This window comes from Bacillus sp. SIMBA_026, from assembly GCF_046535335.1.
GTDB lineage: Bacteria > Bacillota > Bacilli > Bacillales > Bacillaceae > Bacillus > Bacillus velezensis.
The window spans coordinates 400,646-515,988 of record NZ_JAWRWX010000002.1 but is presented as its reverse complement, the minus strand read 5'-3'; the positions used below and the strand labels follow the sequence as shown (position 1 = coordinate 515,988).

The 115,343-nt window shown below is 47.1% G+C and carries 114 protein-coding genes, 1 tRNA gene and 2 pseudogenes (2 of these 117 running past the window's edge); 89 read left to right on the top strand and 28 right to left on the bottom strand.

The window, feature by feature from the left end; translation table 11 throughout:
* From SB847_RS13360 to ftsX, 12 genes are all read left to right on the top strand, one after another.
* A protein-coding gene (locus SB847_RS13360; RefSeq protein ID WP_007407474.1) for a flagellin N-terminal helical domain-containing protein crosses the window boundary here: on the top strand, positions 1-903 show its 3' portion. The gene continues 84 nt to the left of window position 1, outside the view; the window shows 903 of its 987 coding nt (coding positions 85-987); the start codon falls outside the window, past its left edge; it ends in the stop codon at positions 901-903.
* Positions 904-1,155: 252 nt separating this feature from the next.
* Complete coding sequence (locus SB847_RS13355; RefSeq protein WP_224181205.1) at positions 1,156-2,676, top strand: flagellar hook-associated protein 2; 1,521 nt, start codon at positions 1,156-1,158, stop codon at positions 2,674-2,676.
* A gap of 19 nt (positions 2,677-2,695) precedes the next feature.
* Entirely contained in the window at positions 2,696-3,097 is a 402-nt protein-coding gene (gene fliS, locus SB847_RS13350; RefSeq protein ID WP_410563767.1) for a flagellar export chaperone FliS, read from the top strand.
* Positions 3,097-3,441 (top strand): flagella biosynthesis regulatory protein FliT, encoded by a 345-nt coding sequence (gene fliT, locus SB847_RS13345; RefSeq protein ID WP_007407472.1) that lies wholly within the window; start codon positions 3,097-3,099, stop codon positions 3,439-3,441. The genes fliS and fliT overlap by 1 nt, the downstream gene beginning before the upstream one ends.
* Positions 3,442-3,450: 9 nt before the next feature.
* On the top strand, positions 3,451-3,828 hold the full coding sequence (locus tag SB847_RS13340) for a DUF8042 domain-containing protein (RefSeq protein ID WP_013353772.1): 378 nt from the start codon (positions 3,451-3,453) through the stop codon (positions 3,826-3,828).
* Between the two features lie 194 nt (positions 3,829-4,022).
* Entirely contained in the window at positions 4,023-4,589 is a 567-nt protein-coding gene (hpf, locus tag SB847_RS13335; RefSeq protein WP_007407470.1) for a ribosome hibernation-promoting factor, HPF/YfiA family, read from the top strand.
* A 166-nt stretch (positions 4,590-4,755) separates the two neighbouring features.
* Positions 4,756-7,281: a preprotein translocase subunit SecA gene (gene secA / locus SB847_RS13330; RefSeq protein WP_032876181.1), complete on the top strand. Its 2,526-nt coding sequence runs from the start codon at positions 4,756-4,758 to the stop codon at positions 7,279-7,281.
* Between the two features lie 74 nt (positions 7,282-7,355).
* Positions 7,356-8,457, top strand: a protein-coding gene (prfB, locus tag SB847_RS13325; protein WP_096034905.1) for a peptide chain release factor 2 whose coding sequence is annotated in 2 segments (ribosomal slippage) — positions 7,356-7,427 and positions 7,429-8,457 — 1,101 coding nt in all. Because the reading frame shifts where the segments join, the coding sequence is not laid out codon by codon here.
* A gap of 169 nt (positions 8,458-8,626) precedes the next feature.
* Complete coding sequence (locus SB847_RS13320; RefSeq protein WP_007614078.1) at positions 8,627-9,475, top strand: YitT family protein; 849 nt, start codon at positions 8,627-8,629, stop codon at positions 9,473-9,475.
* Positions 9,476-9,510: 35 nt separating this feature from the next.
* Positions 9,511-9,852 carry a cytochrome c551 gene (gene cccB / locus SB847_RS13315; RefSeq protein WP_007614074.1) on the top strand — a complete coding sequence of 114 codons (342 nt, stop codon included), beginning with the start codon at positions 9,511-9,513 and terminating at the stop codon, positions 9,850-9,852.
* A gap of 218 nt (positions 9,853-10,070) precedes the next feature.
* A complete protein-coding gene (ftsE, locus tag SB847_RS13310; RefSeq protein WP_007407465.1) occupies positions 10,071-10,757 on the top strand; it encodes a cell division ATP-binding protein FtsE in 687 nt (228 codons plus the stop codon).
* Positions 10,750-11,640, top strand: coding sequence for a permease-like cell division protein FtsX (gene ftsX, locus SB847_RS13305; protein ID WP_007407464.1), 891 nt, complete (start codon positions 10,750-10,752; stop codon positions 11,638-11,640). The genes ftsE and ftsX overlap by 8 nt, the downstream gene beginning before the upstream one ends.
* Before the next feature lie 46 nt (positions 11,641-11,686).
* On the opposite strand, the gene SB847_RS13300 is transcribed toward ftsX, so the two are convergent.
* The gene (locus tag SB847_RS13300; protein ID WP_285979950.1) at positions 11,687-13,093 is read right to left on the bottom strand and encodes a right-handed parallel beta-helix repeat-containing protein; all 1,407 of its coding nucleotides are present in this window, start codon (positions 13,091-13,093) and stop codon (positions 11,687-11,689) included.
* A gap of 209 nt (positions 13,094-13,302) precedes the next feature.
* Here SB847_RS13300 and ctpB point away from each other — a divergent pair, with 209 nt between their 5' ends.
* The 5 genes from ctpB (at position 13,303) to SB847_RS13275 (ending at position 18,697) form a co-directional block, all read left to right on the top strand.
* Positions 13,303-14,661 (top strand): carboxy-terminal processing protease CtpB, encoded by a 1,359-nt coding sequence (ctpB, locus tag SB847_RS13295; RefSeq protein WP_410578028.1) that lies wholly within the window; start codon positions 13,303-13,305, stop codon positions 14,659-14,661.
* Positions 14,662-15,033: 372 nt separating this feature from the next.
* A complete protein-coding gene (gene swrA / locus SB847_RS13290; protein WP_014305920.1) occupies positions 15,034-15,387 on the top strand; it encodes a swarming motility protein SwrAA in 354 nt (117 codons plus the stop codon).
* 74 nt (positions 15,388-15,461) lie between these two features.
* Positions 15,462-16,652 carry a cell division topological determinant MinJ gene (gene minJ / locus SB847_RS13285; protein WP_265972831.1) on the top strand — a complete coding sequence of 397 codons (1,191 nt, stop codon included), beginning with the start codon at positions 15,462-15,464 and terminating at the stop codon, positions 16,650-16,652.
* Positions 16,653-16,943: 291 nt separating this feature from the next.
* On the top strand, positions 16,944-18,011 hold the full coding sequence (locus SB847_RS13280) for a DUF3810 domain-containing protein (protein WP_032876952.1): 1,068 nt from the start codon (positions 16,944-16,946) through the stop codon (positions 18,009-18,011).
* Between the two features lie 50 nt (positions 18,012-18,061).
* The gene (locus SB847_RS13275) at positions 18,062-18,697 is read left to right on the top strand and encodes a thioesterase II family protein (RefSeq protein WP_410577939.1); all 636 of its coding nucleotides are present in this window, start codon (positions 18,062-18,064) and stop codon (positions 18,695-18,697) included.
* 583 nt (positions 18,698-19,280) lie between these two features.
* On the opposite strand, the gene SB847_RS13270 is transcribed toward SB847_RS13275, so the two are convergent.
* From SB847_RS13270 to SB847_RS13260, 3 genes are all read right to left on the bottom strand, one after another.
* Entirely contained in the window at positions 19,281-20,618 is a 1,338-nt protein-coding gene (locus tag SB847_RS13270) for an MFS transporter (protein ID WP_022553858.1), read from the bottom strand.
* Entirely contained in the window at positions 20,591-21,214 is a 624-nt protein-coding gene (locus tag SB847_RS13265; protein ID WP_015240677.1) for a TetR/AcrR family transcriptional regulator, read from the bottom strand. The genes SB847_RS13270 and SB847_RS13265 overlap by 28 nt, the downstream gene beginning before the upstream one ends.
* A gap of 71 nt (positions 21,215-21,285) precedes the next feature.
* Positions 21,286-23,787: a PEP/pyruvate-binding domain-containing protein gene (locus SB847_RS13260; RefSeq protein WP_410577937.1), complete on the bottom strand. Its 2,502-nt coding sequence runs from the start codon at positions 23,785-23,787 to the stop codon at positions 21,286-21,288.
* 300 nt (positions 23,788-24,087) lie between these two features.
* On the opposite strand from SB847_RS13260, the gene SB847_RS13255 reads away from it, so the two are divergent.
* The 3 genes from SB847_RS13255 to uvrA all read left to right on the top strand — a co-directional run bounded on the left by SB847_RS13255 (position 24,088) and on the right by uvrA (position 29,366).
* A complete protein-coding gene (locus tag SB847_RS13255) occupies positions 24,088-24,324 on the top strand; it encodes a CsbA family protein (RefSeq protein ID WP_003151438.1) in 237 nt (78 codons plus the stop codon).
* A gap of 175 nt (positions 24,325-24,499) precedes the next feature.
* On the top strand, positions 24,500-26,485 hold the full coding sequence (gene uvrB / locus SB847_RS13250) for an excinuclease ABC subunit UvrB (protein WP_003151439.1): 1,986 nt from the start codon (positions 24,500-24,502) through the stop codon (positions 26,483-26,485).
* A gap of 7 nt (positions 26,486-26,492) precedes the next feature.
* Entirely contained in the window at positions 26,493-29,366 is a 2,874-nt protein-coding gene (gene uvrA, locus SB847_RS13245) for an excinuclease ABC subunit UvrA (protein ID WP_038460011.1), read from the top strand.
* A 48-nt stretch (positions 29,367-29,414) separates the two neighbouring features.
* Here uvrA and SB847_RS13240 read toward each other — a convergent pair whose 3' ends face one another.
* Positions 29,415-29,654, bottom strand: a complete 240-nt coding sequence (locus tag SB847_RS13240) for a hypothetical protein (RefSeq protein WP_038460009.1) — start codon at positions 29,652-29,654, stop codon at positions 29,415-29,417.
* Positions 29,655-29,851: 197 nt separating this feature from the next.
* Here SB847_RS13240 and SB847_RS13235 point away from each other — a divergent pair, with 197 nt between their 5' ends.
* From SB847_RS13235 to SB847_RS13210, 6 genes are all read left to right on the top strand, one after another.
* A complete protein-coding gene (locus SB847_RS13235; RefSeq protein WP_410563740.1) occupies positions 29,852-30,178 on the top strand; it encodes a hypothetical protein in 327 nt (108 codons plus the stop codon).
* A gap of 24 nt (positions 30,179-30,202) precedes the next feature.
* Positions 30,203-31,300, top strand: a complete 1,098-nt coding sequence (locus SB847_RS13230) for a DUF4097 family beta strand repeat-containing protein (protein ID WP_007614045.1) — start codon at positions 30,203-30,205, stop codon at positions 31,298-31,300.
* Between the two features lie 4 nt (positions 31,301-31,304).
* Positions 31,305-31,499 carry a PspC domain-containing protein gene (locus tag SB847_RS13225; protein WP_007407447.1) on the top strand — a complete coding sequence of 65 codons (195 nt, stop codon included), beginning with the start codon at positions 31,305-31,307 and terminating at the stop codon, positions 31,497-31,499.
* Positions 31,500-31,859, top strand: coding sequence for a phage holin family protein (locus SB847_RS13220; RefSeq protein WP_014418984.1), 360 nt, complete (start codon positions 31,500-31,502; stop codon positions 31,857-31,859).
* 92 nt (positions 31,860-31,951) lie between these two features.
* Positions 31,952-35,821 carry a metallophosphoesterase gene (locus SB847_RS13215; RefSeq protein WP_410577935.1) on the top strand — a complete coding sequence of 1,290 codons (3,870 nt, stop codon included), beginning with the start codon at positions 31,952-31,954 and terminating at the stop codon, positions 35,819-35,821.
* A 167-nt stretch (positions 35,822-35,988) separates the two neighbouring features.
* A complete protein-coding gene (locus SB847_RS13210; RefSeq protein ID WP_015418312.1) occupies positions 35,989-36,564 on the top strand; it encodes a TetR/AcrR family transcriptional regulator in 576 nt (191 codons plus the stop codon).
* Between the two features lie 143 nt (positions 36,565-36,707).
* Here SB847_RS13210 and SB847_RS13205 read toward each other — a convergent pair whose 3' ends face one another.
* Genes SB847_RS13205 through nagA form a run of 3 tightly spaced genes read right to left on the bottom strand, consistent with a single transcriptional unit; the run spans position 36,708 to position 39,365 of the window.
* Positions 36,708-37,439 (bottom strand): GntR family transcriptional regulator, encoded by a 732-nt coding sequence (locus tag SB847_RS13205; protein ID WP_101669674.1) that lies wholly within the window; start codon positions 37,437-37,439, stop codon positions 36,708-36,710.
* A 13-nt stretch (positions 37,440-37,452) separates the two neighbouring features.
* Positions 37,453-38,178 (bottom strand): glucosamine-6-phosphate deaminase, encoded by a 726-nt coding sequence (gene nagB / locus SB847_RS13200; protein WP_410563731.1) that lies wholly within the window; start codon positions 38,176-38,178, stop codon positions 37,453-37,455.
* Entirely contained in the window at positions 38,175-39,365 is a 1,191-nt protein-coding gene (gene nagA, locus SB847_RS13195; protein ID WP_410563728.1) for an N-acetylglucosamine-6-phosphate deacetylase, read from the bottom strand. The genes nagB and nagA overlap by 4 nt, the downstream gene beginning before the upstream one ends.
* Positions 39,366-39,534: 169 nt before the next feature.
* Here nagA and hprK point away from each other — a divergent pair, with 169 nt between their 5' ends.
* From hprK to SB847_RS13175, 4 genes are read left to right on the top strand one after another with little or no spacing between them, the layout of a single operon-like run.
* Entirely contained in the window at positions 39,535-40,467 is a 933-nt protein-coding gene (hprK, locus tag SB847_RS13190) for an HPr(Ser) kinase/phosphatase (RefSeq protein ID WP_003151456.1), read from the top strand.
* Positions 40,468-40,481: 14 nt separating this feature from the next.
* Positions 40,482-41,297: a prolipoprotein diacylglyceryl transferase gene (gene lgt, locus SB847_RS13185; protein ID WP_007614032.1), complete on the top strand. Its 816-nt coding sequence runs from the start codon at positions 40,482-40,484 to the stop codon at positions 41,295-41,297.
* Between the two features lie 25 nt (positions 41,298-41,322).
* Positions 41,323-41,973, top strand: a complete 651-nt coding sequence (gene ppaX, locus SB847_RS13180) for a pyrophosphatase PpaX (RefSeq protein WP_410563723.1) — start codon at positions 41,323-41,325, stop codon at positions 41,971-41,973.
* Positions 41,974-41,976: 3 nt separating this feature from the next.
* Positions 41,977-42,495: an acyltransferase gene (locus SB847_RS13175; RefSeq protein ID WP_007407438.1), complete on the top strand. Its 519-nt coding sequence runs from the start codon at positions 41,977-41,979 to the stop codon at positions 42,493-42,495.
* 16 nt (positions 42,496-42,511) lie between these two features.
* On the opposite strand, the gene SB847_RS13170 is transcribed toward SB847_RS13175, so the two are convergent.
* Positions 42,512-43,237, bottom strand: coding sequence for a C39 family peptidase (locus SB847_RS13170; RefSeq protein ID WP_007614029.1), 726 nt, complete (start codon positions 43,235-43,237; stop codon positions 42,512-42,514).
* 236 nt (positions 43,238-43,473) lie between these two features.
* On the opposite strand from SB847_RS13170, the gene SB847_RS13165 reads away from it, so the two are divergent.
* The 20 genes from SB847_RS13165 (at position 43,474) to SB847_RS13070 (ending at position 62,968) form a co-directional block, all read left to right on the top strand.
* Positions 43,474-44,646, top strand: coding sequence for an ATP phosphoribosyltransferase regulatory subunit (locus SB847_RS13165; RefSeq protein WP_410563720.1), 1,173 nt, complete (start codon positions 43,474-43,476; stop codon positions 44,644-44,646).
* Positions 44,639-45,280 carry an ATP phosphoribosyltransferase gene (gene hisG, locus SB847_RS13160; protein ID WP_015387648.1) on the top strand — a complete coding sequence of 214 codons (642 nt, stop codon included), beginning with the start codon at positions 44,639-44,641 and terminating at the stop codon, positions 45,278-45,280. Before SB847_RS13165 ends, hisG begins: the two co-directional genes overlap by 8 nt.
* Positions 45,277-46,590: a histidinol dehydrogenase gene (gene hisD / locus SB847_RS13155; RefSeq protein ID WP_410563717.1), complete on the top strand. Its 1,314-nt coding sequence runs from the start codon at positions 45,277-45,279 to the stop codon at positions 46,588-46,590. The genes hisG and hisD overlap by 4 nt, the downstream gene beginning before the upstream one ends.
* Positions 46,556-47,140 carry an imidazoleglycerol-phosphate dehydratase HisB gene (gene hisB / locus SB847_RS13150; protein WP_410563715.1) on the top strand — a complete coding sequence of 195 codons (585 nt, stop codon included), beginning with the start codon at positions 46,556-46,558 and terminating at the stop codon, positions 47,138-47,140. The genes hisD and hisB overlap by 35 nt, the downstream gene beginning before the upstream one ends.
* Positions 47,141-47,779 carry an imidazole glycerol phosphate synthase subunit HisH gene (gene hisH, locus SB847_RS13145; protein ID WP_029973526.1) on the top strand — a complete coding sequence of 213 codons (639 nt, stop codon included), beginning with the start codon at positions 47,141-47,143 and terminating at the stop codon, positions 47,777-47,779.
* The gene (gene hisA / locus SB847_RS13140) at positions 47,776-48,513 is read left to right on the top strand and encodes a 1-(5-phosphoribosyl)-5-[(5-phosphoribosylamino)methylideneamino]imidazole-4-carboxamide isomerase (protein ID WP_410563712.1); all 738 of its coding nucleotides are present in this window, start codon (positions 47,776-47,778) and stop codon (positions 48,511-48,513) included. Before hisH ends, hisA begins: the two co-directional genes overlap by 4 nt.
* Positions 48,510-49,268, top strand: a complete 759-nt coding sequence (gene hisF, locus SB847_RS13135; RefSeq protein ID WP_039253705.1) for an imidazole glycerol phosphate synthase subunit HisF — start codon at positions 48,510-48,512, stop codon at positions 49,266-49,268. Before hisA ends, hisF begins: the two co-directional genes overlap by 4 nt.
* Positions 49,265-49,885 carry a bifunctional phosphoribosyl-AMP cyclohydrolase/phosphoribosyl-ATP diphosphatase HisIE gene (gene hisIE / locus SB847_RS13130; protein ID WP_032876234.1) on the top strand — a complete coding sequence of 207 codons (621 nt, stop codon included), beginning with the start codon at positions 49,265-49,267 and terminating at the stop codon, positions 49,883-49,885. Before hisF ends, hisIE begins: the two co-directional genes overlap by 4 nt.
* A 211-nt stretch (positions 49,886-50,096) precedes the next feature.
* A complete protein-coding gene (locus tag SB847_RS13125; protein ID WP_410563707.1) occupies positions 50,097-51,866 on the top strand; it encodes an ABC transporter ATP-binding protein in 1,770 nt (589 codons plus the stop codon).
* 204 nt (positions 51,867-52,070) lie between these two features.
* Positions 52,071-52,748: a response regulator transcription factor gene (locus SB847_RS13120; RefSeq protein ID WP_017418843.1), complete on the top strand. Its 678-nt coding sequence runs from the start codon at positions 52,071-52,073 to the stop codon at positions 52,746-52,748.
* Entirely contained in the window at positions 52,745-53,806 is a 1,062-nt protein-coding gene (locus tag SB847_RS13115) for a sensor histidine kinase (RefSeq protein WP_326150697.1), read from the top strand. Before SB847_RS13120 ends, SB847_RS13115 begins: the two co-directional genes overlap by 4 nt.
* Positions 53,807-53,921: 115 nt before the next feature.
* Positions 53,922-55,376, top strand: coding sequence for a tetratricopeptide repeat protein (locus SB847_RS13110; protein WP_032876240.1), 1,455 nt, complete (start codon positions 53,922-53,924; stop codon positions 55,374-55,376).
* Between the two features lie 397 nt (positions 55,377-55,773).
* A complete protein-coding gene (gene cwlO / locus SB847_RS13105; RefSeq protein ID WP_044801893.1) occupies positions 55,774-57,180 on the top strand; it encodes a peptidoglycan DL-endopeptidase CwlO in 1,407 nt (468 codons plus the stop codon).
* Positions 57,181-57,384: 204 nt separating this feature from the next.
* Positions 57,385-58,335 (top strand): thioredoxin-disulfide reductase, encoded by a 951-nt coding sequence (gene trxB, locus SB847_RS13100; protein ID WP_007407423.1) that lies wholly within the window; start codon positions 57,385-57,387, stop codon positions 58,333-58,335.
* A gap of 273 nt (positions 58,336-58,608) precedes the next feature.
* Positions 58,609-59,076 (top strand): 8-oxo-dGTP diphosphatase, encoded by a 468-nt coding sequence (locus SB847_RS13095; RefSeq protein WP_029325815.1) that lies wholly within the window; start codon positions 58,609-58,611, stop codon positions 59,074-59,076.
* 25 nt (positions 59,077-59,101) lie between these two features.
* Entirely contained in the window at positions 59,102-59,989 is an 888-nt protein-coding gene (gene rapZ / locus SB847_RS13090; RefSeq protein WP_410563702.1) for an RNase adapter RapZ, read from the top strand.
* Positions 59,986-60,939, top strand: a complete 954-nt coding sequence (locus tag SB847_RS13085; protein WP_007407422.1) for a gluconeogenesis factor YvcK family protein — start codon at positions 59,986-59,988, stop codon at positions 60,937-60,939. The genes rapZ and SB847_RS13085 overlap by 4 nt, the downstream gene beginning before the upstream one ends.
* A gap of 26 nt (positions 60,940-60,965) precedes the next feature.
* Entirely contained in the window at positions 60,966-61,916 is a 951-nt protein-coding gene (whiA, locus tag SB847_RS13080; RefSeq protein ID WP_007407421.1) for a DNA-binding protein WhiA, read from the top strand.
* Between the two features lie 23 nt (positions 61,917-61,939).
* Positions 61,940-62,197, top strand: coding sequence for an HPr family phosphocarrier protein (locus tag SB847_RS13075; RefSeq protein ID WP_003151495.1), 258 nt, complete (start codon positions 61,940-61,942; stop codon positions 62,195-62,197).
* A gap of 24 nt (positions 62,198-62,221) precedes the next feature.
* Entirely contained in the window at positions 62,222-62,968 is a 747-nt protein-coding gene (locus SB847_RS13070; protein WP_410563698.1) for an arylamine N-acetyltransferase family protein, read from the top strand.
* Positions 62,969-63,030: 62 nt separating this feature from the next.
* Here the strand turns inward: SB847_RS13070 and SB847_RS13065 are convergent, their stop codons facing one another.
* Positions 63,031-63,420, bottom strand: coding sequence for a ribonuclease (locus SB847_RS13065; protein ID WP_410564420.1), 390 nt, complete (start codon positions 63,418-63,420; stop codon positions 63,031-63,033).
* A 203-nt stretch (positions 63,421-63,623) separates the two neighbouring features.
* Positions 63,624-64,589: a 2-hydroxyacid dehydrogenase gene (locus tag SB847_RS13060; protein WP_206583695.1), complete on the bottom strand. Its 966-nt coding sequence runs from the start codon at positions 64,587-64,589 to the stop codon at positions 63,624-63,626.
* A 400-nt stretch (positions 64,590-64,989) separates the two neighbouring features.
* Between SB847_RS13060 and SB847_RS13055 the strand changes: the two genes are divergently transcribed.
* Both SB847_RS13055 and SB847_RS13050 read left to right on the top strand, forming a co-directional pair.
* A complete protein-coding gene (locus SB847_RS13055) occupies positions 64,990-65,571 on the top strand; it encodes a beta-class carbonic anhydrase (protein ID WP_003151503.1) in 582 nt (193 codons plus the stop codon).
* Positions 65,572-65,573: 2 nt separating this feature from the next.
* On the top strand, positions 65,574-67,163 hold the full coding sequence (locus SB847_RS13050) for a SulP family inorganic anion transporter (RefSeq protein ID WP_025853522.1): 1,590 nt from the start codon (positions 65,574-65,576) through the stop codon (positions 67,161-67,163).
* Between the two features lie 44 nt (positions 67,164-67,207).
* Here SB847_RS13050 and SB847_RS13045 read toward each other — a convergent pair whose 3' ends face one another.
* The gene (locus SB847_RS13045; RefSeq protein WP_130571439.1) at positions 67,208-67,528 is read right to left on the bottom strand and encodes a MazG nucleotide pyrophosphohydrolase domain-containing protein; all 321 of its coding nucleotides are present in this window, start codon (positions 67,526-67,528) and stop codon (positions 67,208-67,210) included.
* A 115-nt stretch (positions 67,529-67,643) separates the two neighbouring features.
* On the opposite strand from SB847_RS13045, the gene SB847_RS13040 reads away from it, so the two are divergent.
* Positions 67,644-68,219, top strand: coding sequence for an LOG family protein (locus SB847_RS13040; protein ID WP_015240657.1), 576 nt, complete (start codon positions 67,644-67,646; stop codon positions 68,217-68,219).
* 195 nt (positions 68,220-68,414) lie between these two features.
* On the opposite strand, the gene SB847_RS13035 is transcribed toward SB847_RS13040, so the two are convergent.
* Both SB847_RS13035 and SB847_RS13030 read right to left on the bottom strand, forming a co-directional pair.
* Positions 68,415-69,791, bottom strand: a complete 1,377-nt coding sequence (locus SB847_RS13035) for an MFS transporter (protein WP_410563693.1) — start codon at positions 69,789-69,791, stop codon at positions 68,415-68,417.
* Positions 69,792-69,834: 43 nt separating this feature from the next.
* Positions 69,835-70,965: a 2-methylaconitate cis-trans isomerase PrpF family protein gene (locus SB847_RS13030; protein WP_038459974.1), complete on the bottom strand. Its 1,131-nt coding sequence runs from the start codon at positions 70,963-70,965 to the stop codon at positions 69,835-69,837.
* 173 nt (positions 70,966-71,138) lie between these two features.
* Between SB847_RS13030 and SB847_RS13025 the strand changes: the two genes are divergently transcribed.
* On the top strand, positions 71,139-71,999 hold the full coding sequence (locus tag SB847_RS13025) for a LysR family transcriptional regulator (RefSeq protein WP_003151510.1): 861 nt from the start codon (positions 71,139-71,141) through the stop codon (positions 71,997-71,999).
* Positions 72,000-72,042: 43 nt separating this feature from the next.
* Here SB847_RS13025 and clpP read toward each other — a convergent pair whose 3' ends face one another.
* On the bottom strand, positions 72,043-72,639 hold the full coding sequence (clpP, locus tag SB847_RS13020; protein ID WP_003151513.1) for an ATP-dependent Clp endopeptidase proteolytic subunit ClpP: 597 nt from the start codon (positions 72,637-72,639) through the stop codon (positions 72,043-72,045).
* A gap of 243 nt (positions 72,640-72,882) precedes the next feature.
* Positions 72,883-73,857, bottom strand: a complete 975-nt coding sequence (locus tag SB847_RS13015) for a LacI family DNA-binding transcriptional regulator (RefSeq protein ID WP_410577933.1) — start codon at positions 73,855-73,857, stop codon at positions 72,883-72,885.
* 390 nt (positions 73,858-74,247) lie between these two features.
* On the opposite strand from SB847_RS13015, the gene SB847_RS13010 reads away from it, so the two are divergent.
* From SB847_RS13010 to SB847_RS13000, 3 genes are all read left to right on the top strand, one after another.
* Positions 74,248-75,480 carry an MFS transporter gene (locus tag SB847_RS13010; RefSeq protein ID WP_007613980.1) on the top strand — a complete coding sequence of 411 codons (1,233 nt, stop codon included), beginning with the start codon at positions 74,248-74,250 and terminating at the stop codon, positions 75,478-75,480.
* Between the two features lie 14 nt (positions 75,481-75,494).
* Positions 75,495-76,964: a glycoside hydrolase family 32 protein gene (locus SB847_RS13005; RefSeq protein ID WP_410563685.1), complete on the top strand. Its 1,470-nt coding sequence runs from the start codon at positions 75,495-75,497 to the stop codon at positions 76,962-76,964.
* A gap of 215 nt (positions 76,965-77,179) precedes the next feature.
* Positions 77,180-77,255, top strand: a tRNA-Arg gene (locus SB847_RS13000).
* A gap of 59 nt (positions 77,256-77,314) precedes the next feature.
* Here the strand turns inward: SB847_RS13000 and SB847_RS12995 are convergent.
* Both SB847_RS12995 and SB847_RS12990 read right to left on the bottom strand, forming a co-directional pair.
* Positions 77,315-77,626: a hypothetical protein gene (locus SB847_RS12995; protein WP_007613966.1), complete on the bottom strand. Its 312-nt coding sequence runs from the start codon at positions 77,624-77,626 to the stop codon at positions 77,315-77,317.
* Between the two features lie 16 nt (positions 77,627-77,642).
* A complete protein-coding gene (locus tag SB847_RS12990; protein WP_410563648.1) occupies positions 77,643-79,070 on the bottom strand; it encodes a lipase in 1,428 nt (475 codons plus the stop codon).
* Positions 79,071-79,121: 51 nt separating this feature from the next.
* Here SB847_RS12990 and SB847_RS12985 point away from each other — a divergent pair, with 51 nt between their 5' ends.
* Positions 79,122-79,436 carry a DUF1433 domain-containing protein gene (locus SB847_RS12985; RefSeq protein WP_012118522.1) on the top strand — a complete coding sequence of 105 codons (315 nt, stop codon included), beginning with the start codon at positions 79,122-79,124 and terminating at the stop codon, positions 79,434-79,436.
* A gap of 200 nt (positions 79,437-79,636) precedes the next feature.
* Here SB847_RS12985 and SB847_RS12980 read toward each other — a convergent pair.
* A pseudogene (locus SB847_RS12980) lies at positions 79,637-79,732 on the bottom strand (hypothetical protein); the annotation flags it as partial.
* An 82-nt stretch (positions 79,733-79,814) separates the two neighbouring features.
* Between SB847_RS12980 and SB847_RS12975 the strand changes: the two are divergent.
* Positions 79,815-80,159: a DUF1433 domain-containing protein gene (locus SB847_RS12975; protein WP_410563646.1), complete on the top strand. Its 345-nt coding sequence runs from the start codon at positions 79,815-79,817 to the stop codon at positions 80,157-80,159.
* A 24-nt stretch (positions 80,160-80,183) separates the two neighbouring features.
* Here the strand turns inward: SB847_RS12975 and SB847_RS12970 are convergent, their stop codons facing one another.
* Positions 80,184-80,384: a helix-turn-helix transcriptional regulator gene (locus SB847_RS12970; RefSeq protein WP_007613961.1), complete on the bottom strand. Its 201-nt coding sequence runs from the start codon at positions 80,382-80,384 to the stop codon at positions 80,184-80,186.
* A 237-nt stretch (positions 80,385-80,621) separates the two neighbouring features.
* Between SB847_RS12970 and SB847_RS12965 the strand changes: the two genes are divergently transcribed.
* From SB847_RS12965 to SB847_RS12950, 4 genes are all read left to right on the top strand, one after another.
* Complete coding sequence (locus SB847_RS12965; RefSeq protein WP_029973541.1) at positions 80,622-80,909, top strand: DUF1433 domain-containing protein; 288 nt, start codon at positions 80,622-80,624, stop codon at positions 80,907-80,909.
* A gap of 235 nt (positions 80,910-81,144) precedes the next feature.
* Positions 81,145-81,429, top strand: a complete 285-nt coding sequence (locus SB847_RS12960; RefSeq protein ID WP_050585489.1) for a DUF1433 domain-containing protein — start codon at positions 81,145-81,147, stop codon at positions 81,427-81,429.
* A gap of 243 nt (positions 81,430-81,672) precedes the next feature.
* The gene (locus SB847_RS12955) at positions 81,673-81,831 is read left to right on the top strand and encodes a DUF3237 family protein (protein WP_007407401.1); all 159 of its coding nucleotides are present in this window, start codon (positions 81,673-81,675) and stop codon (positions 81,829-81,831) included.
* 21 nt (positions 81,832-81,852) lie between these two features.
* Positions 81,853-82,341: a phenolic acid decarboxylase gene (locus SB847_RS12950; RefSeq protein WP_014305882.1), complete on the top strand. Its 489-nt coding sequence runs from the start codon at positions 81,853-81,855 to the stop codon at positions 82,339-82,341.
* Positions 82,342-82,383: 42 nt separating this feature from the next.
* Here SB847_RS12950 and paiA read toward each other — a convergent pair whose 3' ends face one another.
* Complete coding sequence (paiA, locus tag SB847_RS12945; RefSeq protein ID WP_410577931.1) at positions 82,384-82,902, bottom strand: spermidine/spermine N(1)-acetyltransferase; 519 nt, start codon at positions 82,900-82,902, stop codon at positions 82,384-82,386.
* A gap of 132 nt (positions 82,903-83,034) precedes the next feature.
* Between paiA and SB847_RS12940 the strand changes: the two genes are divergently transcribed.
* Positions 83,035-83,664, top strand: coding sequence for a YczE/YyaS/YitT family protein (locus tag SB847_RS12940; RefSeq protein WP_025853513.1), 630 nt, complete (start codon positions 83,035-83,037; stop codon positions 83,662-83,664).
* Between the two features lie 79 nt (positions 83,665-83,743).
* Entirely contained in the window at positions 83,744-84,274 is a 531-nt protein-coding gene (locus tag SB847_RS12935; protein WP_410577928.1) for a dihydrofolate reductase family protein, read from the top strand.
* 38 nt (positions 84,275-84,312) lie between these two features.
* On the opposite strand, the gene SB847_RS12930 is transcribed toward SB847_RS12935, so the two are convergent.
* Both SB847_RS12930 and slrR read right to left on the bottom strand, forming a co-directional pair.
* On the bottom strand, positions 84,313-85,761 hold the full coding sequence (locus tag SB847_RS12930; RefSeq protein WP_410577926.1) for a carboxylesterase/lipase family protein: 1,449 nt from the start codon (positions 85,759-85,761) through the stop codon (positions 84,313-84,315).
* Between the two features lie 79 nt (positions 85,762-85,840).
* Positions 85,841-86,296, bottom strand: a complete 456-nt coding sequence (gene slrR / locus SB847_RS12925; RefSeq protein WP_003151541.1) for an HTH-type transcriptional regulator SlrR — start codon at positions 86,294-86,296, stop codon at positions 85,841-85,843.
* 243 nt (positions 86,297-86,539) lie between these two features.
* On the opposite strand from slrR, the gene SB847_RS12920 reads away from it, so the two are divergent.
* From SB847_RS12920 to SB847_RS12850, 15 genes are all read left to right on the top strand, one after another.
* Complete coding sequence (locus SB847_RS12920; RefSeq protein ID WP_031378299.1) at positions 86,540-87,247, top strand: YveK family protein; 708 nt, start codon at positions 86,540-86,542, stop codon at positions 87,245-87,247.
* A 5-nt stretch (positions 87,248-87,252) separates the two neighbouring features.
* On the top strand, positions 87,253-87,933 hold the full coding sequence (gene epsB / locus SB847_RS12915; RefSeq protein ID WP_007407393.1) for a protein tyrosine kinase EpsB: 681 nt from the start codon (positions 87,253-87,255) through the stop codon (positions 87,931-87,933).
* A 220-nt stretch (positions 87,934-88,153) separates the two neighbouring features.
* Positions 88,154-89,971 (top strand): polysaccharide biosynthesis protein, encoded by a 1,818-nt coding sequence (locus SB847_RS12910; protein WP_172645820.1) that lies wholly within the window; start codon positions 88,154-88,156, stop codon positions 89,969-89,971.
* A 15-nt stretch (positions 89,972-89,986) separates the two neighbouring features.
* Complete coding sequence (locus SB847_RS12905; RefSeq protein ID WP_130571443.1) at positions 89,987-91,126, top strand: glycosyltransferase family 4 protein; 1,140 nt, start codon at positions 89,987-89,989, stop codon at positions 91,124-91,126.
* Positions 91,123-91,965, top strand: a complete 843-nt coding sequence (epsE, locus tag SB847_RS12900) for a glycosyltransferase EpsE (RefSeq protein ID WP_012118512.1) — start codon at positions 91,123-91,125, stop codon at positions 91,963-91,965. Before SB847_RS12905 ends, epsE begins: the two co-directional genes overlap by 4 nt.
* Complete coding sequence (locus tag SB847_RS12895; RefSeq protein ID WP_410563635.1) at positions 91,958-93,094, top strand: glycosyltransferase family 1 protein; 1,137 nt, start codon at positions 91,958-91,960, stop codon at positions 93,092-93,094. The genes epsE and SB847_RS12895 overlap by 8 nt, the downstream gene beginning before the upstream one ends.
* A 3-nt stretch (positions 93,095-93,097) precedes the next feature.
* On the top strand, positions 93,098-94,201 hold the full coding sequence (gene epsG / locus SB847_RS12890; protein ID WP_410563632.1) for a biofilm exopolysaccharide biosynthesis protein EpsG: 1,104 nt from the start codon (positions 93,098-93,100) through the stop codon (positions 94,199-94,201).
* Positions 94,202-94,219: 18 nt separating this feature from the next.
* Positions 94,220-95,257, top strand: a complete 1,038-nt coding sequence (locus SB847_RS12885) for a glycosyltransferase family 2 protein (RefSeq protein WP_410577924.1) — start codon at positions 94,220-94,222, stop codon at positions 95,255-95,257.
* 4 nt (positions 95,258-95,261) lie between these two features.
* Positions 95,262-96,338 carry a polysaccharide pyruvyl transferase family protein gene (locus SB847_RS12880; RefSeq protein WP_410577922.1) on the top strand — a complete coding sequence of 359 codons (1,077 nt, stop codon included), beginning with the start codon at positions 95,262-95,264 and terminating at the stop codon, positions 96,336-96,338.
* Complete coding sequence (locus SB847_RS12875; protein WP_410577920.1) at positions 96,335-97,369, top strand: glycosyltransferase; 1,035 nt, start codon at positions 96,335-96,337, stop codon at positions 97,367-97,369. The genes SB847_RS12880 and SB847_RS12875 overlap by 4 nt, the downstream gene beginning before the upstream one ends.
* Positions 97,366-98,883, top strand: a complete 1,518-nt coding sequence (locus SB847_RS12870) for an MATE family efflux transporter (RefSeq protein WP_410577918.1) — start codon at positions 97,366-97,368, stop codon at positions 98,881-98,883. Before SB847_RS12875 ends, SB847_RS12870 begins: the two co-directional genes overlap by 4 nt.
* Positions 98,880-99,488, top strand: coding sequence for a sugar transferase (locus SB847_RS12865; protein WP_410563622.1), 609 nt, complete (start codon positions 98,880-98,882; stop codon positions 99,486-99,488). The genes SB847_RS12870 and SB847_RS12865 overlap by 4 nt, the downstream gene beginning before the upstream one ends.
* A complete protein-coding gene (locus SB847_RS12860; RefSeq protein ID WP_088461702.1) occupies positions 99,485-100,132 on the top strand; it encodes an acetyltransferase in 648 nt (215 codons plus the stop codon). The genes SB847_RS12865 and SB847_RS12860 overlap by 4 nt, the downstream gene beginning before the upstream one ends.
* Before the next feature lie 4 nt (positions 100,133-100,136).
* Entirely contained in the window at positions 100,137-101,309 is a 1,173-nt protein-coding gene (locus tag SB847_RS12855; RefSeq protein WP_410577916.1) for an aminotransferase class I/II-fold pyridoxal phosphate-dependent enzyme, read from the top strand.
* On the top strand, positions 101,288-102,253 hold the full coding sequence (locus SB847_RS12850) for a polysaccharide pyruvyl transferase family protein (protein WP_410577915.1): 966 nt from the start codon (positions 101,288-101,290) through the stop codon (positions 102,251-102,253). Before SB847_RS12855 ends, SB847_RS12850 begins: the two co-directional genes overlap by 22 nt.
* 13 nt (positions 102,254-102,266) lie before the next feature.
* Here SB847_RS12850 and yvfG read toward each other — a convergent pair whose 3' ends face one another.
* Positions 102,267-102,485: a protein YvfG gene (gene yvfG / locus SB847_RS12845; RefSeq protein ID WP_003151570.1), complete on the bottom strand. Its 219-nt coding sequence runs from the start codon at positions 102,483-102,485 to the stop codon at positions 102,267-102,269.
* Between the two features lie 77 nt (positions 102,486-102,562).
* Here yvfG and rpoN point away from each other — a divergent pair, with 77 nt between their 5' ends.
* Positions 102,563-103,873 (top strand): RNA polymerase factor sigma-54, encoded by a 1,311-nt coding sequence (rpoN, locus tag SB847_RS12840; protein WP_038460896.1) that lies wholly within the window; start codon positions 102,563-102,565, stop codon positions 103,871-103,873.
* Between the two features lie 37 nt (positions 103,874-103,910).
* Here the strand turns inward: rpoN and lutP are convergent, their stop codons facing one another.
* Complete coding sequence (lutP, locus tag SB847_RS12835; RefSeq protein WP_044801865.1) at positions 103,911-105,587, bottom strand: L-lactate permease LutP; 1,677 nt, start codon at positions 105,585-105,587, stop codon at positions 103,911-103,913.
* 205 nt (positions 105,588-105,792) lie between these two features.
* Between lutP and lutR the strand changes: the two genes are divergently transcribed.
* From lutR to SB847_RS12810, 5 genes are all read left to right on the top strand, one after another.
* A complete protein-coding gene (gene lutR / locus SB847_RS12830) occupies positions 105,793-106,512 on the top strand; it encodes an L-lactate utilization/bacilysin biosynthesis transcriptional regulator LutR (RefSeq protein ID WP_024085825.1) in 720 nt (239 codons plus the stop codon).
* Between the two features lie 30 nt (positions 106,513-106,542).
* Positions 106,543-107,733 carry an aminotransferase-like domain-containing protein gene (locus tag SB847_RS12825; protein WP_410577912.1) on the top strand — a complete coding sequence of 397 codons (1,191 nt, stop codon included), beginning with the start codon at positions 106,543-106,545 and terminating at the stop codon, positions 107,731-107,733.
* A 181-nt stretch (positions 107,734-107,914) separates the two neighbouring features.
* Positions 107,915-108,631, top strand: a complete 717-nt coding sequence (locus SB847_RS12820; protein WP_014418920.1) for a (Fe-S)-binding protein — start codon at positions 107,915-107,917, stop codon at positions 108,629-108,631.
* A gap of 27 nt (positions 108,632-108,658) precedes the next feature.
* Positions 108,659-110,089, top strand: coding sequence for a LutB/LldF family L-lactate oxidation iron-sulfur protein (locus tag SB847_RS12815; protein WP_007407375.1), 1,431 nt, complete (start codon positions 108,659-108,661; stop codon positions 110,087-110,089).
* Positions 110,089-110,811: a LutC/YkgG family protein gene (locus SB847_RS12810; RefSeq protein WP_025649302.1), complete on the top strand. Its 723-nt coding sequence runs from the start codon at positions 110,089-110,091 to the stop codon at positions 110,809-110,811. The genes SB847_RS12815 and SB847_RS12810 overlap by 1 nt, the downstream gene beginning before the upstream one ends.
* A 201-nt stretch (positions 110,812-111,012) precedes the next feature.
* On the opposite strand, the pseudogene SB847_RS12805 reads toward SB847_RS12810, so the two are convergent.
* Positions 111,013-111,498: pseudogene (locus tag SB847_RS12805) on the bottom strand (T7SS effector LXG polymorphic toxin); the annotation flags it as partial.
* A 411-nt stretch (positions 111,499-111,909) separates the two neighbouring features.
* Here SB847_RS12805 and SB847_RS12800 point away from each other — a divergent pair.
* From SB847_RS12800 to SB847_RS12790, 3 genes are all read left to right on the top strand, one after another.
* Positions 111,910-112,680 carry a putative immunity/bacteriocin fusion bifunctional protein gene (locus SB847_RS12800; protein ID WP_045208954.1) on the top strand — a complete coding sequence of 257 codons (771 nt, stop codon included), beginning with the start codon at positions 111,910-111,912 and terminating at the stop codon, positions 112,678-112,680.
* Between the two features lie 118 nt (positions 112,681-112,798).
* Positions 112,799-113,083, top strand: coding sequence for a hypothetical protein (locus SB847_RS12795; protein WP_045208953.1), 285 nt, complete (start codon positions 112,799-112,801; stop codon positions 113,081-113,083).
* A 94-nt stretch (positions 113,084-113,177) separates the two neighbouring features.
* On the top strand, positions 113,178-113,390 hold the full coding sequence (locus tag SB847_RS12790) for a hypothetical protein (protein WP_060562545.1): 213 nt from the start codon (positions 113,178-113,180) through the stop codon (positions 113,388-113,390).
* A gap of 45 nt (positions 113,391-113,435) precedes the next feature.
* On the opposite strand, the gene SB847_RS12785 is transcribed toward SB847_RS12790, so the two are convergent.
* Both SB847_RS12785 and gntK read right to left on the bottom strand, forming a co-directional pair.
* Positions 113,436-114,764 (bottom strand): GntP family permease, encoded by a 1,329-nt coding sequence (locus SB847_RS12785; RefSeq protein ID WP_007407373.1) that lies wholly within the window; start codon positions 114,762-114,764, stop codon positions 113,436-113,438.
* Positions 114,765-114,790: 26 nt separating this feature from the next.
* Positions 114,791-115,343, bottom strand: partial view of a gluconokinase gene (gene gntK / locus SB847_RS12780; RefSeq protein ID WP_032876357.1) — the final stretch only. Its footprint extends 992 nt past the window's final position; the window shows 553 of its 1,545 coding nt (coding positions 993-1,545); its start codon lies off the right edge, out of view — the gene reads right to left on this strand; its stop codon occupies positions 114,791-114,793.

The following is a 115,343-nucleotide window of genomic DNA, read 5'->3' as shown; positions in this document are numbered from 1 at the left end:
AAATTATCTTCAGGTCTTCGCATCAACCGCGCTGGTGATGACGCTGCGGGTCTTGCGATCTCTGAAAAAATGCGTTCCCAAATCCGCGGTTTAGACATGGCGTCTAAAAACGCTCAAGACGGAATCTCTCTTATCCAAACATCTGAGGGTGCATTGAACGAAACTCACAGCATTCTTCAGCGTATGAGCGAGCTTGCTACACAAGCGGCAAACGATACAAACACTGATTCTGACCGTTCTGAGCTTCAAAAAGAGATGGACCAATTAGCTTCTGAAGTAACAAGAATCTCTACTGACACTGAGTTCAACACGAAAAAACTTCTTGACGGAACTGCGCAAAACCTTACGTTCCAAATCGGAGCTAACGAAGGCCAAACAATGAGCCTGTCTATCAATAAAATGGACTCTGAAAGCCTGAAAGTTGGTACGACTTATACTGTATCTGGTGATCAAAATACACTTACAGCAACTGATGGAAGCACTGCTACTTGGGCGGATGCAGACGATGCTACAAACAAACCAGCTGGTTATTACGATGCTGGCGGTAAAGTTATTGCATCTGAAAAATTAGCTGCAGATTCTAAAGTAACAAAAGGTATCGACATCTCATCTTCAGCTAAAGCTGCGTCTTCAGCTCTTACAACAATCAAAACAGCTATTGACACAGTATCAAGCGAGCGCGCTAAACTTGGTGCGGTTCAAAACCGTTTAGAGCATACAATCAACAACCTTGGTACTTCTTCTGAGAACCTGACTTCTGCTGAATCACGTATCCGTGACGTAGACATGGCTTCTGAGATGATGGAGTACACGAAAAACAACATCCTTACTCAGGCTTCTCAAGCTATGCTTGCGCAAGCTAACCAACAACCTCAGCAAGTTCTTCAATTGCTTAAAGGTTAATGACGGAAAGATCCTGGTTCTCTCCAGGGTCTTTTTTTTATTTCTTCAGCTATCTCCCCCTTCAGCAAGCCAAAGAACCCTATTGACAAAATGAAACATTATATTTTGCAGTTAAATTATTGAAAACCTTTTAATATGACCGATATAAGAATAAGATCATACATTTATGGAGCTGTGAGATGATAAACAGTCGGAAACTCACTGTTGTCATAGAGCCGTATACGACTAAACGCCGAAAAGGAGAGGGTACATATGGTCACAAGAATCACAGGCCTTAATTCCGGTCTTGATGTAGATTCTCTGGTGAAAAAAATGATGGATGCCGAAAAGCAGCCGCTTAATAAATTAAATCAGCAAAAGCAGACGCTTGAATGGAAGCGCGATGCTTATCGGGAAGTGAATACCCAGATTGCCGACATGTATTCTACGACATTTAATAATATGCTGATGTCCACAAACTGGAATAAAAAAACAGTAACAAGTTCGGATTCCAGTGTCAGCGCGGCGGCTGTCAGTGCTGAGCAGAATATTTCAACGAGTATGTCTGTACAGCAGCTGGCTACGCCGACGACTTATAAATCATCCGGCGCCATTAATTTCACTTCGGGTCAGAGCCAAACATTGAAATTCAATGTCACAAATCCGGGTGAAACGAAGCCGACTGAGGTAAACGTCACGATCGCCGCAACCGATACGATTGACGATGTCATTTCCAAACTGAACAGCTCGGGTCTCGGAGTGACGGCTTTAAAAGAGAAAATCTCCAACGGCACGGATTATGTGGATACGATTGCGTTCACTTCCAATAAAACGGGGGAAGGATTTACCCTTGCCGCAGGTGATGACGCAACCAAAAGCTTTCTGAAAGATCAGCTCGGTTTTGCCGTTGATGATGCAACAAATGAACTGACGGCCAATGCCGAAGGGAAAAACGCGAAGTTTACGTTCAACGGGCTTGAAATGACAAAAACGTCAAATAACTTTACGATCAACGGCATCAAATACACGCTGAACAGCGTGACGGACAGCAATAAAACGGTTACGATTAACAGCACGACTGATACGGACGGCATTTTTGACAACATTAAAGATTTCGTTGATAAATACAATACGTTAATTAAAAGTGCAAACGAGAAGGTAACAGAATCAAAATACCGCGATTATAAGCCGCTAACTGATGAACAAAGAGAAGCGATGACCGATAAGCAGATTGAGCAGTGGGAGGCAAAGGCTAAAAGCGGGTTATTACGGAGCGACAGCACGCTGCAGAACGGTTTGGCTGAGATGCGGCTTGATCTGTACTCAACGGTTACGATTGACGGGAAAAAATATCAGCTTGCCGATTTCGGAATTGAGACGTCTGATAGTTATACGGATCAAGGAAAGCTTGTCATTAAAGACGAAGCGAAACTGAAACAGAAAATTACCGAGAATCCTGCTCTCGTGGCTAAACTGTTTAATGCAGACAGTCCTGATACAGCGAAAACCAAAAACCCGGAGGAGCAGGGGATTGCCCGGAGATTAAAAGACACATTAAACAAAATGCAGACTCAAATTTCAAAACAGGCGGGTACGGAAAGCTCGGTATCATCCAGCTTTGCCATCGGAAAAAGCCTGAATGAAATAGAAACAAATATTTCCAATATGAAAACGAAGCTGGATGACATCGAATCGAGATATTATAAAAAGTTCAGCGCACTGGATACGGCATTGGAGAAATTGAACAGCCAATCTTCATATCTCACGTCAATGTTAGGATCTTCAACATCATAACCTTGGAGGTTTTATAAAAATGGCAATAAATAATCCTTTTGCTGCTTATCAGCAGACATCCGTCTTTACAGCCGCTCCGGAAGAGCTGACCCTTATGCTTTATAACGGCTGTCTGCGATTCATTAAGCTGGCAAGGCAGGCGATGAAGCAAAACAACCTTGAAGCCAAAAATGAAAATATCGTAAAGGCGCAAAACATCATTCAAGAGCTCAGCATCACGTTAAACCGGGAGATTGAGATTTCCGAGCAGATGTCATCCATTTATGATTACATCCGCCGCCGGCTGATCGACGCGAACGTGCAGAATAACGGAGAATTTTTAGATGAAGCGGAAAAGCTCGTGACTGAATTTCGCGACACGTGGAAGCAGGCCATGCAGAGTGAACGGAAAAACAGCCACGGCACGGGCGGCCTTGCCTGATGAACAGCAATGTCTTTTCTTTGTATAACGAAACGAAGAACATGTACGCCGCACTGAAGGACGCCCCGGAAAGCGACGGTCTCATCAGCAGCGTTACGGCATTTACGGAGAAAAGGGAGGAGATGCTTGCGGGCATAAAGCCGCCTTTTTCCGAAGAAGAAAAAACGCTGCTTCAGCAGGTGGCCGCGATGGACCGCCTGATTACCGGCGAAGTAAAACGGATTCAGGATGGTATCCGAAATGAAATAAAAACGCTTAAGAAAAAACGAATCTACCATAATACGTATTTCAATCCGTATCATCAAACGACAAGTGACGGCCGTTATTACGACAAACGCAAATAGGTGAGTGTTTTGAGAAGTTTGAACGATTACCATTTGGTGTCAGCCTATTACCAGCTTCTTTTTACGATTGATGAGGGGCTTTGCTACCTGTTGGACACGCAGGATGATTTTTTTAAGACGGAGGGCGAGCGGATTTACAACGATTTGATTCAGGCTTTTTTTCATCTCGATTCCTCTCATGCGCTTCTGCTGTCTATCGTTGAGTGCCGATGCGTGGAGACGGCGATCCGCTCATTTGACGAGATCTTTCAGGATTTCAGCATGTTAAATGATTATGATTTCCCGTCCGCCCCTTTTCAGGAGTTTTTAAAAACCATCTTTCTGCCGCATTATAAGCTATGGATGGAGCAGACGCACGACTGCATCAAACCGTATGTTCTTCACTAGACCTGCTGCAAGCGGCAGGTCTTTTGCCTGCGTCTTCCGCATATACTTATAATCCTGCAGGAAGCTGCCGGATAAAACCGACACCATTCGTCATCGTTCACCGAATTTACACATTATTTTAACGTTTCAGCAGGGATCAGAAGGGGTAAAAGAGAAATAGTTACATATCCTTAGATAAAGGGAGGCGTTCTTTGATGAACTACAATATCAGAGGAGAAAACATTGAGGTTACACCTGCGTTAAAGGATCATGTGGAGAGAAAAATCGGCAAGCTGGAACGATATTTCGAGCAGAGCGTCAATGCCGATGTGAACGTCAACTTAAAATTCTATAACGATAAGGAATCCAAAGTTGAAGTCACCATTCCGATGACTGATCTGGCGCTTCGTTCCGAAGTGCATAACGAGGATATGTACAATGCAATTGATCTCGCAACAAACAAGCTGGAACGTCAAATCCGAAAGCACAAAACAAAAGTCAACCGAAAATTCCGCGACCAGGGTCTTCCGAAACATTATTTCGAGAACGGCAGCGCTGCTGATACGGGCGTAGCGGTTCAGGACGAAATTGAAGATGACAGCCCGGAAATTGTCCGTCAAAAGCGTTTTAATTTAAAACCGATGGATAATGAAGAAGCGATTCTCCAAATGAATATGCTCGGACATAATTTCTTCGTATTCACCAACGCGGAGACGAATCTCACAAATGTCGTTTACCGCAGAAATGACGGCAAATACGGATTAATTGAACCGACTGAATAAACCCATCCAGCCTTCCGTGAACGCGCGGAAGGTTTTTCTCTATCTTTACCTGCAAATTCTTTGGAAATAGCAAAAGGTATGTTATGATAATGAGAGGTATACATGGACAGAAAATTATCATTTATTCCATGCAAAATCTGCATGTGAACATAGAGGAGCGTTATAGATGCTTGGGATTTTAAATAAAATGTTTGATCCGACCAAACGTGCGCTGAACAAATACGAAAAAATAGCAAATGACATTGATGCCGTAAGAGGAGATTATGAAAATCTCTCTGACGAGGCGCTTAAACATAAAACGGCAGAATTTAAAGAGCGGCTTGAAAAAGGAGAAACGACGGATGACCTTCTTGTCGAAGCGTTTGCCGTCGTTCGTGAAGCTTCCCGCCGCGTAACCGGCATGTTCCCGTTTAAAGTGCAGCTGATGGGGGGCATCGCCCTTCATGAGGGGAACATCTCCGAAATGAAAACAGGGGAAGGGAAAACGCTGACGTCCACGCTTCCCGTGTATTTAAATGCGTTGACAGGAAAAGGCGTTCACGTCGTAACGGTCAACGAATATCTGGCGAGCCGTGATGCCCAGCAAATGGGAGAAATTTTTGCGTTTCTCGGGCTTACAGTCGGCCTGAACCTGAATTCGATGTCAAAAGACGAAAAACGCGAAGCTTACGCAGCCGATATCACGTATTCAACGAACAATGAACTCGGCTTTGATTATTTGCGTGACAACATGGTGCTTTATAAAGAACAGATGGTGCAGCGCCCGCTTCATTTTGCCGTTATTGATGAAGTCGATTCAATTTTAGTCGATGAAGCGAGAACGCCATTGATTATTTCCGGACAAGCTCAGAAGTCCACAAAACTGTACGTGCAGGCAAATGCGTTTGTCCGCACACTCAAGAAAGATCAGGATTATACGTATGACGTCAAAACGAAAGGCGTTCAGCTGACGGAAGAAGGAATGACGAAGGCTGAAAAAACGTTCGGCATCGACAACCTGTTTGATGTCAAAAACGTGGCCTTGAACCACCATATCAACCAGGCTTTAAAAGCCCATGCGGCGATGCAGAAAGACGTGGATTATGTTGTTGAGGACGGCCAGGTCGTCATCGTTGATTCCTTCACCGGCCGTCTGATGAAAGGACGCCGCTACAGCGAAGGTCTTCACCAGGCTATTGAGGCGAAAGAAGGCCTGGAGATTCAAAATGAAAGCATGACATTGGCGACGATTACGTTCCAAAACTATTTCCGTATGTACGAAAAGCTGGCCGGTATGACCGGTACCGCAAAAACGGAAGAGGAAGAATTCCGAAATATTTATAACATGCAGGTTGTATCCATCCCGACCAACCAGCCGGTCATCCGTGACGACCGTCCGGACTTGATCTACCGCTCAATGGAAGGGAAATTCAAGGCGGTGGCGGAGGATGTCGCCCAGCGCTACATGACCGGACAGCCGGTTCTTGTCGGTACGGTTGCCGTTGAAACGTCTGAATTGATTTCTAAACTTCTGAAAAACAAAGGGATTCCGCATCAGGTGCTGAATGCCAAAAACCATGAACGTGAAGCTCAGATTATTGAAGAAGCGGGACAAAAAGGCGCTGTCACGATTGCGACCAACATGGCGGGACGCGGAACCGACATTAAACTCGGCGAAGGCGTAAAAGAGCTTGGCGGTCTCGCAGTCGTCGGTACGGAACGCCACGAATCCCGCCGGATTGACAATCAGCTCCGCGGACGTTCAGGACGTCAGGGAGACCCGGGCATCACACAATTTTATCTTTCAATGGAAGATGAATTGATGCGCCGTTTCGGAGCTGAACGGACGATGGCGATGCTTGACCGGTTCGGTATGGATGACTCCACGCCGATTCAGAGCAAAATGGTGTCACGCGCCGTGGAATCATCTCAAAAACGTGTCGAAGGAAACAACTTTGATTCACGTAAACAGCTTCTTCAATATGACGACGTGCTCCGTCAGCAGCGCGAAGTCATTTACAAGCAGCGTTTTGAAGTCATTGACTCTGACAACCTGCGTGACATTGTTGAAGGCATGATCAAGTCTTCTCTGGAACGTGCGATTGCCGCTTATACGCCGAAAGAGGAGCTTCCGGAAGAATGGAATCTTGACGGCCTCGTGGAGCTGGTGAATACAACGTATCTTGATGAAGGCGCTCTTGAAAAGAGCGATATCTTCGGAAAAGAACCGGATGAGATGCATGAGATGATCATGGACCGCATCATGACGAAATATAATGACAAAGAAGAGAATTTCGGCGAAGAGCAGATGCGTGAATTTGAAAAAGTCATCGTATTGCGTGCCGTTGATTCAAAATGGATGGATCATATTGATGCGATGGATCAGCTGCGTCAAGGGATTCACCTCCGCGCTTATGCGCAGACAAATCCGCTGCGTGAATATCAGATGGAAGGTTTCGCAATGTTTGAGCACATGATTGAGTCCATTGAGGACGAAGTTGCGAAATTCGTCATGAAGGCCGAGATTGAAAGCAATCTGGAACGCGAAGAAGTTGTTCAGGGCCAAACGACGGCTCATCAGCCGCAGGACGGCGATGAGGCCAAACAAGCGAAAAAAGCGCCGGTGCGAAAAGTCGTAGATATCGGACGCAACGCGCCTTGTCATTGCGGAAGCGGAAAAAAATATAAAAATTGCTGCGGCCGGACAGAATAGTCTCGACTGTATGAAGCGAACATGACCGGGTCTGCGTCTTATGGCGCCCCGGATCTTTTAATGAGGTGAATGGAATGGAATTATCAGAAATCAGGGCAGAGCTCGAAAATATGGCTTCTCGTTTAGCGGACTTCAGGGGGTCTCTTTGACCTCGAATCAAAGGAAGCCCGCATTGCAGAATTAGATGAAAAGATGGCGGAACCGGAATTCTGGAATGATCAGCAGAAGGCCCAAACCGTCATCAACGAAGCGAACGGTCTGAAAGAATACGTGAACTCCTACCATCAGCTGAGCGAGTCTCACGAAGAGCTGCAAATGACACATGATCTTTTAAAAGAAGAACCTGACCAGGACCTTCAGCAAGAGCTTGAGAAAGAGCTGAAGTCATTAACGAAGGAATTGAATGAATTTGAGCTTCAGCTGCTGCTCAGTGAACCATATGACAAAAACAACGCGATTTTAGAACTTCACCCGGGCGCCGGCGGTACGGAATCTCAGGATTGGGGTTCCATGCTGCTCAGAATGTATACCCGCTGGGCGGAAAGACGCGGTTTCAAAGTTGAAACGCTTGATTATCTCCCGGGAGATGAAGCAGGAATTAAGTCTGTCACACTGCTTATTAAAGGTCACAATGCATATGGCTATTTAAAAGCGGAAAAAGGCGTACACCGTCTTGTGCGGATTTCTCCATTTGATTCATCAGGCCGCCGCCACACGTCATTCGTGTCATGTGAAGTCATGCCTGAATTCAATGAAGAAATCGACATTGATATTCGTACCGAAGATATTAAAGTTGATACGTACCGGGCGAGCGGTGCCGGCGGACAGCACGTCAATACGACTGATTCAGCCGTTCGGATCACCCACCTGCCGACAAATGTAGTCGTCACGTGCCAGACGGAACGTTCACAAATCAAAAACCGCGACCGGGCGATGAAAATGCTCAAAGCGAAGCTGTATCAGCGCAGAATTGAAGAACAGCAGGCGGAGCTTGACGAAATCCGCGGCGAACAGAAAGAAATCGGCTGGGGCAGCCAAATCCGCTCGTACGTCTTCCATCCGTACTCCATGGTGAAAGATCACCGTACCAATACGGAAATGGGGAACGTGCAGGCGGTTATGGACGGAGATATCGATATCTTCATTGACGCCTATTTACGTTCTAAACTGTCGTAATCCGGGAACACACCTGCCTTTGGCAAGGTGTGTTTTTTACTTCGTTCTCTTTTTCTATTTTTCACAACAGCGCTTTAGCAAATTAATACGGTATTTGGCTGTTATTTACTTCTAAGCCGGGAAGACTTAAAATGCTATCGAGAGAAAATCGGAGAACGGAGGATTTTGCATGGATGTGAATCACAATAAGCCGCTCCGTCTGATCAAAGATTATATATACATCATGATCGGCGCGGCGATTACGGGGGTCGTGTTTAACGTATTTTTGCTGCCGAACCGTATAGCAGCGGGGGGAGTAAGCGGGATCAGCACCATTTTAGAAACGTTTGGTTTTGAACCGGCTTACGTGCAGTGGATTATTAACATCCCTTTGTTTATCGCCGGAGTGATCATTCTCGGCGGGAAGTTCGGAATGAAGACACTGGTCGGTTCCATCGTTCTGCCGCTCGCTGTCTATTTAACAAGAGATCTGCCTGCCGCGACGACCCATGAACTGCTGGCGGCGATTTTCGGAGGCGTCGGGATCGGAACGGGAATCGGCATCGTGTATCTCGGCAAAGGCTCCACGGGGGGAACGGCTCTGGCGGGGCAGATCATTCACAAATACACGGGGCTTTCGCTGGGAACGTGCCTTGCCATCATGGACGGATTAATTGTGCTGAGCGCGATGCTCGTATTCGGAGTGGAGCAGGGATTGTATGCGATGCTCGGGGTATTTATTTCAAGCAAAACGATTGATGTCGTGCAGGTCGGGTTCAACCGCTCCAAAATGGCTTTAATCATTACGCAGCATGAAGAAGCCGTCAGGTCGGCTGTGTTTAAAGAAATCGACAGGGGTGTGACGAAGATTTCCGCAGTCGGCGGGTATACGGAACATGACCGTCCGATCTTAATGTGTGTCGTCGGCCAGACCGAATTCACAAAACTGAAACAAATCGTCAAACAGATTGATGAGTCAGCCTTTGTCATTGTCGCAGACGCAAGCGAGGTGCTCGGCGAGGGTTTCAAACGCGCGTAAACGGGGTTATAATAGCGAAGGGGTGCATCTTACATATGAAATCAAAATGGGCGCTGCTTGCGCTGGTTCTGACCATGTCCGTCCTGCTGGCGGCATGCGGCGGTTCCAATGAATCGAAAAAAGAAAGCTCTGACAGCTCAGGCGGGTCAAAAGCATCTGCGTCAGCAGGAGAAGAGCTTTATCAGCAAAGCTGTATCGGCTGCCACGGAAAAGACTTAGAAGGCGGCGGAGGTCCGAATTTACAGGAAGTCGGCGGGAAGTATGATGAAGCTAAAATTGAAAGCATCATTAAAAACGGACGCGGCAATATGCCGAGCCATCTTGTAAATGATAAGGAAGCCGCTGAGATCGCAAAATGGCTGTCACAGAAAAAATAACAGAAAAACCTTGCCTGTTATAGGGGCAAGGTTTTTTCACGGCCTGGGAATGAAAAGAAACTGTAATAGTAATATGTCTAAATTTGACGTATAATGAAGTGTACTGAGGAAAAGGAACTTTCAGATTTTTCATCTGTTTCCTGGTAAATCGGCCATAAACCGCTGTACGTTTGCGAACTCTATGGCTGCAAGACATAATTAAAAGATTAGGTGATTTCATGATAGAGATGAAAGAAGTATATAAATCCTATCCGAACGGTGTAAAAGCGATTAACGGGCTGTCAGTCATGATTCATCCCGGAGAATTTGTATATGTCGTTGGACCGAGCGGGGCCGGTAAATCTACTTTTATTAAAATGATTTACAGAGAAGAAAAGCCGACAAAAGGACAAATATTGATTAATCATAAAGATCTCGCGTCTGTGAAAGAAAAAGAGATTCCTTTCGTGCGGCGCAAAATAGGTGTTGTTTTCCAAGATTTCAAACTTCTTCCGAAATTGACGGTATTTGAAAACGTCGCGTTTGCACTTGAGGTTATCGGAGAGCAGCAGTCAGTCATTAAAAAACGCGTGCTCGAAGTGCTCGATCTTGTGCAGCTGAAGCATAAAGCGCGGCAGTTTCCCGACCAGCTTTCCGGAGGAGAACAGCAGCGTGTTTCCATCGCAAGATCCATCGTCAACAATCCTGACGTCGTGATAGCTGACGAACCGACGGGCAACCTTGACCCGGTAACATCATGGGAAGTCATGAAGACACTGGAAGAGATTAACAACCGCGGAACGACCGTCGTGATGGCGACACACAATAAAGAAATAGTAAACACCATGAAGAAACGGGTCATCGCGATCGAAGACGGAATTATTGTGCGTGATGAGTCAAGAGGGGAGTATGGTTCTTATGATTAAAATTCTCGGGCGCCATTTGCGTGAGAGTTTTAAATCTCTCGGAAGAAACACATGGATGACATTTGCATCTATCAGCGCCGTTACCGTTACATTGATTTTGGTCGGCGTGTTTTTAGTCATTATGCTGAATTTAAACAACATGGCTAAAAATGCTGAAAAAGAAGTGGAAATTAAAGTATTAATCGATCTGACGTCGAATAAGAAAACGCAGGATACGCTGCAGAATGAGATTAAAGACATCTCGGGAATCCAAAGCGTAGAGTTTTCATCTAAAGATAAAGAGCTTGATCAATTGGTCAAAAGCTTCGGCGACAGCGGAAAGGCCATGAAAATGCAAGATCAGGAAAACCCGCTGAACAACGCGTTTATCGTCAAAACGACAGATCCGCATGATACGCCGAAAGTCGCGAAAAAAATTGAGAAGCTGGATCATGTGTATAAAGTGACATACGGGAAAGAAGAAGTCAGCCGTCTGTTTAAGATCGTCGGGGTGTCACGCAACATCGGGATCGCGTTAATCATCGGCCTTCTGTTCACGGCGATGTTCTTAATTTCAAATACGATTAAAATCACGATTTTCGCCAGAAGAAAAGAGATTGAAATCATGAAGCTTGTCGGCGCGACAAACTGGTTTATCCGCTGGCCGTTCTTCCTGGAAGGGCTGCTGCTGGGGGTATTCGGTTCTATCATACCGATCGCTCTCGTGCTGAGTACGTACCAGTCGATGGTCGCTTGGGTGGCCCCGAAAGTTCAGGGATCATTTGTTTCACTTCTGCCGTACAGTCCGTTTGTATTCCAAGTATCACTTGTGCTCATTCTGATCGGCGCGGTTATCGGAGTATGGGGAAGTCTGACTTCCATCCGGAAATTCCTTCGTGTATAAATACAAAAGCCAGTCTGATATAGACTGGCTTTTTTTAATGGTTTTGTTACTGAATGACGGGCAGGGCCGGTGATTCGGGTTTTAACGTAAAGTCATAAGACGATTCGTCATGGTACATCGGGTCCGCATAAATGGAATCCGAATCGTTTGCCGTTCCTTTTTGGTACGCTGTGAATGAATCATATTCTCTGTTCTTCCAATTCCAAATGCCGTCTTTTCCCGCTTCTTTGTGATAGACGTTATGATTAACGGTATTGTCTTCGTTTTTCGTATAATCATTTGCGATAAAAATCCGTGAACCGCTTGCCGTCATGATGTTTTTTTCGATCGTGTTCCCTTTTGTGCCGTACTGCAGCAGCAGCTGGCCGCCGTCAAGGTCCTTCGTGTCATTTCGATACATAATGTTATGAGCGATCACCGAATTGATGGTGCCGCCGCGTTTCGTGTCATAGCCTCCGATTGAAATACCGGTGTAAGCATTGCCGTACACCTTGTTATCCGTAATCCGGATATCTTGTGCGTATTTCCCTTTATGTTCGGAAGTGGCTTCAATGCCGAGGTCATTGTTGTAAACGGTGTTTTTCTTAATGTCCACATGTTCTGCGCCGTCAACGTAAATACCGCCCGCTGAGTATTCATCTCCGTAAGCGGGGTTTCCGTAAGAAGAGTTATGGCTCACCGTATTGTTTTCAATGACGCCGTTTCGCGCATAGTCGTTTTGCTTGGACGTTCCTTCGTATCCGATCACGTCAATCCCGATATTGTTATTGTCCCGGATGGTATTGCCGGCAATCTTAAATCCGTCAACATTCCCGTTCAGCACGACCGCTTCGCTTGCGCCGAGCGTCAATTTTTCAACCGTATTATTTGTGATGCTGACATCCTTCATGGCGCCTGTGCCGTAAAACGCGATGCCGTGTGCATTTCCCTCATCAGCCGTGGTTTTAATGTTTCGGATATGGTTGCCGTCAATGTTGATATGACTGCTCGATCCGGTGACGCAGATCCCCATGGCCGTCGCATCTTCTGATGATACGGAGAGATTCTCAAGCGTAACGCCGTGAATGGTAATGTACTGTTTATTGCGGATTTGAATTAACGGAGTTTCAGAATCGCTTTTTGGCGCAGATTTGCCGCTGATGGCGACATGCTCATTCTGATAGTTCCGAAATGTAATCGGCTTTTCGGCCGTGCCGCTGTGCTTTACTTCAAACGTTTCATCGTACGTCCCTTCCCGAATCAATACGGTTGTCCCGGCCTCTGCCTTTTCAGCCGCATGTTTTAATGTGCGGAACGGCTTTTCTTTCGTTCCTTCATTTTGGTCGCTGCCTGCGGGAGAAACATACAAGGCGTCCGTCTGCGTTTTTTCATTGGCCTCTGTTCTTTGCCAGACAAAGGCGGTAATGCCTGCGGCCAGAACCGCCGCGGATAAAATCGATAATTTTATTTTCATATCACATTCTCCTGTATATTTAATGAATTGCATACAAAATATTATACGTTACCCATATATATGTAACAATCTCGCGTTTTCATTTTTTTGTTGCCGTTACATGAATTCTTTGCAATTTACACATACTATCTCCAGGTTTTCGTAAAAGGACTAAGAGGAGGTAAACGATGAAGCAGAAAATGATCGCAGTGATAGCGGCCGTCAGCATCATGTGCGGCGGAGCTCATATTGCCGGGGCGGCACAGCCGAATTCAACAGACGCAGAAAGAAGCCGGGCAATGGAAAAAATCGAAAAAGCATATGAGTTGATCTCGAACGAATACGTGGAAAATGTAGATAAAGAAAAGCTTCTTGAAGGAGCGATTCAGGGGATGCTGTCTACATTAAACGACCCTTATTCCGTTTATATGGACAAGCAGACCGCTAAGCAGTTTTCCGATTCTCTTGATTCTTCTTTCGAAGGGATCGGCGCTGAAGTCGGTATGGAGGACAATAAAATCATTATCGTATCACCGTTTAAGCAATCTCCGGCGGAAAAAGCGGGACTCAAGCCGAATGATGAAATCATCAGCATAAACGGTGAGTCAATGAACGGGAAAGGTTTAAACGAAGCCGTGCTGAAAATCAGAGGAAAAAAAGGATCGAAGGTTTCTATTAAAATACAGCGTCCGGGTACTGATAAACAGCTGTCATTCCGGATTAAAAGAGCGGAAATCCCGCTTGAAACCGTATTTGCTTCCCGCAAAGAATCAGGCGGTCATCATGTCGGCTACATCGGAATATCGACATTTTCCGAGCATACCGCCCAGGACTTCGCCGCGGCGCTGAAAAAGCTTGAAAAACAAGGGATTGACGGTCTCGTCCTTGATGTAAGAGGGAATCCCGGCGGCTACCTTCAAAGCGTCGAACAAATTTTAAAGCATTTCATCACAAAAGACATGCCGTATATCCAAATTGCGGAGCGTAACGGCGATAAAAAACAATATTTCTCAACCTTAAAACATAAGAAGCCGTATCCCGTCAATGTCATTACGGATAAAGGAAGCGCCTCCGCTTCAGAAATTCTTGCGGGTGCGTTAAAAGAAGCGGGACATTATGACGTTGTCGGTGACACTTCTTTCGGTAAAGGAACGGTTCAGCAGGCCGTGCCTATGGGAGACGGGAGCAACATTAAATTGACGCTTTACAAATGGCTGACACCGAAAGGCAATTGGATTCACAAAAAAGGCATTGCTCCGACAATCGCTGTGAGCCAGCCGGATTATTTTGCGGCGGGACCGCTTCAGCTGAAACAGCCGCTTCAGTCTGATATGAACAGCGCGGATGTCAAGCACGCTCAAATCCTGCTAAAAGGCCTAGGCTTCGACCCGGGCAGAGCAGACGGCTATTTCAGCAAAACAATGAAAAAAGCCGTTCTGGCGTTTCAAGACCGGTATAAGCTTGATAAAACAGCGGTCATTGATAAAAAGACAGCGGAAAAAATGAATCAGCTGATGAATGAACAGAAATCTGACGAAAAAAATGATTTACAGCTGCAAATGGCGTTAAAATCATTATTTGTAAAATAAATGAAAAGGAGGCGTTTTTTACGTCTCCTGTTTCTTTTGTCATACTCTAAAAATGAACTAAAAGACATATAATTATGTCGGTTTTGACAAGATATTAAAAAAATTTTCACATTTAAACATTTATAAAGGACAAACATTACCCGATATTTATAGAGAAGAGAGACTTTATGCCGAGTTAATATGTATTCAAAATGAAACTTTTGAAAGTTGCCTCAGTCAGTTTTAGTTCTTACAATAAAAGAAGGTTCTAATAGAGAACAGTTTTAGTTTGGCAGCTGCATTTCAGTATCGAAAGCAGAAGTGTTTGCGGCGCTTCAGCACGGCAGCTGTAATCACCCGTGCTTATCTGGATAAAAAAATGGGGGTTCACAATTGAAGAGGGCAAGTATTGTGCGTGAAAAGAAATATTATGAATTAGTGGAACAACTAAAAGACAGAACAAAAGACGTCACATTTTCATCAACAAAAGCACTAAGTCTTCTTATGCTGTTCAGCAGATACCTGGTCAATTACACAAATGTTGAATGCGTTCACGAAATCAATGAAGAGTGTGCGAAGCATTATTTCACTTACTTAATGAAAAACCATAAACGTTTAGGAATCAATCTGACGGATATTAAGCGGTCCATGCTCCTGATCAGCGGCGTGATCGAGGTGGAGGTTGACCACTATCTGAAAGATTTCTCTCTCTCAAATGTAACATTGTGGATGACGGAAGAGAGATAGACGTTTGAGATATTCAAGCCAATGATTATTTGGTAGAATAGAATTAAAATGTTTGGCTTGAGGCGGTGAAAGCAGTGTCTGTTCAATGGGGAATTGAACTTCTGAAAAGTATCGGTCTGTTTTTTTTGCACCCGATGTTCTGGTTTTTTATCATCATAAGTCTCGCATGCGGATATTTGCGGATCAAACGTGAACGCCATACGTTTCATACAAAAATCGCGGATATGTATGACGAGCTTATCTTTACATACATAAAAGGACTTATACCGGGTATTCTTCTCTCCATATTATTTTTTGGACTGGGAATTTCGATTCCATTCGGTCTTCTCGGCATAATCGCGGCTGTCACGGCTTTGGCTTCGCTGACGTTCCGTATGAATTGGCTGTCCTCAGCTTATATTGTCAGCGCCGGCATGTTCATTGCGTTTATCCTTCAGTATACCCACACAGTGCCGTTTGCGGATCGGTTTCCGCAGGCATTCGGCGTGAATTGGGCATCGGCGGCCGTGTTTATGGGCCTTTTGATTATCACGGAGGGAGCGGCTGCCTGCCGTTCAGCGCATCTGAAAACATCTCCGGCGCTTGTCGTCAGCAGCAGAGGCCTGCCCATCGGCCGACAATTGGCGAATCGCGCATGGCTGCTTCCGCTTTTCTTATTGGTGCCGGGCAGCGGGCTTGAGTCACACCTTTCTTGGTGGCCTGTCTTTACCGTGCCGGGCGGCTCTTTCCATTTGATCTGGATTCCTTATATCGCCGGCTTCGGACAGCGTGTGCAGGGGTCACTTCCGGAAGTCAGCATAAGGATAACGGCGAAACGTGTCATGATTCTCGGGGTTATCGTGACCGCATTCGGGGCAGCGGCCCTTTGGTGGACTCCGCTTGCCGGAGCTGCCGCTTGTATTGCGGTGCTCGGACGCCTGTTTTTATCATTAAGACAGCGGCTGAACGATAACGCGGCTCCGTTTTATTTCTCTAAGCGGGATCAGGGCTTAATGGTGCTCGGCATCATTCCGAATACACCCGCGGACGATCTTGAGCTGAAGATCGGTGAGATTATTACGAAAGTAAACGGCATCCCCGTGAAGCATGTATCGGATTTTTATGAAGCACTTCAAAAAAACCGCGCATTTGTAAAAATGGAGATCATCGGCCTGAACGGTGAGATCCGGTTTGATCAGCGCGCGTCCTATGAAGGCGAACATCATGAATTAGGTATTTTATTCGTGCAGGATGAACACGAGCAAGAAGAAATGACAGCATTATAATGTGATTTTTCATAATTATTCGGAATAGTTTCAAGAACTCCTAAACTAGATTTCAAAATCAGCTATAAAAGTAAAACAGCTAAGAAAATTATATTTTCTTAGCTGTTTTATTTTGAAATAATAAAAAAATAAATGAAGGAGAGGTATGGCTTATTGGAAAGGTTATTGCTAACTCCAAAACCTTTAGAAGATGAATCTTTAGCAGGATATATATTAAGAATAACTGATTATAATGGTTATGTTGGATAGGGGGAGTACATTATAAAAAAGCTTTTACTTAAGAGATTGCCGTTGATCTCACTTGGAGTTATAGCTTATATACTGACAAAATACGCGCAGAACCATCAGGATTGGGCGGAGAAATACAGTAGGTCTGTATATCCGTTATTGTCAAAAATAGTAGGATTTGTACCTTCTTGGGTCAAGTTTTCTGTTAGTGAATGGCTCGTCGTGTTGGTTGTGTTACTTTTTCTATTTTATATCGTTTATTATGTGCGCAAGGTTATCATGAGTAAAGGTGTACGTAGGATGGTAGTTTATCGTGGTGCTCTAGGAATAGTTACGATCTGTAGCGTGATATATTTTTGTTATACTATTTTGGGTGGAATAAACTATTACAGATATTCTTTTTTGTCTTATACCGAATATAAAGAAGAGAACTACAGCAAGGAGGAACTGGTCAAATTGAGTAAGTCGCTTGCCGTTGAAATGGAATTGGCAAGGGAAAAGTTAGCGGACACTGATCTTTTGGCTCATGTACCAGAGGTTTTTGATTATTATGCACAACACGCAGTGTTCTCGATGCAAATGTTATCAAAGAAATATCCTGTTTTGGAGCATTCATATTCAACACCAAAACCAGTGGTGATGTCAAAACTAATGTCGCATGCAGGGATACATGGTATTTTTGTCCCTTTTACTTATGAATCCAATATCAATGTTAATGTGCCAGTTTTTTTGGTGCCTGCTACTATGGCGCATGAATTGGCACATCAGAGTGGTTTCATGCATGAGGATGAGGCTAATTTTATAGCTTATCTGGCATGTAAGCAGCAGGATGATCCAATGATACTATACAGTGGTTTATTTCTGGCATTTGATTATTCTATATCTGAGCTAAAGAAAGTGGATCCAGATAAGGCGTCTGATATAATGTCCAGTCTGTCCAAAGCGGTGCGGCATGATATAGAACAAAATGAGCAGTACCGGGATAAGTATGAGGGTGTTATTTCAAGTATTTCAAGAAATGTAAATGACGTATATCTGAAGGCAAATAATCAGACAGACGGTTTGAATAGCTATAGTGATATGGTGAATTTGTTGCTGGCAGAGCAGCGAGAGATAGAGAAGTACAATTAAATGTATCTTGAATACTTATAGGTTTATATAGTAATGATAGTGGGCTCAAGTTGAACATAGGAGTGAGTGAAATAAATAAAATAAAAGTATTTCCTATTCCATATGCTGGAGCCTCGGTAAATGCATATTATGAATGGAAAAAACTACTGCCGGATAGATATGAATTGTGTATATGTGAATTGGCTGGAAGAGGAACTCGATTCACAGAGCCTTGTTACCAGTCTGTTGGTGAAGCAAGTGAAGATATCGCCAAAAGAATAAGTGAACAATTAGAATATGACGATGAATATGTTATATTTGGACACAGCATGGGAGCCTTATTGACTTATGAGATATATTATAAACTTAAGCAAATGGGAACTAAGGAACCAAGGCATCTGTTTTTTTCTGGGCGAGATGCTCCACATATTTTTGAAAAGAGAGAAGACATTGAAAATATGACTAATGAAACTTTCTTGACAAAGGTGGAACAATATGGGGGAATACCAGAGGAGTTTTATACAAAAGAGATTATGGATATGTTTCTTCCGATTTTGCGAGCAGATTTTATAATTTTGGACAATTATAAGTTTCAGCCCAAAGCAGAAAAAATAAGTTGTGGAGTAAGCGTTTTTTATGCGGATAGCGATTTTTCGACTCATATCAATGAAATGCATAAATGGAGTGAAGTTGTTGAAGAAACGTGAAATTTCATAAGTTTAAAGGAGAACATTTTTTTTGAATCGGTATCCTAATGATATTGTAAATACTATTGTTAAAGATACAGAGACTCAAAATATTTACCAGGCCACCCACCTGGATCGCCTAGATTTTGGTTTAGACTTTCTTGTCCCAATCAAGTTCCAAAAATAAAAATTTAGACTTTCTTTTCTTTGTACAGTTTGAATGTGTTTTGAAATATTATATTTAAAATAAATTTTACCAGTCTGAGAATCCTTCAATGATTGTTACTTAATTTTGCTTAATTATAAAAGTAATATTCAATAATTGTTTTAGGTAGGTTTTAGTAAGGAGAATTATGAAAAAAATTAAGAAAAAACATTGGAAATAATAAGCTTTCAGTTTTATTAATTATGAAAAATCACATATAAAAAGCCCGGTGCCGCTAACTTAACGGCGGCCGGGCTCTTTTTACGGCAGCGCCGAACTTGATCGGAATTCTCAGCCATTTACATTGCAACGGCATTGCGGTGACACTTTGAGAGAGGAAAATAAGAAGGAAAACTGGAAAAGGTTCCGGAAAGCAGCTGCTTACGGAACCTTTTTCGTTTACGCCGAATGGCTTTTTTTCGTCTGAACGGTTTCCCCGGACTTGATACCAAGCGATACGAACAAGCCGATCACAGAAACTCCGATCAATATGATAAACAGAATATGAAACCCGGAGATTAAACCGATCAGTGCTGAAGAAATAATGCTTCCGAAATAACGGAAGGTGGAGAAAATCCCGGATGCGATGCCGGACATGCCCGGTTCTACCGTCGCAAGAGAAGATACCTGCATGCTCGTCAGCCCCGCACCTGACGCGATGCCTCCGACAATAAGCGATGCCATAAGAAACGGAACGGAATGGGAATAAACCAAAAGCAGAAATAAGAGATTGGCTACGGCCATCAGCCCGAAGGACAGAAAAATCATTCTTCGCGCGCCCCATTTCTGATGCAGCTGAGCTCCGCCCCAGTTGCTGGCGGACATGAAAACAGAAAAGACTGACAGCGCCATGCCGCTGTGCGACGTATTCATGCTGAAGTGGCCGGTCATAAAGAGCGGCATAATCAATAACACGGCGTACATCATTAAATTGCTTAACAGAACCGACAGATTGGCGCTCGTAAAGGTCGTGTTTTTAAACAGGTCAAAATCAATAATCGGATGTTTCGTGCGCAGCTCCCGCCTGAAAAATAGCGGAACAAATATGAGAATGAGCAGCGCGTACACCCAATAGCCCAAAGAGCTTTCATTTTTCGTCAGAAGAATAATAGATACAATGCTTCCGGCAAGCAAAACGGACCCGATGATATCAAGCGGAGCGTCAGACGTTTCTTCTTTATATTTAGGAAACATCACTAATGCCGTCACGAGTGCGATTGCAAGAAACGGAATGTTGACCCAAAAGATCGAATGCCAGCTGAAGCTCTCAATTAAAAGAGAGCCGATAAACGGACCGAGAGCCGCGCCCAGCCCGGCACCGAGGCCGAAAAAGCCGAATACTTTCGGAAGCCGTTTTTCAGACACGACATGGCGGATGATGGCGATGCTGTTTGGCGTAAGCAAAGCGCCGCCGGCAGCCTGAAGCGCCCGGAAGAAAATCAATAAGAAAAGACTTGGCGAGAGGGCGCACCCCAATGATGCGATGAGAAAAAGGCCGACGCCCCATAAATACATTTTTTTGTTTCCGTACATATCACCGAGTTTGCCGGCAATGGGCTGTGTCACGGCCATCACGATTAAATACACGGTCACTACCCATGTGATGCTGGCAATTGATTCGCTGAATGAGCGGGAAATGGATGAAAGGGCGACTGCGATCATCGTAGAATTGATGGGAACGAGTATGGCTCCCAGCAAAAGCGAAACGATCAGCGCCCATTCTTTCTTTGAACCCATCCTTCATCCTCCTTGGAGCCGGAAAATGACCGGCCGGTAATGCCTTTCATGAAAATCTCAGTGCTGTGTTTCAGCATCGTTTCCTCAGAGAGAGTAATGACTCTTTTCCCCAGCTGCAGCCGGTGTATAAAATAACCGAAAATCATCGTCATAAAGACGTCTGCATTAGCTTCTTCGCTGCCGGGGCTTATCATATTTTTCTTTGTCAGCTCCTTAAAGTAAACGATTAAATGCTTTTTCACGGATTGCGGATATACGACAATATCCTGCAGGACGTCTTCGAATAGTTCCGGTTCGCGCAGGCAGATGCGGAACACTTCTTTTTTTTGTTCCAATTGCTGAAGAAGGGTCGCGGCGAAATGAAGAAGATCCTCATACAGATCGCCTTCCGCCTTAGTGATCATGCTTTCCGGAACCGGCGTCTGCTGTTCAATCATGGCTTTCATTAATCCTTGTTTGTTTTTAAAATTACGGAAAATCGTTGCTTCGCTTACTTTTGCTTTTTCTGCGATTTCTTTTGTTGTCGCTGCGCGGTATCCTTTTTGGATGATCAGATTCATCGCGGCGTCAATAATTCTCTTGTTCGTCGTTCTCAACATGTTTCACCTCGCGTAAATACTGGCAGGACAAGTATACACCCGCCCTGGCCGTCAATAAAGAGGGAAACCTAGCATGAAGCGCGTTTGACAATCGTAATCTTGCCGTTTGTCCCGTCCACTGTGACGATATCTCCGTCGTTGAGCCTGTCAGTCGCGGCACGTGTGCCGAGAACGGCCGGGAGCCCGTATTCTCTCGCGATGATCGCCGCATGTGACAGGATGCCGCCCGTGTCCGTAATGACGGCCTTTGCATCCTGGAACAGACTGGTCCACAGCGGTGTCGTCATTTTGCAGACAAGAACGTCTCCTGTTGAAAAACGGGAAAATTCACTTGCGTCACGAATGACTTTCACCGGGCCGCTTGCGATTCCGCTTGACGCCGCAAGTCCGTAAATTTGATGTTCAGTGTTTTTTTCATCTTCTGTGATGGAGCCGGTAATCTGTTCAGCCGTTTTCAGCTGTTCCGAAGTCGGAGTCCCGAGATAAGCGGGGGCTTCAAGCAATTGATATTGCTGGAAGAGCTGTTTTCGTTCAGCGGCTTTTTCCTGCATCGGAACCGGCGACACGAGCGCTTTCTCGACTTCATCGCTGTATAAGTACCACATATCCTCCCGATCATCGATTACGCCTTGTTTTTGAAGCAGCTCGCCGATTTTCAGAAGGCAGAGGCGCGCTTTGGCGTCCAGCATCGCATCAATATAAAAATGGTGATCATCTTTGATGACGGATGAAGACAATGTCCACTGATAATAGCGGTCAAACGTCTCCCGGAAGCCATCATCTTCAATTCTATCCATAAAGTCGGCGTAGAGCTGTTTTCGTTTTTCTATCGTTTTATGAAACTCACTGTCAAAATCGTATCCGTTCCGGACATAGTTCTGAATGTTGGCCAAAGCGAAATAAGGGTTTTCCGCCCATGTTTCTTCAATGAGATCATGACTTTTCACGGATCTCCAGCCGTATTCCTGTAAAAATTCACCGACTTGTTCGAGAAAGCGTTTTCCCTCATTTGATTGCAGAAGCGTCTGATGCAGCTCATCGGCATGAGAAACCGTAAAGACGCGCCGCAGCTCAGGGCTGTCTTTTACTTGTCCGGAAAGCAGCCAGAGCTGTCTGTCGGTTTCCAATGACTTATTCATGACGCCAGCCAGCATTTCATACAGAAGGGAGGTGTTTTCTTTCTCAACCTGTCCGTACATGGATTCCAGTATCATGTTTAACGCAACCTGCGGAAAGACAATATTGAAATGTTCTGCGTATCCTTTTAAATAGAAATCTTGCAGGTTTCGGAATGCATCAAGGGCAGTCTCCGGCGTATGGTCTGTATGCGCCAGTTCGTCCAGCTTTTGATAAAAAGGCAGAAAGGTTTCCTGAATAATATCGTACATACGGTCAGCCAAAACGGGGAAAAGCGCTTCTAACTGTTCTGCGGGAAGCTTGTCGTCCGTCTTATGCTGTCTGGAAAAAACACGGCCCTGATGAAGTTTGACACGCTCGATTTCGATGCCCATTACAGGGAATGTCTTCGTGCTCTCTTTGAGGCCGTATTCCAAAGCCGGCACAATGAGTGAGGCGAATAACGGGCTGACGGGGCCTTCTATATTGGCCTCCATATTGAGCCAAAAATCTTTCTGATCCCGGGGCGTCATGATAAATTCCCGTTCTTCGTCTGCCGCTTTCTGATCCTGCACGATCGTTGTAATCGGCCTGGCCTGAAGCAGATACAGCTTATTTTCGGCAAATCCGAATTCGAGATCCACGGGATAACCGTACAGTTCTTCCGTCTTTATCGTCAGCATGGCAAGCTCTTTGACGCTCTCGTCATCAAGGCAGAAGCGGTTTCTCATGTCAGCGGACGTCTCTTTTTCCGTCACGCCTTCGTCTTTAGAAACGATATACATTTCTTTTAAGCCGATTTCTTTTTCAATCTGAAATGTGTCTTTATTGACGATAAATGTGTCGGGCGTCACGCTGCCGGAGACGATTGCTTCTCCGAGACCGTAGCTCGCGCTGATCATCAGTTCTCCATCATCGTGTGTGACGGGGTTGCGGCTGAAAATGACTCCTGAAACCTCGGAATTGATAAGCCCTTGCACGACAACACCCATTAACGGTTCTGCGGTGTCATTGTTCATTTTCTCTTTATAACCGCTGACCCGCGCCGAGAAGAAGGAAGCCCAGCATTCTTTCACTTTTCCGAGAAACTCTTCTTCTGTTTTGATATTTAAATAGGTTTCGTACTGGCCCGCGAAAGAAGCCCCTTCAAGATCTTCGGACGCGGAGGAGGAACGTACGGCGACAGAGGCGTATGATTCTCTCAATTCATAAAACGACGCGGTCAGTTCCTCCCGAAGCTCTTTTGAAAACGTGCCGTTCATAATGGCGCGCTCCATCTGTTCCTGATCTGCTTGAAGCCCGTTGTCTTCCATAAAACGTGTCAGGGCATTCGTCTGAATGATAAAACCGCCGGGAACGGGCAGCCCGTTTTTCGTCAGTTTAATCAGGTTCATTCCTTTTGCTCCTGCAGAGCGGCTCGATTCTTCCGCTTTTTGAAATCGCACTGAATACATGCGGTATGACCCCCTTTTTTTCTTCATCCAAGAAAATGATAGTAAACACTATCATTACATTGTAAAGAGGGAGGAAGAAACTGTCAAAGATACAAAGACCTAAACCTTCTCATCCTTTCGGCTGAAGAAAGGTAATTCGATTCATCTGGTTAATGGTTCAATGGATTTATATTCACAATTTTTTTGACAGATGATTGAAGACTGCTGAAAAAGGGTATTGTGATAGCAGGGGAACGATTGTCCGATTCTTCATTTTTTACTATAATCAGATGAGATGAAGAATTCCCGAGGAGGGTTTTTGTGATTACAAAAGCCGTTTTTGCATTATGTTTCCCTTTTATGCTGGTCGTCCTTTTTACGCGCGTCACGTTTAACCACTATGTGGCGATCGCTCTCACAGCCGCACTGCTTTTCGCATCCTATTTAAAGGGTTATACCGAAACGTATTTTATCGTGGGATTGGATGTTGTATCGCTGGTGGCCGGAGGGCTGTACATGGCCAAAAAAGAAGCAGACAAAAAGAAAGACAATGCCTGACATGGTGAATATGAAATAGAATGCCTGCTTTTACGCCATAAAAGCAGGTTTTTTATACAAAAATTGACTTGGTAAAAACAAACCATCGAACTTTAGTTCGTATTTTTAGTGATTTTGCCCGTCATTGTGTTACTATATCAATAGGAAGATTTCGTAAAGAAACGGAGGCTTTTTTGTGAAAGATCGTTTTGAGTTAGTCTCGAAATATCAGCCCCAGGGAGATCAGCCGCAAGCGATTGAGAAGCTTGTCAAAGGCATACAGGAAGGCAGAAAACACCAGACTCTCCTGGGTGCGACAGGGACGGGCAAAACCTTTACCGTGTCCAATCTGATTAAAGAAGTGAATAAACCGACACTGGTCATTGCCCATAACAAAACCCTTGCCGGACAGCTGTACAGCGAGTTTAAGGAGTTTTTCCCGAACAACGCTGTCGAATATTTTGTCAGCTATTACGATTACTATCAGCCGGAGGCGTACGTGCCTCAAACGGATACTTTTATAGAGAAAGACGCAAGCATTAATGATGAAATTGATAAACTGAGACACTCCGCGACATCCTCTCTGTTTGAACGGAGAGATGTCATTATTATCGCGAGTGTGTCATGTATATACGGTCTCGGTTCACCTGAAGAATACCGGGAGATGGTCGTGTCGCTCAGACCGGAAATGGAAATTGAGCGGAACGAGCTGCTGAGAAAGCTTGTGGATATCCAGTATGCCCGCAATGATATCGACTTTCAGCGCGGGACGTTCCGCGTGCGCGGAGACGTTGTGGAAATCTTTCCGGCTTCCCGTGATGAACATTGTATCAGAGTGGAATTTTTCGGAGATGAAATTGAGCGGATCAGAGAGGTCGACGCTTTGACCGGAGAAATTCTCGGCGACCGTGACCATGTCGCCATTTTCCCGGCTTCCCACTTCGTCACCCGGGCGGAAAAGATGGAAAAAGCGATTCTGAATATTGAACAGGAGCTTGAGGAGCGCTTGAAAGTGATGCACGAAAACGGCAAGCTCCTTGAAGCGCAGCGGCTTGAGCAGCGGACGAGATATGATCTTGAAATGATGCGGGAAATGGGTTTTTGCTCAGGGATCGAGAACTATTCAAGACATTTGACACTCCGTCCGCCGGGCTCTACGCCGTATACGCTGCTTGATTATTTTCCGGACGATTTTATGATTGTCGTTGATGAATCACATGTGACGATTCCGCAGGTGCGCGGCATGTTCAACGGTGACCAGGCGAGAAAACAGGTGCTTGTCGATCACGGGTTCCGCCTGCCGTCAGCGCTTGACAACCGTCCGCTCCGATTCGAGGAATTTGAGAAACACATGCACAATATCGTGTACGTGTCGGCGACTCCGGGACCGTATGAAATTGAGCATACGCCGGAAATGATCGAGCAGATCATCAGACCGACTGGACTCCTCGATCCCCTTATTGACGTCCGGCCGATCGAAGGACAGATTGATGATCTGATCGGCGAGATTCAGGCGAGGATAGAACGGAATGAGCGCGTTCTTGTGACGACTTTAACGAAAAAAATGTCAGAGGATCTGACCGATTATCTCAAGGAAATCGGCATCAAGGTCAATTATCTGCATTCCGAGATTAAGACGCTTGAACGGATTGAAATCATCCGTGACCTCCGCCTCGGAAAACATGATGTGTTAATCGGCATCAACCTGCTGAGGGAAGGGCTTGATATTCCGGAAGTGTCACTTGTCGCCATTCTCGATGCGGATAAAGAAGGCTTCCTCCGTTCTGAACGTTCGCTGATTCAGACGATCGGACGGGCGGCACGAAACGCGGAAGGCCGCGTCATCATGTATGCCGATAAAATCACGAATTCGATGGAAATCGCGATTAATGAAACGAAGCGCCGCCGGGAACAGCAGGAGCGCTTTAACGAAATTCACGGCATTACGCCGCAAACGATCAATAAGGAAATCCGCGATGTGATCCGCGCGACGCAGGCCGCTGAGGATAAAGAAGAATATAAAACAAAAGCCGCGCCTAAACTGGCGAAGATGACGAAGAAAGAACGCCAGAAAGTCGTTGAGCAAATGGAGCACGAAATGAAAGAAGCGGCCAGAGCGCTTGATTTCGAGCGGGCGGCAGAGCTTCGTGATTTACTGTTAGAGCTTAAAGCGGAAGGATGATGAACACATGGCAATTGACCGGATCGAGGTGAAAGGCGCAAGGGCGCACAATTTAAAAAACATTGATGTAACGATTCCGCGGGATCAGCTCGTCGTCGTGACGGGGCTGTCCGGATCGGGAAAATCATCCCTTGCCTTTGACACCATTTATGCGGAAGGACAGAGGCGGTATGTTGAATCGCTTTCTGCCTATGCGCGCCAATTTTTAGGGCAAATGGATAAGCCGGACGTCGATGCGATCGAAGGGCTTTCTCCGGCGATCAGCATTGATCAGAAAACGACGAGCCGCAATCCGCGGTCAACCGTCGGAACGGTAACGGAGATTTATGATTATCTCCGGCTGCTGTACGCGAGAGTCGGGAAGCCGCACTGCCCGGAGCACGGCATTGAAATTACGTCGCAAACGATTGAACAGATGGTTGACCGGATTCTTGAATATCCGGAGCGGACGAAGCTTCAAGTGCTTGCGCCGATCATCTCAGGCAGAAAAGGCGCCCATGTCAAAGTGCTTGACCAAATCAGAAAGCAAGGTTACGTAAGGGTGCGGATTGACGGAGAAATGGCCGAGCTTTCCGACGATATTGAACTTGAAAAAAACAAAAAGCATTCCATTGAAGTCGTCATTGACCGGATTGTCGTCAAGGAAGGGGTTGCCGCCCGGCTTTCCGACTCACTGGAAACCGCGCTCCGCTTAGGGGAAGGCCGTGTCATGATAGATGTCATCGGTCAGGAGGAGCTGATGTTCAGCGAGCATCACGCCTGTCCGCTGTGCGGTTTTTCTATCGGAGAGCTTGAACCCCGGCTGTTTTCGTTTAACAGCCCGTTCGGCGCCTGTCCGACTTGTGACGGTCTCGGCTTGAAGCTGGAAGTGGACCCTGAGCTCGTCATTCCCAATCCTGAGCTGTCATTAAAAGAACACGCCATCGCGCCGTGGACGCCGATCAGTTCACAATATTATCCGCAGCTGCTTCAGGCGGTCTGCCGCCATTACGGCATTGATATGGAGACTCCGGTCAAAGACCTGCCGAAGCATCAGCTTGATAAAGTGCTGTACGGCAGCGGTGATGAACGGATCTACTTTAAATACGAGAATGATTTCGGACAAGTGCGCGAAAATGAAATTGAATTTGAAGGCGTGCTGCGCAATATTGAGAGACGGTATAAAGAGACAAGCTCCGATTATATCCGTGAACAGATGGAGCAGTACATGTCACAGAAGCCGTGCCCGACGTGCAAAGGCTACCGGCTGAAGAAAGAAGCGCTGTCCGTTTTGGTCAACGGGCGCCACATCGGCACCATTACCGAGCTTTCCGTCGGCGATGCGCTGGAATTTTTCAAAAAACTGACACTGTCTGAGAAAGATATGCAGATTGCCGATTTAATTTTAAGAGAGATTGTGGAGCGGCTCAGCTTTTTAGATAAAGTCGGTCTTGATTACCTGACGCTGAGCCGGGCGGCGGGAACGCTGTCAGGCGGAGAAGCCCAGCGCATCAGGCTTGCAACGCAGATCGGCTCCCGTTTGTCAGGCGTCCTGTACATTCTTGATGAGCCGTCCATCGGCCTTCACCAGCGTGACAATGACCGTCTGATCAGCGCGCTGAAAAACATGAGGGATCTCGGCAACACACTGATTGTCGTGGAGCATGATGAGGATACGATGATGGCTGCCGATTATTTGATAGATATCGGTCCGGGCGCCGGCATTCACGGCGGCCGCGTCATATCGGCGGGGACGCCTGAAGAAGTGATGAATGATGCGGACTCTCTGACCGGACGTTATTTGTCAGGGGCTCAATTCATCCCCATGCCTCCGGAGAGAAGAAAGCCTGACGGCCGGTTCATTGAAATCAAAGGCGCTTCAGAAAACAACCTGAAAAAAGCGAACGCCAAATTCCCGCTCGGCACTTTTACGGCGGTGACAGGTGTGTCCGGTTCCGGAAAAAGCACGCTTGTGAATGAAATTCTGCATAAGGCGCTTGCGCAAAAGCTTCATAAAGCCAAAGCGAAACCGGGAAGCCATAAAGAGATCAAAGGCCTCGACCACCTTGATAAGGTGATCGACATCGACCAGGCGCCGATCGGCCGGACACCGAGATCAAATCCGGCAACTTACACGGGTGTGTTTGATGATATCCGCGATGTATTCGCGCAGACAAATGAAGCAAAGGTGCGCGGCTATAAAAAAGGCCGGTTCAGTTTTAATGTAAAAGGCGGGCGCTGTGAGGCCTGCCGCGGCGACGGCATCATTAAAATTGAGATGCATTTCCTTCCTGACGTGTACGTTCCGTGTGAAGTGTGCCACGGCAAACGTTACAACCGGGAGACGCTTGAGGTCACATACAAAGGAAAAAGCATTTCTGACGTTCTGGATATGACGGTGGAAGATGCTCTGTCTTTCTTTGAAAATATCCCGAAAATCAAACGCAAGCTTCAAACGCTTGCCGATGTCGGACTCGGGTATGTGACGCTCGGCCAGCCGGCGACGACGCTGTCAGGCGGAGAAGCGCAGCGCGTCAAGCTCGCTTCCGAACTGCATAAGCGTTCCACCGGCCGGACGCTGTATATTTTGGACGAACCGACGACAGGCCTCCATGTTGATGATATCGCAAGGCTTTTGGTTGTACTTCAAAGACTCGTCGATAACGGTGATACCGTTTTGGTCATTGAACACAATCTCGATATCATTAAAACGGCGGACTACATCGTCGATCTGGGACCTGAAGGCGGAGCGGGCGGCGGCACGATCGTAGCCTCCGGGACGCCTGAAGAAGTTGTCGAAGTGAAAGAGTCATATACGGGCCGCTATCTGAAACCGGTAATGGAACGTGATAGAAAACGGATGAAAACATTGCTGGCCGAAAAAGAAACGGCAGCCACGTAATAGATCAATAAAAACAGCCCAAAACTCATCGGTTTTGGGCTGTTGTTGTTACAGGCTTTTTTTCTGTTGGGGAAGCTGTCTGCTTAAATGCATTAAGTCCTGCAGAATATGGGTGCTGCTGCTGTCCAGCAGCACTTTTATATATTGGATATCATGGGAAATGGGAAGAGGGGCTGCTTTGATCTGTTCCAATTCAGCCAGCATTTCGCTGTTCATTCTTTTCTGTTCGCGAATTAAATTTCGAAGACTCTCTTCCGTTACTTGGGCGTTTGCGGGATCTTTCTCCATTTGTATGTCCTCCTTGCATACGGTCAGGCTTTGTTACATATTGTAATCGGTTCGGGGAAAAGATTCTATAGTGAAATCTCTGAAATCAAAAATTACGTATAACGAAGCATGTCCTTAGCATGAAAATGAAACCCGCCCATTCGTCATACGTATGTATAAGGAAGGGTTTTTACATCACGGCACAGGGAGTGTTTTTATTGAACCGAAATCAAGCGATTATCGCATCAATCTGTTATTTCAGCGTGTTTCTCGCGCCGCTCATTCTTCCGATTGTGGCTTACTTTGTCGTCGATGAAAAAGAGACGAAGCGGCATGCCATGCGCGCTCTGATTTCCCATATCATTCCGTTTGCGGGATTGCTGATTGTGACCGCGGGTGTTGTCGGCGGATTGATTACGGCTCAGGGGGAGAGTATGGTGCCCGTTTTTGTTATGATAACAGGAGCAGCTGTTTATTTTCTGATCCTCATCGGAACGGTCATTTGGAATATCGTGCAGGGAATTAAGGTGTTACGCCAGGTGTAAGAAAAGTCGGGGGAGGCGTTTTGTATGAAACAGGAGAAAGAACGGATTTTAAAGCTTGTGGAAGACGGCATGCTGACGGCGCAGGAAGCACTGACGCTCATTGAAAAACTGGATCATGAATATAAAGAAAAAGAAGAGCAGATCACCGCATTATCTGCGGAGGTCCAGGAACCTGCGGAAGATTTCGAAAGCGGGGCAAAAGGAAGCCAAAAGCCGTCGCTCGGGGCGAAGCTGTTCGACTGGATTGATTCTGCCGTCAAAAAAGTGAAGGAAGCGGATCTTGATCTGAATTTCGGCCACGCACACGAAGTGCAGCATATTTTTCAATTTAAAGACAGTGAATTCTCGGCCATTGATATGCAGATCGCAAACGGCAGCGTCAATATCGTGCCGTGGGCGGATGAAGATATCAGAGCGGAGTGCCAGGCGAAAGTGTACCGGGCGGACAGTCAGGAGGCGGCGCGCACCGCATTTCTTCAGCACATTGAGTGTGAAGTGAAGGGCAATAAGTTTTTTGTCCGCACGGAAAAGAAAACGATGAAAACCAATGTCACGCTTTATGTTCCCCAGAAAGAGTACGATAAGATAAGAGTGAAGCTGTTTAACGGACCGATCAGAGGGGAACATTTACATGTAAAAGAATTCTCGGCGAAAACGACAAACGGCGTTCTGTCATTCTCTCATTTGACGGCTGATAAAGCGTCGGCGGAAACGGCTAACGGACAAATCAAGCTGGCCGGACATCAATGCGGCGCGATTGAAGCGGAAACGATCAACGGCTTGATTGATTTGCGCGGATCGAGTGAATCCATTGACGTTCAAAGCTTTAACGGCAATATCATGCTTACCGTGACAGCGCCGCACTGCCGCTCCATCTACACGAAAACGACGACCGGAAACGTGGATATCGCTCTGCCTGATGATTCGGCGGTGAAAGCGGAGCTGAAAAGCAATCTCGGCTCTCTCAGCCATGAGCTGATTGATGCGGAAATTTTAAAGGAAAAGAATGATACCATTCAAAAAGAACTGATGCTGGCATCAAATCAAGGCCATGATCAGCATCTCTCGATTTTCTCAGAATCGTTAACAGGAGCCATCAAGCTCAAGCATACTCAGAGGTGATTGGATGAAAAGACTTTACCGTTCAGAAAAAAACCGTAAAATCGCCGGCGTCGTCGGCGGTTTGGCGGAGTACGTCAATATGGATGCGTCGCTTTTACGCATTATCACCGTTGTATTAGCGCTTGTCACGAGCGGAATCGTGCCGATTGTATATATTATCTGGTGTTTTGTTGTACCTTTAGAAGGAGATTTGAAATAAATGATCAAATGGGCAGTCAGCATTTTAGTAAATGCTTTATTATTAATCGTTATCGCGGGATATTTTGATTCCGTCCATATCAGCAGTATCGGAGCGGCTGTCATCGCCAGTGTGATTCTTTCTGTGTTAAATGTACTGATCAAGCCGATCATCGTCATATTGACATTGCCCGTCACGGTTGTGACCCTCGGCCTCTTTCTGTTTGTCATCAACGCCATTACGTTAATGATGACCGCAGCCTTGATGGGAGACAGCTTTCAGATTGACGGGTTCGGCACCGCCATTTGGGCATCCGTCGTGCTGTCCGTTTTCCACTTGCTGATCCAAAAAGGCATATTGGAGCCGCTTAGAAAAGGGTAAAAAACGAGCTGTCCCGAGAGGGCAGCTTTTTTATGTGCGGTTACATAAGCGGCGGCCTCCTGACGCAACATAATGCATAGGGAGGTAATGAGATGAAACTTGTGATGACGCTCTTTTTTCTGATTGGTTTGCTTTGTGTGAGTCCTTCTGCGGATGCGGCGCGCAAAGAATCGGCAATCCCCGTGAATCAGCAGGAATTCGGACAGCCGCCTCATTACATACCGCTTCTGGAGAATCCTCCCCAAATCGAAGTAAAGGCGGAAATGAAAAGAAACCTGTTCATACAGGCTCATGTACGGAATGCTGACTATCAAGCGTTTTCGGCGTTTCTTTTTTATAAACAAAGCAATGAGCTGGGGTTTAAAATGGTGCCGATGGAGCCCGCGCCAGGCGCAATCCGGCTGTTTACGGCCCAGGTTTCAAAACGGGATATCTGGAATGGAGAATTGGAATATTACCTCGTTTTCACCAACGGCAGACAGCGGGCGGAATCGGAGAAAAAGCGGCTGAAGCTGGACGGCTATCAAGCCGATTTGAATCATATTCCCGAGCTGATGATTACGGAGCTTGCGGTTGATACGAAAAATGAAGACGGCGCTGATGCCTATGAATTTATCGAGGTGTATAACACGACGGACAGGCCCATTCATTTTAAAGACTATCACATCCGCTACCGCTATCCGAAGGAAGGGCCGGAATCAGATATGATATGGAGGCCGAAAGAAGATACCGTCATTCCGTCAGGCGGGACTTACGTGTTTTGGCTGAGACGCGCCGCATCAGAACTGACGATAGATGATTTCAACCGCTATTACGGGACACGCCTGAAGGAGGGAAAACATCTCGCCGTCATCGAAGGGACGGACGGAATGTCCAACGGCCGCCCGCGTACGGTGGTGCTGTCGGCAAATACCGGAAAGGGTATCGCCTCAGCGCATTACCGGAAACACGCTTTCCGCCGGCTGACTTCTTTACTGTACAAATATCCGCTGAACGGAACGGGAGAATTGCTGAAGATCTCCACGAGCGAGCATAAGCCGTCACCGGGCTCCGTTTTTCAGGCGCAGATCCCGCAGCAGAAAAGGGTGATAAAACCTGACAAGGAAAAACCGGTCATCGAAGACCTTACAGACAGAAAGCCCGTCCGGCCCGCTGAAAGCATTGAATTAAAGGCTGACATAAAAGACAAAAACCTTGTCAAAACAGCCGCGTTTTATTACCGGACCAATGAGAAAAAACCATTCAAACGAATTCTGGCCGAAAAAGACCGCAACGACAGCTTATACCATCACATTCTTTATTCCCCGGAACTGCTCGGCCAGGATCAGCTTGAGTATTATATCGCAGCCAGTGATGGAGAAAATGAAGCAAAAACGCCCGTCAAGATGATTGACATTGAACAGACGAGCAAATCACACGGACTCAGAATGAATGTTGAACCCGAAGATACGATATCCGGCACCTATCTGCTCAAAGCGACTTCCGACGTCAGCCCCGATAAGATCAAGCTGTGGATTGACGGCAAACGGCAGGAGACCCGGCCGGCCTTGGAAAAAGAAGTCTATTTCGCCTTCGATGCCCGGAAAACGAATCTTTATTTTCAAAACACCGTCATGATGGAAAACGAGGTGCTGCACATTTTTGACGATCCGTCTCACCGCTACAGAACACACTCGGTTCTCCTTCCGGAACGTCTGCTGCAAAAAGGGGGCAAAACACAGAAAGTATCCATCCGTTCGGGCTCAAAGGTTTCTCCGTATGACACAGGAGAGAATCGGGATGATTTTGTCGTGAAACATGCCCGTCTGGTGCTTTCGGACGGAACGGTGATCAAAGACGGGAAGACGGATCCGGCTGAGCAGCTGTTTATCGGTGACGGCAGGCGGGCGAATCAGCAGAAGACCTTCTCATTCAGCCTGCCGGATCATTTGTTTACATCACGGCTGCTGCCGTGGAACACGGCGAAGCTTTCGGAAGGCTATCACCACATTTTTGTTAGCGACGGTGAGGAGCAGCTGAGCCAGTCTGTGCGGGTGGACAATACGGGGCCGAAGATTGTCCCGAATATTAAAGAAGGCGCGGCGCTGAAAGGTAATGTTGAGCTGAATGCGGACATCCGTGACAAATGGAGCAAAGTGGAAGAGGTCAAAGCGTTTTTGGACGGAGAAAGCATTACGCTCCCGCATCACACGTCATCAGCCGATCTTAAGCCCGGAAAGCATACCCTTACTATCATTGCGGCAGACCTTGCCGGAAATGAAACAACCTCCGTCCGCACCTTCCATATCAAACGGGAGGAGCCGAACCAGCCGGAGCTTGCCGATCAAAAAATCGGCGCCCGCAAAGCAAAGCTGTCCGTCCGGGTAAAAGACCCGACGAAGGATGACATGAATGTATCATTTTATCGCGGCTTCCGTTATACCGCGCGGAATCCGGGCAGCGTGAAAGTGTATAAACACGCCTCATTAACGGAACCGCCGAGGGGCAAAAAAGAAAATGAAATGCCGTTTACCCTGCCGGAAATGAACCGCATCTCGGCAAATGACGGAAAAACCGTTTCGACGGAAAGTATGGAGCGTTTTCCTTATCACCGATTCGAAGTCTCCGTTGACCCGTCTATCGACGAAACGGATCTGGCCGAGGCGGTCTGGAAAGGAAGCTCTCTGCCAGGCCGAAAGGTAACCATGTATATTTGGAATTACCGGACAAGCCGCTGGCAGGAGGCGGACAGCGTCCTTGCCAAAGATAAAAAGCCGTTTACATTAAAAGCCGCCGTTTCCGCAGCGGATGTGTTGAAGAACTCAAAAATGAATGTCATCGTGCAGGATCAAATACCGGCGAAAGGCAATTACACGTTTGTCTGGATGTCGGATACACAATATTACGCACAAGGGCACCCGCACATTTTTGACAAAATGACAGAGTGGATCAAAGAAAATAAGGAAAAGCACAATATTAAATATGTCTTTCATACCGGTGATATCGTCGATGATTCAATGGTGATGAAACAGTGGAAAAACGCCGATCACTCCATGCGGACGCTTGACAAGGCGGGGATTCCGTACGGAGTGCTTGCAGGCAATCACGACGTCGGCCATAAAGACGGCACATACCGAACCTTCGGGGATTTCTTCGGGAGCCGCCGGTTTGAACAGAACATGCATTACGGCGGATCATACAAAAATAACCGCGGGCATTATGACCTGCTGTCGGCAAGCGGGAACGATTTTATTATGATTTATATGGGCTGGGGCATTGCGGAACAAGAGATTGACTGGATCAATCAAGTGCTGAAGAGGTATCCGGACCGAACCGCTATCTTATGCTTTCATGAGTACTTGCTTGTGAGCGGAAATCGAAGCCCGATCGGGGAAACGATCTATCGAAAAGTCGTCAAGCCGAATCGCAATGTGGCGATGGTATTAAGCGGCCATTACCATAACGCCATGAAAAAAACCGATGCGCTTGACGATGACGGGGACGGAAAACCGGACCGCCTCGTCCACCAAATTCTGACCGACTACCAGGACGGTCCGGAAGGGGGGCAGGGCTTTATGCGCATGATGCAATTCGATCAGGCCGCCAATCAGGTTCACATGTTCTCCTACTCGCCGTACACGGATGACATCAATTACTATGACACCGATCTGTTCGCTGATAAAGACGAATTCTCAGCAGAAATGGATTTACAGCCGAAGAGGAAAAGGGTGGCGACCGATTATTTTGAATGCAACGTCTATACGAACGAACTGCTCGGTCATAAAAAACACGTAAAAAGCGGAAAAACCGCAAATTGGGTCTGGGACGGCCTGCAGCCTGATTCCGTTTATTACTGGTACACCGTCGTTAAGGACCCGTACAACGGCAAAACAATATCACCGCTGTGGATGTTCAAAACGGGAAATACGCCGTATCGCCCGGCTCCGGATCAGTTTGATTTCAGGCATGCCTCAAACCCATAACGAAAAAAATACAGCCTGCTGATCGCTCAGAAGAAAATCTGACGGTCAGCAGGCTTTTTTCTGTGCGTAAATGGCGGCGCCCTGCTGTGATAAGTGCTTTTGACTTTTTTATGTCCCTTTTCTATACTAAAATCGATTGGTTTTCGTAATATGCAGGAGGAAACATAATGAACAGTAAAACCGGGACAAAAGAAAGAATTATTCAAACCTCTGCATATCTTTTTCAGATTCAGGGATATCATGCGACTGGTTTGAATCAAATTATAAAAGAGAGCGGAGCACCCAGAGGGTCTGTGTATCATCACTTTCCAAACGGAAAAGCAGAACTCGCCATTGCGGCGATCAAATATACGGGAAGATGCGTTGAAAAGCAAATACAGAATAGTATGTCTCAATTCGCGGACCCTATAGAAGCGATTCAGCACTTTATTCATGTAACGGCTGAACAGTTTAATGATCCGCAGAATATTGAGGGCGTGCCGGTTGGATTGCTGGCGGGTGAGACCGCTCTGATCAATGAAACGTTAAGATGCACATGTGTTGAGGTGTTCAAGAAGTGGACGGATGTGTTTGCGGCAAAATTTCTTGAGCATGGGTTTGAACAAGAGGAAGCGGAGAAGCTCGGGGTGACAATCAACTCGATGATTGAAGGCGCAATCATGTTTTCGCTGGCTCATAAAAACAAAGAACCGCTGCTGCTGGTTTCAAAGCAGGTTCCGTATATTGTCCAAAACAGAGGGTAGCATTTTATTACTCTTTTCTTTATAAAAATAGATACCAGAACCACAGCCTCTTCGTTTTGACAGAGTCATAGAGACCATTCACCGGCTTGATTTGAAAATGGCAGATCAAAAAACATCTCCAACCCGTAACGGTTGGAGATGTTTCATTTCACCCTGTCCATATAATGCACGAATGTGTAGCGGTCGCCTCTGTAGGCGGATTTGACGTGCTCAAAGGCAGTGCCGTCCTGCAGATAAGTGGTCCGCCTGATATAGAGGACGGGGGCGCCGGGCTGGATACCGAGCAGCTCAGCTTCTTCCTCGGAAGCGGCTCCCGGTTCAAGCTCTTGTTTTGCCCGTGAGATCGGCATCTGATTGTACGCTTCAATATGCTCATACATGGATGATTGAAAATGAGAGGCGTCCAGTTTTCCCGCTTTGTCAAACGGAATGTACGAGGCTTCAATCGCCATCGGGATATCATTTGCCAGCCGGACGCGGATGATTTTATGAAGCGTTGCCGGATAGCCGCATCCCAGGATAGAAGATAATTCTTCCGTCGCCTGAATCAGCTGGTATTCGGCAAGTCTGCTCCCCGGCTTCATGCCCCGGCTTCTCATATCTTCCGTAAAGCTTGTCAGCCCTTGAAGCGGCTGTTCCATCTTCAGTTTGCTGACGAACGTTCCCCGGCCTTTCTGCCTGTATAAAAATCCTTCATTGACCAGATTGGAAAGCGCCTGGCGCACCGTCATTCGGCTGATGCCGAATTGTTCGGCGTATTCCCGCTCCGACGGAAGCAGCGCATCCGCTTTCAGCTCGCCGTTTTTGATTTGTGTTTTTAATTGTTCCATAATCTGAAAGTAAATCGGAATCGGAGATTGTTTATCAATCTGCATAGGTCAAATCCTTTCAATCGCCGCCCGCAGCCTTTTCATCAATCAAGACCGTCACATCCGGATGCGCGTGCAGGGCGGAGGCGGGGAATGCTTCGCTGATGCGCCCGTCCAGAAGCTGCTTCATCGCTTGGGCCTTGCTTTTTCCGGATGCCATGATCAAAATCCGTTTGCCGGACAAAATCGTCCCGATCCCCATTGTCAGGGCTTTTACAGGGACTTGATCAATTGACGGAAAGTACCGCGCATTCGCCTGTCTTGTCTCTTCATTCAGCTCAACGACATGGGTTCGGGATTCAAATGGCGTCCCGGGTTCATTAAAGCCGATATGGCCGTTGTGTCCGATGCCTAAAAGCTGTATATCCGCTCCGCCGAGTGTTTGAATCAATCGGTCATAGCGTCCGCATTCGGCATCAAGATCGTCTGCCCGTCCGTCAGGGAGAAAGTGGCGGTCCTTTCGGCTGTCGATATGTGCAAAAAAATGTGTATTCATATAATAATGATAGCTGTTTTTGTCCTCGGGAGAAAGCCCGGCGTATTCATCAAGGTTGATCGTCGTGACATTCCGGAATGACAAGCCTTCTGAGCGGTGCATCCGCACAAGTTCTTTGTATACGCCTTCAGGGGTGCCCCCCGTCGCAAGGCCGAGAACGGCATCCGGCTTTTGTTTCACTGTTTCAGCGATAATCGATGCGGCTTTTTCACTTAATTCTTCATAATGTCTGCATGTGATAACGTTCATGTCCAATCTGCCTCCCTTGAGATATATGCGGTGTTTCCGCGGCAAATCGTGGCCAGCACGCCGCACTTTCCGTCCGTCAGAACAACGTCGGCGTCTTTTCCTTCGGCGATGCTTCCTTTACGGTCGAATATGCCGAGGCGGCGGGCCGCATTTGCCGATGTCATATTTGCTATATCCGGCCATGAGCAGTTTGTAAACCTGCGCATGAGCGCTGCGCCTTCATTCATTTTTAAAATGGAACCGGCCAGCGTCCCGTCAGAGAGAAGCGCCGTGTCCCCGCGAACGGTGACTTTTTGTCCGCCGAATTCGTATTCTCCGTCCTTAAGCCCTTTTGCCCGCATGGAGTCTGTAATCATGATCAGGTTTTGGCTTCCTTTCGCCAAATAGGCAAGCTTAACGGCCAAAGGATGGGAATGAATGCCGTCGGTGATCAGCTCCGCCGTGATGCGGCCGCAGGCGAGAGCCGTACCGATGCCCCCCGGCTCACGGTGATGAAAGGAGCTCATGGCATTGAAGAGGTGCGTCATATGCACTGCCCCGGCATCCGCCGCTTTTTCTAAAAGCTCGGCTCCTGCGTCTGTGTGTCCCATTGACGGGATGATGTTTTGGTCTTTTAAATAACGGATCAGGCTGAAATCAGGATCTTCTTCCGGCGCAAGCGTCACGATTTTGATCATCCCTCCCGAGAGCCGCTCCCATTTCTGAAAGAGCCCGGCATCAGCAGGAGTAATCCATTGTTTCGGCTGTGCTCCCGCCTTTTTCGGAGAGACAAACGGTCCTTCTAAATGAATGCCGATCAACTCAGCGCCTTTTTGGGCCTGCGGTGAGGAAGACGTCCATTCTTTGGCGTTGACGAGCGCTTTTTCAATGTTTTCGTGCTGTTGTGTGATCGTTGTCGCTAGAAAAGAGGTTGTTCCTTCTTCGGGCAGCCGGGCGGACATTGTATCAAGAGCTGCAACATCAGCATCCATCGTATCCGCGCCGTATCCGCCGTGAATATGAATATCAATCATTCCAGGAAGCGCATATGAACCCTCGGGCGCCTTCCATTCCTTCTCATACGTTTCTTGCGGTCTTGTTTTCCCCGCGTAAGAAATGATGCCGTTCTTTATACCGAGAAATCCGTTTCGGATGATTTCTTCTTCTGTTACGATGTTCGCACCGCTGATTAACAAGCTTTCAGCCACTTTAAAACACGCCTTTCTGGTTAGTTGTTAGTTTTATTTTACTCCTTTTCAGACTAGTTATCTAGACCAGTTATGCCGGAATTGTATAAATCTGTTTTGGTTCAGACGGTAAAGTGATAAAATATAACTGTTCAAAGCTCGGAACATCCCAGAACAGGAGGAACATATCTTGGCAAAGGTTCGGACCAAAGACGTAATGGAGCAGTTCCATTTAGAATTGATCAGCGGAGAAGAAGGGATTAACCGCCCGATTACGATGAGTGATTTATCACGGCCCGGTATTGAAATCGCCGGTTATTTTACATATTACCCGAGAGAACGGGTGCAGCTTTTAGGAAAAACGGAGCTGTCATTTTTCGATCAGCTTCCCGAGGAAGATAAGAAACAGCGGATGAAATCGCTGTGCACCGATGTGACGCCTGCTATCATACTTTCCAGAGATATGCCGATCCCGCCGGAGCTTGTAGAAGCTTCCGAGCAAAACGGTGTGCCTGTGCTCAGATCCCCTCTGAAAACAACCAGGCTGTCAAGCCGGCTGACGAATTTTCTTGAGAGCCGTCTCGCGCCGACAACCGCCATTCACGGCGTGCTTGTGGATATATACGGCGTCGGCGTGCTCATTACGGGAAAAAGCGGCGTCGGTAAAAGTGAAACGGCGCTGGAGCTTGTCAAACGAGGCCATCGTCTTGTCGCGGATGACTGCGTTGAAATCCGGCAGGAGGATCAGGATACCCTTGTCGGGAACGCGCCTGATCTGATTGAGCATCTGCTCGAAATCAGGGGGCTCGGCATTATAAATGTCATGACGCTGTTCGGAGCGGGCGCCGTCAGAAGCAATAAAAGAATTACAATCGTCATGGACCTTGAGCTTTGGGAGCAAGGGAAACAATACGACCGTCTCGGACTTGAAGAAGAAAAAATGAAAATCATTGATACGGAAATTACAAAACTGACCATTCCCGTCCGCCCGGGGCGGAATCTCGCCGTTATTATCGAAGTTGCGGCGATGAACTTCAGATTGAAGCGGATGGGCTTAAATGCTGCCGAGCAATTCACGAATAAGCTGGCGGATGTCATTGAGGACGGCGAACAAGACGAATAGGAGTTGGCAATGATATGAATGAAGCAGGAACACCAATCAATCCGATTGCCTTGCAGCTCGGGCCATTATCCGTGCACTGGTACGGCATCATTATCGGCGCGGGCGCGTTATTAGGGCTTTGGATGGCCATGAGGGAGAGTGAAAAGCGGGGGCTGAAAAAGGACATTTTTATTGATCTTGTTCTTTTCGCCATCCCGATCGCAATCATTTGCGCAAGGGCATATTATGTGCTTTTCGAGTGGAGCTATTACTCGGAACACCCCGGGGAAATCATTAAAATTTGGAAAGGCGGCATTGCGATTCACGGCGGATTAATTGGCGCGATCGCAACGGGAATCGTCTTTTCAAAAGTAAGAGGCATCTCATTCTGGAAGCTGGCGGATATTGCCGCGCCGAGTATTCTGCTTGGCCAGGCCATCGGGCGCTGGGGGAACTTTATCAACCAGGAGGCTCACGGTGAAGCGGTCAGCCGGTCATTTTTGGAAAGTCTGCATCTTCCGGATTTCATCATTAATCAGATGTACATAGACGGACAATATTATCACCCGACGTTTTTGTATGAATCGCTGTGGAGTTTTGCGGGCGTCGTGATTCTGCTTCTGCTCCGCCGCGTGAACCTGCGCAGGGGCGATCTGTTTTTGACGTATGTGATCTGGTATTCGATCGGCAGATACTTTATTGAGGGAATGCGGACGGACAGCCTGATGCTTACGAGCCAGCTTCGGATCGCGCAGGTCATTTCCATTGTGCTGATTGTACTTGCGATTATTTTAATGATTTTCAGACGCATGAAGGGGTATGCCGATAAGCGGTATGCTGACACGGACTGACGCCTGAAATCGGAAAGGACATAAGATGACTGATAAACGTGTAACCGCCATTTTATTTGATCTAGACGGCACGCTGATTGACACGAATGAACTGATTATCGCTTCTTACCTTCATACGCTTGATCATTATTGCCCGGGGCAGTTCAAAAGGGAAGATGTGCTTCCGTTTATCGGCCCGCCTCTGTACGAAACGTTTTCAGGCATTGATGCCGAAAAGTGCGATGACATGATCAGCATGTACAGAGCATTCAACCATGAAAAGCACGATGAGCTCGTCACGGAGTACGAAACGGTTTATGAAACGCTGGATGAATTGAAAAAAGCGGGATATCAGCTCGGTATTGTCACCACGAAGCTGAGGGATACAGTCAATATGGGATTGAAGCTGACAGGCATCGGGGCGTTTTTCGATACTGTCGTCACGCTTGATGATGTAAAGCATCCGAAGCCTGACCCCGAGCCTGTGCGGCTTGCTCTCGGCCGGCTTGGGTGCGATCCGTCGGAAGCCATAATGGTCGGTGACAATTATCACGATGTCATGGCGGGCAAAAACGCCGGCACGAAAACAGCCGGCGTCGCGTGGACGATTAAAGGCGCACAGACGCTTTCCGCCTATGAACCCGATTATATGCTCGAGAAAATGAGTGATTTATTGCACATCACCGGAGTGAAGTAATCCGTGAGAAAAACAGACCGCCATCCGGTTTCAGGTGCAAATTCATTGTGGCATGTTTATCAGACGGTTCCCTTTCTGAAGGTGATGAAAAATTTCATCATCATTCAGATCGCAAGGTATACGCCGTTTTTAAGCGTGAAAAACTGGCTGTACCGAACCTTTTTGAAAATGAATGTCGGAAAACAGACGTCATTCGCGCTGATGGTGATGCCGGATATCATGTTTCCCGAAAAAATCACTGTCGGAAAAAACAGTATCATCGGCTACAATACGACGATTTTGGCTCATGAATATTTAATACATGAGTACCGGACCGGTTTTGTCACAATCGGTGACGAGGTGATGATCGGGGCAAACACAACCATTCTGCCCGGCGTCACCATCGGGAGCGGAGCCGTTGTATCAGCCGGCACGCTGGTGCACAAAGATGTCCCGGCCGGGGCGTTTGTCGGAGGAAATCCGATGCAGGTGATTTATACGGACGAAGAAATGAAAAAAAGAATGGAAAACCCCGCTGATTAACGTCAGCGGGGTTTTTTTATGACTTGATCACAATGGCCTGGCTGCCCATCTGCTTCCAGGCTTTTTCAAAGTCAGATCGGTCTGTTTTTCTGTTTTTATAGCCGTAAGGATCATTAACGTATACATAATCGTGATCATAACCGGTGACGGCTACGCTATGCATGCTGAACGTAATGTCGATCTTTCCGTTCGGCGTATTCCAAGTCTGCATATTATCAACCGGCTTAAAGGATGTGGTGGTAATCACCCAGACCGGCCGCCCTTTTTCAAGCTGGCGGTACACTGAAGAAATGTCTTTTCCCGTCAGATCGTATACTTTGTTTCCCGCATATTCTTTGGCAAGTTTATCAATCGGCTCATGATAAACGCCTAAACCCGGGCCGTTTTCCATATCTCCGGCAAATCCTTCATTCGGATCTCCCTTCAGCCCGCTGCTGTATGTGAGCGGAACTTTATTGATTTTATCCGCCAATGTATTTTTTGACACATGATATCCGGCATTGTTCAAAATCATGGCAAGGCTTGTCACCTCACAGCCATTGTACAGTCTGGGAGAATCCATCTGTCTGTACAGAACGACATTCAGCGGTGACGCGCTCCCTTTTAACGGTGTTTTCTCATCAGGCTCGTCGGACTGCTGATTAAAAAAATTCAAATGAATATCGTTTGTATAGATGTTATACCCGAGATAGACAAGGATGGCTGTCAGAATCAGCACACATAATGTTCCAAGCGTCTTCATTATTACTCTCCCTTGTTCTGATGAAGCTATTCTATGTATTATAGCACTTCTGCTCAATATGATTCGATCGTTCCGATATGTTTACAGGTTTGTTCATTCTTTAGCCATGTTTATGGAAAAGAATAGGCGGACATTGGGCGTTGCAATTCATTCTTTTATCTGCTAACATATTATCATATTAGTGAACTAAAGGATTCGGAATTTTCCTTCAGAAAAAGCGGAGGTGTAAAAGGCAAATGTTTATGTTTGAGAAACCGCATGGCATGAGAGATACGCTGCCCGGTTTATACGAAGCAAAGAAAAAAGTCCGTTCCACACTGACGGATTTAATTGATAAATGGGGTTATCAGTTTATGGAGACGCCGACCCTTGAATTCTATGAAACAGTAGGCGTCCAGTCAGCCATTGAAGAACAGCAGCTGTTTAAGCTTCTCGACCAGGACGGAAAAACGCTTGTGCTTCGGCCTGACATGACCGGACCGATTGCCAGGGTGGCGGCGTCTAAGCTGCACAAACACAATCATCCGCTCAGGGCGGGGTACGCGGCAAGCGTCTATCGCGCTCAGGAGCGGGAAGGCGGACGCCCGGCCGAATTTGAACAGGTCGGCGCGGAGCTGATCGGCGACGGATCAACAAGCGCGGACGCCGAGGTGATTGCGCTGGCGGCCGGCGCTTTGAAAAACGCGGGATTGCACCGATTTAAAATCGCGATCGGCCATGCCGGACTCGCTGATGAGCTGTTTGTCGAGGTTTTGGGCAATGCCGAGCGGGCGGATGTTCTGCGGCGCTTTCTCTTTGAAAAGAATTACGTGGGATACAGGGAACATGTCAAATCGCTTCCGCTTTCTTCAATAGACAAAAGCCGGCTGCTCGCACTTCTGGAATTGCGAGGCGGGAAAGAGATCTGCGCCAAGGCGGAGGAGATCATCGGCATCTCCGGTCAAAGCTTGATTCAGGAGCTGGAAGACCTGTGGGACATTCTTGAGGATTACGGTTGTGCCGAGCATATTCGCCTTGATCTGAATATGGTCAGCCATATGAGTTATTACACGGGAATTTTATTCGAAGTGTATGCGGCCAATGTCGGTTTTGTCATCGGAAGCGGCGGACGCTATAACAATCTTCTCGGCCATTTCGGCAGTCCCGCTCCCGCCACGGGTTTCGGGCTCCGTATCGACAGGCTGATTGAAGCGCTCGGCATCCAGGAAGAAACTAGTGAAGCGGACGCTGTGATTTTCAGCAAGGAGCAGCGGGCGCAGGCCATTTTATTCGCGGAGAAAGAAAGGGCGAGAGGCAGAAAAGTCGTCCTGCAGGATCTGGCGGGCATTGAAAATATCGATCATATGACAAAATCATTCGCAAACGTCACATACTTTATCGGTGCCAGAAAGGAAGAGCAGAATGGGTAAGGTACTCACAATGGCAATGCCAAAAGGACGGATATTCGAAGAAGCGGCCGGGTTGCTGCGGCAGGCCGGATACAGGCTGCCCGAGGAGTTTGAAGAATCGAGAAAACTGATCATTGACGTTCCTGAAGAAAATCTCCGCTTTATTCTGGCAAAGCCGATGGATGTGACGACTTATGTCGAGCATGGCGTCGCTGATGCCGGTATTGCCGGAAAGGATGTCATGCTTGAGGAAGAGCGTGACGTGTATGAGGTGCTCGATCTGAAAATCAGCAAATGCCATCTCGCCGTTGCGGGGCTTCCCGGAGCGGATTGGAACGGAGTCGCCCCGAGGATCGCGACGAAATATCCGAATGTTGCGTCAAGTTATTTCAGAGAGCAGGGCGAGCAGGTGGAAATCATTAAGCTGAACGGTTCGATTGAATTGGCGCCTTTAATCGGGCTTGCTGACAGAATCGTAGATATCGTATCAACCGGGCGGACATTAAAGGAAAACGGTCTCGTTGAATCAGAACATATTTGTGACATCACATCGCGTTTTATCGTCAATCCGGTCAGCTACCGCATGAAGGATGATGTAATCGACGAAATGGCGGCCAGGCTGGCCAGAGTTGTGGAAGGAGAAACGGCAAAATGAAAATAACCGCAGTATATAGAAGCGAGCGACTCTCACTGAAGCGTTCCATCGACAGCGGAACCGAAGAGCAGCGGAAAACCGTCAGGGGGATTATTGAAGACGTCAGACAAAACGGTGACAAAGCCGTTTTGGCCTATACAAAAACATTTGACGGCATCAGCCTGAACCAAATGGCCGTGAGCGCAGAGGAAATCACCGAGGCATACCGTCTGCTTGATGATCAGCTGCTAAAAGTGATCAGACAGGCGATTGCCAATATTAAAGAATATCACGAACGCCAGCTGCAATCTTCTTGGTTTTACCATCGCAAAGACGGCACGATGCTCGGGCAGAAAATAACGGCGCTCGATTCCGCGGGCGTATATGTGCCGGGCGGGACAGCCGCTTATCCGTCTTCCGTTTTAATGAATGTCATCCCCGCTCTCGCTGCGGGAGTGGAACGGATCGTTCTCGTCAGTCCTCCGGGAAAGGATGGCCGCCTTTCACCGGGCGTTCTGGCGGCGGCGTCTGAGCTCGGCATAAAGGAAATTTACAAAGCGGGAGGCGCGCAGGCGATTGCCGCGCTCGCTTACGGAACCGAAACGATACAGCCTGTAGATAAGATCACGGGCCCCGGAAATATATTTGTAGCGCTCGCAAAGCGTGAAGTCTTCGGTGTTGTGGATATTGACATGATTGCCGGGCCCAGTGAAATCGTGGTTCTGGCGGACGATACGGCGGTGCCCAAAGAAGTCGCCGCTGACCTGCTTTCACAGGCCGAACACGATACGCTCAGCTCAAGCGTGCTTGTCACCGACTCACGGAAGCTTGCCGAAGCGGTGGCAGATGAAGTGGATAAACAGCTTCAGACGCTGCCGCGTAAAGAAATCGCCGAAGCGTCGATCAGGGATCACGGCCGCATTTTTATCGCGGAATCGATGGAAGATGCGGTGGACACGGTGAATGCGCTGGCGCCCGAGCATTTAGAAATCATGACGCATTCGCCGGAGGCTTTGCTTGGAAGCATCAGACACGCGGGGGCGATTTTCTTAGGACGATACAGCGCTGAACCGGTCGGCGATTATTTTGCCGGACCGAATCACGTTTTGCCGACAAACGGAACGGCGCGGTTTTCAAGCCCGTTGAATGTAACAGATTTTCAAAAGAAATCGAGCATCATCTCATACAGCCGGAAGGCATTTGAAACACACGCGGACAGCATTTCCGCCTTCGCGAGACTGGAAGGGCTTGAAGCGCACGCAAGATCGATTGAAGCGAGAAACGGAGGAATGACCGATGAGAAAAGCGGAACGCGCCAGAACAACAAATGAGACGGATATTAAGCTGGCTTTCGAAATAGACGGAGAAGGAAAAGCCGACATCAGCACGGATGTGCCGTTTATGACTCACATGCTTGATTTGTTCACAAAGCACGGGCAATTCGATTTAACTGTTGACGCAAAAGGCGATACGGAGATAGATGATCACCATACGACTGAAGATATCGGCATCTGTTTAGGGCAGGCTTTTTTGGAGGCGCTCGGTGATAAAAAAGGGATCAAACGATACGGATCAGCGCTAGTACCGATGGACGAAGCGCTCGCCCAAGTCGCCGTAGACCTGAGCAACCGGCCGCACCTTGAGATGCGCGCTGCATTTCCGCAAGCGAAAGTCGGAACGTTTGATACCGAGCTGGTACATGAATTCCTATGGAAACTGGCGCTGGAAGCGAGAATGAATCTGCACGTCATCGTTCATTACGGCACGAATACTCATCATATGATAGAAGCCGTGTTTAAGGCGCTTGGCAGAGCGCTTGATGAAGCGTCATCCTTTGATCCGCGCGTCAAGGGTGTGCCGTCTACGAAAGGAATGCTGTAAATGATCGGTGTAATTGATTACGGTATGGGCAATTTATTCAGCGTATCGAAGGCGCTGGAACGCGTCGGCGTCCCGTATGTCGTATCAGACCGGCCGGAAGAGCTTGAAAAAGCGGATGCTTTTATTCTTCCCGGTGTCGGATCATTCAGTGATGCCATGGACAATTTACGCAGCACAAAGCTTGATCAATTCATACACCGTATGGTTGACGAGGGTAAGCTGCTCCTCGGCATCTGCCTCGGCATGCAGCTCATTTTCGAAGAAAGCACCGAAAACGGCTCTGCAAAAGGACTTGGTTTATTAGCCGGAAAAGCTGTGAGACTCAAAGACAGAGATGCCGAAGGAAACAAGCTGAAGGTGCCGCATATGGGCTGGAACCGGCTGACGTTTCACCAAACGTCTCCTTTGCTTTCGGAAGCGGAAGAAGGCTTCGTTTACTTTGTCCATTCCTATTATATAGACGGGATGGAAGACGGCGATCTTCTGGCAAGCGCTGAGTACGGCGTTCGTGTTCCGGCGGTCGTCGGGAAACGCAATGTCTTCGGTGCACAGTTTCACCCGGAAAAAAGCGGTACAGCCGGAATGGCGATCTTAACGCAATTTACAAAAATGGCAGCGGAACAGAAGGTGAAGAAATGAACGCTTTTACATTATATCCGGCAATCGATATGAGAAACGGCAAATGCGTCCGCCTCATCCAAGGCGATTACGGCAAGGAAACGATATACGGTGACTCTCCTTTAGACATGGCGGCGCAATTTGCACAAGAAGGTGCCGAGTGGATTCATCTCGTGGATCTTGACGGCGCGAAAGCAGGCAGGAAAGTAAACGACAGGCATGTTCTTGACATTGCGCGGCAGCTTGATATCAAAGTCGAGATCGGCGGCGGGATCCGTTCTGAAGCGGATGTGTACGGTTATTTATCACAAGGCGTTGATCGCGTCATTCTCGGCAGCTCGGCCGTATCCGATCCGGCATTTGTGAAGAGCATGCTGAAACAATACGGCGGCAAAATCGCGATCGGCCTTGATGCAAGAAACGGATATGTCTCGACGGAAGGCTGGCTGGAAACATCCTTGGTAAGGGCGGCCGATCTGGGCCGTGAATTGGCGGCCGAAGGAGCGGAAACCTTCATTTTCACGGATATTGCAACTGACGGCATGCTGTCAGGACCGAACATCGAAAGCACCGTTCAGCTCGCAAAAGCAACGGGAAAAACCGTCATCGCTTCAGGCGGAGTCAGCTCAGTCGCCGATCTCAAAGCACTGGCCCGCTTCAAAGACGCCGGCGTATCGGGAGCGATTATCGGAAAAGCGCTGTATACAAAACAATTTTCATTGGCTGAAGCGCTCAGCGGGGTGAAGGACGCATGATCACGAAACGAATCATTCCGTGTCTCGATGTGAAAGAAGGACGCGTCGTCAAGGGCATTCAATTTCTCGGGCTGAAAGATGCGGGCGATCCTGTCGAGCTGGCCGAAGCCTACGACAGGGAGGGCGCTGACGAACTTGTTTTTCTCGACATTTCCGCCTCTCACGAAGGCCGCAAGACGATGACAGACGTCGTAGAACAGGTTGCGGCAAAACTGGCGATTCCGTTTACGGTCGGCGGCGGAATCAATCAATTAAGCGATATGAAACGAATGCTTCGCGCCGGCGCTGATAAAGTATCCGTTAATACAGCGGCCGTTCTCCGCCCCGAGCTGATTACGGAAGGAGCGGATTTTTTCGGCTCGCAATGCATCGTCGCGGCGATTGACGCAAAGTATGACGAAGATTCGGATTGCTATAAAGTGTACACACACGGCGGCAGACAGAAAACCGAGTGGGAAGTCACGGCCTGGGCAAAAGAAGCCGTCAGCCGGGGAGCGGGTGAAATCCTGCTGACAAGCATGGACGCAGACGGTGAGAAAACAGGCTTTAATCATACGCTCACACAGCTTGTCACACGTGCCGTCCCGGTGCCCGTCATTGCGTCAGGGGGAGCCGGCAGCGCGCGCCATATGCTTGAAGCCTTCACGATCGGTGAAGCGGACGCCGCGCTTGCAGCTTCCATTTTCCATTATAAAGAGACATCTATAAAAGAAGTGAAAGATTATATGAAGAAACACGGGGTGAATGTGAGATGAAACGGGCAGATGAACTGCGGTTTGACGAGGCCGGGCTGATTCCCGCCATCGTACAGGATGCGGCAAGCAAAGAAGTGCTGACACTGGCTTATATGAATCGTGAATCCTACGAAAAAACGATAGAAACGAAAGAAACCTGGTTTTACAGCCGTTCACGCGGGGAGCTGTGGCATAAAGGAGCGACGTCGGGGAATACCCAAAAGGTGAAAGCCATCCGTTATGACTGCGATCAAGATGCCCTCATCGTGCTTGCGGAGCCCTCAGGACCCGCCTGCCATAAGGGAAGTTACAGCTGCTTTTCTCCGGAAAAAGCGGACGCGCAGGACCGTTTCGGCATCTTAAACGAACTGGAAAGCGTAATCGCCAAACGGCAGGCGGAGATGCCTGACGGAGCCTACACAACGTATCTGTTTCGGGAAGGCGTCGATAAAATCCTCAAAAAAGTCGGCGAAGAAGCCGCAGAGGTTATTATTGCCGCGAAAAACCGCGACCATGAAGAATTAAAATGGGAAGCGGCGGATTTGCTGTATCATTTGCTCGTTCTTCTGCGTGAGCAGTCGCTTCCTTTGGACGACGTGCTTGACGTCCTTGCGAAACGCCATTCAGCATCTGAGTAAAACAAACCTCACGGAGAGATCCGTGAGGTTTTTAATCTGTCAAACTTAAACATTCAATTAAATATTCCTTATTTCCGCAACCGGAGGCAGATGAATTTGATAATATTGACTAATAGAGTTTATTTTGGTTTTTATCAAAAATATACGTTTTGTTCATATTCCGTTCATGCACATCCGTTATAGTATAAACAGTGATATAGGAGGAAAACATATGCCGAATAAACAACCAAAACCTAAAGGGAAATTCAGTTCATTCTTTTCATTAGTCAAAAAAACAAAACCATCATACGGTATGCTGGCCTTCGCGCTGTCTCTCAGTATTGTGACAACGCTCGTCAGCCTGCTGATTCCGCTGTTGACAAAACAGCTCGTTGACGGCTTTTCCATGTCGTCGCTGTCAGGCGTGCAAATCGGAATCATCGCAGCCGTGTTTATCGTACAGGCCGCATTAAGCGCCTACGCCACCTATGCCCTGAACTACAGCGGCCAGAAAATCATCTCGGGACTGCGTGATTTATTGTGGCAGAAATTAATTAAACTGCCCGTCTCTTATTTTGACAAAAACGCCACAGGAGAAACGATCAGCCGTGTCACCAATGACACAATGGTGGTAAAAGAGCTGATCACAAACAATATCAGCGGATTTATTACCGGAATCATTTCCGTTATCGGGTCACTGACGATCTTATTTTTCATGAACTGGAAGCTCACATTGCTCGTGCTGATCGTCGTGCCGCTGGCTGCGGTGATTTTAGTGCCGATCGGCCGGAGAATGTTTAAAATTTCTCGGGAAACACAGGATGAAACGGCGAGATTCACCGGATTATTAAACCATATCCTCCCGGAAATCAGGCTTGTAAAAGCGTCAAACGCTGAAGAAGCGGAATACGGACGCGGAAAAGCAGGCATCATGGCGCTCTTTAAACTCGGGCTGCGTGAAGCGAAGGTGCAGTCGCTCGTAGGCCCGCTTATTACACTTGTATTAATGGCGGCGCTGGTCGCTGTCATCGGGTACGGCGGGATGCAGGTGTCATCCGGTGAATTGACAGCCGGCGCACTCGTTGCCTTTATCCTGTATTTGTTTCAGATCATTATGCCGATGGGCCAGATCACTTCATTTTTCACACAGCTTCAAAAATCCGTCGGCGCAACGGAACGGATGATTCATATTCTTGCAGAAAAAGAAGAAGATATCCAAACCGGAAAAGCCATTGAAAACGCGGATCAGCCGATTAAGCTCGAACAAGTCTCATTCGGCTACAAAACAGATCAAACCATCTTAAAAGACATTACGGCTACGATTGAGGCCGGCAAAGTCACCGCGATCGTCGGACCGAGCGGCGGCGGAAAAACAACGTTATTTAAGCTGCTTGAACGATTCTACAATCCGACTGCGGGCAGCATCCTGCTCGGAAATGAACCGATTGATGCGTATTCCCTTGAGTCATGGCGGGAGCATATCGGCTACGTGTCGCAAGAAAGCCCGTTAATGTCAGGCACTATCCGCGACAATATCTGCTACGGATTAAAACGCGAGGTGACTGATGAGGAACTGAGGCAAGCGGCTGACATGGCCTACGCCCTGCAATTTATTGAAGACTTACCGAAGAAATTTGAAACCGAGGTCGGTGAGCGGGGAATTATGCTGTCAGGCGGACAGCGCCAGCGCATCGCCATTGCCAGAGCGCTCCTTCGCAACCCGAGCATTCTGATGCTTGATGAAGCGACATCAAGTCTGGACAGCCAATCTGAAAAATGGGTGCAGCAGGCGCTCGAAGTCTTAATGAAAGGGCGCACCACGATTGTGATTGCCCACCGTTTATCCACGGTTGTGGATGCAGATCAGCTTCTCTTTGTCGAACAGGGTGAAATCACCGGACGGGGCACACACCATGAATTAATGGCATCCCATTCGCTGTACCGCGATTTTGCGGAGCAGCAGCTGAAGCTGAATGCCGACTTAGAAAACAAAGCTGTGTAAAGCAAGACTTTATGAATAAAAAGCAGCTGAAAAAGCTGCTTTTTATTTTGCAGCCGGAGTCCTGTTCATACGGGTGTACGGTCGGTAACGATGAAGAGCCAAGCCATAAGCGTGTATGCCGGTACAGGAGACAATGAAAAAATAAGACGGCTTATAGACATCATGTCGATTCATGAAAAGAAAAAAGCAGAAGGAGGGATTTTCATGGCTGTCATATTGGTTGCGGATGACGACCGCCATATCCGTGAGCTTGTCCGCCTCATGATGGAGCAGAGCGGCTTTGACGTCGCAGAAGCGGAAGACGGGGAAGCGGCGGTGCGGCTGATCGAATCCGCACCTATAGATCTCATCATACTGGATGTGATGATGCCGAAAATGGACGGGTTTGAAGTCAGTGAAGCCGTACGCAGCTTTACGGACATTCCGATTTTGATGCTGACGGCAAAAGGCGAAACGCTGGACAAAGTGCAAGGTTTTACTTCCGGAGCGGATGATTATCTCGTTAAACCGTTTGAGCCGCTTGAGCTGGAAGCAAGGGTCAAAGCATTGCTGAAACGGTACCGGATCACCGCTGAAAAACTGCTGACCATCGGAAATGTCACATTAGATAAGCAATCCCGCACCGTAACGCGCGGCGGCGGAGCGGGATTGACACTGCCCCGGCGTGAATTTGAGCTTTTATTTAAGCTCGCCGGTTATCCGAATAAGACGTTTTCAAGAGAACAATTAATAGAAGATATTTGGGGCTTTGATTATGAAGGTGACGAGCGGACGGTTGATGTGCATGTTAAAAGGCTGAGGGAACGATTTCCGGAAAAGGACTATCCGTTTGCCATCCATACGGTGCGGGGGCTCGGGTATCGGTTTGTGGTGACAGGATGAAACGGATCTTCAGAACGGCTGGAAAAATCATCATCCTTCTCACCGTCACCGCATTCTTATGGCTGGCGGCTCACCTGATCGTTCAGGGATTCGGTCTCATATGGCCGATTTTACTTGTGCCGTACGCCGAGCAGATTGTGACGCTTTGGCTTGTTTTCGGCCTGCTGTTTGTAACGATGTTTATTTTTTCAAAGTCAGCACGTGAAAGACATCATGCGATCTGGGATTCGCTGACCGCCACGATCAAGCAAATGTCGAGCGGCAACTTCTCAGCGGCCGCTTCCCGGAAAATGGAGAAGATTGAGCGGAACCACCCCGTGACGAAATTGGCTGATGAACTGTCGACACTCGCCGCGGAACTGAGTGAAATGGAAAAACTGAAACAAGAATTTATTTCGAACGTTTCCCATGAAATCCAAACCCCGCTCACTTCATTAAAGGGCTACGCGCATCTTCTGAAAAAACCGGATTTATCATATGAGGAGCGGGGGCGCTACTTACACATCATCGAGACAGAAACAGAACGATTATCAAAAATCAGTGAAAATCTGCTGAAGCTCACTGCGCTCGAACGCCAAACAGAACCGATACAAAAAAAACCGTTCCGCATTGACAAACAGCTGCGGCGCACCATATTGACCTGTGAGCCTGAGTGGTCCGCCAAACAGATTGAGTTTCTCATCGATTTACAGGAGTCGTATGTGTACGGAGATGAAGCACTGCTCAGCCAAGTATGGATGAATCTGATTCACAATGCCGTAAAATTTACCGGTGAAGGCGGCCGCATTTCCGTTAAAATTGCAGATCTGCCGGGAGCGGCGGCTGTCGAAATCGCCGACGACGGAATCGGAATGGAGCCTGAACAGGCGGAGCGTGTATTTGAACGGTTTTATAAAGCGGACAAGGCGAGAAACGCAGGGGGAAGCGGGCTCGGCCTGTCCATCGCCCAAAAAATCGCAGAGCTGCACGGCGGTTCGATAGAGGTTGAGAGCAAGCGCGGCGAAGGAACCCTTTTCCGTGTCATTCTTCCAGCCGAGCCTCGTGAAAAAAACAGCTAAAATCTGGTCGAACCAGCCAGTAAAAAACGAAGCCGATCCTGTCTTTTGAACTATTGAGGTGAAACCGTTTTATGGTATACTACTGACGGTAATACGTATAAAACGGAGGATATTTGTGGGAAAACACACTTCTGAACAGAAAAAGCACGCGCAAATTGTCCAGCTGCTTCAGGATGGACAATATTTTTTTCATAAAGGCTTAAAAGCATATAAAGAGCGGAATTTAAAGCGGGCCAGCAAACTGATTCAGCGGGCCGTCCACCTCGAGCCGAATGATTCCGAAATGCTGTCCCGGCTGGCCGTCATTTATTCTGAAATGGGCCACTACCAGCAGTCAAATGAGCTGTTCGACTTTATTTTGGTGAACCTGAAAGAAGAAATGCCCGAGTGTCATTACTTTAAAGCGAATAATTTCGCGCATTTGGGACTCTTTCAGGAAGCATACAAAGAAGCGGCGGCTTATTCAGATGCCGATCCGGACGGTGAATTCAGCGAAGAGATTGAAAATCTGATGGAGCTTTTGGATTTCGGTGAAGCGGGTGAAGACGAATCGCTCTATGACCAGGATGAGCTGCTGATCAGGCAGGACCGGGCAAAAACGCTTCTTGAGAGCGGCCAGCTTCATGAAGCGGTTGTCATGCTTGAAGAGATTACGGCCGATTACCCCGAGCTTTGGTCTGCATACAACAACCTGGCGCTCGCTTACTTTTACTCAGGCAATGTCACAAAAGCGAAACAGACGGTATTCGAAGTGCTTGAGAAAAATGAAGGCAATCTCCATGCCCTGTGCAACCTCCTTGTATTCTGCTATTACGAGAGGGAAGATGAAAAAGTCGGAGAATTGAGCGGAAAACTCGCCAACGTGTATCCGATTTTATTCGAACAGCGCTATAAGCTGGGAGCGACGCTAGCGCTTGTCGGCAGACATGATCTCGGTTATAAATGGCTCCGTTCTCTTTACAAAAGCGGGTTCGAAGGCGACGACACGTTTTATTACTGGCTTGCCGCCTCAGCCTACGGGACAGGCCGCACAGAATTTGCGGAAACCATTTGGAAAAAGGCCGAAGCCGAATTTCCCGAATCAGACCGGCCCGCGCCTTGGGCGGAGCGGCAGGAACCGCTGCCTGCTTCACTTGAACAGCGGCTTGCCGCCTATTATATCAGCAGCGCTGAAGGAGAGCGGGACCAGCTTGAAAAAGTTCTGACGGCAAAACGCGCCGTTTCACCGTTTGAACAAGATTTCGTCAGGCTGCTGCTTTCCGGTGAAAAAGGCGCTTCAGGCGTCTCCGGTGATGCGGTGTTCACGTATCGGACGGTCAAGCTTCTGGAGAAAGCGGAAGCCGACAGTTTAAAAACTGACGTCATGAGCTGCTGGGTTTTTCACGTCATTCAGCACATCCGCGCCGCCGCTGCCGTACAGAATGAGCGGGCATGGGCAGCAGCCATCGCATATGTATGGAAAGAAGCAAACGGCGAAAAAACGACGAAAAAAGAAACGGCAGCCGTTTACGGTATAACGCCGGCAACCCTTTCGAAATACATCAGACAAATAGACGATATATTAGAATAAAACCGATTCTTTCTATATAAAGAGTCGGTTCTTTTTTTTATCATAAAGGGGCAAAACAGAACTTTACCGCCGAAAAAAGAGGTATTCATACGTATTTTTTTGCTTTTCGAATCGAAATCAGGCCGTAATCACCGTTTATTTTGCAAAATATGAGATTTGCAATCACATTGAAATATAACTGTAATAAAAATTGTCGAAACATGATGGTATAATGAGTCTCGTACATAAGAGATTAGTTTATTTTACATGTGCTGTATAATCTATACCAATTTAAAAGATTTAAAGATTCATACATAAAAATCATCAGCCTCACGGGTTTGTGAGGGAGCGTAACTTTGATGTTCATAATAGAATTCCAAATGAGAACAGGTTTAAAGTAAAAGGGAGGAAAGAAAAAGTGAAAAAGAGTTTATTAACACTTGGTTTGGCTTCCGTCATCGGGACAAGCAGTTTTTTGATCCCGTTTACAAAAACTGCATCGGCGGAAACATTAGACAGCAAAAAAGCAAAAATCGAAAGCAAGCAATCTGAGGTGGCTTCAAGCCTTGAAGCAAAAGAAAGAGAATTGTCTAAGCTTCAGGACAAGCAGGCTAAGATTGAAAAAGAACTGAAAGACATTAACGCTAAAGCGTTGGATACAAGCAATAAAATCGAAGATAAAAAAGCTGAAAACGAAAAAACGAAAAAGCAGATCGCTGATTTGAAAAAAGAAATCAAAGAAACAGAAGCGCGTATTGAAAAACGCAATGAAATCCTGAAAAAACGCGTTCGTTCTTTACAGGAAAACGGCGGTTCTCAAGGATACATAGATGTTCTTTTAGGGGCGACAAGCTTCGGAGACTTCATTTCCCGTGCGACTGCGGTATCTTCTATCGTTGATGCGGATAAAGACCTGATCAAACAGCAGGAGCAGGATAAAGCGAAACTCGAAGACGCAGAAGCTGAACTTAACGTGAAGCTGAAAAAAGTTCAAGATGATCTTGCGAAACTCGAGTCTATGCAAAAAGACCTGAACAAACAGCTTGATCAGAAAGACAAGCTTTTCGACGAAGCGAAAAACGGCCAGAAAAAAGCGGCTTCCGCTATCTCTGATCTGAAAAAAGAAGCATCAAAGCTTGCAAACGAAAAAGCTGATACCGAAAAAGAACAGAAGCGCATTAAAGCTGAGCAGGCTGCAGCGGCTGCCTTGATCAAAAAACAGGAAGAAGCGCAAAAAGCTTCTGAAGACCAAAACCAAAAAGATGACAGCCAGCCGGCACCGGCGGTTAAAACTGTGAAAAAAGCGGCTGTTTCAACATCATCTGATGACAGCTCAAGCAAACCGAAGAGCACTTCAGGCGGATCATCTCATAACAGCGGCGGTTCAGATGATTCTGACGGCGGATCTGTTATTTCAAATTCAGGCGGTATTGAAGGCGCCATCAGCGTAGGATCAAGCCTTGTGGGTCAATCCCCGTACAAATTCGGCGGCGGACGCACTCAATCTGATATTAACAACCGTATTTTTGACTGCTCTTCATTCGTACGCTGGGCTTATGCTAACGCAGGCGTTAACCTTGGACCTGTCAGCGGCACAAACACAGATACTTTAATTAATAGAGGGAAAGCAGTCAGCGCGTCTGAGATGAAACGCGGAGACTTAGTATTCTTCACTACGTATAAAACAAACGGCCACGTCGGCATCTACCTAGGTAACGGAACGTTCCTGAACGATAATACATCACACGGTGTATCCATTGATTCTATGAGCAACCCTTACTGGAAGAAAGCATTCAACGGCAATGTAAGACGTGTCGTGCAATAATGAATAAGACAAGGGCCTTCTATCCCGGAAGGCTCTTTCTTTATTTGTATACCCGCTCAGGAGCTGCCTAATCACGGTTTCAGAAAAATGAGCAAAAAAATAGCGAATTGCCCTCAGATTTAATAGGATATGGGTAAGGAATACGATTGATGGGGATTCTTAGTCATATAGGGTGCGCCCCATTTCGAAAAGGAGTGAATCATGGTGTCAGAAGAAAAAATTTATGATGTGATCATTATCGGCGCGGGTCCGGCGGGGATGACCGCTGCTGTTTACACATCACGAGCGAACTTATCCACATTAATGATCGAAAGAGGAATTCCGGGCGGCCAGATGGCCAACACGGAGGATGTTGAAAACTATCCGGGTTTTGAAAGCATTCTCGGCCCTGAACTTTCTAATAAAATGTTTGAACATGCGAAAAAATTCGGTGCGGAATATGCGTACGGCGATATTAAAGAAATCGTTGACGGCAAAGAATATAAAACGGTCAAAGCCGGTTCAAAAGAATATAAAGCGCGCGCCATCGTCATTTCTGCCGGAGCGGAATACAAAAAGATCGGCGTTCCCGGCGAAAAAGAACTGGGCGGCCGCGGCGTATCGTACTGCGCGGTTTGTGACGGCGCGTTCTTTAAAAATAAAGAGCTTGTCGTTGTCGGCGGCGGAGACTCCGCCGTTGAAGAAGGCGTCTATCTGACACGCTTCGCTTCAAAAGTCACCATCGTTCACAGACGTGACAAATTGCGTGCGCAAAGCATTCTTCAGGCGCGTGCCTTTGACAATGAGAAAATTGACTTCAAATGGAACAAAACCGTAAAAGAAATCCATGAGGAAAACGGAAAAGTCGGCAGACTTACTCTTGTAGATACCGTGACGGGAGAAGAAGAAGAATTCAAAGCAGACGGTGTCTTTATTTATATCGGTATGCTTCCGCTTTCTAAACCGTTCGAGAACTTGGGCATCACAAATGAAGAAGGCTACATTGAAACAAACGCTCAAATGGAGACAAAAGTTCCAGGCATTTTCGCCGCGGGAGACATCCGTGAAAAAACGCTCCGCCAGATCGTAACGGCGACAGGCGACGGAAGTATTGCGGCTCAAAGCGTTCAGCATTATGTGGAAGAGCTTGAGGAAACGCTCAAAACCGTTAAATAATCACTGTAATGTTCAGTTTTTGAATCGTTACTGTGTTTTAATTACGCTGTAACACGGGTGAAATACTGATGTTTTAAGATGAATGTAGTAATTGACCCCCTTTTTAATGAATACACTTTGGCACGGATTCCAGTATCCGTGCCCTTTTTTTGCGATTTTCTGTTTTCTGTCAAATAAAAGAAAAGGATGTCGGTGTCTCTGCATTGTGAGAGACATGCCGAAACGGTATAATGAAGAGACGATGATTTGTTGAGAAGGTTAGGTGACGTACTTGTGCAAAGAGTGACAAATTGTGTGCTGCAGACAGATGATCAGGTTCTTCTTCTCCAAAAGCCGAGACGGGGCTGGTGGGTCGCGCCCGGCGGGAAGATGGAAAGCGGCGAGTCCGTCAGAGATTCCGTCATCAGAGAGTACAGAGAAGAGACGGGCATTTATATACTAAATCCGCAGTTAAAAGGCGTGTTTACCTTTATTATTAAGGAACAGGAACAAATCGTGTCAGAGTGGATGATGTTTACTTTCGTCGCCGACTCCTACACGGGGCGGAATGTCGCTGAATCAGAGGAAGGCGTTCTGAAGTGGCATGACGTAAAAGATATCCACAGCCTTCCGATGGCCCCCGGAGACGGGCATATCCTTGATTTTATGATCAAGGGCCAAGGGCTTTTGCACGGCACCTTTACGTATACGCCGGACTTCGAGCTGCTCAGCTATCGTTTAGATCCGCAGTTTATTAAATAAAAGAAAGACCGCAGGGGGGAGAAAGATGAGTATGAATGAAAACCATGATATTCAGCTCGTCATCATTACGGGAATGTCTGGAGCGGGGAAAACCGTCGCCATTCAAAGCTTTGAGGATCTCGGCTATTTTTGCGTCGACAATCTGCCGCCTTCCTTGCTGCCGAAATTTTTGGAGCTGATGAAAGAATCAAGTTCAAAAATGAGCAAGGTCGCGCTTGTCATGGATTTGCGGGGACGCGAATTTTTTGACAGGCTGATTGAGGCGCTGGATGAAATGGCGGAAAATCCGTGGATTACACCGCGCATTCTCTTTTTAGACGCTAAGGATTCCATCCTTGTGACGAGATACAAAGAAACGAGGCGTTCTCACCCGCTGGCCGCTACCGGGCTTCCTCTCGAAGGAATCGCGCTGGAACGCCAGCTGCTTGAAGAATTGAAAGGGCGCTCTCAGCTGATCTATGACACATCGGATATGAAACCGCGTGATCTGCGTGAAAAAATCGTGGCGCATTTCGCCACGAACCATGGTGAAACATTTACAGTGAACGTAATGTCATTCGGGTTCAAATACGGGCTTCCGATAGATGCCGACCTCGTGTTTGATGTAAGGTTTCTGCCGAATCCGTTCTATATTGAAAGCATGAGGCCGCTTACGGGGAAAGATGAGGAAGTGTCATCCTATGTGATGAAGTGGAACGAAACACAAAAGTTTATTGAAAAGCTTGTTGATCTGCTCGGCTTTATGCTTCCGTCTTATAAGCGGGAAGGTAAAAGCCAGCTTGTCATCGCGATCGGCTGTACGGGCGGCCAGCACCGCTCCGTCACGCTCGCTGAGTATTTGGCTGACTATTTTAAAAAAGATTACTATACTCATGTCACTCACCGGGACATTGAAAAGAGAAGCCGGAAATGAATAAGAAGCCGAAAATCGCAATCTTCGGCGGCGGAACGGGTCTGTCCGTGCTGCTTCGGGGGTTAAAGCATAAGCCCGTTGATATTACGGCGATTGTGACAGTTGCTGATGACGGCGGAAGTTCAGGCCGTCTGCGGGATGAACTTCAAATTCCGCCGCCGGGTGACATTCGTAACGTACTGGCCGCTTTGTCAGATGTTGAGCCGCTCGTTGAAAATCTGTTTCAGCACCGTTTCAACAAAGGAAGCGACTTAACCGGACATTCGCTCGGCAATTTGATTTTGGCAGCGATGACAAATATAACCGGTGATTTCTTTCACGCTGTCACCGAAATGAGCAAGGTGCTGAATGTCCGCGGCAGAGTGCTGCCGGCTGCCAACACCAGTGTCGTTCTTCACGCTGAAATGGAGGACGGGCAGGTCGTCTCCGGAGAATCGACAATCCCTTCTTACGGCCAGCGGATTAAACGGGTGTTTCTTACGCCTGAAAAAATTGATCCGCTCCCGGAAACGATTGACGTCATCCGTCAGGCCGATTTAATCATTATCGGTCCGGGAAGCCTGTACACAAGCATTCTTCCGAATCTGCTCGTACCGAAAATCGGAGAGGAAGTCGTCAAGGCTGCGGCCAAAAAAGTATATATATGCAACGTTATGACACAGCCCGGAGAGACGCTGCAATACAGTGCGGCCGACCATGTCAAGGCGCTGAACGATCATATGGAGCAGCCGTTTATCGACACGATCTTAATCAACAATGAGGAGATCCCTGACGAAATCAAAAGCAAATATGCGAAAGAGCTGGCCCGGCCCGTCGACTTCAATGTTGAAAAGCTGAAATCCATGGGGCTTGAGGTCATCAGGGATCAGATTATCACGTATAAAAATGGCGTAATCCGTCACGATACACATAAAGTGGCTTCTCTTCTTGTCGATTTATTAAGGGACTAGAGGCCTTTTGAAATGAGGTGGCTAATATGTCATTTGCATCGGAAACAAAAAAAGAACTGACGAATCTGGAAGTGAAGGACTGCTGCGCCAAGGCGGAGCTGTCCGCGCTGATTCGGATGAACGGTTCCCTGTCATTTTCAAACCGCCATCTCGTGCTTGACGTTCAAACCGAAAATGCGGCGATTGCCCGCCGTATTTATACATTGCTGAAGAAACAATATGATGTATCGGTCGAACTGTTAGTCAGAAAAAAAATGCGGCTGAAAAAAAACAATGTTTATATTGTGCGATTTTCTGAAAATGCAAAGCTGATTTTAGAGGAATTGAAAATCCTCGGAGAGAACTTTGTATTTGAACGGAATATTTCTGAGGAACTGGTGGCGAAACGGTGCTGCAAACGTTCTTATATGAGAGGGGCGTTTTTGGCGGGGGGATCTGTGAATAATCCCGAAACCTCGTCGTACCACTTGGAAATCTTCTCGCTTTATAAGGAACATAACGATTCATTATGCGCGCTGCTGAATGAATTTCATCTGAACAGCAAAACGCTTGAACGGAAAAAAGGCTATATTACGTATTTAAAAGAGGCGGAAAAAATCACTGAATTTCTGAATGTCATCGGCGCTCACAATTCACTGCTGCGTTTTGAAGATGTGCGGATTGTCAGAGATATGAGAAACTCAGTGAACCGCCTCGTCAATTGTGAAACAGCAAACTTAAACAAAACCATCGGGGCTTCGCTCAGACAGGTGGAAAATATTAAATACATTGATGAACGGATCGGTCTTGAAGCGCTGCCGGAAAAGCTTCGCGAAATTGCGCAGCTGCGGATTGATTATCAGGAGGTCACGCTGAAAGAACTGGGGGAAATGGTTGCAAGCGGGAAAATCAGCAAATCCGGCATCAATCACAGGCTGAGAAAGCTCGATGAAATCGCAGAACAGCTGCGTACAGGACAAAGCATCACTTTGAAATAACCGTACAGAAAAGGGGAGATCTTATGGTTCAGGGGAAAGTGGAAGTGCGTTTAAAGACGGGATTGCAGGCGCGCCCCGCTGCATTGTTTGTACAGGAGGCAAATCGCTTTGCATCAGATGTGTTTCTTGAGAAAAACGGCAAGAAAGTGAATGCCAAAAGCATTATGGGATTAATGAGTCTGGCGGTCAGCACGGGGACGGAAGTCACTCTGATCGCTGAAGGCGACGATGAAAAGGAAGCGCTGGAAAAGTTGTCCGCTTATGTGCAGGAAGAAGTGTAAACACTTTGTAAGGGGGACGGAACGATGAATGAGTTTCTGAAAGATTGTTATCAAACGATAGGCTGGGAAAAGGATTCCCTCGATTTCAGCAACCTGCCGGAGTTTTTAAAGGCGCTCGCGTATCGGTTTCCGTTTGAAAATCGCGCGGTTTTGTCCAAAAAAGAATATGACATCACGAAAGAAGGACTGTGGCGGCACATGGTGAAGGAACCTCATGGAGGCCTTTGCTATGACTTGAACGGACTGCTTTATTTCATCCTGAAAGATGCCGGATTTGATGTCAAATTGATCCGCGGAACGGTCTGGAAAAACGGCTGGGCGCTGCCCGACACACATGCGGCCGTACTTCTTTCCGCCGGAGGGAATGAGTACATCGCTGATGCAGGCTTCGGCCTCAATCTCGCCATGCAGCCTGTGCCGATGTCGGGAGACGAGACGGTATCAGCGGCCGGAGCGTTCCGCGTGAGGATAGAAGAGACGGAATTCGGAACATACCTGCTTGAAATGAACAAAGGGGACGGCTGGCAGACAGGTTACGCATTTTCGCTTGAAGAAATCGATGAAAAGGACCTCAAGTCTATGAAACAAACAATCTTTGAACATGAACGCTCTCCTTTCAACAAACGCCTGCTTGCTTCTAAGCGGACACCGGAAGGGCACATGGTTCTGTCTGAACGCAATATAACAATAAAAAAACACGACGGCACGGCGGAAAACAGCAGAATAGACCGGTCAGAGTTTGAAGAAAAATTTACTGCTCATTTTATATGAAGCTCGCAGGTTCTCTGTGAAAAAAAAACGGCCTCCGCAGGGAAGCCGTTTTTTGTATGTGTTTATCTCATTTTTGTAAAGGTTTTATAATGATCTGTCGTCTTATAAATCAGCCAGTCGCTTGAGTAAAGAATCCGGTCTGAATTTCTGAAGCCTGATGTATAGTTAATATCCGCTTCACGCCACGTCCGGCCGCTTTTGGCAGGGAGATTGCCTTCCCTGTTTGAGAAGATGTCTCCGCCGATGCTTTTCCCCGGAGCGACGTCTGCAAGATTCCCCTTTGATGCAACCCAGCCGAGGGCCTGCGCTTCTGACTTTGTAATGTAATTATCAGGAAGCTTATGATAGGTCTGAAGATAATCCGCAACCCCGTCAAACGTGTTGATAACCTGTGCTTCAGTGTGCGCCTTGTGAGAAGATGTATCCGTCTTGGCAGCCGTGGAAAACAGCATCCCCGCCGCGGAGAACAGCACCAGCAAACAAACGGAAATCCACGATAATCGTTTTTTCAAAGCAATACCTCCCATTTTTATCATGTGAAGCTGATTCCTTTTCATTGTATCAGCATCGAGAGAAAGGAATAGAAAGAATTTTAAAATAGAACTTTTGATCTAGCGAAAAATAAACCCCGGCTGAACGGCCGGGATTTTTCATCTCATTGAAATTCCTTCGTGAGGTTTTTCGGCGTTTTTCCGTATACGGCGTCAATCATGTTTTGTGCGGCTTGCTTGAACATATTCAAGCGGATTTTTGCCGTTGCTGACCCGATATGCGGAAGCAATGTGACGTTTTCCAGCTGCAGGAGCGGATTGTCTTCGGCGATCGGCTCTTTTTCAAACACATCTAAACCGGCGCCTTTTATCCAGCCCTCTTGCAATGCGCGGATGAGCGCTTTCTCATCAACCGTCTTTCCCCGGGAAATATTGACGAAATATGCCGTATCTTTCATCAATTTAAATTCCCGCTCTCCCATCATATGATACGTTTCGTCAGTAAGCGGCGTAATTAAAAGCACAAAGTCTGATGTTTTCAGCAGTGTATCTAAGTCGGCATATGTAACCCCGAGTTCCTTCTCAGCATCCGGTTTTCTGCTGCGGTTATAATACAGCACGTCCATATCGAAGCCGAATTTTGCCCGTTTGGCAGCTTGTTCACCGATTCTGCCCATGCCGATAATTCCTAATGTCTGATGGTGGACGTCCATACCGAAAAGAGATTCTTCCTCAACGGTTCCCCATTTGCCGGCGCGGACGAATCGATCCAATTCGGCAACCCGTCTGGCGGAAGACAGAATTAATGAAAAAGCCAGATCAGCGACAGTGTCATCTAAGGTGTACGGCGTATGCGTGCCGACAACCCCGCGTCTTTTCATTTCTTCAATATTAAAATTATCATAGCCGACTGAATTATTGCTGACGACCTTCAGCTTCGGCGCGTGATCCAGCAAATCACTGTCAATCGCCGTTCCGGATGTCAGCAGCCCTTCAGCATCTTTCATTTTTTCGTACAGTTCCTCTTTTGGAATGGTATCTTCTTTCCAGATGTCATATCGGCAATGCTCGCCTATCATTTGTTCGACTTCCGGCGGTATCGGTTTCGCGATGAATACATAGGGTTTCAACGGGCTTCTCCTCCTTTGTCTTTCTTCTCTATTTTATTATATAAGAGAAGCGGTAACGTGAGAAATATTCAAACGCATTACGATAAATTTCTGGTTCTTTTGAACTTAAAATGAAAGGAAAAGAAATGTACATGCTTGATTTCTCCAAACAATAACAGAATCCGCCTATATTTCTGAAGGCAAAATGAGCGGAACCGCTGTTTTCAAAAGCTTTATAGGTTGGTGTAAAGATAAATTTTATTATTTTTGAAAGATATAAATGAACATAATCTGAATTTACAGTCAAATTATCGTGTCTTTTTTTGAAAGCGCTTTTGAGGCCTTTTTCTGTGCTATAATTCCTTACTGTAAGCTGGGTAAGAAGGCTTGCAATACAATCGGATGGGAGATGAATAGAAAAATGGTTTCTTTATCAAGCATTTTGGAGCACAACCAGCAGTTTGTCCAAGAAAGGAAATATGAACCTTACCAAACGACAAAATTCCCGAAAAAAAAGCTTGTCATCGTATCCTGTATGGATACAAGGCTGACGGAGCTTCTGCCGCAGGCGATGGGACTCAGAAACGGCGATGCCAAAATCATAAAAAACGCGGGAGCCATTGTTTCTCACCCATTTGGAAGTGTCATGCGGAGCATTTTGGTTGCCGTTTATGAACTGCAGGCAGAGGAAGTCTGCATCATAGGTCACCGCGAGTGCGGAATGTCGGGATTGAATGCGGCTTCCATATTAAATAAAGCAAAAGAGCGCGGCGTTGAGGACAAATGTCTCAGCCTTCTGCAGCATGCGGGAGTCGATTTGGAAACATGGCTGACCGGTTTTCACAGCGTCGAAGAAAGCGTGGCCCACAGCGTGAATATGGTCAGGCATCATCCGCTCTTGCCTGAAGAGGTGCCGGTGCACGGGCTGGTGATCGATCCGGGGACGGGGACGCTGGATGTTGTCGTTGACGGTTATGAAACAGTCAAAGGAGGATGCAGCTGACGATGCAATTTACCGGCAGATATCAGGGATACAATTTGCAGAAATTTCAGAAGGACCTAATCGCGGGAATTGTGGTCGGAATTGTAGCGATTCCATTGGGAATGGCCTTTGCCATCGCTTCGGGGGTCGGTCCGGAATACGGGCTTTACACCGTTATTGTGGCCGGAATTCTGATTTCGCTGTTGGGCGGCTCTAAATATCAGATCGGCGGGCCTACGGGGGCGTTTGTTCCCATTTTATTTGCCATTGTGATGCAGTATGGTTTTGAGAATTTACTTGTAGCCGGTTTTATGGCAGGTGTCATGCTCGTCCTGTTTGGCGTATTTAAGCTCGGAAAGATTATGAAATTCGTGCCGAAGCCGGTGATCGTCGGATTTACGGCCGGAATCGCGGTGCTGATTTTCTCGGAGCAGATTGCCCATTTTCTCGGTCTGCGCGATATCCAAAAGCATGAAAGCTTTATCCTCAACATTGCGGAAATAGGCAAGAAGATCGGAACCTTTAATTTGTACAGCATCCTCATCGCGGGAATTGCTTTGGCCATTTTGCTGTTATCAGCCAGGCTGATGCCGAAGATTCCGGGCGCGCTTGTGGCGCTGCTTGTCTCTACAGCCGCGGCGGTGGTGTTTTTTCCTGACAAAATGGCGACAATCGGTTCTGCTTACGGGGAAATCCCGCGGCAGCTTCCGGCTTTCCAGCTTCCGGATTTCTCAATCGATAACATGATCATGATGTTTCCGTCCGCTCTGATCATTGCGCTTCTCGGCGGACTTGAGTCCATATTATCGGCGATGGTCGCGGACAATATGAAAGGATCACGGCATGACAGCAATAGGGAGCTTGTCGGGCAGGGCATCGCCAATATGGCAGCGCCGCTTTTCGGCGGCATACCGGCAACGGGAGCGATTGCGCGGACCGCAACAAATATTAAAAACGGCGCAGTTTCTCCGATTTCCGGTGTTGTCCACGGAGTCACCGTCCTCCTCGTCCTGCTCGTCTTCGCCCCGCTTGCCGTTCATGTACCGCTGGCAAGCATGGCGCCGGTATTGATGGTGGTGGCTTGGAACATGAGTGAGCGGAGGGAAGTCGCCAATATGATGCGGCTGAAAAACACTGATTCATTCGTACTGGCGGCAACCTTTTTACTGACGGTTCTGTTTGATTTAATCATCGGCGTTTCTGCCGGTCTCGTGCTCGCTTTTGTTTTCTTTATCAGAAAAATGAGCGAATCAACAAGCATCAAAACACCGCATGCCGCTGTCAAATCGGTTAAAAATGATTCGTCCGTCAGCACATATTCCATTGAAGGGCCGCTGTTTTTCGGTTCAATTGATTCACTGGAATCATCGCTGCTGGAGAGGCTTCAGGAAAAGCCGAAGACGCTTATTCTGCTGATGAATAATGTGCATTACATGGATACCTCCGCAGAAGCGGTGCTGGGGAATGTGATGAACCGGATCAAACGGCATAACGGGAGATTGATGATCGTCGGATTGCAATCACAGCCGAGAGAGCTGATCCGAAAGACGGGGCTGTTTCATAAAATCGGGAAACAGCATTTCTTTGAGCATCAGGACGAGATAACGGGATAAATTCAGATACGGCCTGTCCATGAAAAAGCGGACAGGCCGTGTTTTTATTCGGTTTCAAAGCGCTTGATCAGTTTTTCCTGATGGGCTTTCATCGCATCTTCTAACGTGATGCCGTACTTATCGGCAAGGATAGCCAGATTTCCGAGGACGTCACCCATTTCTTCAATCAGCTCCTGCCTGCGTTCAGCCTGGGTCGCGTCCTTTTCATCTGGCCGGTCTCTGCCGATTTCATATGCTCTTACCGCCCGGGCGAGCTCACCCGCCTCTTCCATTAAAAAGCCGATTCTGATAAATGGCCCGTACGCCGACCATCCTCGTTTTTCGTAAAAATCTTTCGTCCATTGTTCTGCTTCAGCCATCTGCATGTGAAACACTCCTTATGTCCTGTATGATTCTTATTGATATTATCATATAGAGATGGGACAATATATAGTGTATTTTGATTTATTGATGTACATATATAGATATGGAGATGAAAAAATGAAAACCATTTGTGTATTTGCGGGGTCAAACCCGGGGGTAAATGAAGAGTACAAACGCAAAGCGGCCGAACTGGGTGAATATATGGCGGAGCAGGGAATCGGCCTTGTTTACGGCGGTTCACGGGTCGGTCTGATGGGAACCGTCGCCGACGCGTTAATGGCAGGCGGCGGAAAAGCTGTCGGCGTCATGCCAAGCGGGCTGTTCAGCGGAGAGGTTGTTCATCAGAATCTGACGGAGCTGATTGAAGTCAGCGGCATGCATGAGCGGAAAGCGAAAATGAGTGAACTTGCCGACGGGTACATTGCCATGCCCGGCGGCTTCGGAACATATGAAGAGTTATTTGAAGTGCTATGCTGGGCGCAAATCGGCATTCATCAAAAACCGATCGGACTGTACAATGTGAACGGGTATTTTGAGCCAATGATGAAGATGGTCAAGTACAGCATTCAGGAAGGATTTTCGAATGAGTCTCATTTAAAACTGATACACAGTTCCTCTCGGCCGGATGAACTGATTGAGCAGATGAATCGGTATACATACCCGATTTTAGATAAGAAATGGCGGGAATTGTAAGGCAGAGGTCTGAAATATGTTTCGGCGGTTGCATCTAATCCATTCTGACGGAAAATTCTCCGCCTATAGAATACCTTTTCTTTCTGGAAATCGTTTTCTCTTTAAGATGATAAAGAGAATGCTGCTGGGATTGAAAGAAGAACATCCATTTCCTCAGAGGAGATGGATGTTTTGCGGTTTGCAGACTGTATGCGTTTACAACTTTTGTTGCACGAATGTTTCCTCCGATATGAAATCATCCTGCTGCATCTTTTGTTTTTTTGAACCGATTCCAAATATACCGACTGTCAGTGCACAAAGAAACCAGCAGCCTGTAAAGAACAAGAAAACACTTAAAAATCCGTAGCCTGAATACAGGAAACTGACGACAAAGGGACCGGCTACATTCGCAAGACGTCCTACGCCGTAAGTGAGGCCATTTCCAGACGCTCTGGCTTCAACCGGATATAATTCCGGCGTATAAGCATATGCGATCGAACTGAACGTACGCTCAAACATATGCATGAGAAATCCGCATATGACAATGACCATCGGCAAAGGATTGATGCCGTAAAAGAATCCAAGCGCCATAATAATTAACGATAAAACAGAAATGGCCCACTTTCGATCCACACGGTCAGAGATTTGCGACGCAATAAGAGCGCCCAGCGGGGCACCGATCGTTCCCAGAGTGACGTATACGATAGACTCATCCATTGATACGCCTTCTTTTACCAAAAGGGTGGGAACCCACGTGCCAAAGCCTTGAATTGCAATCGTGGAAGCTGCCCACATCGTCATTAAAACAAAAGTTCTTCCTGCCAAAGGCTTTTGAAATAACGTCCGATATGGAACAGATTTTACAGCGGTTTGTCTGCTTCGCAGAGCCGGAGCTGGTTCAGGCAGTTCACCCTTTTCTTTTTCTGCTTTTGCCTCCAGTTCAAGCAGAATGCGGTGTGCTTGTTCGCTTTTTCCTTTCGTGTCCAGCCATTTCGGTGATTCTTCCAGTTTTCTGGCGATCAGCGGAAAAAAAATACCGACCGCGCCGAATAGAAAGATAAACCGCCAGCCGTAAGAGGCGGACGGCACGACCAATTTAGCCACCCAGCCGGCTGCAGGAATTCCGCATATGCCGATTGTAATACAGATTGCCTGGTATTTACCCTTAGTTGCGGATGGGAAAAATTCACTGATATACGTACTTGCCACAATCGTTGTTGCACCGATACCTAAACTCGTAAGAAATCTAAAAACACCGAGTATTTCTGGGTTCCAAGCCAGAGAAGAGAGGAGAGAGAAGAAAGAGAAAAAAGTGACAACCAGAATTAAACCTTTTTTCCTTCCGAAACGGTCTGAAAACCATCCTCCGGCAGAGGCGCCGATAAACATTCCGAAATAGGAGACAGACGTAATAAAAGCGATGGTATGAGTAGAAATGTTCCATTCCTTTAAAAGTGAAGGCGCCGCATATGAAAACGTATTTAAATCGATAAAATCAAAAAAGTAAGCGAATGAAAGGATAACGAGCACTGTTTGATGGGCCCTTGAAAAAGGCAGTCTGTTTAATCGATTAGACGCATTTACATTGATCATCTCGTATTCCTCCGTTTATCTTTGACTTGTCTGAAGACTGGTATTAACCAATGTGATTCAGCGTATTCAGGTTGTAACTTTGCTTTGTAAACACATAGCCTTCAGAGATTTTTCTTGCTGTGCGTACTACTTTAATCGTTGTTCCATCCGGATCAACCTCTGCCTCGGTTTCTAAAATGCCGCTTGGATGTCCCAATCGAATCGTCCTCCCATAGAATGAAAATTCAGATAATATTGTATCCTGCAATAGCATGCCGGCAGTCGTACAAACCGCCCCTGTAATGGCTAAAGCTTGATGCGGTTTTTGCATGGACATCATACGAATGACAAGATCCATCTCTTCTGCGTGTCTCTTTATTCCTTTTGTATCGATATAATCCGCTGGAGATGAGATTAATGTTAGTTTTGGTACGGCCGGTGATTTTGCAGCAGCCTCATGTCTCGGAGCGAATCTGCATTTCTCGGCTGCAATCGATCGGATCATTTCGAGCTTTTCCAATATATCCGGGGTATATTCATCCGGAAGTTCTAAGCCGGTAAGCCCCGTGTCCTCTGCTTTTACAAAGACAAGCGGATTGGCGTAATCAATAATCGATACCGAGATATTTCCATACGGTGTATCGAGAACATCAATAGGCTGACCAGTGGGAAACAGCTTACCGGTCACCGCTCCTTCAGCCTGGTGAAATGAAAGATAAATAGGAGAAGCTGTACCTGGAACCCCGGGGATAGCGCAGTCCCCCTGGTAATGAAATGTTCCATTTCTGACTTCAACTTCTGCTACGATCACTTTTTGAGTGTTTGTATTTAACATTCTGACTTTTGTAACCGGCTCTTCAGCTTGAACGAGTCCTTTCTCAATAGCATAAGGGCCTACGGCAGAAGAGATATTTCCGCAATTGCCTTTGAAGTCGGTAAAACGGTCAGTCAAACTGACCTGAGCAAACGTATACTCAACATCTGCATCCTTTCTGGCGGATTTCTTAATAATGGCTGCCTTGCTTGTGAGAGAATGGCCGCCGCCGAGACCGTCAATTTGTCTCTCGTCAGGGCTCCCCATAATGTCTAAAAGAAAATCGCTCCATAGGTTTGTATCGTCTGGCATGTCTTTTTGATGAATAAAAACGCCTTTGCTGGTGCCGCCTCTCATGACGGTGACAGGAACTTTTTCCATGCTGTCTCATCCTTACATCATTTTGTGTGGATAAAAAGGTACCGGTCCCTTTGGAAAATATCGTATGATAAATAAGGATTATAAGTAAAACATATAATTTTTATAAAGTTAAATAAAAAACTTTTATAATAGGTGAAAATTTTATAGCAGAAAAATATTTTGGGGGATTTCATATGGATGAAAAGGATTGGATTGTGCTCATTACATTATTCGAAGAAAAAAATATGACGAAGGCGGCAGAGCGATTATATATGACACAGCCGGCGTTAAGTTATCGGCTCAAAAACCTGGAAGCACAATTCGGAGTGCGCCTTTTTTATAAAAGAAAAAAAGGGATGGAGTTCACTTCAGAAGGTGAACATCTGGTTGATTATTCGAAAGAAATGCTGCAGGAATTCAGAAGAGTGAAGGATGATATGCTCAATATGAGCCATGAAGTCAGCGGGGTTCTCAGATTAGGAGTCTCAAGCAATTTTGCTCAGTATAAGCTCCCGGCGATTCTAAAACGGTTTTCTGATCAGTATCCGTCTGTTCAATTCCACGTCAATACGGGATGGAGTGCGAAGGTGATGGATCTGCTTCATCATTCGGGGGTACACCTTGGGATTATGAGGGGAAATTATGATTGGCAAGGGGAAAAACAACTGTTAAATGAAGAGCGGCTGTACCTTATTTCAAAAACTGAAATCAACAGTGAGGACCTTCCCAAATTGCCGATGATTTATTATCAAACTGATGCTTCTTTGAAAAGTTTGATTCAAAAATGGTGGAATAACCAATTTACTGAACCGCCTTTCATTGCGATGGAGGTAGACAGGCAGGAAACCTGTAAAGAGATGGTGAAAAACGGTCTCGGTTATTCTGTTGTGCCGGAAATCTGTCTTCAGCCTTCTGATGAATTATACACATTGGCGCTATCTTATAAAAATAACGAGCCTGTGATACGCGATACTTGGCTTATGTATGATTCTTCAGCGTTAGAATTATCTGTCGTCAAAGCATTCATTACTTTTTTGAATGGGAATAAAGCATAAAAAAACCTGCAAGAGACATCATCTCTTGCAGGTTTTTTGGGCATTACTTCTGGTCTTCTGTATTGCGTGTCAGCACTTTATCGATTAAGCCGTATTCTAAGGCTTCATCAGCTGATTTGAAGTTGTCGCGGTCTGTATCGCGCTCAATGACTTCAAGCGGCTGGCCGGTACGTTCAGCAAGCACTTTGTTTAATTTGTCGCGAAGCAAGAGAATGCGTTTTGCCGCGATTTCAATTTCTGTCGCCTGTCCTTGCGCTCCGCCAAGCGGCTGGTGAATCATAACTTCACTGTTAGGAAGCGCGTAACGTTTGCCTTTTTCTCCGGCTGCAAGTAAAAATGCTCCCATAGAAGCGGCCATACCGATGCAGATCGTGGATACTTTCGGTTTAATGAACTGCATTGTATCATAGATTGCCATGCCGGCAGTGATTGATCCGCCAGGACTGTTAATGTAAATGGAAATATCTTTTTCAGGGTCTTCCGCTTCAAGGAATAAAAGCTGTGACACGATGGAGTTCGCAACGTTGTCATCAATCGCAGATCCAAGCATGATAATACGGTCCTTCAAAAGACGGGAGTAAATGTCATAAGCTCTTTCTCCGCGGTTCGTTTGTTCAATGACTGTAGGTATTAAATTCATAATGCTCCTCCTTCACCTTTTAGGTAAGTATGTATTTACATGATACATTTTTGGTCAATAAAGGTCAAACAAAACGCTGACCAAAATGCCAACCTTTTCTTCTAACACCATTTTTCCCATAAAACAAAAAGTTCAAACAGCAAAGTGGAAATGATGATGATCAGCGCCGGCGCTTGAGAAAATGATATGGCCGGAGCGCTCAAAATAGACCGCAATCGCGTCGCTACGTACTGAAGGGTCTGACTACGTTGTCCGCCCTTCCAAAAGCCGTACCGGCAAATACGTTTCCAGCGGCAAATCATCAAATTCGCCTTCAATTTCTTTTGCTAAAATCTCGATGGCTGTTTTGGAAATCAATTCAATCGGCTGCTGGATGGTTGCCAAGTCCGGCAGAACCGATTGAACGGTTTCAGTGCCGTCATAACCGATCACTTTTAATTGATTCGGGATGTCTATTCCCCGTTTTTTGGCCTCGGTCATCACGGCAGCCGCCATGATATCATCGCTGGCAAAAATTCCGTCGGTTTCAGGCTGTTCATCGAATAATGTTGAAATAATGTCATGGTAATGCTGATAAAAGGGTACTTCATATGTAATAGGCTTTTGTCCGTGTTCATGCATGACGTCTTCGTATGCTTTTCTTCTGAGGTTTGCCGGTGTCTCGAGTTCAAGCGGGCCGTTGAGATGGACGATGTGCCGGCACCCTTTTTCAATCAGCAGTTCTGCCGCCTTTTTTCCGCCGTCATAGTTGTCTGAGCCGACGACGGGAATCGTGTCTGATAAGTAATGGTCAATGGCGACAATCGGCAGATTCTGCTTGTGATAATTGAGAATTCCCCGGTTGTAAGTCACGGCGATCACGCCGTCCACTTGGTTTCTTATCAGCATCTCCAAATATTTTTCTTCCTTATCCTTTCGATGTAAACTGTTGCAAAGCAGCAGTTTGTAGCCCATGGACGTACAAATGCTTTCAATATGAAAGGCGAGTTCGCCGAAAAACGGATTGCTGGAGTTTGGGATGATAAGTCCTATTAAATTGGTTCGTTTTCGGAATAAAGAGCGGGCCAGATCGTTTGGAAAGTAATTGATTTCTTCCATCGCCTTGTACACTTTTTCTTTTGTTTTTTCGCTGATATAGCCGCGGTTATTTAATACCCGCGAAACGGTTGTGGATGAAACTCCCGCTATTTTCGCAACATCATGAATGTTAGGCTTCATTCCCGTGCCCTCCTGCTTACTGAAATGGCTTACAATTTCCGTCACGCACTTATTTTAGAGAATCAGGCTGACATGTGCAAGGACATTCCATGTTTCTGTTTTCATATAAAGAGGATGTGTTTTGTTTGCTTGAAATAATCAGAAAATTATATGTCAACCGATTGACATATGAAACCGATTGGCATACAATTCTTTTTGAAAGCGCTTTATTTAAAGGTTGAAGGGAAGTGGCGGGTATGGAGAGAAGGCTGGCGGCAATAAAGTGAAAGAATCAAGCAGCGATAGAAAGTAAGCGCTTACTCGGAGCTCGCATGTATGTGATGAAAATGAAGAAGGAAGTATGCGGCTCTAAAACGGCTATTAAAAGGTCCTCTAAAAGGAGCGGTGCAAATGAAAAGCTCAAAAAGTCTGTATTGGAAACTGAGTGCTTATTTCTTCTTTTTCTTTTTTACTTGGTCTTCCAGCTATTCTTTATTTGCGATTTGGTTAGGGCAGGAAATCAATTTAAACGGATCAGCGACAGGCATTATCTTTTCTGTAAACGCCGTATTTGCCCTGTGCATGCAGCCTCTTTACGGTTTTATCTCTGACAAATTGGGGCTGAAGAAAAAGATATTGTTTATGATCAGCTGTCTTCTCATATTCACGGGTCCGTTTTATATCTTCGTCTATGGGCCACTTTTACAATACAACGTCTTTCTTGGCGCCGTTGTCGGAGGCTTATATTTGGGAGCCGCTTTTTTGGCGGGGATAGGCGCGATTGAAACGTACATTGAAAAGGTCAGCCGTAAGTATGATTTCGAGTATGGAAAATCAAGAATGTGGGGCTCACTGGGCTGGGCGGCGGCTGCATTTTTTGCAGGGCAGCTTTTCAATATCAATCCCAATATCAACTTCTGGATCGCGTCTGTTTCAGCCGTCATATTAACGGCCATTATCATGTCTGTGAAAATAGAAATGACCGATCATGAGAAAAACAGAGCGGATTCGGTCCGGTTAAAAGATGTGGGGCGGCTCTTTTTACTAAGAGATTTCTGGTTTTTTATGATGTACATTATCGGGGTGACTTGCATTTACGGTGTATATGATCAGCAGTTCCCGATCTATTATGCGTCTTTGTTTCCTTCAGTGTCGACGGGTAACCAAGTATTCGGCTATCTGAATTCATTCCAAGTGTTTTTGGAGGCCGGCATGATGTTTCTTGCGCCTTTTATCGTCAATAAGTTCGGGGCGAAAAACAGTTTGATTTTAGCGGGGTTTTTAATGGCTTTCCGCATCGTCGGGTCCGGAATTGCAGTTGAACCTGTAGGCATTTCATCAATGAAACTCATCCACGCACTGGAATTGCCGATTATGCTGATCGCCGTTTTTAAATATTTGGCTGCCAATTTTGATACGCGTCTGTCGTCCGTCCTTTATCTCGTCGGTTTTCAATTCGCATCTCAGGCAGGCGCGTCGATTCTGTCGCCGCTTGCGGGAGGATTATATGACAGTGCGGGGTTCCGTCAAACCTATCTCATCATGGGAATCGTCGTCTTCGGTTTTACCGTCATCTCCATATTTACTTTATTGGGCCCGAAACAAAACAGCAGGCGTGTCCAGCGTCTGCAAAAAATCGGATAGAGAGGATGTTACAAATGGATAGAATTCAGCAGGCGGAAGAAGCTTTGAAGGAAGCCGAGGGTAAAGTGAAACAAAGATATCGATTGGGGTACCATATTATGCCCCGGGCGAATTGGATCAATGATCCGAACGGGCTTATTCAGTTTAAAGGAGAATACCACGTCTTTTTTCAGCATCATCCGTATGATGAGCATTGGGGGCCGATGCATTGGGGACATGTGAAAAGTAAAGATCTCATTCATTGGGAGCACCTGCCGGTTGCCTTAGCTCCGGGCGATGCATTCGACCAAAGCGGCTGTTTTTCGGGAAGCGCGGTCGATGATCATGGAAGATTAGCCCTCATCTATACAGGCCATAATATAATTGATCAAGAGAAAGACCTATTCTATCAAACTCAAAATATCGCTGTCAGCCAAGATGGAACCGTGTTTGAAAAGCTTCAGGGAAACCCCGTTATTGCGGAACCGCCGGAAGACAGCGCCCGTCATTTCCGCGATCCGAAAGTATGGAAGCATCGCGATGTTTGGTATATGGTCGTCGGCAACTCTTCAAAAGAAAACGTCGGACGGGTCGTTTTATACCGTTCACCTGATTTGCGTGATTGGGAAAACGCGGGGGTTCTCGCCCAAAGTGACGGTAATCTCGGCTATATGTGGGAATGTCCTGATTTCTTTGAATTAGGCGGCAAGCATGTCCTGCTGATTTCGCCCCAGGGGATCGAGGCGGACGGTGATTCCTATCAAAATTTACATCAAACCGGCTATTTAATCGGTGACTATCATGATGAAACAAACAAATTTACACACGGCGCTTTTAAAGAACTGGATCACGGCCATGACTTTTACGCCGTGCAAACATTATTAGATGATAAAGGACGCAGAATTGCCATCGGCTGGATGGATATGTGGGAATCTGAGATGCCGACAAAAGCGGACGGATGGTGCGGTGCACTGACGTTGCCGCGAGAACTGACATTGCGTGATGATCATAAACTTTTGATGAATCCCGTGGAAGAAACCAAGCAGCTGCGGAAAATGGAATACCGGGAATGTGCCGGACGATCGCTTTCAGGGAGTTACTTGGCAAAGACGTCCGAAGACCTGCTTGAAGTCCGAGTCGTGTTTGATGTGAACGATTCTGATGCCGAAACGGCAGGTTTTAAGATTCGTGGCCTTGATGAAGAAGAACTTGTGCTGACATACAATCTAACGGATAAAAAGCTGACGCTTGATTGCACCAAGATGGGGAAAGCGAAAGACGGTGTGAGAAGGGTGCAGACGGATACAAACGGCAAGCTGGCGCTGCGTATCTTTATTGACAGATCCTCGATTGAAGTATTCGCCAATCATGGAGAAACAACGATGACAAGCCGTATCTATCCGAATGAAGGCAGATTGGGGATTGAGCTGTTTTCTGAGAAAGGCGCCGTAAAGGTTGAGGAATTCACCTATTGGACGTTAAAGGACATTTGGAAAAGAAGCTGAAACGGGTGATTACCGCTTTTTCTTCAGTAATTGAAAATGTACTGAGCCGGGGGCAGTCCGCCTGAAATGAGTTTTTTGTGAAAATCAATGCCGGTAAACGATGCAGGATTATGCTGCATGAGGACGCTGTATAATCCTGTTGTGCATTATCAAAAAAGAGTTGCTTTCTGTGCGTTTCTTTATTATAATATAAAGGTATCTGATTGAAAAAACGTGCGCTCGTAGCTCAGTTGGATAGAGCGGTGGTTTCCGGTACCACGTCTGTCGGGGGTTCGAATCCCTCCGAGCGCGTCTCAGTTAAGACGATAGAAAAAACCTCGCAGATGATAAATCTGCGGGGTTTTTTTATTTTATCTTGTTTTGAAACTGTTAACGAATGTGTCTCTGTTATGTTCGGTTCCGGCAATCAGCCGCGCACTTTCACTGATCCGCTGTGCGAGAGCTTTTTGCGCCTTACCTTCAAAGCTGTTCAATAGTGCTGAATACACTTCATATAATTCATCTTTCAACGTATCCATTTCGAATGTCGGTTTCAGCGTTCGGCGCACTGTCTCCAGTTTTGTCCCCGCTGCCTGTGTCATGACGGTTTTCAGCATCTGCCGCTGCAGCCTTTTCTTCATCGGGTCGTCCTTGTGTTCTAAAAGTTCGTCTAATGTCGGCATTATGTATCCACCTCTATCATCTTAACCAGTTTGCGAGCATCTGGTCTTTTTCCTGAAATTCGTCTGCTATTTTATGTAAGAATCCGCCGATTTCTTCAAGGTCCGTAATCGCCGCCTGCAAGGAATCAATAAACGCCTGCTCAGCCTGAGTGTCATAAAAAATCGGGCCTTTATCGTAGGATTGCGCAATATCTTCAATGGTATTGGTCACGTCCTGTGCTTGAAGCTGATCAAACAAGCCGTGTCCGACTTGGCCGTAAAATTCTGTTTTCAGCTCGGCGACTTTTTCATCGTGCTCCTGATAGGCGTTTTGCGCTTCTTTTTTCATCGTCCGCAAATCCTCAGTCATAGCCTGCACCTTTTCAGCCAGCTTCTTTGCGTTTTTCGGCGTTACTTTTATTGTATCTGCGCTTCCGATCGCACCGGCCGGCAGAAGAGCGCCGAGGTTTTTATCGAAGACTAACTCATCTCCGTTCGGATTTGTAATAGTGCCGTTTCTGTCGAACACGAAATTTGCTTCGTTTAAGCCGTGTGTATCCGGATTTCTCAGAATGACGGTAGTGAAGAAATAAGCGAGATTCTTGCCGATCTGCTCGTTTAAGTTCCCATCAAGCCGCTGCTTTCGGCTGAACTGTGAGAGCGAGGGGTTTTTCGTATAAATCGTTGTCCCGTTGTGGCGGTCATATTCGTTCCAATAACCCGCCCCGACCATGTCGTCCGGATTGATAATTGACCGGATGTAAGGATCGTAAATGCCGCTGTTGATGTCTTTCTGTGTTTCCTCATCGTGCAGTTTCACGACGGAAGGACTGTTAAACGCGACGGCATACACATCATTATTCACCGCGCTGTATTCGGCCTCAGCGCCGCCGAGTGAATGGCCGGTTGTTGAAATAATCGTTGACGTTCCGGCATACTTTTTCTTTACGCCGCGTACCAGCTGATCGGCCTGATCGATTTGCGATGTTTTCGTTATCAGCTTATACTTTCCGGTTGTGAGCATGGCGTCTTGAGAGGGCGTTCCGTGATAGGTTCCGAGTGTTTTTGATGTATCCTTTGCGTCTTTTTTTACAATATAATGTACTTCTTTTTTCGGATCATTTCCGAAAACAATATTGCCGCCGTCCGCTTTTACGCCGTCATTGATCGGGTCTTTTCCGATATCGGTTCCCGTAAAGGCGACGACCACGTTTTCAGGGTTTTTTGATTTTATCCATTTACCGTTTTTGGTCTTGATGCCTTTTGAGAATACAAAGGCATCAAGACCCGTATCAGAATCCTGCTTCACTTTCTCAACGTACCAATATGACGTCTTACTTATTTTATAAGGAGTTTTATATTTCATATGCAGGGCTAACATTTTATAATTGTAAGCTGCTTGACTCAAACGGTAATATTCTTTATCTGTGACATTAGAGACGGTTATTTCTTTTCCTTTTGGCATATATACATCTCCTTTCTTATATTGTAAAATAGTTCCGAAAGGATGATACGCATGAGAAAATACATTATTATCCTAATTGTTATAATTATAGCAGTGGGAGGTTTTTTCGTGAAGCGTCAATATGATAAACATAAAAACGAAGAAAAACTTGTGATTGAGGCGCAAGAGCACATGAAGAATTACTTAAAAAAAGACTATAAAAATGTACAGGAAGTTCATTTTTCAAAAGACTACAATATCGATCCGACAGGCGGAGTTGAAGTTTCAGGCTACATAAATAATAATAAAGAAAAAGAATTTTCCGGTATATATGATCCAACGAACAAGGAGATAGGTATTTCAGTGGTCAATGCCGAAGAAAGGTAAAATACCCACCTCAGGGATGAGTGGGTATTTATTTTGTTTAACTATTTTTCAAAATTTTCGCTATGTTTGTTATCCAGTTATCGTAAGCGCAAAACCATTCCTAAGATCAATCACCTCTACCGTCTCATTTGTCGAGGTATCCCCGATAATTAACGGTAACTGCGTACAAATATCATGACAACTCAACGATAGGAAAAACGTCAGATCAGCATTTTACTCGCTTTAAGTTCCAATCTTAACTTATCAGCAACAATCGCGATGAATTCTGAATTGGTTAGCTTTGCTTTTGACATGCTGAAAAGTATATTCATATCAAGTTTTCGCTCATTTCGTTTACTTAAGAACGACAGTTATTTATAGGAAAGGATTGATTTCCAAATGAAAAAGAAAAAGTACATAATTATCCTTATTTTAATAATTATAGCGGTTGGGGGACTTTTTATGAAGCATCGGTATGATCAAAAGAAAAAAGAGATTGCATTATTCGAAGAAGCCCAGAATCATATGAAAAAGTTTTTAACAACGAACTATAAAAATGTGAAAGATATCCATTTTTCTGAGGATTACTATATTAACCCAATGGGCGGTATTAGTGTTAAGGGTTATACTAACGGAAAAAAAGAGTTTGAAGGTCTGTATGATCCAAACAATAAAGAAATATTGTCGTATACGGTTGATGCCGAACCAAAGGAAGAATGTAAAGATAAGCTTTGTACAAGATAAATTAGCCTGCTCAATCGAGCTGGGCTAATTTTGTTGTATTGCTCTTCCTCTAATCTCCTCAACATAAAACAAATTTTCCATAGGTACATTTAATCCTCTGTTAATAATGAATAGTGTTGTGATATCATATCTTGTATTTGTTTTAAATCTGCTTATCGTAACCTCAGTAGAACCAACTAAATCAGCCAAATCCTTTTGGCTTTGAATTCCCTTCTCCTTCATCACTTCATTTAATCTAGATCTGACTATAAGCTTTTGTAGAAATTCGCACACTTTTAGGATAGTCTAACTAACGCTTATATAAAAGTATTCTCGATCACTGATACTTGATACATTGATATTTTTTAGACATGTACAACACTCTGAGGTTGATGTAAATTTAATCTAAGAAAGGATGAGTCTGTGAAGAAATACATGGTTGTCCTGATATTTGTAATAACTATAGCGTCAGGAAGTATCTACATGAAGTACCAACATGATAAAAAAGAAGCAGAACAAGAACTTTTTATCCAAGCGAAAAATAAAATGGAAAGCTATATAAAAGCTAATTACAAAAATATAAAGCAAATTACATACATTAACGATTATAAAATAAATCCTATGGGTGGTATTTCCGTGAAGGGGTACTTGAATGGTAATAAGGAAAAAGAATTTTTCGGACTTTATGACAAAACGAATGATGAAATAGGAGTTTCGTCAGTCGATGCAGAAGAGAAACCCGAATGTCAGGAAAAAGAATGTGAATACTAAAAGACGCAAAATAAAGAAGTTCTCTTGTTTGCCGGTTTATATGATCCGCTGTGAACATTGAAGAAAAACTTTAAGTCGCCTAAATAGCGTCTGTTTTTGTATGAATTATTGCACCGGATGTCACCACCATTTTTCTAGTCCGCGAACTTCATCATAACTCATGGAAAGGATGAGTTATGTGAAAAAATACGTTTTTATCTTCATAGTTATCTTTATAGCAGCCGGAGGTTTTATAATGAAGAGTATGAATGATAAAAATGTTCAGGCTGAAGAGATAAAGATTGCTCAAGAACGAATGGAGAAATTTATCAAAGCGAATTATGAAGGCATACATAACGTTACATTTAAAGATAAATACGAAATAGATCCAATGGGCGGGATAGAGGTATTTGGCTATTACAACGATGATACATCGAATAAATTCGATGGTATGTATGATAAGGCCAATGACAAGATCATGGGGCACTCAATAGACGCTGTAAGAAAGAAAGAATGCAGAGATAAAGATTGTGATTATTAATAAAGACGCCCGTCTGGTATGAACATATAGTAAACGAAAAAGACAAGGGGCCGGCATTTGCCGCCCTTGTCTTTTTTCATTGAACATTGGAAAACATAATCAGAAACAGCTCATTATTTGACAGTCCATTTTAACAGCGTTACAATTAAACGTGTAAATAGTTACATGTTTAAGTAAACATAATAACTCGGGAGGTGATACCTCCTTGAATGAACCTTCTTTAAAAAAGTCATTTATGAGTCAGTGAACCGCATCATTGATCCCGAGCATGTTTATTTCCGTACTGTGCCTGTGTTTGAAACAAGCAGCGAGGCATATCAGCATCTGCAGGACCGGCTGTTTATCGGGGCTGCGGTCCGATTGCCGGATGACATTCGGTTAGATATTTATGAAGTTCAATAATAATATGGAGAGTGAGTCAACATGGAAAACTTTATCGGAAGCCATATGATTTACACGTATGAAAACGGCTGGGAGTATGAAATCTATATTAAAAATGATCATACGATCGACTATCGGATTCATAGCGGAATGGTAGGCGGCCGCTGGGTGCGCGACCAGGAAGTGAATATCGTCAAGCTGACAGAAGGCGTATACAAAGTGTCATGGACTGAACCGACAGGCACAGACGTTTCCTTAAACTTTATGCCGAATGAAAAACGGATGCACGGAATTATTTTCTTCCCGAAATGGGTGCATGAGCATCCGGAAATCACGGTGTGCTACCAAAATGATTACATTGACGTGATGAAAGAGTCACGTGAGAAATATGAAACATACCCGAAATATGTCGTTCCCGAGTTTGCGGATATTACGTATCTCAACAATGCGGGAATCAATAACGAAACACTGATTTCAGAAGCGCCGTACGAAGGAATGACCGATGATATCCGTGCGGGAAAATTAAAATAAGAGAAAAAACCCGGCAGCTTGGCCGGGTTTTTTTGTATTCTTTTACGACAGGGTTTTGGTCATGATAATGTCGACTTGTTTATCATCCCCCATATAAAAAGAGTGTTCTCCGGTTTGGACAAATCCCATTTTTTGATAAAAGGCGATTGCATTTTCGTTTTTTTCCCATACGCCCAGCCAGATGTTCTTTTTATTGTGTGCTGTTGCGATTTTCACAGCTTCATTCAGCAGATATTTGCCAAGCCCGTGTTTCTGATGGCTTTTTCTTATATAAATTCTCTCAATCTCAAGAGAATCTTCCCCCATTTTTTCTGACTGTGCTTCGTTCATGTTGACTTTTACATACCCCGCAAGGTCATCATGATAATAAACAAAATAGAATTGAGAAGACGGATTGGATAATTCCTTTTTCAGCTGTTCAGAGCGGAATGCATTTTCCAAATAAGCTTTCATATTTTGAGGTGAATTTTGATCTTTAAATGTATCATTGAATGTTTCAATGCTTATCTCCCGGAGCTCTGTTATATCGTTAAGGCTGCACTTTTTTAATTGAATACTCATGGTCATACAGCTCCTTTCTTCATTTATCATATCAGCTGAATTTTGTTGTATTTGCAATGAAAATACCGTATAGTAAACATACCGTAATTTTGTTGTATTTGCAACATAAAATAAGAAAATGAGGACGATAAAGTGAAATATGTTTTTTATGTTTTAGGAATCATGATCTTGACCTTTGGTATTTCTGTCACGATTCAATCAGATCTTGGAACATCGCCTTTTGATGCGCTTATTGTGGGATTGTCCGTCCATGCAGGGCTTACCGTGGGAAGCTGGGAAATCATCATCGCTTTCCTGTTAATTTGCTGTAATTCAATGTTAAAAAGGCAAAGACCGGAATTTTCAGGGATGATTACGGCGTTCATAACGGGAATCGGGATTGATATGTGGCTTTTTTTTCTGCATCGAGTCATAACGCCTGAACTATGGTACGGAAAAGCGGGCTGTTTTGCAATCGGTTTAGTTGTGATAGGGATAGGAACCGCAACCTATCTGCACACAAATTTCGCCCCGATCCCGGTTGATCGGTTAACGTTAATTGTCCGCGAATTAACCGGGAGAAGCATCTTTTTTTCAAGAACGGTCATTTACTTCATATTTTTCATACTGGCCGTGATGCTAAAAGGTCCGGTAGGCATCGGAACGTTATTAACCGTTTGTTTAGGAGGGATCATCCTTCATTTCTTTATGCCGATTACCGGAAGATGGATAGACGGCATATTAACAGCATCTCCAAAGCAGGAAGAAACGAAAACCCGGTAACGGGGGTTTTTACCCGATTCTATCATTTTTTCATTTCATCCGTATGTTCAAGGTATAATAAAAAAGGGGAGGGATTTTTATGAGCGGTCAAAGAAAACTCGTTTTTTACGGAGCTGTCAGCGCAGATGGTTATCTTGCGCAGGAAAATCATTCTTTAGATTGGTTAATCGGAACTGAAGGTGAAGACGGCACCGATTATGAAGCTTTCTATGAATCTGTCGATACGATCATCATGGGCAGAAAAACATACGAAGAAATATTGGTTTTATTGCCTGAGGAATTTCCGTACAAAGGTAAAGAATGCTATGTGTTTTCGCGGACATTGACCGGGCGTACTGAACATGTGCGGTTTATTCATGAAGAGCCTGCCGATTTTATAAAAGCATTGAAACGCCAAGAAGGCAAGCGGATTTGGATTGTCGGCGGGAGTGATCTGCTGCACCCGGTTTTGGAGGAAAAACTTGTCGATGAATTTATCATTCAGATCGCCCCCGTTCTGCTCGGCCGCGGAATTTCTTTGTTCAAACCCGGAGACCGGGAGACAGGGCTGAAGCTGACTGATGTCAGGCGCTATAAGCAATTTGCGGAGTTGCATTATGAAGTAAGATGAAAACGAAACGCCAAGGGAGCCGGCTCCCTTGGCGTTTTTTATGCTTGAAACAGGATGCGGCGTTTTGCTGCATCGGGATCACTTTCGACAGCGGTATCCGTGTTGAAAAGCAAAGTTTCGCGTGAATCGGTTTCATATTCAGGCCAATTGAAGTGAGAGGTGTTCGGGTTTCCGGTTTTTGCAAAAGCGAGCCATGCGGATTGGATTTGTTTGGAAAGCTGTTCTGCGTCATCACCGAGCGGTTCTTGCAGCGTCTTTCTCAAAGAATCAAAGTTTCCGAACACAAACGGCAATTCCAGAGCGTGAACGGCTTTATGAAACGGCGGTGTTTCGCCATGCCAATCAAAGCGGTACATCCAGACCGGTGCGTGCTGCGACTGTCCTTGTGCGAAAGCGACAGCCGGCCGCCAGAAAATCAGATCCGTCATCATATCGATTTGTCCCTTTAATGAATGCGGATATAAATCTGCCGCTTGCTCGGTGCAGTTCTCTCCGAGGTGATAATGCAAATAATCTTGCTGTTTTTTCTCGGAATGAATGTCTGTATCAGGGGTGAAAAACAAATATGCTTCATCACGATTGGTTCCGATGATCATAGGTATGCCTTCTGCGGCCCCGTCTGCTATGGCTTTCACCGGTTCCGCAGGCAATGTGGCCGGATCGATGGCGGGCTGAAACAAAAGCTGAAAAATGTTTTGATCTAGTGAGCGCTGCACTTTATCTGCAGTCTTAAGCAGGTCATTAACGGAAAGCTCCTGCAATTGATCAGTGCCGGCTTCATGAATAAATGCCGCCGCGATGTCTTTTGCCATGTCCGCCGGGATCGTATGAGAGGCGCCGCTTTCTAAAATGGCTTTATGAAACAGGCCTTTTGCGTCAGGCATTGCCATAAGGGAGGCGATGCTCATGCCGCCTGCCGATTCACCAAATATCGTGACGTTATCCGGGTCTCCTCCAAATTCGGAGATATTGTCCCTCACCCAGCGCAGCGCGGCGATCTGATCAAGCAGCCCGATATTGGCGGAATACGCGTCATGAATAGAAGATAAATGTAAAAAGCCGAATGGTCCGAGCCTGTAATTGAGTGTCACGACAATGACATCTCCGTCAGCGGCAAGGGCAGATCCGTCGTAAAGCGGTTCGCTTCCGGCACCTAAATAAAATGCCCCGCCGTGTATCCATACCATGACAGGCTTTTTTTCGCCCTCTGAATCGGGGGCGAAAACGTTGAGGTAAAGGCAATCTTCAGATTGAGCCGGTATATCTCCGGAAAACGATATAGACAGCATATCATCCGGCTGCGGACAAATCGGCCCGAACGAGTCGGCATGTTTTACGCCATCCCAAGGTGCGGGCGGCTCCGGCACTTTAAATCTGAGCTCTCCGACGGGCGGCTTCGCGTACGGTATGCCCTTCCATGTGCGGGTACCGCGGCCGGCAGTTCCTTTCAGTGCGCCGGAGCGGGTTTGAACGGTAAGTTTTGTCATCATTTCATCCCCTTTTTCTTTTCATTATAAACAGAGATGAAGACATGAAGCGAATAAAAGCCTTTTCATCAGCATATCATCAGTAACGCTTCCGTTCTAAAAATGATCTGACTTCCTGAACGGACAAGCCGAGTTCTTTGGCTTCCTGCATCAGCGCTTTCCATTCCTCAATGTTGGATTCAGTCAGTTTTCTGTTGCGGTAGGGTGCGGGCTCCGGGCGTTTTTCAGTCAGTTTGTTCGTAAAGGTGAACAGTTCTTCTTTCGGCATGCCTGACTGCACGGCCTGCACAAGGTGGATGCGCCACTCATCTTCCGTGCCTCCCATGTGATGCAGCATCGTTTCGGCATCAAAAAGCTCCGTCAGATCGACCTGCAGGGTGGCGGATACTTTTTTCAGAAATTGGATGGACGGATTTGAGTGAACCCCCCGTTCTATCTTGCTTAAATAAGATTTAGAGACACCTGCTTCAACTGCTAGCTGATTAATAGAGTAGCCTTTTCTTCTGCGGTATAAACGAATTATTCTTCCAATCATTGTGCTGAATTCTCCCCTGTATACTGGCTTTTTTTGTTCATTATAAGAAATCTTTCGTTCTTTATAAAATTTAAAATTATAAGGTAAGTGCAGTAAATAAGAGGAAAATCATGATAATGTTCTCTAAAAAGAACCAAATGGCTTAATTTGAAATTTTCAAATTTCGACCTTTTCTTTTATAATCCAATCATTAACAGAAGGGGGCGTTTAAGCCTGATGCAATAAGGATGAGGCTGTAATTACATGAATGAGAATATGAGTTTTAAAGAATTATTTGACATTATTAAACACAGATTTTTACTGATTTTTATCATGACAGCAGTTGTAACGCTGGTGACGGGATACATCCAATTCCGGGTGATTTCGCCCGTTTATCAGTCATCGACCCAAGTGCTCATTCATGAAACAAGCGGTGAAAAAAATTCGAATCTCAGCGACGTTCAGCTGAATCTTCATTACAACAATACGTTTCAAACGATAATGAAAAGCCCGGTTGTGCTTGAGAAAGTGAAGCAGACGCTGCATCTTTCTGAGACGGCATCCGCTTTAAAAGCAAAGATCACGACAAGCAGCGAAACCGATTCAGAGATCATTACCGTAGCGGTGCAGGACGAGAATCCGAAACAGGCCGCCGCTATAGCGAACACGCTGATGAAGACATTTAAAAAAGAAGTCCGTGACAGGATGAATATAAAAGGCGTCATTGTTTTGTCTGAGGCAAAAGCATCGGAAAGCCCGATGGTCAAGCCTTCGCGCATCCGAAATATCATGATGGCGTTCGGTGCGGCTCTCATGGCGGGTGTGACGCTTGCGTTTTTTCTCCACTTTCTTGATGAAACCGTTAAAAGCGAGCGGCAGCTCAGCGAAAAAACAGACTTGCCTGTTTTAGGGGTTGTGTATGACATCAAAAATCAGCAGACACGGTCTGATGAAAAACATTTCGGGGAGTGAGGCGTTTGGGATTCAGAAAAAAGAAATCAAGAAGGGGACTGGCTCAAATATCCGTTTTACATCACAAATCATTGGTGGCTGAACAATACCGCACCATTCGGACAAATATTGAGTTCTCCTCTGTTCAGACCCATTTGCGCTCTATTCTCGTCACTTCTTCCGTTCCGGGAGAAGGAAAATCATTCAGCGCCGCCAACCTTGCCGCGGTATTTGCGCAGCAGGAAAAAAAGGTGCTGCTCGTCGATGCGGATTTACGAAAACCGACGATACACGAGACCTATCAGCTTGAAAACGTACAAGGCCTGACAAATGTGTTAGTCGGAAACGCTTCCCTCGGCGAAACGGTGCAAAAAACGCTGATTGACAACCTCTATGTCTTAACGAGCGGGCCGACGCCGCCGAATCCGGCTGAGCTTTTATCTTCAAAGGCGATGGGAGAGCTGATTCAGGAGATGTACAGCCGGTACAGTCTGGTTATTTTCGATTCACCTCCGCTTTTGGCTGTGGCGGACGGACAGATTTTAGCGAATCAGACAGATGGAAGCGTTCTCGTCGTCTTGAGCGGAAAAACGAAAATGGATACCGTCCAAAAGGCGAGAGACGCGCTCCAGCAGTCAAAGGCAAAGCTTTTGGGGGCGCTGCTGAATAAAAAGAAAATCAAAAAAACGGAGCACTACTCTTATTGAGCGGTGCAGGTGATGTCTCCTTACCTTTATCAACGGAGGCACTCGGCTCTGCTGTGGGCGGCGTTTTTCGCTGCCTTAGATGCTGGTCGTCGGTGGCGGGGTGTGAGGACGGGTTAAATGCCCAATTTATCTTAAGATGATGCATTGTTATCGGCTTAGCTGTTATGTCTGTTTTTACGAAAACCGTATCAGCTAAACCGATAAATGAGGAGGGGAAAGATTGACTTACCGGAGAAGACTTTCAATGATATTTGCATTGGATACGTATCTCGTTTTACTTTCCGTTGTTATAGGATATCAATTTTTTGAGGATTCTTATCACTTTTATGACTCCGGAGCGTTGCTGCTGACTGCCGTGAGCATGCTGATCAGCCATCATGTATGCGCTTTTATGTTTCACCAGTATAAGCAGGTATGGACGTACACGGGAATAGGCGAGCTGCTTGCCTTGATGAAGGGGATCACACTGTCAGCAGCCGTAACGGCGGCCGTCCAATACGGGGTGTTCCACACGATTTTGTTCCGGCTGTTGGCCGTCAGCTGGATGGTTCAGCTATTGTTCATCGGAGGAAGCCGGATGATTTCACGGGTGCTGAAAGAAACGATCGGCAGGAAGCAAAATGACTCTTCCAGGGCGCTGATCATCGGCGCAGGTTCGGGGGGGACGCTGCTCGTCCGTCAGCTTACCCAGAAAAACGATCTCGGAATCATGCCTGTGGCTTTTATTGATGATGATCAGACGAAGCATAAGCTCGAAATCATGGGCCTGCCCGTCATCGGCGGAAAAGAAAGCATTATGCCGGCGGTGCAGAGGCTGAGAATTCACCATATCATCATTGCCATTCCGTCTCTTTGCACCCATGAGCTTCAGACGTTATACAAAGAATGTGTGCAGACGGGCGCCCATATTAAAATCATGCCGCAATTTGACGAGATCCTGCTCGGAACGCAGGCTGCCGGACACATCAGAGATGTAAAAGCCGAAGATCTGCTCGGCAGAAAGCCGGTCACCCTTGATACGAGCAAAATTTCTGACAGCATCAAGGGAAAAACGATTCTGGTCACGGGCGCCGGCGGCTCAATCGGTTCTGAGATCTGCCGCCAGATCAGCGCGTTTCTTCCGCGGGAAATCGTCCTTCTCGGCCACGGAGAAAACAGCATTCATTCTGTACATACCGAGCTGTCCGCACGCTTCGGAAAAGAGGTGCTCTTTCACGCGGAGATCGCCGATATTCAGGACAGAGATAAAATCTTTACCTTGATGAAAAAATACGAGCCGCACGTCGTCTATCATGCGGCTGCCCACAAACATGTGCCGTTAATGGAACATAATCCGGAAGAAGCCGTTAAAAACAACATTATCGGCACGAAAAATGTCGCCGAAGCCGCCGATATGTGCGGAACGGAAACATTCGTGCTGATTTCTTCTGACAAAGCGGTCAATCCGGCCAATGTCATGGGGGCGACGAAACGGTTTGCGGAAATGGTCATCATGAACCTCGGAAAGGTCAGCCGCACCAAATTCGCCGCCGTCCGTTTCGGAAATGTGCTCGGAAGCCGCGGCAGCGTCATCCCGATTTTCAAAAAGCAGATTGAAAAAGGCGGACCTGTCACCGTCACGCACCCGGCGATGACAAGATATTTTATGACGATTCCCGAAGCGTCAAGACTCGTCATTCAGGCGGGGGCGCTTGCAAAAGGGCGGCAGATTTTCGTTCTGGATATGGGAGAACCCGTCAAAATCGTCGATCTGGCCAAAAACCTGATTCATTTATCAGGCTATACGACAGAACAGATTCCCATCGAATTCTCCGGCATCCGCCCTGGAGAAAAGATGTATGAAGAATTGCTGAATCATAATGAAGTACATACGGAGCAGATTTTTCCGAAAATCCATATCGGGAAAGCGGTGGACGGGAATTGGGCCGTGCTCATCCGTTTTATGGAGGAATTCAGCCGTCTGCCTGAAGAAGAGCTGAGAAAAAGGCTGTTTGAGGCGATTGAATCAGTACATGAAGAAGCGGCCGCAGGCGTGTGATGGGAGGACAGAAAGATGACGAAAAAAGTATTATTCTGCGCCACTGTCGATTATCATTTTAAAGCCTTTCATCTTCCGTATTTTCAATGGTTTCAGGATATGGGGTGGGAAGTGCACGTCGCGGCAGGCGGCAATATGAATCTTCCGTTCGTTGATGAAAAGTTTTCCATTCCAATTCGCCGCTCGCCGTTTCATCCCGAAAATCTTTCTGTTTACAGGCGGCTGAAACGGCTCATTCAGGACAACGGCTATGACATGATTCACTGTCATACGCCGGTCGGCGGCGTGCTTGCACGCCTTGCTGCGAGACAAGCGCGCCAAAAAGGGACAAAGGTGCTGTACACCGCGCACGGCTTTCACTTCTGCGACGGAGCGCCCCTGAAAAACTGGCTTCTTTATTACCCGATCGAAAAATTTCTTTCTTCTTATACGGATTGTCTGATTACGATTAATGAAGAGGATTACGAACGGGCCAAACAAATGAAAAAAACAGCTTGCGGCGCGAAAAAAATACACGGTATCGGGGTGAATACAGACAGGTTTCGCCCTGTGAGCCGGGAAGAGAGTGAACGTCTGAGAGAAAAACACGGCTTCGGCGCCGGGGAATTTATTCTCGTTTATCCCGCTGAATTAAACGGCAATAAAAACCAGGGACTTCTCATTGAGGCTGCGGCACTGCTGAAGAATCGCATCCCGGAGCTGAAACTCGTATTTGCCGGAGAAGGCGCGATGGAAGCGCCGTACAGAAAAAAGGCTGAATCACTCGGTGTATCCGACATGGTGCGGTTTTACGGTTTTTGCCGCGATATTCATGAACTGATTCAGCTTGCCGATCTGTCTGTCGCCTCAAGCATCCGTGAAGGACTCGGCATGAATCTGCTTGAAGGAATGGCTGCCGAAAAGCCCGCCGTTGCCGCGGACAACAGGGGGCACCGTGAGATCATCGAAGACGGCGTGAACGGTTTTCTCGTGCCGGCCGGGGACAGCGCGGCGTTTGCCGATCGAATTGAAAAGCTGTACCGCTCCCCGGGTCTGCGAAAAGCAATGGGACAAGAAGGGCGCAGGACGGCGGAATGTTTTTCGGAAACACGTACGGTAAAGGAAATGGCGCACATTTACGCCGGTTATATGGATAAAAAGGAGAAAAGCGTATGAATGCAGGAGCACAACCGAAAATTTCCGTGATCATGGGAATTTATAATTGCGAAGAGACTTTAGCGGAGAGCATTGAATCCATCCTGAGCCAATCGTATAAGAATTGGGAACTGATTATGTGTGATGACGCGTCAACTGATGGAACGTATCAGATTGCGCGCCGTTACGCGGATCATTACGGCGACCGGATCACGCTGATTCAAAATAAGACAAATCAACGGCTTGCCGCTTCGCTGAACCGCTGTCTGACATACGCAACGGGGGATTATATCGCCAGGCAGGACGGTGATGACATCTCCAACCCGAGGAGACTGGAAAAACAGGCCGCTTTCTTAAACAAGCACGCCCACTATCAAGTCGTAGGCACGGGGATGCTCGTATTTGACGAATTCGGTGTAAGGGGCGCCCGGCTTTTGCCGCCCGTGCCGAAACCGGGAATTATGGCGAAAGGCACACCGTTCTGCCACGGCACCATTATGATGCGGGCTGAAGCGTACAAAGCGCTTGGCGGCTACCGGTCAGTCAGGCGGACGCGGCGGATGGAGGATATCGATTTGTGGCTGCGCTTTTTTGAAGCGGGTTTCCGGGGGTACAATCTCCAAGAAACGCTGTATAAAGTCAGAGAGGACAGTGATGCGTTTAAAAGGAGATCGTTTACGTATTCCATTGATAATGCGGTCCTCGTTTTTCAGGCATGCAGACGGCTGAAGCTGCCGCTTTCCCATTACGCGTATATCGCAAAACCGCTCATCCGCGCCATTACGCCGCCCGCGGTCATGAACCGTTATCATAAAAACAGGGACATCCGCCAAAAAGAAGGGCTTGCCGAACATGACTGACAAACCGATACGGGTGCTGCACATCTTCAGCGGTATGAACAGGGGCGGCGCAGAAACGATGATGATGAATTTGTACCGGAAGATGGACAGAACGAAGGTGCAGTTTGATTTTTTAACCCATAGGAACGATCCGTGCGCTTATGATGAGGAAATTCTCGCTCTCGGCGGACGGCTTTTTTATGTGCCGAGCATCGGCAGCACAAACCCGATTACATTTGTGAAACAGGTCAAGCGGGTGATTAAGGAAAAAGGCCCGTTTGCCGCCGTGCACGCCCATACCGATTTTCAGTCTGGATTTATCGCATTGGCCGCTCGTTTAGCCGGCGTCCCGGTGCGGATCTGCCATTCGCACAGTACGTCGTGGCGGGGGCGGGCGTCGCGGCTTGCCGGGATGCAGCTGTTTGTTTTCAGACGGCTGATCACGGCAAACGCCACGGCACTGTGCGCCTGCGGAGAAGACGCGGGCCGTTTCTTATTCGGGAAAGAAAAAGACGTGCATCTTTTGCCGAACGGCATTGATCTCGACTTATTTGCCGGCGGGTGCGCGGACACAGAAGCTGAAAAAAGGAAGCGGGGCATTGCAGACGGCCGTTTGGTGATCGGCCATATCGGCCGCTTTACAGAAGAAAAAAACCATGAATTTCTGCTCCGGCTGGCCGCTGATATGAAAGAGCGGGGCATCGGTTTACAGCTGATTCTCGCCGGAGACGGTCCGCTTCGCACCGACATGGAAAATCTGGCGGCGAAGCTGGGGCTTGATGATGAGGTGTGTTTTATCGGCATAGAAGACCGCGTTCATGCCCTGCTGAAAACGCTGGATGTATTTGTCATGCCGTCTCTTTATGAAGGGCTGCCCGTCACGCTCGTTGAAGCGCAGGCCTCCGGGGTGCCGTGCGTGATATCAGACGGCATAACGGAAGAAGCCGATGCCGGGCTCGGGCTGGTCAAAAGGCTCAGCCTCAAAGAACCGCCCGGACAATGGGCATCCGCGGTTTTACGGGCAGCAGAGGCGGCAAAGCCTGACGGGGCGCGCATTAAAGAAACCCTCAGACGGCAGGGATATGACGCGGAAGAAAATGCGGGGGCTGTTATGAAGCTTTACAATATGAATTGGAAAAAGGAACAGTAACGAATGATTGTATACGTAGTCAATATGGGAATTGTGTATATTTGGTCATGGTTCGCGAAAATGTGCGGCGGGCGTGATCAATCGCTTTCGACCGGATACCGGCCGAATCAGCTCGTCATGATCGTTCCGCTGCTATCGCTCGTATTGGTCTCCGGCTTGCGCTACAGAGTCGGGACGGATTTTCAGACGTACGCGCTGATGTACAAGCTGGCGGGAAATTACGGCAGCATTTGGGAGATCTTCGGGTTCGGAGCGAAAAAAGCAGCCGTTGATCCGGGGTTTACGGCTCTCATCTGGCTCATGAATTTTATCACGAAAGATCCGCAAATCATGTATTTCACCGTGGCGGTCGTGACGTGCAGCTTTATTTTAAAGGGACTCGTTGAGTTCGGCCGTCCGTTTGAGCTGAGTGTGTTTTTGTTTTTGGGCACGTATCACTATTACGCTTCCTTTAACGGGATCAGGCAGTATATGGTAGCGGCCGTTTTGTTTTGGGCCGTCCGCTACGTGATCAGCGGAAGCTGGAAGCGTTATATGTCAATCGTGCTGCTGTGTTCGCTTTTTCATTCCTCAGCGCTGATTATGATTCCGGTTTATTTTCTCGTCAGAAAAAGAGCCTGGTCGCCCGCGATTTTCGGACTGTCGGCATTGTTTCTTCTTATGACGTTCCTGTATCAGAAGTTCATTTCGCTGTTTGTCGTCGTGCTGGAAAACAGCTCGTACGGCCATTATGAGAAATGGCTGATGACCAATACGAATGGGATGAACGTCGTAAAAATCGCGGTGCTGCTTCTGCCGCTGTTTTTGGCTTTCTGCTATCGGGAGCGGCTGCGGAAGCTCTGGCCTGACATTGATGTCATTGTGAATTTCTGTCTGCTCGGCCTGCTCTTCGGTCTTTTGGCGACAAAGGATGTTATTTTTGCCCGGTTTAATATATATTTCGGCCTGTACCAAATGATCCTGATCCCTTATTTTGTGAGAATTTTTGATGGAAAATCAAATGCGCTGATTTATATCGCCATTATTGTCTGTTATTTTCTTTACAGTTACTTGCTTATGCCGGTCGACTCGTCTGTGCTTCCGTACAGAACGATTTTTTCCCGGTAATGGACACTGGAGGTTTATATGGAAACACCCGCGGTCAGTTTATTAATTGCTGTGTATAATACGGAAACTTATTTAGAAAGATGCTTAGATTCATTGCTCAAGCAGTCGCTCGCCAATATCGAAATCGTGGCCGTTAATGACGGGTCAACGGATCAAAGCCCGGCGATTCTTGAAATCTATCAGAAGCGGGATGAGAGAATCAGGGTCATTCATCAGCAAAACCGGGGGCTCGGAGCCGTCCGCAACAGGGGAATCGAGGCGGCGCGCGGCGAATTTATCGCTTTTATTGATGCGGACGACTGGGTTGAACCTGATTATTGCCTGCGCATGTATAAAAAAGCGAAGGCTGATCAGGCTGATCTCGTGATTTGCGAATATGCGGCCGAGTTTGCGGATACGGGGAAAACCGCCGTTTCAACGATCGCTTCAGCGTACGAGGGCCGCCCGAAACAACGGTACCTGAAAGATTTATTTGAAGGAAGAGTCAGCGGTTTTTCATGGAACAAGCTGTACAAAAGAACCATGATCGAGCATCATCGGCTGCGCTTTCCGCTTCGTGATGAGCTGGAGCACGTGGAGGATCAGTACTTCAGCCTCCGGGCGCATGTTTTCGCAGGTGCGGTCTCGTACGTGGATCAGCCGCTCTATCATTATCGGATTCACTTGACTTCCATTGTGCAAAGCTATCAGAAAAAGCTGTTTGACTCAGGTCTCGTTCTCTATCGGCTGAACGAGGCTTTTTTGCGTGAAAACGGCTGCTTACAGGAATACCGGCAGGAGCTGGATTTTTTCATCGTTCAGCACGGAACAGTCTGCCTGCTGAATGAATGGAAGCGGAATAACGGCAGCCGGTTTTCTGAGAAGTGGAAGAATATCAGCCGGATATGCGCTGATCCCGTGTTTCGCCTGAGCCTTTCCAAAACCGGAACGGCGCCGTTTGACGCCAAACGCTCATGCCTTCTGCTTTTGGCGAAGCTGAAGCTGATTCCGTTCGTGTCGCTGGCATCAGCCGCGTATCAGCGGGCAATCGAGTACAAAATGAAAATCAGAGGGTGAAGACATGTCGATACAATCTTTAAAAATCAATCTCGCAGAATGGCTGTTGCTTAAGGTCAAATATCCGTCCCAATTTCATTTCGGAACGGCAGCGGATGGGGCGGGGCTTACAGCGGCAAGAAAAAAGATCATTCTGACACTGCTCCCGTCCCACGATAATCTCGGCGATCACGCCATCGCCTACGCAAGCAAAACGTTTCTTGAACGGGAGTATCCCGATTTTGACATTGTCGAAGTGGATATGAAGGATATATACAGATCGGCAAAAGCGCTGATCAAAAAGCGCCACCCCGATGATATGGTATTCATCATCGGCGGCGGGAACATGGGGGATTTGTACCGGTATGAGGAATGGACGCGCCGCTTTATCATCAAAACATTCCGGCGATATCGGATCGTTCAGCTTCCGGCGACGGCTCACTTTTCTGAATCAAAAAAGGGACGGAAGGAACTGAAGCGCGCCCGAAAAGTGTACAATGCGCATCCCGACCTTTTGTTAATGGCGAGAGATGAGACGACGTATCAATGGATGAAGCGTCATTTTCCCGGAAAAACAGTGCTCAAACAGCCTGACATGGTCTTATATTTGGATAAAAGCGAGCGGCACATCCCGCGGGAAGGGATCTACCTCTGTTTACGGGAGGATAAGGAGAGTGCGCTGACGGCTGAGGACAGAACGTTGGTTAAAGAAGCTTTGGCAAAAGAGTACGGCGAGCTGCATTCCTTTACCACGACGGTCGGCCGGAGGGTCAGCCGCCATACACGTGAAAAGGAGCTGGAGGCGCTTTGGAATACGCTGAAAGGCGCGGAAGCCGTCGTCACTGACAGGCTTCACGGGATGATTTTTTGTGCGCTGACGAAAACGCCTTGTGTCGTCATTCGTTCGTTTGATCATAAAGTGATGGAAGGCTATCAATGGCTGAAAAACATACCGAACATGACATTGCTTGAACGTCCAGACCCTGAAGCCGTAACGTCCGCCGTAAACCGGCTGCTCAGCGGCAAGCATGAGGAAGGCGGTTCTTTGCGCAGTGTTTATTTTGCCGGGCTGCGCTCGAAAATCAGCGGTGATGCCCAATGACCGCGCCGCTTGTGAGCGTGATCGTGCCGATGTATAATACAGAGCCTTTTATTAAAGAATGCGCGGTTTCTTTAACAAAACAGACGCTGAGAGACATCGAAATCATTTTCGTCAATGACGGCTCACCGGATCAGTCAGGCCGGATTGCTGAACAATTCGCCGCAGAAGATGCGAGAATCCGGGTGATTCATAAAGAAAACGGCGGCCTCAGCTCGGCCCGCAATGCCGGAATAAAAGCCGCCCGCGGCCGTTATATCGGTTTTGCGGACGGCGATGACTATGTGACGGAAACGATGTTCGAAAGGCTTTATGAAGAAGCGGAGAAGAACCGGCTGGATATCGTCGGCTGCGGTTATTATAAGGAAACGCCGTCTAAGAAACGAACGTATATGCCGCCGTCCATTCCGCCGGGCCGCGTCTTCACAGCGGATGAAATGACTGCATTGCTGACCCGCGCGCACGAACATCGGTTTATTTGGTATGTGTGGCGCTATATATACCGGCGAGAATCATTGCAAGGACTGTTGTTCCATGAAGATATCCGGTTTGCCGAGGACTCTCCGTTTAACTTGGCAGCGTTCCGGCAAGCCGCGCGTGTCAAAGTGATAGACGAAGGGCTGTATATCTACCGGGAAAATCCGCAAAGTCTCACAGAAACACCGTTTAAGCCCCACTTAGATCAAGAACTGCAAAAGCAATATAAAGCGAAAATGGCTTTTTATGAGGCGAACGGGCTGACGGACGCCTGCCGGAGCGATATCGATACATATTTGTGCAAGCATCAGATTCCGATGCTGATCGCCAACGCATGCGCCGCCCCGCAGCCGTCACATCAGATTACGGCGCACATCGGCAGAATCTTAACGTATGACATGGTAAAAACGGCGGTGCGCAGCACGCCGTGCCGGCATAAACAGCTGCTGGCGGGGGAGCGCGTGGTGCTCGGCCTGTGCAAAATGCGCCTTCCTCTTCTTCTGCATGCGTTTTTCGAACGGAAATCGAAAGAGAAAGGCAGTGCGGAAGGAGCATGAAATTTGCCATTAATTTCGGCGCCAATGTGACGGCGTTTTTACTATCGGTGTTTTTATCAGTGTGGATGACGCCCTTTATTGTGAAAACATTAGGTGTGGAGGCTTTTGGGTTTGTCCATCTGACACAGAATATCATTAACTATTTCTCTATTATTACCGTTGCGCTGAGCTCTGTCGTTGTGAGGTTTTTCTCCGTCGCCGCCCACAGGGGGAACAGGGACGAGGCCAATGCGTATGTAAGCAATTATTTAGCCGCGTCTGTCGTGATATCTCTATTACTCGCTGTGCCGCTAGCCGGGACGGCTTTTTTTATTGACAAGATTATGAATGTACCGGCCGGGCTCTTAACGGATGTAAGGCTGTCCATCGTAATCGGCAGCGTGCTGTTTATACTGACATTTTTTATGGCGGGGTTCGCGACGGGGCCGTTTTTTGCCAACAAGCTTTATATCACAAGCTCCATTCAGGCCGTGCAAATGCTGGTCAGGGTGCTGTGTGTACTCGCTCTGTTTACGTGCCTGACGCCTAAAATATGGCAGATCCAGCTTTCGGCATTAGCGGGAGCCGTCTGTGCGGCCGTGCTGACTTTTTTCTTCTTTAAGAAATTGATTCCTTGGTTTTCTTTCAGCCGTAAAACCTTGTCATTACAAACGAGCAAAGTGCTGTTTTCGGCCGGTGCCTGGAGTTCTGTCAACCAGATCGGCGTGCTGCTGTTTCTGCAGATTGACCTCATGACGGCCAACCTCGTGCTGGGGCCGTCTGAAGCGGGTGTCTATGCGGCGATTATTCAATTCCCGCTCCTGCTCAGAAGTCTTGCCGGGACGCTTGCTTCACTGTTTGCGCCGGTTTTGACTTCCTACTATTCAAAAGGCGATATGGAAGGCCTCCTGTCTTACGCCAATAAGGCTGTGCGGCTGAACGGGCTTCTGCTCGCGCTTCCTGCCGCATTATTAGGAGGGCTCGCCGAACCGTTTCTGGCGATTTGGCTGGGCCCGTCGTTTGTGCAGACGGCGCCGCTTTTATACATTCACGCCGGGTACTTGGCGGTCAGTCTCTCTGTCATGCCGCTTTTTTACGTATGGACGGCTTTTAATAAACAAAAAACGCCCGCCGTCGTTACTTTATGTTTAGGCGGACTGAATGTCATATTGGCCGTGGTTCTCAGCGGACCGGCACATCTCGGGCTGTACGGCATCACCATCGCCGGGGCTGTCTCGCTCATTTTGAAAAATGCCGTCTTCACGCCGCTGTATGTTTCGCATATTACCGGTTTTCAGAAAACCGCGTTTTACAAAGGCATGTTCGGCCCGTTGGCGGCGGCCGTATTTGCCTGGGCTGTCTGCCGGGGTATCCGGCTGTTTTCACCGCTTGACAGCTGGGCCGGCCTGATCGCCGCGGGGCTTGCCGTATGCATAAGCTATGCCGCATTCGCTTTTTTCTTCATTTGTACGAAAGAAGAAAGGCGGCTTGCTTTACAGAAATGCCGAAAAGTGAAAGGAGCTGTTCAGATTTGAAGGCGAAACGTGTATTTGATATAGCGGCCGCGACGTTGTTATTGTGCGGCGCGAGCGTCATCCTTCTCTTTGCCATGGCAGCCGTCAGATGCGCCATCGGGTCTCCGGTATTGTTCAAACAGACGAGACCGGGGCATAACGGGCGTCCGTTTACGTTGTATAAACTCAGGACGATGACGGATGCGCGTGATGAAAACGGTGTACTGCTTCCGGATCATCTCCGTCTGATCAAAACGGGAAGGCTGATCAGAAAACTGAGCATCGATGAGCTTCCCCAGCTTTTTAATGTGCTCAAAGGAGATATCAGTCTTGTCGGCCCCCGCCCTTTGCTGATGGATTATCTGCCGCTTTACACGGCGGAGCAGGCGCGGCGCCACGAGGTGAAGCCGGGGATTACGGGCTGGGCGCAGATTAACGGGAGAAACGCGATTTCATGGGAGGAAAAATTCAAGCTCGACGTGTGGTACGTCGACAACCGCACATTTCTTCTCGACTTAAAGATTCTGCTTTTAACAGTGAAAAAAGTTTTCATGTCAGAAGGCATACATCAAGCCGGCCATGTGACGGCAAAGCGCTTCACAGGCAGCGGAGATATGTCATCGTGAAAAAGGTCGTGCTGATCGGAAACGGCGGACACGGAAAAGTCGTGAGAGAAATCGTGCAGGCCCGTTCCGATATGGAGCTTGCGGGCGTATTGGATGACGGATTCAGCGGTTTTGCCGTTCGGAACGGTTTATATACGGGCCGGACGAAAGACGTGCACATGCTTCGGAAACTCGTCCCCGAGGCCGTATTCACGATATGCATCGGCCGCAACGGCGTCAGAAAGCAGTTCGCTGAAACGCTTCGGCTTGAAGATGACGATTATGCCGCACTCATTCACCCCGGGGCGATCGTCAGTGAAACGGCTTCCGTCGGACACGGAACGGTTGTGATGGCGGGCGCCGTCATTCAGGCGGGCGCTGACATCGGCGCCCATTGCATCATCAATACGGGGGCGGTTGCCGATCATGACAATGCAATCGGAGATTACGTCCATCTTTCACCGCGCGCGGCGCTTGCCGGCGGAGTGAAAGTCGGGGAAGGAACGCACATCGGAATCGGCGCGTCCGTCATACCGCAGATTGACATCGGCCCTTGGTCCGTTATCGGCGCGGGGGCTGCGGTTATCAGCCGAATTCCCGGCCATGTGACGGCGGTCGGCGTTCCGGCCCGCATCATCTCCCCTATCCATAATGAAAAAGGATGATTTCATGCAAACAAACAAACGGATTTATTTGTCTCCGCCTCATATGAGCGGAAAAGAACAGGAATACATTGCAGAAGCTTTTCGTTCCAATTGGATTGCCCCGCTCGGTCCGCTCGTCAATTCGTTTGAAGCGCGGCTCGCGGAATATACGGGAGTGAAAAGCGCGGCGGCCGTAAGCTCGGGAACGGCTGCCATCCATCTTGCCCTGCGGCTTGCGGGTGTGAAAAAAGGAGACGCTGTATTTTGTCCTTCCTTTACGTTTGTCGCCACGGCGAATCCGATTGTGTATGAGCAGGCTGAGCCCGTTTTTATTGATTCGGAATGGGAGACGTGGAATATGTCGCCCGATGCGCTTAAGCGGGCGCTGCGGGATGCAAAGCGGCGCGGCAGACTCCCGAAAGCGGTGATCGCCGTCAATCTTTACGGCCAAAGCGCGAAAATGGATGAATTAACGAGCCTTTGTGACGCATACGGCGTCTGTCTGATTGAAGACGCTGCCGAGTCCTTAGGATCAACATATAAAGGCAGGCAGAGCGGCACGTTCGGCCGTTTCGGCATTTATTCCTTTAACGGCAACAAAATCATTACAACATCGGGAGGCGGCATGCTCGTGTCTGACGATGAAGCCGCGATTGAAAAGGCGAAGTTTCTTGCGTCACAGGCGAGAGATGCCGCCGTTCATTACCAGCACAGCGAGCTCGGGTATAACTACAGGCTCAGCAACATTCTTGCGGGCGTGGGGATATCGCAGCTGGAAGTGCTCGAAGATCGCGTCCGGGCGAGGAGAGAAATCTTTCACAGGTATCGGGAAGCGCTGGAAACGTATCCGGGCATCCGCATGATGCCGGAGCTTGAAGGAACGGTTTCAAACCGCTGGCTGACGGCTCTGACGCTTGATAACGGCGTGACGCCGGAAGAAGCAGTCGCCTGTCTTGCGGAACAGAATATTGAGGCCCGGCCGCTGTGGAAACCGCTGCATACGCAGCCGCTTTTCTCATCTTCCGTCTTTTATCCTCACAGCGCACATGAACGGGTCTCTGAGAACCTTTTCTGCCGGGGGATCTGTCTGCCGTCCGGGTCTGACTTGTCTTCTGAGGAGCAGCAGCGTGTCATTGACGCACTTGCGCAACTGTTTGAAACGAAAGGGGAGAAAACATGGACAGCCGCCATGTTATGAGCCGATTAAAAGAGACGCTGACGGGTCTGCTCAGCGTTATACCGCCGCAATCTGACATCATATATGCCGACTATCCCCTCTACGGAAATGTAGGGGATTTATTGATTATGAAGGGGACGGAGGCGTTTTTTAAAGCGCACGGCATCCGCGTGAAACAGCGCTGGAATCCCGACAATTTTCCATTCGGGCGCCGGGCGGACAAAAAGACAATCATCGTCTGTCAGGGTGGCGGGAATTTCGGGGATCTCTATCCGTACTATCAGACGTTCAGGGAAAAAATCGTCAAATCCTTCCCGGAAAACAGGATCGTCATCCTGCCGCAATCCATTTATTATCAGGATGAGACACGGCTGCAAAAGACATCGGCGCTTTTTGCGGGGCACAAGGATCTCCACCTGTTTACGAGGGATCATGTGTCATGCGAGACCGCGAAACGCTTTTTTTCGGCGAATCATATCGGGCTTATGCCTGATATGGCCCATCAGCTGTATCCGATGGCGGCGTCAGCGGCTCCGTCACGCGGCAGGCTTCATTTTATCCGCACGGATGGGGAAATCAATCCGAAGCTGCAAAACAATCCTTCCGTTAAAAGCTGCGACTGGCAGGATGTGCTGTCAGCAAGCGACCGCAGGGGAATCGCTTTTTTCCAAACACTGAATGTTTTGAATAAAAAAGCGGGAAACCCGCTGCCGATTGCGCGGTTTTGGAAACGCTATACCGATTTCTTGACGAAAAAAGCGGTTCTGTTTTTCAGCAGGTACGAATCGGTGGAAACGTCAAGGCTTCACGGGCACATCCTGTCCTCGCTTCTCGGGAAACCGAATACCGTCATTGATAATTCATACGGGAAAAACGCCAACTATTATCACACCTGGATGCACGAAGCGCCGGACGTCCGTCTGATCGGGGAAACCGCCGGCACGAAGGAAAACCTTCCGCTTTGAATGAGCGGAAGGTTTATTTTGTTTCTCCGCGTTTTACTTTGTTGTACGCCTCATCCAAATGCTGAATTCTTTTGAGCACAACCGAGTTTTTCGTCAGCTGATCCTGAACAAGGGTTGAAACGACGGAACGGTAATAGCTGTTCATCGCATGAATTCGGTCTTCATTCGGATTCATTTCAATGTGCTGTGTAAAGTTTTCAATAAAATAAGGAACAGAAAAAAGTTCTGACATCTATAAAGCAACTCCTTTTAATAAGTATATACGGTATGAAACCAATCATGTACAATGAAAAAAGGGGAGTGAGCATGATGGATATCAAACTTCAGCAAACACAAATGTTAAAGCCTCAATTAACGCAAGAGCTTAAACAGGCTATCACATTACTCGGATACAATTCCGCGGAACTGGCCGGATATATTGATGAGCTCTCACTGGAAAACCCTCTGATTGAACGAAAGGAAACAGACACGCCGCCACTATCTTACCATAAAACAAATAAAAACAGGATGAAAGAACGGGACGGAAGCCAGCAGATCAGACTTACCCGCAAAACGCTTCAGGATTCGCTCAAACAGCAAGCCTTAGACATGAAGCTGTCCGATGATGAGAAAAAAATTTTCAATTATCTGATACATTCATTGGATTCAAACGGATATTTAAAAGAGGATATACCAGCCGCCGCCGACCATGTATCCGCTTCACAAGAGGAGACGGAAGCGGTTCTGAAAAAGCTTCAATCCCTTGAGCCCGCGGGAATCGGCGCCCGGTCTTTGCAGGAATGCATCCTTCTTCAGCTCCGCCGTTTGCCCGAGCGGAACGAACAGGCGGAATGGATTGCCGAAGCCTATTTTGAGCTATTTGCAAGAAAGAACTGGAAAGCGCTTACACTAAAAACGGGCATTCCGCTTAAAGACATTCAGGACATCGCTGACATGATCAGCGCGCTTGATCCGAGGCCGGGGCTCTGTTATGCGCATGAGGAGCCGGGTTTTTACGTAGAACCGGATATTTTCATCACAGTGAAAAACGGCATCATTCAAGCGCGGCTCAACAGCCGTTCGTTTCCTGACATCCAGCTTCATACCCATTATCAGCCGCTTCTGTCAGCTGCCGGGTGCCGTGACACGAAAAATTATCTGTCGGCAAAATATCAGGAATGGCGCTGGCTGAACCGGGCTTTGTCGCAAAGAAAACAAACGATCACGAGAATTATCGGCGTCCTGACTGAACGGCAGGAATCCTTTTTTCTCACAGGAAAAAGCGGAATGCAGCCGCTGACCTTAAGAGAGGTGGCGGAAACGCTGGAGCTCCACGAATCAACGATCAGCCGGGCAATCAAAGGGAAGTACGTTCAGACGCCGTACGGACTGTATGAAATGAAAACATTTTTCTCGGCGAAAGCTGAATCATCGGGGGACGGCGGCGCCTCCAATTATGCCGTGAAAGCGCATCTGGAGGCATTGGTCGGTAAAGAAGATAAAAAGAAACCTTTTTCAGACCAAAAGCTTGCCGATCTGCTGTATGAACAATATGACATCCGAATCTCAAGGCGCACCGTCGCCAAATACCGTGACCAATTAAATATTCCGCCGTCATCGGCGAGAAAACGGTACAGCTGAAACCTCCCCGAGCCAAACCCCGGGGAGGTTCTCCGTGTTACGGGATCATCCATGAAAACAGATGATGCTGTAAAAATGTAATGAGACAGACGAGCAGAAGCAAAAACAGACTGTGCTTAATCGTAAAGCGGAAAAGGTCGGCTTCCTTGCCCGCCAGACCGACAGCGGCACAGGCAACCGCAATGGATTGCGGAGAAATCATTTTTCCGGTGACACCGCCTGATGAATTGGCGGCGACGGAGAGAACCGGGTCCATCCCGACAGAGAGCGCCGTTACCTTTTGCAATCCGCCGAACAACAGATTGGCCGACGTATCAGAGCCGGTAATAAATACGCCGAGCCAGCCGAGCACCGGCGAAAAAAAGGTAAACATCGCGCCCGTCATGGCAAGCGCAAGACCGAGTGTCGTGCTCATGCCGGAAGCATTCGTCACATAAGCAAAGCCGACAACAGAAACAATGGTCACGACCGGAAGCGTTAATTCTTTCACCGTTTCTATAAACGCTTCGCCCCATGTCTTCCACGACATGCCGAGGGCGAACTTGGAGATGACGGCGGCAATCAGAATCGCCGTCCCCGCTGAACCGAAAAGCTCAAGTTTGTACACGGCTTCAATCGGCGTGCCGTCCGCCTGAAGAATCTGCTGATTTACAAATGGGACGGGAGGCGTGAAGGTCAATGCACGCCCGGCTGCATTCAGCCAGGAAAGCCACATTGACGTTCCTTCGTAATGACCGGTTAAGGCAGCCTTCACGCCCGGAATCCCCCAGACGGATATCATGGCCGTCAGAAGAAGGAAAGGAGACCACGCTTTAAACACCGCGGCGCCCCCGTACTTGATCGGCGCCCGGTCAGCGGCCGCTGCTGATTCCCGTTCTGCCGCGAAACGAAAGGCCGTTTTCGGTTTCCAAAATTTCAAAAACACAGCGAGCGCGGCCATGGAAACTAGCGCCGACAGCACATCCGGAAGCTCAGGCCCTAAAAAATTCGAGCTTGCGTACTGCACGGCCGCAAAGGAGACGCCGGAAACAAGAATGGCCGGCCATATCTCAAAAGCCTTTTTAAACCCGCTCATCAAAATGATTAAGTACAGCGGAATAAAGACGGATAAAAACGGAAGCTGCCGGCCGACCATTTGAGAAATTTCCATTGCCGGTATCCCGGTCGGACCTTCGACGGCGGTAATCGGAATGCCGATCGCGCCGAAGGCAACGGGCGCCGTATTGGCAATCAGGCAAATTCCCGCTGCATACAGCGGCTGAAAACCAAGTCCGACGAGCAAAGCAGCCGAGATCGCGACGGGAGCGCCGAAACCGGCGGCGCCTTCTAAAAACGCCCCGAATGAAAAGGCGATGAGCAGCGCCTGCAAACGCCGGTCATCTGTAATTGAGAGCACCGAACTCCGGATAATCTCAAACTGTCCCGTTTTCACGGTGATTTTATACAGAAAGACCGATGTGACGATAATCCAGCCGATCGGAAGCAGCCCGTACACCGCTCCCTGAGAAGCGGACATCACCGCTTTTTCCGCCGGCATGCCGTAAACAAATACAGCGATTAAAAGTGAAACGGCTAATGTTAAAAGCCCCGCGATGTACCCCTTCATCCGTTTCACCGCAAGCGCCCAAAAAAAGAAGATAATCGGCACGAGCGCGCAAGCTGCCGATAAAAGCAAATTTCCCCCTAAAGGAGCGTACTCCTGTGTCCATTGCATCCCTAAAAAACCCCTCCTTATGTCATGTAAGCGATTACTTTTTATGATAAGGTCATCTGATGACCGGGTTAATTAGCATTATATTTTGAAAGTTTTGAAAGTACAATACTTTTCTTGAACAAATTGTCTGAACCTGTCGGCAATACAAAAAAAGAAGTATAATAGACGATAAACATCAAGATTCACAAGTGACGGGGTGATCGCGTTGAAATATAAACAAATTAAAACGAAAAAAATCTACGAGGAAGTCGCTGACGCATTGCTGGAGAAGATAAAAGCGGGCGAGCTTAAGCCGGGTGAAAAGCTTGATTCCGTTCAGGCGCTTTCTGAGAGTTTTCAGGTCAGCCGCTCGGCGGTCAGAGAAGCGCTGTCGGCTTTGAAAGCGATGGGGCTCGTCGACATGAAGCAGGGAGAAGGCACATACATAAGAGAATTTGAGCCGTCTCATGTTTCCCAGCCGCTTTCTTCCGCCCTCTTGATGAAAAAAGAGGATGTCAAACAGCTGCTCGAAGTCAGAAAGCTGCTTGAACTCGGCGTCGCCGCCATGGCCGCTGAAAAACGCACCGAAGACGATTTACAAAAAATCCGCCAAGCTCTCATGGAGATGAAAGACATTGACGGAGACGAAGAATTGGGCGAAAAAGCGGATTTCTCCTTTCATATGGCGCTGGCGGAAGCATCACAAAACGGCCTGCTCAAGCATCTCATGAATCATGTCTCCGCGCTTCTTTTGGAAACGATGAGAGAAACGAGAAAAATTTGGCTGTTTTCTAAACGAACGAGCGTGCAGCGATTGTATGAAGAGCATGAACGCATTTACAGCGCCGTCGCCGCCGGAGACGCGGATGAAGCGGAAGCCGCGATGACCGCGCACCTGACGAATGTGGAAGAAGTGCTGGGGGCTTATTTTGAAGAAAATGTATAGAAGCTGACTTGTGAAAGGGGATAACATCACATGCAGGCCGAATCTTTTTTTTCTGACCATGTAAAGAAAGCTCTGACAAACGATCCTCCCGGGGAATGGATGCCGGCAGTTCCGAAAGCGTGCACCCCCCTGCATTCCGGCTATCCCGATCCCGCACTCGTTCCTGATAAGGAGCTGAAAGAAGCCGCCGCCCGCCTTCTGGATGAGGAGCGCGATCTGCCGCTGCATTATATGGGAACCCCGAGGACGGCCGTTTTAAAAAAGCAGATTCAAGAACGGTTAGCCATCCGCGGCATTCACTGCCGGGACGATGAGCTGCTCGTGACGTCAGGCGCCTGTCAGGCGATAGATCTGGCTGCACGGGTTTTCCTCGATGAACAAACCGCCGCTGCCGTTGAAGCGCCGGTCTACATGGAAGCGCTCGAGATTTTTAAGAATTATACACCGCATATCATGAGCATTCCGACAGATCAAGAGGGCCTGCAAACAGAAACATTAGCGCTCATGCTTGAGGAAAGAAAACGAAAAGGGCTTCTGCTTCCCCGTCTTCTCTACACGATACCCGCTTTTCAGAATCCTGCGGGAACCGTAATGTCAGCGAAGCGGAGAACACGCCTGCTTCAGCTTGCCGAAACATATGATTTTCTCATCTTGGAGGATGATGCATACGGCGAGCTCGGATTCACCGATATTCCGCCGCCCTTAAAAGCCATGGATCAAAACGGCCGGGTGATGTACGCCGGTTCATTATCAAAAGTCATCGCCCCGGGTATGAGGATCGGCTGGATTGCAGGGGACGCCGCATTCATCACGGCATTGTCATGGTTAAAAAAAGACTTAGGCCACCCGTTTTCCCAAGCGGTGACCGCCGTCTATCTGGAACAAACGAATGTTGAAAAACGGCTCGCCGTCTTGCGGGAAGCATATCAAAGCAAACGTGACGTTTTGCTCGCCGCATTAGCGCGATATCTTCCGGAATCTGCATCCTGGCACGTGCCTGAAGGCGGTTACTTTGTATGGGTGAAAGCGACGGGAGCGGATACATCCGCAATGCTGGCGGGAGCTCTTTCTCACGGCGTTTCCTATGTACCCGGTAAATATTTTTTTCTGCATCATGAAGACGGTGCCGAATATCTCCGCCTGTCGTTCAGTTATGCCGGTAAAGCCGCGATAAAAGAGGGTGTGCAAAAACTGGGACGCCTGCTTGAAAACGGGATGTAGAGCAGCTTGAGGAGCTTTCGGGCTTCTCTTTTTTTGTCCCCTTCAGCGCATCGGACGAAAGGATTTTTCAGAAAAACCTTCCAATCCATATTCAGAATAGTGTAGGATATTCATAGAGCTTTCCTAAAAACAGGTCATCAGATGACCAGATCATATATTGAGGATGAAAGAGGGGTTCATCATGAAAGTCTCATTATTTGTCACGTGCCTTGTAGATATGTTCCAGACCAATGTCGGAAAGGCGACGGTTGAGGTGCTGGAACGGCTCGGGTGTGAGGTGGATTTTCCCGAGGGACAGATCTGCTGCGGGCAGCCCGCATACAACAGCGGGTATGTGACGGATGCGAAAAAAGCGATGAAGCGGATGATTGCCGCGTTTGAAGAAGCGGAGTACGTCGTCAGTCCGTCAGGTTCCTGTACGACGATGTTCCGTGAATATCCGCATCTGTTTCAGGACGATCCGAAGTGGGCGGCAAAAGCGCAGCAGCTTGCGGACAAAACATATGAGTTAACAGATTTTATCGTCAACGTTCTCGGGGTGGAGGATGTCGGGGCGGTGCTGCAAAAAAAAGCGACAGTCCATACATCGTGCCACATGACGAGGCTGCTCGGCGTGTCGGAGGAGCCGATGAAGCTTTTGCGCCATGTCAAGGGGCTCGAGCTGACCGCGCTTCCCGGAAAACATCAATGCTGCGGATTCGGAGGAACGTTTTCTGTGAAAATGGCGCAAATCTCTGAACAAATGGTGGATGAGAAGGTCGCCTGCGTGGAAGACACGGAGGCCGAGGTGCTGATCGGGGCGGATTGCGGATGTCTGATGAATATCGGAGGGCGTCTTGACCGTAAGGATAAAAACGTCAGAGTCATGCACATCGCCGAAGTGCTGAACAGCAGATAACACGAGAAACAACAAGGGGGGAAAATCATGGCGATGAAAATCGGTACCGCCGCTTTTAAAGAGCGGGTATCAGAAGGAATAGATAATGAGTTTATGAGAGGAGCCGTCTCCGGAGCGCAGGAACGGCTCAGGACAAGAAGGCTTCAGGCGGCCGAAGAATTGGGAAACTGGGAGGATTGGCGTTCCCATGCGGAAGAAATCAGACAGCATGTGCTGGACAATCTTGATTTCTATTTGGAACAGCTCGCCGAAAACGTCGCCAACAGAGGCGGACATGTCTTTTTCGCCGAAACGGCGGAAGAAGCGTCCTCCTATATCCGCGATGTCATCCGGCAGAAAAACGCCAAAAAAATCGTAAAATCCAAATCCATGGTGACAGAAGAAATCAATATGAACGAAGTGCTTGAGGAAGAGGGCTGTGAAGTCACAGAAACGGATCTCGGCGAATACATTCTCCAGATTGACGACCACGATCCGCCGTCACATATCGTTGCTCCCGCTCTTCACAAAAACAAAGAGCAGATCCGTGACGTGTTTAAAGAGAGACTCGAATATAAACAGACGGAAAAACCGGAAGAGCTCGTTATGCACGCGCGCAGCGTTCTCCGGAAAAAATTTCTCGAAGCGGATGTCGGCATTACAGGCTGCAACTTTGCAATCGCGGATACCGGATCGGTCAGTCTCGTGACGAACGAAGGAAACGGCCGCCTTGTGTCCGCGCTGCCGAAGACGCAGATCACCGTGATGGGAATGGAGCGGATCGTTCCGTCATTTTCTGAGTTTGAAGTGCTTGTCAGCATGCTGACGAGAAGCGCCGTCGGCCAGCGGCTTACAAGTTACATTACGGCGCTGACGGGACCTCGTCAGCAAGGAGAAGCTGACGGGCCTGAGGAATTCCACCTCGTGGTTGTGGACAACGGGCGTTCCCGCATACTCGGCACGGAATTTCAATCGGTGCTGCAATGTATCCGCTGCGCCGCCTGCATCAACGTCTGTCCCGTGTACCGGCATGTCGGCGGACACTCGTACGGGTCCATCTATTCGGGTCCGATCGGCGCCGTCTTATCGCCTCTTCTCGGCGGATATGACGAATACAAGGAGCTCCCGTACGCATCTTCCTTATGCGCGGCCTGTACGGAAGCGTGCCCCGTTAAAATTCCGCTGCACGAGCTGCTGCTCAAGCATCGGCAGAACATCGTGGAAAAAGAGGGCAAAGCGCCGATCAGCGAAAAACTGGCGATGAAAGCCTTCGGGCTCGGCTCGTCATCCCCGTCCCTTTATAAAATGGGATCGAAATGGGCGCCTGCCGCCATGACGCCGTTTACGGAGGATGACAAAATATCAAAAGGGCCGGGGCCGTTAAAAGAATGGACGGCAATACGGGATTTCCCGGCGCCGCATAAATCGAGATTCAGAGATTGGTTTAAAGACCGGGAAAAACAAAAGGGGGAAGAATGATGATGAAAGGGACGGTTACACATCAGGAATCCTTTTTAAACCGGATCGCCGAAAGTCTGGGCAGAGAGCGCAGGAAATCAGGCGTGTCCCTGCCTGAATGGAAGTATCAGCCACAATATCAAACGCATGCGGACTGTACGGAAGACGATCTTGTCACGATGCTGAAAGACCACTGCGTCAACATTCATACCGAACTGATCGAAACGGATGCAGCCGGGCTTTACGACGCTTTGCGCACGCAGGTGAACCGCTTTGAAGGAGGGCCTGTCATCATTCCGAAGGACAGCCGGTTTGAAACGTACGGCTTGCAGACCCTTATGACAGAAGAGTGGCCGGACGAAGGGATTCCCGTTTGGGAATGGGACGCGGAACAAGGAGCGAAAAATATTGAAAAAGCGGAACAAGCGAATGTGGGCATCACATTCAGCGAGATCACGCTTGCGGAATCAGCCACCGTCGTTTTGTATGCGTCAGAGCATGCCGGCCGTTCTGTCAGCCTGCTTCCGACCACCTATATCGCAATCATCCCGAAATCTTCCATTGTGCCGAGAATGACACAGGCCAGCGATATACTGAAACAGCAGATCAGAGACGGCGTCACCGTTCCTTCCTGCATCAACTATATTACTGGACCGAGCAACTCGGCCGATATCGAAATGGATTTGGTTGTCGGCGTCCACGGACCCGTTAAAGCCGCTTATATCCTTGTGAATGACCGATAAAAAAACAAACCCCGGTTTTCTGATATGATCCCCTCATAGCAGACAGAAAAAAGAAAGCATACTGATCTGTCTGCAATGGAGGGGATTTTTTATGGGGAAAATACGTAAAACTTATGATATTCACTTTAAGAAAAAAGTTGTTGATCTTCACCTAAATGATGGGATGGGTTATCAGACAATCGCCAGAGAAATGAACATTGAAGTAACAAGTGCTTCGTCCACGCTTCCTAATTTATCGACTGTTTTTTTACGTTTGTCCTCTGCATCTGCAAGTTCGTCTTTGAAGTCTTCTGTCGAGAACAATTCAAGCGGAAGAATATCATTGATATCAAGCAGGATACCTTTCATCGCTTTCTTCTGTTCAGACATAATGGATTTTGACTTGGTGCAGGCGTTAGCCAGCTCGTGTTCCAGCAAGGATTCTTCTATGTATGCGTCAGACAAGCTGGCGTCCTCTAAAGCGCCTGAAATGCTTGTCAAAAAAGCAATTTTCATATCAATTAGATCAATCCAATTGTCAGCCACATCAGCGTGATCTTGATAAAATACTTTGATGTTGTCAGCGCCTTTTCCGGAAAACTCACTGTCATCTAAGTCAGCTACGGCTTTGAAGGCTTTTTTAAGATTGACCATCTGGCTTCTTAATTCTTTGTATTCTTTTGCCCGTTTATCTGCCTCTGATAGCAGTGTTTTTGGCTTCCAATACTTTCATATTCATATCCTTTTCATATCCTTTTGTTTAAATGGATCAACAAGATCTTACCATGGGGCAATGAAGAAACAGACGAAATGTGATACAAAAGTAAGAAATGATCAATTTGATCCGTGTTATTTTATCTTTTGCGATCTTTTGTTTTGAAACCGACGCCGATGTCTCAGCAATTTCACCTGATGTATGGGTTTTCTATGATTGTATTTACGAACGAAAAGAAAGTGCATATAGACAGTTTTTTGACAGTGAAAATAAAGTCCGCTTATTTTAAAAGAGACATTTTTGAAAATTTAATAGAATTATCTGTTTTTTTGTTGATTTCAAATTGGGAATAAGTTACAATCTTCATGTAATCACCTAAAATATGGAAAAAGGGGAGGTATTTGATGGGTAAGAAAGGCTTTTTTTCACTGTTAATGGCTTTCACACTTACATTAGTAACGATTTTTTCTTTTAATACTAGTGTTAAAGCTAATTCAAATGTTTTAGGGAAAGCAAAAACAAATTGTACGTCATGCCAATCAGGGGTTCCTGAGTCATCGGGACCATTAGAAGATCAACAAAAAGCAAAAGAAATTGTCTATGCCTCAAAGGAATTCAAACAAAACAAGTTGGTGAAAAAACCAAAAAACAGCTTCTTTGGACTTTCAAATGAACAAAATGAAGAGATTGTAAATGTAAAAGAAGGCATGGCTGTGGTAACAATTCCTGTTGATGATATGGAGTCTGGATTAACATCAGCACAATATTTTGTTGATCTGAAAACTGAACAAATATTCGATACCATTGAAACTTACATTACATTTGATGAATCAGAAAAACTTCTTAATTTACAAATAAAACAATCCGGTAAAGTTGTCGAAGATGTAAACTTAACAGAAGGCGGAAAAGTCAAACTGGATAATGGAACAGAAGTTTCTGTAGAAGATTACTTAAAGGATTCAAAAGATTCTGCGGAAGAAACAAAAGCATCAACTATGATGAGCTGCAGAGCGGCTGTATCTTGGTTATATGATATAGCAAATGGAGGCTCTTGTGCTCTTTCTTGCTTAAGAATTGCGGCCATCAACCTAGCAATTGGTATTGGTTGCGGAACAGTTTGTGTTATTATCAAGCACAACTCAAAAAGCAAAGCAATAAAATTAATTTGCGGATAATTAAGGAGGGGGGGAAGAAATACCCCTCTTTTTTATCATTATAACGATGCATTGAAAATGATTAGGCGCATATTATAAGATTTAGGAAATATTGTTATAAGGTGGTTTTGAACAACTCATGAACAGTATTCAAAAAGAAACTGAAAAGAGCAATGCATCTAGGGACTGGTTGATTTATATCACAGTATCAGTAATCTTTTTAATAGCAGTATCGATATTTAGCTTTTTTGAGTCGGAAGTTGATTTTAACGTTATGGCTCTCCGATTATTTGATGCTTTGATCAGCTGTATCTTGGTTATAAACGGTCTTTATTTTATGCAGAAAAACAAAGGGATAGCGGTCGTTTCCTTCCTTTTAGGAATAATTAATCTAGGGATATTAGCTGTTCTTTTGTTTCGTTAAAGAAAGAAGAGCCCAGCTCATATTGATATGATCCCCTCATAGCAGACAGAAAAAAGAAAGCATACTGATCTGTCTGCAATGGAGGGGATTTTTTATGGGGAAAACACGTAAAACTTATGATATTCACTTTAAGAAAAAAGTTGTTGATCTTCGCCTAAATGATAGGATGGGTTATCAGACAGCTGAAGCAGTTCAAGAAGCAGTATGTAAATATATTCATTTTTACCAATCATCAACGGTTCCAAAAGAAGTGAAACAACCTGAGCCCATATCAATACAGGACTCAGGCTGCTTCGTGTCTTTTTAACACTGTCTGCTTGACAGGGGTCACTTCATTCGGCCGGGGTTTTTTTTATATAAACGCGTTAATGATCATGATAAAACAGATCGCACTGACAGAAATAATCGTTTCCATCGCTGTCCATGTCAGGAATGTTTCTTTTACTGTCATTCCGAAATACTCTTTAATGAGCCAGAAACCGGAGTCATTGACATGTGACAGAATCAAAGAGCCCGCTCCCGTTGCCAAAACGAGAAGCTCGCTGCTGACGCCCGGCATGACAGATGCAATCGGTGCAACAATGCCGGCCGCCGTCATCATGGCGACAGTCGCTGAACCTGTGGCGACACGGATGACCGCCGCGATCGTCCAGCTTAAAAGAACGGGAGAGAAGCTTGAGTGCTTCGCCATGTCAGCGATATACGTGCCGACGCCTGAATCAATCAGGACGTTGTTAAAAGCGCCGCCGGCTCCGATCACAAGCAGAATGGAAGCGATCGGCCCGAGACAGTCATTGCTGAATTTTAAAATGCTTTCTCTGTCAAAGCCCTGATAAAAACCAAGGCTGAAAAAGGAGTAAACCGTGGCGATCAAAAGCGCCGTGACAGGGTCGCCGATAAATTTAAAAGTTTCATAGAGCGTGCTTTTTTCCGGAAGCGCAATTTCGGCAAGCGTTGCCATAAGCATCAGGATCACCGGTACCAATATCGTAAACAATGTATTTGCGAATCCCGGAAGCTTGCGTTTTTCATTCCGTTCAATAAATTGTTTTTTCAACAGTTCGGGAACGGGTTTATGAATGCGCTTACCAATCCATTTTCCGTAAAGCGGCCCGGCGATGATGGCAGTCGGAATGCCGACGATTAAAGAAAACAAAATCGTTTTTCCGACATTGGCGTGATAAATGCCGACAGCTGCCATCGCCGCCGGGTGGGGCGGAACCAATCCGTGCACGACGGAAAGCCCCGCAAGGAGCGGAATCCCGATCGTCACTAATGAAACCCCGGTTTCAATTGCAATCGTAAACAAAAGCGGCACGAGCAGGACGAAGCCGACCTGGAAAAAGACCGGGATGCCGACGATAAAAGCGACGGCCATCATCGCCCAATGCACTTTCTTTTTGCCGAAGCGGCCGATCAGGGTGTGGGCGATACGCTCCGCACCGCCTGATTCAGCCATCATTTTTCCGAGCATCGTACCGAGGGCCAGCACGATCGCAAGCAGCGACAGCGTATTGCCGAGCCCGGTTTTCATCGAAGCGATAATGTCCGGCAGATTCATGCCCGTTGCGAAACCGACAAGGATGGATGTAATCAGCAGACTGATAAACGGATTTAATTTAGCGACCGTAATCAATAAGAGTAAAACGATAATAGCGGCAATGACAATAAACAGTAACATGACCTTTTCACCCTTTCAAAGAAGAATTAACGGCTTTGTTTGAGCTGAAATTCACTGATGACGTCAAATTCATCTTTGAGCTTGTCATACAGCCGCTCGTATAAGTAAAACAGCTCAATATATGTTTCGCTGTTTTTGACGTTCGGTTCATGGCGGTGAGAAATTCTGATCCAGTCCTGAACATCCTCGATCCGTTCCATTTCGCCAAGGCTGTGCAAAGCGAGAACGGCCGCTCCGAGCGCCGAGGCTTCGTAACTTTCCGGAACGAGGACTTCCCGTCCCATCGTATCGGACAAAATCTGCCTCCAAAGCGGCGATCTCGCAAATCCTCCCGAAGCCCGCACGTCTTTTGCAGGGCCCGCCAAATCTCTCAGTGCGACACCGATTGAAAAGACGCTCATGATGACGCCTTCCAGCACCGCTCTGATAAAATGCTCCCGTTTATGGCGGAGGCTGATGCCGAAAAACGTTCCGCGGGCATTCGGATTCCAAAACGGCGCGCGCTCCCCTGATAAAAACGGCAGAAACAGCAATCCCTCAGAGCCTGCGGGCACTTTATCAGCGATATCAATCATTAAA

Bases quoted from the DNA above. Each gene is read 5' to 3' on its own strand.
- SB847_RS13355 (WP_224181205.1), top strand. From the start codon at position 1,156: ATGGTCACAAGAATCACAGGCCTTAATTCCGGTCTTGATGTAGATTCT.
- fliS (WP_410563767.1), top strand. From the start codon at position 2,696: ATGGCAATAAATAATCCTTTTGCTGCTTATCAGCAGACATCCGTCTTT.
- fliT (WP_007407472.1), top strand. From the start codon at position 3,097: ATGAACAGCAATGTCTTTTCTTTGTATAACGAAACGAAGAACATGTAC.
- hpf (WP_007407470.1), top strand. From the start codon at position 4,023: ATGAACTACAATATCAGAGGAGAAAACATTGAGGTTACACCTGCGTTA.
- secA (WP_032876181.1), top strand. From the start codon at position 4,756: ATGCTTGGGATTTTAAATAAAATGTTTGATCCGACCAAACGTGCGCTG.
- SB847_RS13320 (WP_007614078.1), top strand. From the start codon at position 8,627: ATGGATGTGAATCACAATAAGCCGCTCCGTCTGATCAAAGATTATATA.
- cccB (WP_007614074.1), top strand. From the start codon at position 9,511: ATGAAATCAAAATGGGCGCTGCTTGCGCTGGTTCTGACCATGTCCGTC.
- ftsE (WP_007407465.1), top strand. From the start codon at position 10,071: ATGATAGAGATGAAAGAAGTATATAAATCCTATCCGAACGGTGTAAAA.
- ftsX (WP_007407464.1), top strand. From the start codon at position 10,750: ATGATTAAAATTCTCGGGCGCCATTTGCGTGAGAGTTTTAAATCTCTC.
- SB847_RS13300 (WP_285979950.1), bottom strand. From the start codon at position 13,093: ATGAAAATAAAATTATCGATTTTATCCGCGGCGGTTCTGGCCGCAGGC.
- ctpB (WP_410578028.1), top strand. From the start codon at position 13,303: ATGTGCGGCGGAGCTCATATTGCCGGGGCGGCACAGCCGAATTCAACA.
- SB847_RS13270 (WP_022553858.1), bottom strand. From the start codon at position 20,618: ATGGGTTCAAAGAAAGAATGGGCGCTGATCGTTTCGCTTTTGCTGGGA.
- SB847_RS13260 (WP_410577937.1), bottom strand. From the start codon at position 23,787: ATGTATTCAGTGCGATTTCAAAAAGCGGAAGAATCGAGCCGCTCTGCA.
- uvrA (WP_038460011.1), top strand. From the start codon at position 26,493: ATGGCAATTGACCGGATCGAGGTGAAAGGCGCAAGGGCGCACAATTTA.
- SB847_RS13240 (WP_038460009.1), bottom strand. From the start codon at position 29,654: ATGGAGAAAGATCCCGCAAACGCCCAAGTAACGGAAGAGAGTCTTCGA.
- SB847_RS13230 (WP_007614045.1), top strand. From the start codon at position 30,203: ATGAAACAGGAGAAAGAACGGATTTTAAAGCTTGTGGAAGACGGCATG.
- SB847_RS13225 (WP_007407447.1), top strand. From the start codon at position 31,305: ATGAAAAGACTTTACCGTTCAGAAAAAAACCGTAAAATCGCCGGCGTC.
- SB847_RS13220 (WP_014418984.1), top strand. From the start codon at position 31,500: ATGATCAAATGGGCAGTCAGCATTTTAGTAAATGCTTTATTATTAATC.
- SB847_RS13215 (WP_410577935.1), top strand. From the start codon at position 31,952: ATGAAACTTGTGATGACGCTCTTTTTTCTGATTGGTTTGCTTTGTGTG.
- SB847_RS13210 (WP_015418312.1), top strand. From the start codon at position 35,989: ATGAACAGTAAAACCGGGACAAAAGAAAGAATTATTCAAACCTCTGCA.
- SB847_RS13205 (WP_101669674.1), bottom strand. From the start codon at position 37,439: ATGCAGATTGATAAACAATCTCCGATTCCGATTTACTTTCAGATTATG.
- nagB (WP_410563731.1), bottom strand. From the start codon at position 38,178: ATGAACGTTATCACATGCAGACATTATGAAGAATTAAGTGAAAAAGCC.
- lgt (WP_007614032.1), top strand. From the start codon at position 40,482: ATGAATGAAGCAGGAACACCAATCAATCCGATTGCCTTGCAGCTCGGG.
- ppaX (WP_410563723.1), top strand. From the start codon at position 41,323: ATGACTGATAAACGTGTAACCGCCATTTTATTTGATCTAGACGGCACG.
- SB847_RS13170 (WP_007614029.1), bottom strand. From the start codon at position 43,237: ATGAAGACGCTTGGAACATTATGTGTGCTGATTCTGACAGCCATCCTT.
- SB847_RS13165 (WP_410563720.1), top strand. From the start codon at position 43,474: ATGTTTATGTTTGAGAAACCGCATGGCATGAGAGATACGCTGCCCGGT.
- hisG (WP_015387648.1), top strand. From the start codon at position 44,639: ATGGGTAAGGTACTCACAATGGCAATGCCAAAAGGACGGATATTCGAA.
- hisD (WP_410563717.1), top strand. From the start codon at position 45,277: ATGAAAATAACCGCAGTATATAGAAGCGAGCGACTCTCACTGAAGCGT.
- hisB (WP_410563715.1), top strand. From the start codon at position 46,556: ATGAGAAAAGCGGAACGCGCCAGAACAACAAATGAGACGGATATTAAG.
- hisH (WP_029973526.1), top strand. From the start codon at position 47,141: ATGATCGGTGTAATTGATTACGGTATGGGCAATTTATTCAGCGTATCG.
- hisA (WP_410563712.1), top strand. From the start codon at position 47,776: ATGAACGCTTTTACATTATATCCGGCAATCGATATGAGAAACGGCAAA.
- hisF (WP_039253705.1), top strand. From the start codon at position 48,510: ATGATCACGAAACGAATCATTCCGTGTCTCGATGTGAAAGAAGGACGC.
- hisIE (WP_032876234.1), top strand. From the start codon at position 49,265: ATGAAACGGGCAGATGAACTGCGGTTTGACGAGGCCGGGCTGATTCCC.
- SB847_RS13125 (WP_410563707.1), top strand. From the start codon at position 50,097: ATGCCGAATAAACAACCAAAACCTAAAGGGAAATTCAGTTCATTCTTT.
- SB847_RS13120 (WP_017418843.1), top strand. From the start codon at position 52,071: ATGGCTGTCATATTGGTTGCGGATGACGACCGCCATATCCGTGAGCTT.
- SB847_RS13115 (WP_326150697.1), top strand. From the start codon at position 52,745: ATGAAACGGATCTTCAGAACGGCTGGAAAAATCATCATCCTTCTCACC.
- rapZ (WP_410563702.1), top strand. From the start codon at position 59,102: ATGAGTATGAATGAAAACCATGATATTCAGCTCGTCATCATTACGGGA.
- SB847_RS13085 (WP_007407422.1), top strand. From the start codon at position 59,986: ATGAATAAGAAGCCGAAAATCGCAATCTTCGGCGGCGGAACGGGTCTG.
- whiA (WP_007407421.1), top strand. From the start codon at position 60,966: ATGTCATTTGCATCGGAAACAAAAAAAGAACTGACGAATCTGGAAGTG.
- SB847_RS13075 (WP_003151495.1), top strand. From the start codon at position 61,940: ATGGTTCAGGGGAAAGTGGAAGTGCGTTTAAAGACGGGATTGCAGGCG.
- SB847_RS13070 (WP_410563698.1), top strand. From the start codon at position 62,222: ATGAATGAGTTTCTGAAAGATTGTTATCAAACGATAGGCTGGGAAAAG.
- SB847_RS13065 (WP_410564420.1), bottom strand. From the start codon at position 63,420: ATGCTGTTTTCCACGGCTGCCAAGACGGATACATCTTCTCACAAGGCG.
- SB847_RS13055 (WP_003151503.1), top strand. From the start codon at position 64,990: ATGGTTTCTTTATCAAGCATTTTGGAGCACAACCAGCAGTTTGTCCAA.
- SB847_RS13050 (WP_025853522.1), top strand. From the start codon at position 65,574: ATGCAATTTACCGGCAGATATCAGGGATACAATTTGCAGAAATTTCAG.
- SB847_RS13045 (WP_130571439.1), bottom strand. From the start codon at position 67,528: ATGCAGATGGCTGAAGCAGAACAATGGACGAAAGATTTTTACGAAAAA.
- SB847_RS13040 (WP_015240657.1), top strand. From the start codon at position 67,644: ATGAAAACCATTTGTGTATTTGCGGGGTCAAACCCGGGGGTAAATGAA.
- SB847_RS13035 (WP_410563693.1), bottom strand. From the start codon at position 69,791: ATGATCAATGTAAATGCGTCTAATCGATTAAACAGACTGCCTTTTTCA.
- SB847_RS13030 (WP_038459974.1), bottom strand. From the start codon at position 70,965: ATGGAAAAAGTTCCTGTCACCGTCATGAGAGGCGGCACCAGCAAAGGC.
- SB847_RS13025 (WP_003151510.1), top strand. From the start codon at position 71,139: ATGGATGAAAAGGATTGGATTGTGCTCATTACATTATTCGAAGAAAAA.
- clpP (WP_003151513.1), bottom strand. From the start codon at position 72,639: ATGAATTTAATACCTACAGTCATTGAACAAACGAACCGCGGAGAAAGA.
- SB847_RS13015 (WP_410577933.1), bottom strand. From the start codon at position 73,857: ATGAAGCCTAACATTCATGATGTTGCGAAAATAGCGGGAGTTTCATCC.
- SB847_RS13010 (WP_007613980.1), top strand. From the start codon at position 74,248: ATGAAAAGCTCAAAAAGTCTGTATTGGAAACTGAGTGCTTATTTCTTC.
- SB847_RS13005 (WP_410563685.1), top strand. From the start codon at position 75,495: ATGGATAGAATTCAGCAGGCGGAAGAAGCTTTGAAGGAAGCCGAGGGT.
- SB847_RS12995 (WP_007613966.1), bottom strand. From the start codon at position 77,626: ATGCCGACATTAGACGAACTTTTAGAACACAAGGACGACCCGATGAAG.
- SB847_RS12990 (WP_410563648.1), bottom strand. From the start codon at position 79,070: ATGCCAAAAGGAAAAGAAATAACCGTCTCTAATGTCACAGATAAAGAA.
- SB847_RS12985 (WP_012118522.1), top strand. From the start codon at position 79,122: ATGAGAAAATACATTATTATCCTAATTGTTATAATTATAGCAGTGGGA.
- SB847_RS12975 (WP_410563646.1), top strand. From the start codon at position 79,815: ATGAAAAAGAAAAAGTACATAATTATCCTTATTTTAATAATTATAGCG.
- SB847_RS12965 (WP_029973541.1), top strand. From the start codon at position 80,622: ATGAAGTACCAACATGATAAAAAAGAAGCAGAACAAGAACTTTTTATC.
- SB847_RS12960 (WP_050585489.1), top strand. From the start codon at position 81,145: ATGAAGAGTATGAATGATAAAAATGTTCAGGCTGAAGAGATAAAGATT.
- SB847_RS12950 (WP_014305882.1), top strand. From the start codon at position 81,853: ATGGAAAACTTTATCGGAAGCCATATGATTTACACGTATGAAAACGGC.
- paiA (WP_410577931.1), bottom strand. From the start codon at position 82,902: ATGAGTATTCAATTAAAAAAGTGCAGCCTTAACGATATAACAGAGCTC.
- SB847_RS12935 (WP_410577928.1), top strand. From the start codon at position 83,744: ATGAGCGGTCAAAGAAAACTCGTTTTTTACGGAGCTGTCAGCGCAGAT.
- SB847_RS12930 (WP_410577926.1), bottom strand. From the start codon at position 85,761: ATGACAAAACTTACCGTTCAAACCCGCTCCGGCGCACTGAAAGGAACT.
- slrR (WP_003151541.1), bottom strand. From the start codon at position 86,296: ATGATTGGAAGAATAATTCGTTTATACCGCAGAAGAAAAGGCTACTCT.
- SB847_RS12920 (WP_031378299.1), top strand. From the start codon at position 86,540: ATGAATGAGAATATGAGTTTTAAAGAATTATTTGACATTATTAAACAC.
- SB847_RS12905 (WP_130571443.1), top strand. From the start codon at position 89,987: ATGACGAAAAAAGTATTATTCTGCGCCACTGTCGATTATCATTTTAAA.
- epsE (WP_012118512.1), top strand. From the start codon at position 91,123: ATGAATGCAGGAGCACAACCGAAAATTTCCGTGATCATGGGAATTTAT.
- SB847_RS12895 (WP_410563635.1), top strand. From the start codon at position 91,958: ATGACTGACAAACCGATACGGGTGCTGCACATCTTCAGCGGTATGAAC.
- epsG (WP_410563632.1), top strand. From the start codon at position 93,098: ATGATTGTATACGTAGTCAATATGGGAATTGTGTATATTTGGTCATGG.
- SB847_RS12885 (WP_410577924.1), top strand. From the start codon at position 94,220: ATGGAAACACCCGCGGTCAGTTTATTAATTGCTGTGTATAATACGGAA.
- SB847_RS12880 (WP_410577922.1), top strand. From the start codon at position 95,262: ATGTCGATACAATCTTTAAAAATCAATCTCGCAGAATGGCTGTTGCTT.
- SB847_RS12875 (WP_410577920.1), top strand. From the start codon at position 96,335: ATGACCGCGCCGCTTGTGAGCGTGATCGTGCCGATGTATAATACAGAG.
- SB847_RS12870 (WP_410577918.1), top strand. From the start codon at position 97,366: ATGAAATTTGCCATTAATTTCGGCGCCAATGTGACGGCGTTTTTACTA.
- SB847_RS12855 (WP_410577916.1), top strand. From the start codon at position 100,137: ATGCAAACAAACAAACGGATTTATTTGTCTCCGCCTCATATGAGCGGA.
- SB847_RS12850 (WP_410577915.1), top strand. From the start codon at position 101,288: ATGGACAGCCGCCATGTTATGAGCCGATTAAAAGAGACGCTGACGGGT.
- yvfG (WP_003151570.1), bottom strand. From the start codon at position 102,485: ATGTCAGAACTTTTTTCTGTTCCTTATTTTATTGAAAACTTTACACAG.
- rpoN (WP_038460896.1), top strand. From the start codon at position 102,563: ATGGATATCAAACTTCAGCAAACACAAATGTTAAAGCCTCAATTAACG.
- lutP (WP_044801865.1), bottom strand. From the start codon at position 105,587: ATGCAATGGACACAGGAGTACGCTCCTTTAGGGGGAAATTTGCTTTTA.
- SB847_RS12825 (WP_410577912.1), top strand. From the start codon at position 106,543: ATGCAGGCCGAATCTTTTTTTTCTGACCATGTAAAGAAAGCTCTGACA.
- SB847_RS12820 (WP_014418920.1), top strand. From the start codon at position 107,915: ATGAAAGTCTCATTATTTGTCACGTGCCTTGTAGATATGTTCCAGACC.
- SB847_RS12815 (WP_007407375.1), top strand. From the start codon at position 108,659: ATGGCGATGAAAATCGGTACCGCCGCTTTTAAAGAGCGGGTATCAGAA.
- SB847_RS12810 (WP_025649302.1), top strand. From the start codon at position 110,089: ATGATGAAAGGGACGGTTACACATCAGGAATCCTTTTTAAACCGGATC.
- SB847_RS12800 (WP_045208954.1), top strand. From the start codon at position 111,910: ATGGGTAAGAAAGGCTTTTTTTCACTGTTAATGGCTTTCACACTTACA.
- SB847_RS12795 (WP_045208953.1), top strand. From the start codon at position 112,799: ATGAACAGTATTCAAAAAGAAACTGAAAAGAGCAATGCATCTAGGGAC.
- SB847_RS12790 (WP_060562545.1), top strand. From the start codon at position 113,178: ATGGGGAAAACACGTAAAACTTATGATATTCACTTTAAGAAAAAAGTT.
- SB847_RS12785 (WP_007407373.1), bottom strand. From the start codon at position 114,764: ATGTTACTGTTTATTGTCATTGCCGCTATTATCGTTTTACTCTTATTG.